Raw genomic sequence first — 110,706 nt, 5'->3', positions numbered from 1 at the left:
TCCGAGGAGTACCGCAAGGTCACCGTCCGCTCCATCAACCTCAACGGCGTCTTCCAGCCCGGCCTGGTGCTGATCGGGAACGTCTGCGTCGCGGTCGTGCTGCTTTCCGGCGGCTTCCGCGTCCTCAGCGGCGAGCTCGCCGTCGGCGTGCTGCTGGCCCTGATCCTGTCCACCAAGCGGTTCTTCCAGCCGGTGGACCAGATGGCGATGTTCTACAACTCCTTCCAGAGCGCCCAGGCGGCGCTGGAAAAGGTCTCCGGGCTGCTGGAGGAAATACCCACCGTCCGGCCGCCGAAAAACCCCGTGGCCCTGCCCGAGGCGAAGGGCAGCATCGATTTCGAGAACGTCGAGTTCCGCTACGGCGACGGCCCGGTCATCATCCCGGCCATGGACCTGCATATTCCCGCGGGCCAGACGGTCGCGCTGGTGGGCCAGACCGGGGCCGGTAAGTCGACGCTGGCCAAGCTGATCGCCCGCTTCTACGACGTCTCCTCCGGCTCGCTCACGCTCGACGGCGTGGACCTGCGGCAGCTGACGACGGCGGACCTGCGCCGGAACGTCGTCATGGTCACCCAGGAGGCCTTCCTGTTCAGCGGATCGGTGGCGGACAACATCGCCCTGGGCCGGCCCGAGGCCTCCCGGCAGGAGATCGAGGACGCCGCAAAGGCCGTCGGCGCCCACGAGTTCATCTCGGCTCTCCCGGAGGGCTACGACACCGACGTCAACAAGCGCGGCGGCCGGGTCTCGGCCGGGCAGCGCCAGCTGATCAGCTTTGCCCGGGCCTTCCTGGCCCGGCCCGCCGTCCTGATCCTCGACGAGGCGACGTCCTCGCTGGACATCCCGTCCGAGCGGATGGTCCAGGCCGGGCTGGCGAGCCTGCTGCAGGGCGTCAGCTCCGGCGAGGCGGGCCGCACGGCGTTGATCATCGCGCATCGGCTCTCCACCGTGGAGACCGCGGACCGGGTGCTCGTGGTCCATGACGGCCGGGTGGTGGAGGACGGCAAACCGGCGGAGCTGATCGGCGGCGGCGGGCGCTTCGCCAAGCTGCACGGCGCTTGGAAGGACTCGCTCGTCTGATTCCTCCGCTCCGGTGGCGCTTCGGCGAAGCTCGGGCGGCGCTTCGACGGCGCCGATTTCGCATCCGGGGCCGGAATCGGATACTCTTGTGAAGTTGCTTTTGAAGTAACGGATCGGGATGTGGCGCAGCTTGGTAGCGCGCGTCGTTCGGGACGACGAGGTCGCAGGTTCAAATCCTGTCATCCCGACCAATCTAAAGAGGGTCTTCCAATCGGAAGGCCCTCTTTTGTGTGCCGGCGATATTTGCGCCCTTCCGACGGCGCCCGCACCGTCCACCGCCGCCGTACCCCATCGACTGCTCCGCAACCGCCGTTTAGACCCGTCATAAGGGTCCGCTTCGGAGCAATCGACGGAGGGACCGGGGCAAAGAACAGCCCCGGGACACACCTTGGGTGTCCCGGGGCTGCCTGGAGCGTTGGTTACATCGGTCCGGCCAGTTGCCGATGTTGGTGGAGTTGGACATCGGGTCCGGCCAGTTGCCGATGGCCGAGAGGGTGCCATTGCTCGAGCTCATGGGATCGGGCCAGTTGCCGATCGCCAGGGTGCTGTTGCTCATGGGGTCCGGCCAGTTACCGATGGCACTTACTGACAGCACTGCGGGAGCCGCTGCGGAGAACGCCAGAGCCCCAGCCAAGGCGACAGAGGCAGCAATCTTCTTAAACATGTGGGTTCCTCAATACGAGTCGGAAATACGATTCGGAAAGTTACAAAGCCAGCACCAGCCCTTGTTGACATACATTGTAAAATTACTTGCACAGAGACTGTCAAGCATTTAGTACATCGACTGTCCGGAATTAGGAGGATCCCGTGGGGAACGGATTCGGGGAAAAACTCCGAGCGGAACGGCTGGAACGCGGCCTCACCCAGGCCGAACTGGGTAAGGACCTGTTTTCACCCAGCTACATCTCGCTACTGGAGACCGGCCGCCGTGAACCGACCGCGGATGTCATCGAAGAGCTCGCCCGCCGGCTGGAGCTCGCCCCCAAGGCGCTGGAGGCCTGGAGCCAGCCCGTGTCCGTCAGCGACGCCGAATACGTGCTCGCCGGGCTGTATGCGCGGCAGGCCTGGGATCTGCGCGACTATCCGCTGGCCGCCAGCCACGCCGCCACGGCCGCCCAGATCGCGCTGGAGGGGAAGAACACCAGCGCCTGGTGGAACATGACCTACATGCAGGCCGAATGCCTGATGAAGCAGGGCCAGCTCAAGGAATGCCAGAACCTGGTACAGCGGCTGCTGGACCACCCGATGGCTGCCGAATCGGCCGGCCTCGGGGTGCGCGCCCGGCAGATGCTTGCCGCCGTGTGCCACGGCCAGGGCCAGCTGGCGGTCGCCGTCGAGCACGCCCAGGAAGCGGTGCGGCTCTGCGCCCAGCTGCCTAAGGGCTCCACCCTGATCATCGGCGCGCTGCGCGCCCTGATCGGCGCCCTCGCCGAAAGCGGCCGGCTCGATGAGGCGTGGCAGTACTGCCAGGACATGAACGACCAGATGGATGACCAGTCCATCTCCCAGCTGGCCGGAGAGGTCGCCTGGGTGATCGGGAACGTCGCGTTCATGCGGCATGACTACGCCGAAGGCATCAAGTACCACGAGAAGGCGGCCAAGCTGCTCTCCCCGGCGAACGACATCGACCTCTGGGCCCGGTTTAACAAGGCTTCCGCCGCGGTCCGTCTGTCCTCCGGGATCGTCGAACCGGAAACCCTGTCCTCGATCGAGCGCGCCGAGCTGGCCCTCTCGATCGTGGGCGGCAACAAGACCGACCGGCTCGAGGTGGCCTTCATCCGGGCACGCTGGCTGTACCTCACCGGGGACATCGTCGGCGCGGTACAGAAGCTGCGGGAAATCCACGCCGAACGGGATTCGCTGGCCAAACACGTCGCCGGCGAGGTGGCCCTGCTGCTCGGCAAGGCGCTCAAGGCCGCCGGCGAGTCCGAGGAAGCCCTCGTCTATCTCGAGGAAGCGCAAAAGGAGTTCAGCGCGGCCGGGGCCTCGGACCGGGTCCAGCAGGCCATGGACGCCGTGCTGGAAATCCGGCTGGCCCAGCGCCGCGCCGAAGCCGCCGCCGCCGGAAGCTAGGCGGACGGCCGGGCGCCAGGCGAAGGCGGACGGCTAGGCGAAGGCCCGGCCCGTCAGCAACTCGTAAGCTTCCACGTAGCGGCTGCGGGTGCGGGCGACGACGTCGGCCGGCAGCGCCGGCGGCGGCGTGTCGGAGGACTTGTCCCAGCCCGATTCGGCCGACGTCAGCCAGTCGCGCACGTATTGCTTGTCATATGACGGCTGTGCCTTGCCCGGCTCATAGGTGGCGGCATCCCAGAACCGCGAGGAGTCGGGGGTCAGGACCTCGTCGCCGAGCGTGATGACGCCGGTCGCGGCGTCGATGCCGAATTCGACCTTGGTGTCGGCCAGGATGATGCCGCGGCCGCGGGCGATCTCCTCGGCCTTGGTGTAGATCTCCAGGGTCAGCTCGCGGAGCCGGCCAGCGATGTCCGGGCCCACCAGCGCGACCACGGCGTCGTAGGTGATGTTCTCGTCGTGCTCGCCCACCTCGGCCTTCGCGGAGGGGGTGAAGATGGCCTCGGCAAGCCGGGACCCGTCCACCAGGCCGGCCGGCAGCGGAATGCTACACACGGTCCCGGACTGCCGGTATTCGGCCAGCCCGGAGCCGGTCAGGTAGCCGCGGGCGATGCATTCCACCGGGAACATGTCCAGCTTCTTGCAGATCATCGCGCGGCCCTCGACCGCCGCGGGAACGCCGCCGTCGACCGTGGACGCGAGCACGTGGTGCTCCACACCCAGCTGCTCGAACCACCACAGGCTCAGCTGGGTGAGGATGCGCCCCTTGTCCGGGATCTCGCTCGCGAGGACATGGTCGTAGGCGCTGATGCGGTCGCTCGCGACAACCAGGACGCACTCGTGGCCGACGCGTTCGGTGATGGACGCGTCCGCCGGGACGTAGAGGTCGCGGACCTTGCCGGAGTAGACATGCTTCCAGCCGGGCAGGTCCAGCGTCTCGGTGTGCAGGCCGCCGGTGGGCATCGCGGATTCAGTTGCGTTCATGCTCAGGCCTTCGCTTTCGCCGCGGCGGCCGCGGCAGCCGCTGTGCCGGGCGCCGTCACCTTGATTTCGCCGCGGGCGGCTTTGCCGCCGATGTCGGTACGGAACTGGCCGCCGTCGAGCTGGACGAGTTCGACGCCGTCGTACGCCCGTTCGCGGGCCTCCACGAGGTCCGTCCCGAGCGCCACCACGGCGAGGACGCGGCCGCCCGCGGAGACGACCTTGCCCTCGTCGTCGAGCTTGGTGCCGGCATGGATCACGTGCACGCCCTCAATGGCTTCGACCTTCTTCAGGCCGCGGATCCGGTCCCCGGTCCGGGGCGTGCCGGGATAGTTTTCGGCGGCGACGACGACGGCGACCGCTGACTCCTTGGACCAGCGCAGCGGCTGGACCTTGTCCAGTTCGCCCTTGGCGGCGGCCATCAGCAGGCCGCCGAGCGGCGTCTTGAGCCGGGCCAGGACGGCCTGGGTTTCCGGGTCGCCGAACCGGACGTTGAACTCGATGACGCGGGTGCCGCGGGTGGTCAGGGCGAGGCCGACGAAGAGCACGCCGACGAACGGGGTGCCGCGGTGGGCCATCTGGTTGACGGTGGGCTGCGCGACCCGGTCGATGACCTCCTGGACGAGGCCTTCGGGGGCCCAATCGAGCGGGGTATAGGCGCCCATGCCGCCCGTGTTGGGGCCTTCGTCGTTGTCGAAGATGCGCTTGAAATCCTGTGCCGGGGAGAGCGCCACGGTGGTGCTGCCGTCGCAGAGGACAAACACGGAGACCTCGGGGCCGTCAAGGAATTCCTCGATCACCACGGTGCCGCCGGCGTCGAAGCAGCTCTGCGCGTGCGCCAGCGCCTCATCCCGGTTGCGGGTGACGACGACGCCCTTGCCGGCGGCGAGCCCGTCATCCTTCACGACGTAGGGGGCGCCGAAGGTGTCGAGCGCGTCGGCGGCTTCCTCGGCGTTGGAGGCCACCCGGGCCATCGCGGTGGGCACGCCGGCCTCGGCCATGACTTCCTTGGCGAACGCCTTGGAGGCCTCAAGCTGGGCGGCGGCCTTGCTGGGGCCGAACACCGGGATCCCGGCGTCGCGGACGGCATCGGAGACACCCGCGGCCAGCGGGGCTTCCGGACCGACCACCACGAGGTCGACGGCGAGCTTGGTAGCCAGCGCGGCGACGGCGTCGGGGTTGTTCGCGTCGATGGCGTGTGTGGGGACCAGCTTGCTGATACCGGCGTTGCCCGGGGCCGCGTGGACCTCGGAAACATTGGGGTCGGCGAGCAAGGATCGGACAATGGCGTGTTCGCGGCCGCCGGGGCCGATGACAAGTACCTTCACAGTTCCCAAGGGTACTTTGTGGACCCTGCAGGCTCCTAAGCTGTGACTGCCACCGGACATGCCCACTCCTCACGCCGGATTTGCGCACAGGCCACGGGACATGCCCACTCCACGGGCCCAGGTTCCAGCGGACATGCCCACTCCACGCCGCAGCCACTGGACATAATGCGCATATGCCCATCCCTCACGCCCAAGGATGGGCATGCCCGTCCCTGGAAGCCGCCCAGTCCACACGACGTGCCATTCCGGACCCGAGCTCCACGGGACATGCCCACTCCACGCCGCAGCCACTGGACATAATGCGCATATGCCCATTCCTCACGCCGAAGGATGGGCATGCCCGTCCCTGGGCGCCGCCCAGTCCACACGACGTGCCATTCCGGACCCGAGCTCCACGGGACATGCCCACTCCACGCCGCAGCCACTGGACATAATGCGCATATGCCCACTCCTCACGCCCAAGGATGGACATGTGCGTCGCCGGGGAAGCCGCCCAGTCCACACGACGTGCCATTCCGGACCAGAGCTCCACAGGACATGCCCACTCCACGCCGCAGCCACTGGACATAATGCGCATATGCCCATCCCTCACGCCCAAGGATGGGCATGTGCGTCGCCGGGGAAGCCGCCCAGTCACCGGGCATGCCCATCCCACGCCCCGGCCGGACAATCCGCGGGCTCCGCCGCTCCGAACATCCAGTATGAAGACGCCCAGCACCCCGCAGCCCGGCACTACCCCGCAGCCCGGGAACCAGAGAAGGAAGCGGCCCGCACTCTTCTCCGGCCCCACCGCCCTGGCCGCGCTGGCCGGGGTAGTCTCGGCCGGCGTCGTGCTGGCCGTCGCGGAGCTGATCGGCGCCTTCTTCACGACCCGCGCGACGCCGCTGATCGCCCTGGGCTCGACCTTCATCGATTTCACCCCGCCGTGGATGAAGGACTTCGCCATCGCAACCTTCGGCACGAATGACAAGGCCGCCCTGTTCGTGGGGATGGGCCTGACCATCCTGCTGCTGGCCTGTGTGCTGGGCATCGTCGCCTTCCGCAAGTGGGCTCTGGGCGTGGCCGGCGTGTTGCTGCTGGGCGCGGTGATCGTGGCCAGTGTGGTGACCCGGGCCAGTGTGAAACCGCTGGACGCCATCCCTTCGCTGATCGGCACCGTGGCCGGCCTGGTTGTGCTCCGGTTCCTGATCAGCAAGCTGTGGCGGACGCGGGAATGGCCGGAGGTGGCGTCGGACCTCGGCGCCAAGGAGCCGGACCGTCCCGCCACCAGCCGCCGCGCCTTCTTCACCGCCAGCGGAATCACCGCCGTCGCTGCCGCCGCAGCTGCAACGGGCGGACGGCTCCTGAGCGCCGCCCGCAGCAACGTGGCCCAGGCCCGCGAAGCCCTGCAGCTGCCCGCCCCCGCCAAGGCCGCCGCCGCCGTGCCCGCCGGCGTCCAGTCCAAGACCCCCGGCGTCACCCCGTGGCTCACGCCGAACAAGGATTTCTACCGGATCGACACCGCGCTCAGCGTGCCGGAAATCGACGCCCAGTCCTGGGAACTGCGGATCCACGGCCTGGTGGAACAGGAAGTGCGGCTCAGCTTCCAGGACCTGCTGGATGCGCAGTTGATCGAATCCCACGTCTCGCTGACCTGCGTCTCCAACCCCGTCGGCGGGAACCTGGCAGGCAACGCCAAATGGCTGGGCATGCCCATTCGTGACGTGCTGAAGATGGCCCGGCCCAAGGACGGCGCGGACATGGTGCTCTCCACGTCCGTCGACGGGTTCAGCGCCTCCACTCCGCTGGAGGTCCTGCAGGACGACCGCGACGCGATGCTGGCGATCGGCATGAACGGCGAGCCCCTTCCGCTGGAGCACGGCTACCCGGTCCGCATGGTGGTCCCCGGGCTGTACGGCTTCGTCTCGGCCACCAAATGGGTGGTTGACCTGGAAGTGACCCGCTTCGCGGACAACAAGGCCTACTGGACGCAGCGCGGCTGGTCCGAGCGCGGCCCGATCAAGACCATGGCCCGGGTGGAGGTCCCCAAGTCCTTCGCCAAGGTCGCTGCCGGAAAGGTCGCAATCGGCGGCACCGCCTGGGCGCAGACCCGCGGCATCACCAAGGTGGAGGTCCAGATCGACAACGGCCCGTGGACGGCGGCCGTGCTCTCGGCCGAGGCCTCCGTGGTGACCTGGCGGCAGTGGTCCTTCGACTGGGAGGCAACCCCGGGACCGCACTACATCAAGGTCCGCGCCACCGACGGCACCGGCGAGGTCCAGACGGACAAGCGCGCCGATCCTGTGCCCGACGGCGCTTCCGGCTGGCAGTCTGTCATGGTCACCGTGGAGTAACCGGGCTGGGCCCGCAACGCACCATAGACTTGCAGCATGCCCTTGAACCCGCATGCCACCTTCACTGTTGAGTCCGCCGTCGAACTGGCAGTCGTGGAACGCAGCGGTTTTATCGAGTCCCGCCACATCGGGTCCGCCGTCGTGATGTCCGCGGACGGCAACTTGGTCACCGAACTCGGCGACATTACGACGCCGATTTACGCGCGCTCCACGCTCAAGCCGCTGCAGGCCCTCGCCTCCATGCAGTCGGGCGTGCCGCTGCGCGGCGCGCAGGTGGCGATCGCCTGCGGCAGCCACGTCGGCTCCCTCGACCACATGGACGTGGTGGAGGGCATGCTGAAGGCTGCCGGCGTCAAGGAGGACCAACTCCAGTGCCCCGCCGCGTGGCCCGAGGACGAGACGGCCTGGACCTGGCTGGTCCAGACGGAACGCGGAAAGTCCCGGCTGGCCTTCAACTGTTCCGGCAAGCACGCGGCGTTCCTCTGGGCCTGCACGGAAAACGGCTGGGACACACACAGCTACCTGGAACCCAACCACCCCCTGCAGCAACGCATCCGTTCCGTGATCGAGGAGTACTGCGGCGAGCGGATCGCCCACCTCGGGATCGACGGCTGCGGCGCCCCGGTGGCCGCCGTGTCGCTCACCGGCCTGGCCCGCGCCTTCTCGCGGCTGGCCAAGGCTCCGGGGGACAACAACTCCAACGCCCGCGCCGCCACGATCGCGACCTCCATGCTGGACTACCCGTGGGCCGTACAGGGCCGGGGCCAGGCCAACACGATCGTGATGGACGAGCTCGGAATCATCGCCAAGGTCGGCGCCGAGGGTGTGCTGGTCATGGCCACCCCGCAGGGCGTCTCGGTGGCGATCAAGGTCCTGGACGGCAACGTCCGCGCCACGACGCTCGTGGGCCTGACCCTGCTCGCCGCCGCGGGCGCCGTCGAGATCCCGGAGGTTTCTTCCGTGCTGGAAAAGGTGGTTGACCCGGTGCTGGGCGGCGGCCGGCCGGTCGGCAAGATCCGGCTCGGCCACGCCGTCTCGGCGCTGCTGGACTAGGCCGTGGCTGTGTCACGGCGCCGGATCCCGGTGGATGAGGGCCGCGCCGCGCTGGCCGCCTGGCGGGACGCCGCCGCGCCCGAGCCCTCCGACGCTGCCGCGCCCGAGCCCTCCGGCGCCGCTGCGCCTGAGGTCCCGGCAGTACCCCGCAATACGCTCGCGACGGCGGTGCGCTACTCCCTCGAGGAAGTCACCGCCCGGGCCCCCGGCAACTCGGTGGAGGTCCGCGTGCCGCCCTTCGGCGTCACCCAGTGCGTCGAGGGCCCGCGCCACACCCGCGGCACTCCCCCTAACGTCATTGAATGCGACGCCGCCACCTGGCTTGCCATGGTCACCGGCCGACTCAGCTGGGCCGACGCCGTCGAATCCGGCCGGGTGGCCGCCTCGGGCCTGCGGGCCGACCTGTCCGGGCTGCTGCCGCTCTAGGCAAGCCGGGTAGGCCAGGCGCCAGCGGCACGAGGCCCGCCCTAACGAGTCAGCCGCGGCCGATGAACGGCATCCCGGCGGCCGTGATGACGAGGGATCCCACACTGGCGGAGGCAGGCATGCCGGCCATCAGCAGCACGGCGCGGGCCGCGTCCTCGACGGGGAACGTCGGCTCCGGCCGGCGGCTGCCGTCGGCCTGGAGCGCGCCGTCGCCTACGCCAATCTCGTCCACTAGCTCCGTCGCGGCGTTGCCGATGTCGATCTGCCCGCAGCTGATGCCGAAGCCGCGGCCGTCGAGGTCAATGCTCTTGGTCAGCCCGGTAATGGCGTGCTTGGTGACCGTGTAGGCCACGGTGCGGGGGCGGGGTGAGTGCGCCGCGATGGAGCCGTTGTTGATGATCCGGCCGCCCTGCGGCGATTGCGCCTTCATGGCCCGGACCGCGGCGGCGGCGCACAGCATGGAGCCGGTCAGGTTCACGGCCACCGTGGCCTCCCAGTCCTCGACGCTGATCTCGTCCACCGAGGCCGCGGGGCCGAACACGCCGGCGTTGTTGAACAGCACGTCCACCCTGCCCCACTGCTCAAGCGCTACGGCGAAGAGCCGTTCGACGTCGCCGGGCCGGGAGACGTCGCAGGGAAACGCGAGCGCCTGCGCGTGCCCGGCCGCGGTCTCCAGCAGCGGTTTCTCCCGCCGGCCGGCCAGCACCACGCGGTAGCCGTCGGCCAGCATGAGCCGAGCCACCGCCCGCCCGATCCCGGAACCCGCTCCGGTGACGACGGCGACCCGGCCGAGGTGGCGCTGGTGTGTCATGCGGGGCTCCTAGGGTGGCGTGGTCGATTCCGGTCCCGGACAGCCTATGCCGAGATGGCACGTCGCGGCAGTGCCCGGGACAAACATTGCCGCGATCTGCCATCTCTCGGCACTGCAGGGGCTTGCGCCAAGACGTAGAGTGAAGCGTGGCAACCACCGCGGGCGAGGCCTTGCTGGCCTATCTTGGACAGCAGCTCGCTGAACTGCGCCAGCATGCGCCCGGAGTCCGGTCGAAGCAACCCGAAGCCGTCCATCAGATGCGTGTTGCGGCGCGCCGCCTCCGCTCGCTGCTGGCTTCGGGCCGGCCGTTGTTCGACGACGACGCAGTGGAACCGCTCCGCGCCGAACTGCGGTGGCTCTCGGGACTGCTCGGGGCGGCCCGAGACCCTGGCGTGGTCCACGAGAGGCTGGCCACGCTGCTCGCCCAGGAGCCCGAGGCGCTGCGCTCGCTGTCCGGGCCGCAGGGCCCGGCCGCCATCCGGATCGACGAGGAGCTCGACGCACTTGAGGCCGCCGGATTCGAAGCGGTCCTCGAGGCGCTCGGGAACGAGCGGTACCCCCGTCTGCTGGCGGCCCTGGACCAATTCCTGGCCGACGCGACCCTGTCGCCGAAGGCCGCCGGCGCTCCCGGGACGAGGTTCGGCAAGCTGGTAGCCAAGGACCGGCGTCGTTTGAAGCGCGCGGTGAAGGCCCTTCCACCCACGGCCGACGACGGCGGCGCCGCCCGGAATGCGGGCCTGCATGAGGTCCGCAAAGCGGCAAAACGGCTGCGGTACTCCGCGGAGCTGGCCTTGTCGCTGCCGAAGGAGGCCCCCGATGGATTGCCGCCGGACAGGAAGAAGCGCCGCGGCGCGAAGCGGTTGGCCAAGTCGGCCCGGCGGATCCAGCAGCTCCTGGGCCTGCACCAGGACAGCGTCGTGGCCCGCGAACGGCTGGCCGAGCTGGGCGGCCGCGCGCTGCGCAGCGGGGAGAACGGCTTCAGCTACGGCAGGCTGCACGCCAAGGAAGAGCACCTGGCGGCCGCCTCGGAGCGGGCCTTCCTGAAGCTCTGGAGGAAGTTTCCCGCCGGCTGAGGCGGCCGCGGGGCTCACCGCCAGGTCCGGTCAGGGCTTCAGCACCACCTTGATGCAGCCGTCCTGCTTCTTCTGGAACTTCTCGTACATCGCGGGGGCCTCATCCAGGCTGGCCTGGTGGGTCACGAGGTCCATGACACCCAGCGGGTCCGCGTCCGACTCCACCAGCGGCAGCAGGTCCTCGGTCCAGCGCCGGACGTTGCACTGGCCCATTCGCAGCTGGATCTGCTTGTCGAACATGTGCATCAGCGGCATCGGGGAGGCCGTTCCGCCGTACACGCCGCTGAGGGAGACGGTGCCGCCGCGCCGGACTGCGTCCAGCGCTGTGTGGAGCGCGGAGAGCCGGTCCACCCCGACGGTCTCGAAGGCCTTCTGGGCCAGCTTCTCCGGCAGTAGCCCGGCCGCGTGCTGGGCGAACGAGGCCACGGGCGAGTCATGGGCTTCCATCCCGACGGCGTCCACCACCGAATCGGCACCCCGGCCCTGCGTCATGGAGCGCAGTTCGTCGGCGACGCCCTTGGAGTAATCCAGGGTCTCGATGCCGTGCCGTTCCGCCATCGCCCGGCGCTCGGGCACCGGGTCGACGCCGATGACGCGCAGGCCGAAGTGCTTGCCGATCCGGGACGCGAACTGTCCCACCGGCCCCAGGCCCATCACCGCGAGGGTGCCTCCCTCGGGCACGTCGGCGTACTTCACGCCCTGCCAGGCGGTCGGCAGGATGTCCGAGAGGAAGAGGTAGCGTTCGTCCGGGAGTTCCGACCCCACCTTGATGGGTCCGTAGTCAGCATGCGGCACCCGCAGGTACTCCGCCTGCCCGCCGGGCACGGAGCCGTACAGCTCGGAGAAGCCGAAGAGCGAGGCTCCGGAGCCCTTTTCCTTGACCTGCGTCGTCTCGCACTGGGACTGCAGGCCCTGGCTGCACATAAAGCAGTGGCCGCAGGAGATGTTGAACGGGATGACCACGCGGTCGCCCTTGGCCAGGTTGGTGACGGCGCTGCCCACTTCCACGACGACGCCCATCGGCTCGTGGCCGATGATGTCGCCCTTGTGCATGTAGGGGCTGAGGACTTCGTAGAGGTGCAGGTCGGAGCCGCAGATCGCCGTCGACGTGATGCGTACGATCGCGTCGGTGGGTTCCTGGATCACCGGGTCGGGAACTTCTTCAACGCTCACAGAACGTTTGCCCTGCCAAGTAAGTGCCTTCATGTGCTTGCCTTTCGGTCGCGGTCTGGAGGGAAAAATTTGGAAGGAAGAGTCGGAGCGCAGCCCGGCAGGGCCGGTGGGTCAGCTGCCGCGGACGCGCGCGGCCAGCTTGCCGATGGCACTGCCGGCGAGGTTGTCCAGCAGCGCGCGCGGGCTTTCATAGACCTCCACGGCGCCGGCTTCGCGGAGTTCGGCTTCGCTGGTGCCCCCGCAGGTGAGCCCGATCGCCGGGATGTCCAGCTTCCCGGCAGCGTAAATATCCCAGACGGCGTCCCCCACGTATACGGCGTTGCCGGCGGGGACGCCGACGGCCTTGAGCGCCGCGACGAGGATGTCCGGCGCGGGCTTGCTTTCCTTCGCGTCAGCCGAGCTGGTGGCGGCGTGGATGTAGGCGTCGGCGTCGATGGTGGTGCGGAGAATCTCCAGGTCGCGGTCCCTTGCCGAGGACGCGAGGGCGACGGCGAGGCCGGCGTCGAAGCATTGCGCCAGCAGGTCCCGGGCGCCGTCGAGCCGCCGGAGCGAGGGCCAGAAGGTGGAGAACACCGCGGCGTGGGAGGTCATGATGTCGGCGTCGCCGTCGGGATCGCGGTCTTCCGGCAGCAGGCGGTCAAGGATCCTGTCCCCGCCCATTCCCACCGAGCGGTGGATGCTGGCCATCGGCACGTCGTAGCCGGCCTGCCGGAAGGCCTGCCACCACGCGAGCGTGTGGATGTAGGAGGAGTCGACCAAGGTTCCGTCGACGTCGAAGAGGACTGCGGCCTGGTGCTGCCCGGCCGACGACGGGTCAGTGGTGGGCACGGGTGCGCTTCGTGGCCGCCAGGGTGCCGCCGGAGAGCGAGGAGCCGCGTCCAGTGCCGCCGCCGGTCCGCCGCTTCGCCAGCGAGGCCATCACTGCGGACTGGCCGTCGCCGCTGCGGTCACGGATCAGGCCGGTTCCGGCGATCTCCCGCGCCTGGGCAATCCCTGCCACGGCCGCGCGTTTGGTGGGGAACGTGACCGAGACGGCCATCAGGCCGCCGGCAGCGTCCATCATCCGAATCCGGTAGCCGCCGTCGGGCGCATCCACGAGCTCGAAATATCCAGCCATTGCATACTCCTTCAATCCTGCACCCCGTGCGGGGATATTAGTAAGTATACTTATCTAAGCTCTGGAAGAAAGTCCGCCGGCCGGTCCCGGTCCGGCGGATTTCGCCGCCGTCAGCCGGTGCCAGGGCACCGTTGGAGCATGCCGTCAGTGGCCGTCGGCCTGCAGTTCGAGTGCGCTGCGCACCAGTGCGAAGTGGCTGAAGGCCTGCGGGGTGTTCCCCAGTTGGCGCGCCTCCTGAACGTCCCATTCCTCGCTCAGCAGCCCGACGTCGTTGCGCAGCGCCAGCAGCCGTTCGAACAGCTCCCTTGCCTCGCGGCGCCGACCCGCACCCAGCAGCGCCTCCACCAGCCAGAACGAACACGCGAGGAAGACGCCTTCGCCGCCCGGCACGCCGTCGTCGCTCTGTTCCTGCCGGTAGCGCAGCACAAAGCCGTCATGGGTGAGCTCCCGCTGCACCGCCTCGATGGTGCCGACCACCCGCGGATCATCCGGAGCCAGGAACCCCACGCGCGGGATCAGCAGCAGGCTGGCGTCCAGTTCGGGCCGGCCGTAGGACTGGACGAAGGTGTTGCGTTCGGCGTCGAAACCGTTGGCCATCACGTCGGCGTGGATCGTGTCGCGGAGCGCTTCCCAGCGATCCGCCGGGCCGGGGAGGCCGGAATCCCGGACGCCCTTGACCATGCGGTCCGCCGCCACCCAGGCCATCACCTTGGAGTGGGTGAAATGCCGGCGCGGTCCGCGCATCTCCCAGAGACCGTTGTCCGGCCGGGTCCAGGCGGTCTCCAGATGCTCCATCAGCGCCACCTGGACGTCCCAGGAGTCATCGCCGTCGTGCAGCAGTGAACTCCGGGTCAGGGCCAGGCAGTCCAGGACCTCGCCCCAGACGTCCAGCTGCAGTTGCCCGGCTGCGGCATTGCCGATCCGCACCGGCGCCGACCCCTCATAGCCGGCCAGCCAGTCCAGCGTCATTTCCGGCAGCCTTCGCTCGCCGTGCAGGCCGTACATGATCTGCAGATCGGCCGGATCCCCCGCCACCGCGCGCAGCAGCCAGTTACGCCACGCGGCGGCCTCCTCCGAGTAGCCCGAGGCGAGCAGGGCCTGCAGCGTCAGGGTCGCGTCCCGCAGCCAGCAGTAGCGGTAGTCCCAGTTGCGTTCCCCGCCGAGCTCCTCCGGCAGCGACGTGGTCACGGCGGCCACGATGCCGCCGGTCGGGGCGAAGGTCAGGGCCTTGAGGGTGATCAGCGAGCGCAGCACGGCATCGCGGTACGGGCCGGTGACCCGGCACTTGGCCGACCACTGCTGCCAGAACGATTCGGTGGCTTCAAGCACGCCTTCCGGATCCACCTTGCGCGGGCGGCCGAGGTGGCTGGGTGCCCAGGTCAGCACGAAGGGAATGCGCTGGCCAGCCTTGACGGTGAAGTCGCTGGCGGTCTGCATGTGCTCGCCCCGGAGCGGGGCCTCGGTGACCAGGTATGCGGCGTCGGGGCCGGCCACGGCGTGGATCCCGTGCTCGTCGCGGCGCACCCAGGGGACGATGTGGCCGTAGTCGAAGCGCAGGGCCAGCTCGCCGCGCATCCGTACCGTGCCGCGGATCCCCACCACGATCCGCACGATGTCCGCCGCGCCGTCGCGGGGCGACATGAAGTCGATCACCTTGACCTTGCCCTCGCCGGTTTCCCATTCGGTTTCCAGGATGAGGGTGTTCTTGCGGTAGTGCCGCCGGGTGCATTCGCCGCCGGACGCGGGCGCGAGCAGCCAGCGGCCGGCCTTGGGGCTGTCCAGCAGGGCGTTGAAGCAGGCCGGCGAGTCGAAGCGGGGCAGGCACAGCCAGTCGATGGAGCCTTCCGTGCTGATCAATGCGGCGGTGTGCAGATCGCCGACCATTGCGTAATCCTCGATGCGTGCCATGGGTCTTACAGTGCCACACGCCGTGCTGGCGGCCGAGGACGACGTGGCAGATTGCGGGGCGGATTCCGCTGCGCGGGGCACCGGATTCCGCTGCGCGGGGCACCGGATTCCGCTGCGCGGGGCAACGGGTTCCGCTGCGCGGGGGCTGGGACGGGCGGCCTGCCGGCACTAGGATCCCAACATGCCGGAACAGGACTACGGGGTACACCGCCACGGCGTGGCGCACATCGGAACCAGCGGCTGGAGCTACGACCACTGGGAGAACGTGCTCTATCCGCCCGGGCTGCCGGCACGGGACCGGCTGGCCCATTACGCATCGCGCTTCACCACGGTGGAGCTGAATGCGAGTTTCTACCGCTGGCCGCGGGAGAGCTCCTTCGCCGGGTGGCAGCGCCGCCTGCCGGAGGGCTTCACCATGTCCGTCAAGGCGCCGCGGGGCCTGACCCACGGCAAGAAACTCTACGGCCCGGAGGTCTGGGCGGAGCGGATCACCCGCTGCTGGCACGAACTCGGTGACAAGCGGGCCGTGCTGCTGGTCCAGCTGCCGCCGGATTTCGCGCGCGACGACGCCCGTCTGGGCTACTTCCTGGCCGTCCTGCCGGAGTGGATCCGCGTGAGCGTGGAGTTCCGCCACCCCAGCTGGGACCACCCGGCGGTCTATGAGCTGCTCGAACGGCACGGCGCTGCCTACTGCGTCATGAGCGGCGCGCAGCTGCCGTGCATCCTGCGGGCTACCGCCGGGTTCGTCTACGTCCGGCTGCACGGGCCCGACCGGGACCACCTCTACGCCGGCTCCTACTCCGACCAGGAACTTGGCTGGTGGGCGGAACGGACCCGCGAGTGGCTGGCGTCGGGCAAGGACGTCTACGCCTATTTCAACAACGACGGCGGCGGCAACGCCGTGCGCAACGCCACCAGGCTGCGTGAACTGCTGGGCGACGCCTGACCGGCGGACCAATCGCCGGCAGGACGCGCCGCTGTGGGAGAGTGGAGTTATGGAATTGGCCTCGCAGGAACCAGCGCAGCAACCGCAGCCGGACAGGAAAGTCTCGGGCAGCCAGGCCTTCCGGCTGGCCCACTGGGTCTCGGACTCGGTCAACCACCTCCGCCTGAAGGCAGCCAGGCGCTGGAAGTTCAGCCCGCAAACCATCGCCTACCAGGGCTACGGCTCCACCGAGTGGGTCCGGGTACTGGGCCGCGTCCTGCTCACGAGCAAGCCCACCCCCGGCAGCCGGGCGGAGCAGGCGGCGCAGAACGGCAACCAGAATGTCCGCGGCTGGCGCGCGTTTACGTCTGTCCCGATCCAGTTCATTGAGGTGGAGATCGAGATCGGCGGCATCACCACCCGGGTGCACGCCGACCGCGGCGGCATCGTGGACACCGTGGTCCCGGTTTCACTCACGCCCGGCTGGCACCGCGCCGTGCTGCGGGCCGAAGGGACCGAGCCTGCGGAGGCGATGATCTATGTCATCTCCCCGGACACCACCCTGGGCATCGTCTCGGACATTGACGACACGATCATGGTCACGGCACTCCCCCGGCCGTTCCTGGCCCTGTGGAACACCTTTGTGCTCAACGAACGGGCCCGGATGGCGACCCCGGGCATGGCCGTCCTGATGGACCGACTGCTGGTGGAACACCCCGAGGCGCCGGTGATCTACCTGTCCACCGGCCCTTGGAACGCCGCCCCGACGCTGGCCCGCTTCATCACGCGCAACATGTACCCCTCCGGCACCCTGCTGCTGACCGACTGGGGCCTCACCCACGACCGCTGGTTCCGCAGCGGCCAGGAACACAAGCGCCGGAACCTGGAACTGCTGGCCAAGGAGTTCCCCAACATGCGCTGGCTCCTCTTCGGCGACAACGGCCAGCACGACGAGGCCATCTATTCGCAGTTCGCCCGGGAGCACGGAGACCGGGTCGCCGCGATCGGCATCCGCCAGCTCTCCACCGGCGAGGCCGTGCTGGCGGGCGGACATTCCGAGACCGGCGACCACACGGGCTCCAGCGTCCCGTGGGTCTACTCGCCCGACGGCGCCGGCATGGCCAAGCGCCTGCAGGAGCTGGAGATCCTCTAGCCGGCCGCCGGGGCTTCGGCCGCGGTTCCTGCTTCGGGGGTTTCGACGTCGACGGCGGCGCTGTCCGCCGTGCCGCCGTCGCCCGCGACCATCGCAGCTGCCCCGGCGTCCCTCTTCCGGGCCGCCATGAGCTCCCGGATCCAGTAGTAGGAGGCCTTCGGCGTGCGGACCATGGTGTCACGGTCCACGTGCAGCAGGCCGAACTGCTGCTTGTAGCCGGCGGACCATTCAAAGTTGTCCAGCAGCGACCACACGTAGTAGCCGCGCAGCTCGATCGACTCTGCGGAGCCGCCGGGTGAGGTCGCCTCGATGGCCGCCCCGATGTGCTCGGCAAGGTACCGCACGCGGCGCTCATCCGGGACGATGAGGCGGCCTTCGGCGTCGTGGATCTCCAGATCCTCGAAACTTGCGCCGCCCTCGGTGATGTAGACCGGCGGCAGTTCCGGGTAGCGTTCGGCCATTTCCGCGAATGCCACGGCCATGTAGTCGGGCTTGATCGGCCAGCCGTAGGCGGTGATCTCGGTGTCCGGGAAGCTCTCGATGTGGAACGGGGTTCCGGACCCGCCGCCGTTGAGGTCATTGCCCATGGCCTCGGCCATGCCCTGGGGCACGGTGCCCTCGCCGGGTCCGGCCGCCACCCGGGTGGGCATGTAGTAGTTCAGCCCGTAGAAGTCCAGGGGCTGCGAGATCAGTTCCATGTCCTCGCTGGACGGGCTGAAGGAGGAGAAGAAAGTGGCGGCCCTGATGGCGTCCGGATACTTGCCCAGCAGCACCGGATCCGCGTACAGGCGGTTCTGGGCCATGTCCATCAGCCCGGCGCTGACCTTGTCCAGCGGGTTGACCGAGGCCGGGACCATCGGTGAATAGACGTTGGTGAGGCCGATTTCACCGGGCACCTTCGCCGCCCGCAGCGCCTGCATCGCGAGCCCGTGGCCCAGCAGCTGGTGGTGGACGCTCGGCAGCGCCTTGAGCATGTGCGCTTCGCCCGGGGAGTGCACGCCCAGCATGTAGCCGTTGGCACTCACCGTGGCCGGTTCGTTGATGGTCACCCAGCGGGCCACCCGGTCCCCGTAGGCCGCGGCGGCGATGGCGGCGAATTCCCCCAGCCGGTAGGCGGTGTCCCGGTTCATCCAGCCGCCGGCCTCGTCCAGCTCCAGCGGCGTGTCCCAGTGGTACAGGGTGGCCATCGGCGAGATCCCGTTGGCCAGCAGCAGGTCGATCAGGCGGTCATAGAAGTCCAGGCCCTTGGGATTCACCGGACCGCTGCCGCCGGGCTGGATGCGGGGCCAGGACAGCGAGAACCGGTAGGAATCGATCCCCAGCTCCTTCATCAGCGCCACATCTTCGGGCATCCGGTGGTAATGGTCGCAGGCCATGGCGGGGCTGTGATCATTGACGATCGAGCCCGGGGTAGCCGCAAAGACATCCCATCCCGAAGGTCCGCGTCCGTCCTCGTCCAGCGCCCCCTCGATCTGGAAGGCGGCGGTCGCCACGCCCATGGTGAAATCGGCCGGCAGCAGAGCGGCCAGATCGTGGGCGGAAGCATTCATTGGCGGATCCCCTATGCAGTTGCGCTGGTGGTTGATTGATTTTAGGCCCCGGCGGGCGCCCACGCCACAACCGGCGCCGGCACCTCCGCCGGTGGGTCCGGCGCCTCCGCCCCTGAGCCCGGCGCCCTAGTAGGTGGACTCCTCCGGCCCAAAGAGGAACTCTTTGGCATGGGCGACGGCCTTCTTAAACGCGTCATTCCGCAGGCTCAGGAGTTGCTCCGCCTCGTCCGCCGCGGGCTCAAGGTAGCCGGTAAACCCGGGCCGGAGCACCCAGATGTCCCCGGCGGGGGGTAGGTAGAACACCCCGAAGGAGCGGTGCTGGCTGTCCTCGGCGGCCCAGATGGGCACCACCGCCAGCGCGGCGCCGGTGTCCACATTGATCCACTGTGCGCGCGGGAGAGGCAGTTCGTGGGCCTCCGGGTCAAGGAAGGGCGCGGTTCCTTCGCCCCACCGCTCCTCGAACCGCTCGTGGAACGCGGGCATCAGGTGCGAATCGTAACGCCGCCATGCGCTCATGGTTGTCCTCCATTTTCTTGTATTCCTGCCTGCTGCTTCCTGCCTGTTGCTTCCTGCATGGTCCGGCACGCGGCACCGCCCCTGGTACCCGCGTCACTCCGGGCCCCGCTCCCACCGCACCGGGGTCACGCGCAACACCGGCTGCCCGCCTCGGTGGTGCCGCACCGGAATGTCCCGGCCGACGGCGGAAGCGTCGCGGGCCGGGCGGGCCGGCCGGGCCGCGGAACCGGCGGCGTCATAGGCGGCCCGCGCGTCAGGATTCCGCAGCACCGAGAACGACTCAAGGATGCGGCGCGCCTCCTCCCCGCCGTCGGACCCGGCGCCGGGCCGGGCATCCGGGCCGCCTCCGGAAGCCGCACCGGCGGCCGCTTCGACGTCGGGATGGCGGCGGCGCATCAGCGCGCGGAAGGAGCGCTGGATCTCGGCCGGAGACGCATCCGGCGCGACGTGCAACGCGGCGTAGAAGCCGCGCGGGTCGCGGTTCATCGGCTCACCTCCTGGTGGCCGGACGGGGCTCGGGCCGATCAGGCGGGGATCCGGCCGCACGTTCCGGCCGGCCGGATCCCCGCACCGCCAGCGGTCCGAAGCGTCCGCCGCCGGCGCTGTTACTTCCCGATCTCCTGCATCTTGTCCTGCGTGTGCGTGATTTCAATCTTCCGCGGCTTGGCCTGCTCCAACACCGGAATCCGGAGCGTCAGGACGCCGTCGGCGTAGCTCGCCTTGACCTTGTCGGTGTCCAGCGTGTCGCCCAGGATCAGTTGGCGGCTGAAGACTCCGCGCGGCCGTTCCGAGGCGATCAATTCAACGTTGGGCTGCGTCGGGTCGCGCCGTTCGGCCCTGACGGTCAGGACGTTGCGCTCGATGTCGAGATCCACCGAGTCAACATTGACGCCGGGAAGATCGAACGCGACGACGAATTCGCCGTCCTCCTGCCACGCGTCCATCGGCATGGCGGCGGGCCGCGCCGCCGTTCCGAAGACTTGCTGGGTCAGCCGGTCCAATTCACGGAACGGGTCCGTACGCATCAACATCATTTCCCACTCCTTCATACGAGAGTCTTGAATTTTCCTGCCTATCCAGCCCACTCGATTATCTGTGGTGGTGGATATAGATTTTTTATAGCACCAGTGCCAAACTGATGCAACAGGAAATTTTTCGACCACACGAAGGGACGTGAGCCATGGCGGAACGTGAAGCGGACGTCGGGGTGTACGCGATCTCCGTGGTGGCTCAGCTGGTCGGGACCGGGCCGCAGAACATCCGGCTTTACGAGCGCAGGGGACTCCTGACCCCGGACCGCACGGCGGGCGGAACGCGGCAGTACAGCGAGACGGATCTGGTGGTGCTGCGGCGGATCAGTGAGCTGCTGGACGAGGGGCTGAACCTCGCCGGCGTCGCCAAGGTGCTGGAACTGGAAACGGCTAATGCCAAGCTCCGTGCGGAGCTTAAACGACGCGGGGCGCGCTGACCGGCAGCGCGCCCCGTCTTCGCCGGCGCCTACTCCGCGCCGGTCTCCTGCTTGGAGAGTTCACCGGTGATCCGCTCGCCCGGGATCCTGGCGGTCCGCCAGGTGTCCAGCAGGATCACGGCGCCCAGGATCACGAACGAGATGGACAGCGAGGCGAGGGCGTCGGTGGTCCAGTGGTAGCCAAGGTAAAGCCGGCTGAGCGCGGCGAAGAAGATCCCGATCCCGGCCACGGCGAATCCCGCGACGGCGGCTTTCGGGTTCTTGCGGCGGGAGAAGATCAGGAACGTGGTGATCAGCAGGAAGTCACAGGCGCCCAGGACGTGGCCTGACGGGAACGAGAACGTGGAGTCAGCCCCGAAGAGCATAAGGTCCACCGGCGGGCGCTGCCGGCCGACCGACCGGCCGATGATCTGGGCCAGGATGACCCCGGTCAGCATGCCACCGGCCAGCACCATCGGCCGCCAGGCGTGCTTGGCCAGCAGCCCCCACGCCACCGTGAACACCAGGATGATGATCGGCAGGCCGATGGGTCCGAAGACAATGGCCAGAATGATCATGATGGTCGTGGCCGGCTCCCCGCGCAGGGCCACGAGCCCGGAGCGCACCGGCTCGTCAACGGCGGTGATACCGCCGTGCTGCAGCACGCTAACCAGGATGGCAATGAACGCCACGACGCCGACGACCATAAGCCCGACGGCGATCCGGTACAGATTCCGCCGCGCATCCACGCTCATGTAGCGCTCCTCCACCACAAACTTGTCATGGAAGACCCGCCACCAGCCGGATTGCCCGGTTTTCTGCTCTGCCATTGCCGTATCCGCCTCTGCGCCGTGTGTGGACATTCCCAACGTGAAGAATATCCCGGTTCCCGCGCCGCGGGCGCGTCGGACCGGCAGCCGGTCCCGCGCCGTTCCCGCCGGTAGCCTGAACCCATGGGTGTCATGAACGAACTGATCAACCCCGGGGTGGTCGGCTCGCTGGGACGGATCCTTGCCGCTGCTTCCCCCGGCCGCCGCTTCCCGCAGCTGGCCGGCACGGCCGGGCAGCTGGACGGGCTGGGCCTGCGCGAACGCACCGACCTGCTCAGCAGCGCCCTGCTCACCGATCTGCCCGCCGACTACACCGCTGCGGCGGCGGTCTTCCGCCAGGCGCTGAAGGACCCGGACTTCACCGGCTGGATGATCTGGCCGGTCAGCGAGGCGGCCGCCACTCTCGCCCTTGCCCGGAGGGGCCCCGCCGATTTCGAGGACTGCTTGTCGCTGCTCGCCGAGCTGACTCCGCGGCTCACGGGTGAATTCGCCATCCGGCGGCTCCTGGATGCGGACCTCGACCGGGCCCTGACGGTCATCCAGCGCTGGACCAGCCACCCCGACTGGCAGGTCCGACGGCTCGCCAGCGAGGGCACCCGGGCGTACCTGCCGTGGGCAATCCGTGTTCCCGGACTCACGGCCCGGCCGGCGGCAACCCTGCCGATCCTGGACGCCCTGTACCGCGACCCGGTCGAGGACGTCCGGCGGTCGGTGGCCAACCACCTGAACGACCTGGCCCGGCATGCCCCCGACGAAGTGGTCGCCGCCGCAGCGCGCTGGCTGGCGGAGCCGGACGCGAACACCGCCAGGGTGGTCCGCCACGGCCTGCGGACCCTGGTCAAGAAGGCCCACCCCGGCGCGCTGGAGCTGCTCGGCTTCGCGCCGGCGCCGCTCGCCGTGACGCCTCTCCGGCTCGACCGCACCGTCGTGGAACTGCCGGGAGACCTGGGATTCGATTTCGACGTCGCCAACACCGGCCCGGCGGAGGCCCGCATCGCCGTCGACTACGTGGTGCACTACGCCAAAGCCAACGGCGTCCTCGCGGACAAAGTGTTCAAGCTCGGCACGGCCGTCCTCGGGCCGGGTGAATCCAGGACATTTTCGAAGCGCCATGCCTTCCGCCAGATGACCACCCGGGTCCACCACCCCGGCGACCACGCGCTGCAGCCGCAGGTCAACGGGGTGCGCTATCCGGGGGCCGGTTTCACGGTGCTGACCTAGGCTCCGGAAACGGACGGCGGCGTGCCCGCGTGGTGATTTGACTCACATTTAAATCAGACGTTATCCTCGCTTCAGCCGTTGGCCCCGCGGCGACCACCTCCCGGAAAGACAGTGCGATGACGACAGCAAGCGAATGCATCGAGATCCAGGTCGACAATCGCCAACTCTTGGACGACCGGCTCAACGACGCCGTCCAGGGGCTGCAGCGGCTCGCCATGCTCACCGGCGCCCACGGCATCCTGCTGACCCGGCACAAGCCGGGGCACTACACGGCCGCACTTTCGGACCAGGTCCCCTTCGGGATGACACGGGAAGTCGTCCGCTAGGCCGCGGGCGCGGCGGGCCGGGGACGACGCGCCCCGGCCGCTAACCAGACCAGGTCCCGGGCGGCTGAGCTGCGAATCGCCGCCCGGGACCTTTTTGGCTTCAGCGGCGGTTCACCAGCCGTGGCCAATCACCAGTCATGGACGGTGCCGTCGACGAGGCGGTTGTAGGGCAGGTAGGCCTGCTGGTACGGGTAGGCCGCGGCGGCCTCCTCGTTGAACTCGACGCCGATGCCGGGGGTCTCCCCCGGGTGCAGGTAGCCGTCAACGAAGGTCATGGACTGCTCGAAGACCTCGTTGGTTGCATCCGAGTGCTGCATGTATTCCTGGATCCCGTAGTTGTGGATGGCCAGGCCCACGTGCAGCTGCGCGGCGAACCCGACCGGGGAGATGTCCGTGGGGCCGTGGAAGCCGGACTTGATCTGGTACTGCGCGGCGAAGTCCATGACTTTCTTCAGCGGCGAGATACCGCCGAAGTGCGTGGAGGCGGCCCGGACGTAATCGATCAGCTGTTCCTTGATGATGGTCTGGTAGTCGTACACGGTGTTGAAGATTTCACCGATGGCCAGCGGCGTGGTGGTGTGCTGCCGGACCAGGCGCAGCGCCTCCTGGTTTTCCGCCGGGGTGCAGTCCTCCAGCCAGAACAGGTCGTAGGGTTCCAGCGCCTTGCCCAGCTTCGCGGCCTGGATCGGCGTCATCCGGTGGTGCCCGTCGTGCAGCAGTGGGATTTCCGGTCCGAACTCGTTCCGGACCGCCTCGAACACCGTCGGCAGGTGCCGCAGGTAGGCGCGGGTGTCCCAGTCCTCCTCCTGCGGGAACGCACCGCGCCCGGCGGGTTCGTAGTCGTACCGCTCCCCCGAGGCCTGGGCCTGCGCCGCGACCCCGTACACGGCCTTGATGCCGGGCACGGCGGTCTGGATCCGGATCGACTTGTAGCCCAGCTCCAGGTGTTCGCGGACCGAGTCGAACAGCGATTCCAGGTCCGAGCCGGAGGCGTGGCCGTACGCGCGCAGGCCGTTCCGGGACGCCCCGCCCAGCAGCTGGTAGACCGGCATGCCGGCCAGCTTGCCCTTGATGTCCCAGAGCGCCATGTCGACGGCGGCGATCGCGGCCATTGTGACGGGGCCGCGGCGCCAGTACGAGGACCGGTAGAGGAACTGCCAGGTGTCCTCGATCCGGTGCGGGTCCTTGCCGATCAGCAGCTGCGCAACATGCTCCTTCAGGTACGCGGCGACGGCCAGCTCACGGCCGTTGAGGGTGGCGTCGCCGATACCGGTGACACCGTCCTCGGTGGTGATCCGCAACGTGACGAAGTTGCGGGAGGGGCTGGTCACAAAGACTTCGGCGGCAATGATTTTCACGGCTGGTCCAGGCTTTCGGTGTCGGTCATGAGGGATTCCGGGATGGTTCCGGAAGGGTGGGGGTCTTAGCGCTGGGTGCTTCCGTCCGGAGCGGCATCCAGCAGCGCCAGTTCCGCGGCGCTGGGGAGGCCCTCGCAATCACCGGCGGTGCTGACCGCAAAGGCCCCGGCGAGGGTGCCGCGCTTGAGGCGGGCGGCGACGTCGCCGCCGTCGAGCAGGGCGGAAAGATAGCCCGCGGTGAAGGCGTCCCCGGCTCCGACGGTGTCGATACTGGTCACCGGCACGGCGGGGGCCTCCCAGCGGCCGGCTGCGGTGTGGACCCCGGCGCCGGCGGCGCCGCGCTTGACCACGACCTCCCGGACACCGCGGTCCAGGAGCTCGGCGGCCATGGCCAGTTCGGCGGCTTCGGGACATGCCCCGCTGCCGGCGTCCCCCAGGCCTGCGACCCCCATGCCGGCGACCAGCCCGAGTTCGTCGTCGGAGGCGACCAGGACGGTCGCGTGCCGGGCGATCGGGGTGAGGACGGCGCGGGCCTCGTCGCGGGACCACAGTTTGCTGCGGTAGTTGACGTCGAGGGAGACCACCAGGCCTTCTGCTGCGCCGCGCGCGGCCGCGTATTCGACGGCACGCCGGGCATCCGGGCTCAGGGCGGCGGTGATACCTGTCAGGTGCAGGACGCGCGGGCCGGCGGCGAAGGCCCGGTCCACGTCCTCGCGGCTGATCGTGGACCCGGCGGAACCGGCCCGGTAGTAGTAGGCCCGGCTGATGTCCGCCGTGCGCCGTTCCAGGAACATCACCCCGGTGGCCCGGGCCGCATCCACCCGGTGCTGCACCGCGATGCCCTCGGAGCGCAGCTGCCGGAGGATGAACTCACCATGGGGGTCCGCGCCGACGACGCCGGCCCAGGCAACACTGTGGCCCAGCCGGGCGACGCCGACGGCGACGTTGGACTCCGCCCCGGCCACGTGCATGCCGAGGCTGCCGCCGGCGGACAGCGGCCCCGCGGAGCGCAGCGAGACCATCGATTCGCCCAGGGTGAGCAGGTCGACGGTCACCGCGCAGGCTCCGCGGCCATCCGCCGGCCGTATCCGGACGCCAGGTCGACGAAGGCGCGGGCCCGTTCGCGCATCGGGGCAAGGTTCCCGCCCGAGCCGGCGTCGCCGAACAGCGGGCCGCCGAGTCCGACGGCGATAGCGCCGGCGTCCCAGTACCCGGCCGCCTCGTCGAGCCCGACGCCGCCCACGGCGATGAACGGGATGCCGGGGAAGGGGTCGCGAAGTGCCTTGAGGTAGCCGGGACCGCCGATGGAGGCGGGGAAGAGCTTCACGGCGGTGGCACCGCGGTTCATCGCCTCGTAGGCCTCGCTGGGGGTGAGGGCCCCGGCCAGAACGGGGATCCGCAGGCGGGCGGCTTCCTGGATGGAGCTGGCGAGCGAAGGCGTCACCATGAACTGTCCGCCGGCGCCGGCGACGTCTTCCACGTCCGCGGCGGTGAGGACGGTGCCGGCCCCGACGAAGCAGCCGGCGGGTGCGGCGGCGCGGACCGTGCGGATCGCTGCCAGCGCGTCCGGGGTGGTCAGGGCGATCTCGACGTAGCGGAAGCCTTCCTCCATGGCCGCGAGGGCAGCCTTGGCGGCGGCCCCGCCGTCGGTGCCGCGCACGATCGCCACCAGGCGGGTCTCACGGATTCCGGCCAGCAGGTTCTCGGGGGTGGGTTCGGATGTCATCTCATTCACCATTCTGCGAAGGCGCCGTCGGGGTGGCGCCAGACCGGTCCGCGCCAGGCGTGGCCGCGCTTGTCCGCGGCACGGACCACGGCCTCGTCGATCTCGATGCCCAGGCCAGGCCCGGTCAGCCGTTCGATGTGGCCGTCGACGAATTTCAGCGGACTCTTGTCCACCACGTAGTCAAGGACCTCGGCGCCCTGGTTGTAGTGGATGCCGATGCTTTGCTCCTGGATCAGGAAGTTGGGCGTCGCGAAGCCCACCTGCAGGCAGGCGGCGAGTGCCAGCGGGCCGAGCGGGCAGTGCGGGGCCAGCTGGACCTCGTAGATTTCGGCGAGCGAGGCGATCTTGCGGACCTCGGTGATGCCGCCGGCGTGTGAGAGGTCCGGCTGGGCCACGGCGATGCCGGCCTGCAGCGCGGGCAGGAATTCCTGCCGGCTGTAAAGCCGCTCGCCGGTGGAGACCGGCGTCGTGGTCGATGAGGTGAACTCCCGGAGCAGGTGGGTGTTTTCCGGGACCACGGGTTCTTCGAGGAAGAAGGGCCGGTACGGTTCCAGCAGCGGCGCCACGCGCCGGGCGTTTGCCAGGCTAAAGCGGCCGTGGAAGTCGACGGCGACGTCGCGGTGGTCACCGAGCACCTCGCGGGCGGCGGCGACCCGGCGGACGACGCCGTCGAGTTCGGCGACGGAGGCGATCGGGCTCATCCGGCCGCTGGCGTTCATCTTCACCGCGGTGAGACCTACCTCCAGCTGGGCGCTGATCTGGTCCGCCACCTCGTTCGGCTCGTCCCCGCCCACCCAGCCGTACATCCGGATCCGGTCGCGGACGTGGCCGCCCAGGAGCTGGTGCACGGGGGTGTTGAAATGCTTCCCCGCGATGTCCCACAGCGCCTGGTCCAGACCGGAGACGGCGCTGGCCAGGATGGGCCCGCCCCGGTAGAAGGAGCCCTTGGTCATGACCTGCCAGTGGTCCTCGATCCGGAGTGCGTCGTTGCCGATCAGCAGCTCGGAGAGCTGGTCGACGGCGGTGCGCACCGTTTCGCTGCGGCCCTCGCAGCTTGCCTCGCCCCAGCCGACGATCCCGCTGTCGGTTTCGATCCGGACGAAGAGCCAGCGCGGCGCGACGAGGAAGGTTTCAATCCTGCTGATGCGTGTCATGTGCTGCCTAGCCCTTGGTCGCACCGGCGGTCAGACCGGAGACGATGTACTTCTGCGTGAAGAGCGCAATGATCATGATCGGGATGGTGACCACCGTGGCGGCCGCCATCAGCCCGCCCCAGTCGATGCTGGCGTAGGAGACGAAGTCGAAGATCGCCACCGGCAGGGTCTTGGTCTTGGAGCCGGAGAGCACCAGGGCGAACATGAAGTTGTTCCACGAGAAGATGAAGGACAGGATGCCGGCGGTGGCGATACCGGAGACGGACAGCGGCAGCGTGATGCGGCGGAACGCGCCGATCGGGGTGAGGCCGTCAACCTGGGCCGATTCCTCCAGCTCCAGCGGCAGCGAATCGAAGTAGCTCATCATGATGTAGACGATCAGCGGCAGCGCGACGAACATGTGGCTGAGGATCAGCACCTCGAAGCCGCCCACCATCTTCAGGTTGGAGAAGACGTAGTACCAGGGCACCAGCAGCGAGACGCCCGGGATGACGCGGGCCATCAGGACCACCAGGGCCGAGCGGTGCATGGTGAAGCGGCTCATCGCGTAGGCCGCCGGGACGCCGAGGACCAGCGACAGTGCGGTGGAGACGAACGCCACCCAGAAGCTGTTGAAGATGAAGACGAAGTAGTTGTTCCGCTGCAGCACGTTGGCGTAGTTCTCGCCAGTGGGAGTGAAGACGAACGACTTGGCCGTGTCGTAAATGTCCACGTTGGTCTTGAAGGACGCCAGCAGCATCCAGATCAGCGGCGCGACCAGGAACAGCACCACCGCGACCAGGGCGGCAACACGGAACACCTTGTAGGCGCGGGTGGCCAGCGGCTTGCGGCGGCGCGGGGCCGGTGCCTGCCGGGCGGCTGCGGTCCGGGATTGGGTGTCTTGGGTCTGGACGGTCATTTGCTTACCGCTTTCTTGCGCATGGTCAGCAGCCACATGGTGCCGATGATGATCATGAAGAACAGGATCAGCACCGCGGAGGAGAGCCCGTACTGGTTGTAGTCAAAGCTCAGGCCGTAGGCGTAGACGTTGAGGGTCTCCACCTCGTGGAAGGAGCCGCCGCCCTTGCCCTTGGTGGCGTAGAGGATGTCGAAGGTCTTCAGGGCGTCGATGCCGCGCAGCAGGATGGCGACGATTACCGTCGGCATCATCAGCGGCAGGGTGATGAAGAAGAAGCGCTGGGCGGCGTTGGCGCCGTCCATCCGGGCAGCCTCGTCCGGTTCCTCGGAGAGCGAGGTCAGGCCGGCAAGCAGGATCAACACGACCATCGGGGTCCACTGCCAGATGTCCATGAAGATCGTGGTGCCCAGGGCGGTGTCCTGGCCGGACAGCCACGGCTGCGGCGGGATGCCGATCATGCCGAGCAGCTGGTTGACGAAGCCGATGTTCGGGTCGAAGATCAGCCGCCACATCATGCCGACGGCCACCGGGGTGGCGACAAGCGGCAGCAGGATGGCGACCCGCACCCATTTTTCGCCGCGGAAGGGCCGCCACAGCAGCAGGGCGATGCCCATGCCCAGAACGACCTCGCAGACCAGGGCGACGCCGGTGAAGGACAGCGTGCGGCCGACGGCGGGCCAGAACCGTTCGACGTCGGAGAGTACCGTCACGTAGTTCTCCAGGCCGATGAACTCGGATGCGGCGCGGACCGACCCCTGCGAGTCAGTCAGGCTCAGGTACAGCGTCCAGGCCAGCGGGAAGATGATCAGGACGCCCACGAAGATCATGGCGGGCGCGGCGAAAAGCCACTTGCGGTGCCGGTTGGCCCAGGCGGAGAAGTTCTCCCCCGGGCCGGGCGTGCGGGCCGCGCTGCGGCCGGCGCCGCGGGTGGTGCCGCCGCGGGAGGTGTTCAGTACAGACATGGTTCACCTAAGGAGTTGGGGGTGAAGTGAAGAGCGTTGCCGCGGCGGGACGGCGGCTGGGCAGCCGTCCCGCCGGGCAGTGTTGCGTCAGGCAGTTCGCGTCACAGTTTGTGACGCAGTTTGCGAAGCAGTTGCGTAGGCGCGGTGCGCCGGAGCGCTACTTCTTTTCGCTGTCCAGGAACTTCTGGAAGGCGTCGTTGGCGGTGTCAGCCGCTGCCGAGGCGTCGCCCCCGGTGATGGTGGCGACGATCGGGGCACCGACGATCTCGCGGGCCTTGCCCACGGTGACAACCTGGGGACGGTCGTGGCCCACACCGGCCTTGGCGCTGGCGGCGATGGCCTCGGCCAGGTCCTTCGGGTAGGTGGAGGTTCCGGCCGGGTCGGCCCAGACCGAGGCACGCGGACCGGGGACGCCGGCCTTCTGTGCTGCCAGCGTGCGTTCCTTGCTGGTGGCCCACTGGATGAACTTCCAGGCGTTGTCCTGGTTGCCGGACGCCTGGTTGACGGCCAGGCCCCACGACGGGATGTTGTACGGCTTGGAGCCGGCGGGGCCGGCGGGCAGCTGGGCAAAGCCGACCTTGTCCGCGACCTTGGACTTGGCCGGATCGGTGGCGTTCTTGTAGAGCGAGTCCGCTTCGGTGTAGAAGGCGGCCTTGCCCTGGGTGAAGATTGCCATCGCCTCGGGCCAGCTCATGTCGGTGCTGACGTTCTTGGGGCCGTAGTTCTTGATCAGGCCGCCGTAGAAGGAGTAGGCCTTCTTCGCTGCGTCACTGCCGACGGCGGACTTGCCGTCGGCGTCGGTGAAGTCACCGCCGAAGCTGTAGAGGAAGCTGGAGAACTGGGTCACGGCCGCGGACTTGCCGGTGCGGGCCACGAAGCCGGCGGTGTCCGGGTTGGCGGCGGCGATCTTCTTGGCGGCGGCCTCGAGCTCGTCCATGGTCTTGGGGACCTGGATGCCGGCGGCCTGCAGCAGGTCCTTGCGGTAGTAAAGGACTTCGCGTTCGGTGATGATCGGGACGCCGACGACCTTGCCGTCCACCGTGGTGGCCTTGACGGGTCCTTCCTGGTAGTCCTTCCAGTCCCAGTTCGCGTCCGAGGAGACCTTGGACGTCAGGTCAGCGAGGTAGCCGTTCTTGGCGAACGCCTTGCCCTCCTGCAGCGGACGGTACATCATCACGTCGATCTCGTCGCTGCCGGCGTTGAGCTTGACGTTGTACTGGTCCGAAAGCTGGTCTTCGCCGAGCTGGGTGAGTTCGACCTTGAGGCCGGTCGCCTTTTCGAATTCCGGAATGGCGGCCTTGATGCCCTCGGTCCATACGTGGTTGGCCAGCGTGACCCGGACCGTGCCGGCGGCCTTGGCGTCGCCGCCACCGCCGCCGCAGGCGGTCAGCCCGAGCGACAGCGCCGCGGCTACGGCCGCGTACTTCACAATTGAACGTCGCTTCATTACGACTCCCTTGTCTTCAGGGCCGGATCAGGCTCCAGCCACCCGCGGATGCATCTTTACATCTGCTCTGGAGCGATCTTAGAGAAATAAAGCAGACTTAAACAACCCCTTGCGCCCACCCGTATGATTTATTCATGCAAACCCCAAAGGCGGAGTCTTCAGCAGACCTGCACTCCGTGCTCGTCCAGACCCTGGGGCTCGCTATTGCCGAGGGGAGCCTGGCGCCGCACTCGATCCTCCGCCTGGACGAGCTGGAGGCGCAGCACAGCGTGTCGCGCTCGGTGGTGCGGGAGGCCACCCGGGTGCTCTCCTCGATGGGCATGCTGGAATCCCGGCGCCGGCTGGGCACGGTGGTGCAGCCGGAGGAGTCCTGGAACCTTTACGACCCGCAGGTGATCCGCTGGCGGCTGGCCTCATCCAGGCGGGTGGACCAGTTGCGGGCGCTGAACGAACTCCGCGGCGCGATCGAGCCGCAGGCGGCCCGACTGGCGGCCGAACGGGCCTCCTGGGACACCGGCAGCGATCTCGTCGCCCAGGCCGCGCGGCTCTGGGCGGCCGGGCAGCGCGGGAACCAGGACGAGTTCCTGCGGCTCGACATCGAGTTCCATGCCTCCGTGCTCCGGGCCTCGGGCAACCCGATGTTTTCGCAGCTGCACAACCTGGTCGCCGAGGTCCTCACCGGCCGCACCGAGCACGGCCTGATGCCGCACCTGCCCCAGCACGAGGCGCTCCAGCTGCACGTGGACGTGGCCAGCGCCATCCAGCGCGGCGAGATGGACACCGCGCACGCGGCGATGCGACGGATCGTGGAGCAGTCCACCGAGGAGATCGGCGACATCTGGTCCAGCCACCAGGGCGGTCCGGCCTAAGAACCACGACGCGGGGTCAGATACGGCCCATGTTGGGCCCTGGGATGGGCCGTATCTGACCCCGCGTTGTTCCCTAGCGGCCGCCCTCGAGCTTTCGGCTGCGCTGCTCCTGGGCCATGGGCCCGTACGGATAGACGCCGACGCGGGGCTGGCTGACCTCGGTCAGCCGATCCGTCTCAGCGTCGGTAAGCCGGAGGTCCGCTGCCGCCAGGTTGTCCGCGAGCTGCTCGGTGCTCCGCGCCCCCAGGATCACCGAGGTGACCGCCGGCCGGTCCGCCAGCCACGCGAGCGCCACCTGGGACGGGCTCACGCCGTGCCGCCCCGCCGTTTCCTGTACCTCGGCAATGACGTCCCAGGTCCGCGGGTCACCGTTGCGGGCCTCCCACGCCTCCATCCCGCGTTTGGGATTTTCGCCGAGCCGGGTGGCGCCGGCGGGCGGCTGGTCGCGCTTGTATTTGCCGGACAGCCAGCCGCCGCCCAAAGGCGACCAGGGCAGCAGGCCGATCTCGGCGTCGAGCGCTGCCGGGACGATTTCCGACTCGATCTCGCGGACCAGCAGGCTGTACTGCGGCTGCAGTGTCACGGGCGCGCTCCAGCCCTGGGCCTTGGCCACGTGGACGGCCTTGGTCAGCTGCCAGCCCAGGAAGTTGGAAAAGCCGTAGTAGGCGATCTTGCCGCTGCTGACGGCGTCGTGCAGGAACCGGAGGGTCTCCTCCAGCGGGGTCACCGGATCCCACGCGTGCAGCTGGTAAAGGTCGATCTGCTCGACGCCGAGCCGGCGCAGCGAGTCATCCAACGCCCGGGCCAGGTGACGGCGGGAGGTCCCGACGTCGTTGGGTGCCTGGCCCATCGGGAAGCGTCCCTTCGTCGCCACGACGGCCCGGTCCCGGAGCTCGGGCCGTTCGGCCAGCCACCGGCCGATGATTTCCTCCGACACCCCCGAGCTGTAAACGTCGGCAGTGTCGATGAAGTTGCCGCCGGCCTCGAAGTAGGCGTCCAGGATGGCGCGGGACTGCTCCTCGCTGGCCTCGGCGCCGAAGGTCATGGTGCCCAGCGCATAGTTGGAGACAACGGCGCCGCTGTTGCCCAGGGTGCGGTATTGCATGAAACTCCTCAGTGGTCGGTGCGGGTCAAGCCGCGCTTCAGTCCTCGGTGGGCGTGGTGCGCAGCGAATGGTAGTTCCGCCAGCTGTGCTCCGGGGCGTAGCCCAGGAGCCGTTTGGCCTTGTCGATCGAGAGCATCGTCTCGTGCTCGCCGAGTTCCTTGACCACCTTGACGTTGGGGAACACCTCGGCGGCCAACTCGCTGCTGGGGCGACTCATCACGGTGTCCTCGTTGGCGATGATGAAGGCCTCGAAGCCCGGCTTGCCGTGCTCCAGCGCCCGAGCCACGGCCTGCGCGCCGTCGCGGCCATCAATGTAGCCCCAGAGGTTCCATTTGCGCAGCGAGGCATCGGCGTCGAACGACGGGAACTCCTCGTAGTCCTCCGGGTCCATCACGTTGGAGAACCGCAGGCCGGTAATGCTCAGCGTGGGGTCCCAGCGGGTCAGCTGGATCGCCATCTGCTCTTCGAGGTGCTTGACCAGCGAGTAGGTGCTTTCCGGCCGGGCCGGGTATTCCTCGTCCACCGGGATGTAGGGAGGGTCGACGTCGAACGGCAGTCCCAGCACCGTCTCGCTGGAGGCGTAGACAATCTTCTTGATGCCGGCCCGGCGCGCGGCCTGGAACACGTTGTAGGTGGCCTGCATGTTGTTCTCGAAGGTCGCGGCGTCGGGAGCGAGGCCCGGGGCCGGGATGGCGGCCAGGTGCACGATTGCGTCGAAGCCTTCATGCCGGTCATCCAGGCCGAGGATGACGTCGACGACCTGCCCGTAGTTGCGCAGGTCCACGCGGGTGAATCCGTGCTCCCGCTCGCCCGCCTGGTCCAGGTTGGTTACCTGGTGGCCGTCGTCGGTGAGCCTGCGGACCACGTTCCTGCCGAGCTTTCCGCTTCCTCCGGTAACTGCAATTCTCATCAAGGTCTCCTCGGTCGTCGGGGCGGCTGCCGTCCCCCCCACCCTAGATCGGACGGCGTCCCCGGTGCACGCCGCACCCGCCGGGGCGCGCCGCCGCGGTGACCTTTGGCCCTAGGCACTGCCGCGGTGACGGGGCAGGGTGGGTGCCATGAGCGGAGATCAGCGGATAGTCGTGGGCGTGGACGGCTCCGAGTTTTCAACGACGGCACTCCGGCTCGCCGGGCGCATGGCCACCAGCCTGAACGCCCCGCTGGAGGTCATCACGTGCCTGGGCACCTCGGATTTCTTCCTCGCGTCCCACCTGCCGGAAGAACGCACCGCCTCGCCAGGCGAGCTCGAGGAGACCGCCAAGCGCCTGGTGGAACAGTCGCTGGAACGGGCCTTCGGCAACTCCCGCCCGGAGCAGCTGAGCCGGCAGATCAAGTTCGGGCCGCCAGCCAAGGTGCTGATCGAGGAGAGCAAGGACGCGCAACTGCTTGTGGTGGGACGGCGCGGCCAGGGCGGCTTCCTCGCCCAGGTGATGGGGTCGGTCAGCGGCGCCTGTGCGGCCCACGCCCATTGCCCGGTGCTGGTGGTCGGCCAGGAGGCCGGCGAAGGCCAGCCGACCGAATGAACGCAGGCCGCACGGCTGCGCCCCGCTTGCCCGCCCGGTTGAAAGGGCCGCTCGCGGCGCTGGCTGCCGCGGCGGCGGCCGCAGGCTACGTGCTCGCCGTACGGCCCCGCCTGCTGCACTGGGGAGCGACCGCCCAGGAAGCGGCCGGCCCCCTGCCGGGCGATGAACTGGTACCCACCGCGCGCCTGCAAAGCACACGGGCCGTCAACATCGCCGCGCTGCCCGCCGTGGTGTGGCCGTGGCTCGTCCAGCTGGGGTCCGGCCGCGGCGGGATGTACAGCTATGACGCCCTGGAGAATGCGGTGGGGCTGGGCATGCACAGTGCGGATCGGATCCTGCCCGAATTTCAACAGCTCTCTGTCGGAGACACCATTCCGCTCGCCCCCGGCGCCGGCATCCCGGTCCGGCGGCTCGAACCGGGGGCGGTGCTGGCCCTGGGCGGCACCATGGATCCGCGCACCGGGCACATCACCGGGCACATCACAGATCACATCACCGGGCATCCCGCGGCGGAGGGACGCCGCCTGACCGGACCTCGCCTGGAACTGGGCTGGACCTTCGTGCTGCAGCCGCTCGGTGCCCGCAGCACCCGGTTGCTCTCGCGGACCCGCTATGACTACTCGCCGCTGCCGCTGGGCATCCCGCTGCGCGTCGTGCTTGAACCGCTGCAGTTCCTGATGGAGCGCCGGATGCTGCTGGGAATCCGCTCCCGCGTGGAGCGGCGCCGGCCCCGCAGCAGGCGCCGCCGGGGAGGGCCGCGGTGAAATCGGCAAGGACCAGCATTCTCGCCGGCATTGTCCTGATGACGGTCGGTGTGCTGTGGCTGCTGGATGTGCTCGGCATCGTCGAGAGCGCCGCCTATCTGGCGCCGCTGATCTTCGCCGCGGTGGGCGTGCTGTTCCTCTCGATCTTCCTCCGGGGCCGGGAGAACTGGTGGGCGGCAATCCCCGGCTCGGTGTTCCTGGGCCTGGCCGCGGTCATCACCGCCACGCAACTCACGGACGGCCGCGCGGGCGGCGCCTTCCTTTTCCTGTTCATGGCGGCCGGATTCGCCGCGGTCTATCTGCGCGAACGGGCCAACTGGTGGGCCCTGATCCCGTGCGGGGTGATGTTCACGCTGGCCATCGTCGTGGCCCTACCGCAGGAACTGCAGGGCACACCTGTGGCCGCCGTCCTGTTCCTCGGGCTGGCGGCCACCTTCGGGCTGCTTTCCCTGGTTCCGGTCCGGACCCCAGACCACACCGGCCGGATGAAGTGGCCCCTGGTCCCGGCGGCAGTCCTCGCCGTGCTTGGCGTGGCCTTCGCTCTGCAGGCGACGGCCGTGCTCATCGCCGTGGACTTCGCCCTCCCGGCCGCCATGATCCTGGCCGGGATCGCCTTGCTGGTGTACGCGTTCCGCGCCCGCCACAACGGGCAGCACAAGACCCACGGCGCCTAGGAGCTCCTTCCTCCGGCCCCGTTGACCTTTCATGGCCGGATCCACGTCCGGACGACTAGGATAATCAGCATGCTTATTAAGCACCCAGAGTTACCGTAACCAGGGAAGGCATAACCATGAGCACGTACCATCCGGAAAATGACCCGGCCAACCCCGATCCGCCAAAACCGGGTGGCGGTTCCGCGCGTCCACAGAGCGTGCCGAACGCGGCGCAGCGCGGCGATCAGGAGCCCCAGGCCGCCGACCAGGGAGCTTCGCCCAATCCCGATCCACTCAGCGGCAAGATTACCGGGCTGGAGCCGGGCGGTGGTGTCCCGCCGGGTGAAACGCCGCCGGCGGAGGGCTCGATGAGCCGCGACCAAGGCCACAGCGAGTAACGCACCCTAACGGGACTGACCGAGGCGTTCCCGCCCGGTTGTTGGCGGCCCGGGCCCCACACGGGCCGCGGTTCCGCGCGGGGGCCGGGCTTCCCCCGGCTGCGGACCGGATGAACCGGGCAGGAACGTCGCCGGCGTCGGACTAGCCGCGGCCGGCACCCACCTAGGCGTCCGCCGACAGCTGGGCCAGGGCGGCACGGAGCCGGGCGCCGGCGTCGTCCGCCACCTCACGGACCGCGGGGCTGTCGCTGAGTTGCACCATGGTCTGGGGATCGATCACGTCCACCGTCGTATCGGCGGCGCCCGGGCCGCGCCGGACCACCACATTGCACGGCAGCAGGGCGCCCATTTCCGGTTCGGCCGCCAGGGCGCGGCTTGCCAGCTGCGGGTTGCAGGCCCCGAGGATCACGTAGTCGCCCAGGGCCTGCGCGGCGTCCTCCCCAAGCTTGGCGGCAAAGGTGTCGCGCACGTTGATCTCGGAGAGGATCCCAAAGCCTTGGCCCGCGAGGGCGGCCCGGGTCTTCTCGACGGCGTCCGCCCAGCTCAGCGGCAGGACGGCGGTGTAGGTATAGCTCATGGCTCACTCCTGGCTGGTGGGGTCGGTTCGGACACGGGCAGGAGGTACTTGGCGAACCAGTCCCTGGCCAGGATGGCCGCCGCGGCCAGCGTGCCGGGCTCCTCGAACAGGTGCGTGGCGCCCTGGACCACGGCCAGCTGATTGGGGCACCGCATCATGGCTTTGGCCTTGCGGTTGAGTTCAAGCACCTCATAGTCGAAGCTGCCCACGATCAGCAGCGTCGGCGCGCGGACGGCGGAAAGCCTCGGGCCGGCCAGGTCGGGACGGCCGCCGCGGGAAACGACGGCGGCGATCCGTGCGGAGGGTTCGGAGGCGGACCACAGCGCGGCGCCCGCCCCGGTACTCGCCCCGAAATATCCGACGGCGCAGGAGGCGGTGTCCTCGCGGGTGGCGAGCCAGTCGGTGGCCGAGGACAGCCGGCGCGCCAGCAACTCGATGTCGAAGACGTTGGCGCGGTTGCGCTCCTCCCCCGGCGTGAGCAGGTCGAGCAGCAGGGTGCCCAGCCCGGCGCGCTGGAGCAGGCTGGCCACGAAGCGGTTCCGCGGGCTGTGCCGGCTGCTGCCGCTCCCGTGGGCGAACACCACCACAGCGCGGGCCGGCACGGGCAGGTGCAGATGGCCCTGCAGCCGGACACCCCGGGACGGGATCTCCACCTCTTCGTCGAATTCCACCGGGTCCTCGGAGACCGCCGTCGTCCCGGCCGGACGCGGCGAGTCCTTAAGGCGCCGGGCGGCGGCGTCGAGCAGCTGGATCACCTCGTCGTCCTCGGTGGGCGAGAAGTCGCGGTAGTGGTATCCGACGGCGGCGAAGTGCCGGGGAGTGGCCAGGCAGACCACCTCGTCGGGTTCGCTCAGGCTCGCCAGGGTGTCCGCCGGGGCGACGGGCACGGCCAGGATCACCCGGGCGGCGCCCAGTTTGCGGGCGATGCGGCAGGCGACCCGGGCAGTGGAGCCGGTGGCGATTCCGTCGTCGACGATCACCGCGATGCGGCCGGTCAGGTCCTGGCGCGCGCGCCCCTTCCGGAACCGCGCCACCCGGTTCTCCAGCACGGCCCGTTCGCGGTTCTCGACTGCCTGCAGCTCCTGCTCGCTCACCCTTGCCTGGGCCAGCACATGCTCTTCCAGCACCCTCGCGCCGCCCTCCCCGATCGCCCCCATGGCAAGTTCCGGCTGGTAGGGCAGTCCGAGCTTCCGGACCACAATCACGTCCAGCGGTGCGTCCAGGGCCGCGGCCACCTCGAAGGCGACCGGGACGCCGCCGCGGGGCAGGCCGAGGACCACAATGTCCTTGCCGCGCAGATCCGCGAGCCGCCGCCCCAGTTGCCGCCCGGCATCAACCCTGTCTTCAAAAATGCTCATTGTCTTGGCTTTCCAATCGGGCGCCGGCCGCCGGGCTCATCCGGCGCTGCGCTCCGCAGGCCGGGCATCGGACCAAGTTGGCCGTTTCATCCCACTATCCGTCAGGAGTTCCCGGGATGTGAGGGCCCTTGTACCCGGTTTCGTTTGCGCCGGACCGGCCGTCCCCGGCGGGGTGCCAGCGGGGCCCTGCGTGCGTGACGGGTGGCCGGTTCCGTGGTGCTGAAGCGTGCGGCGCGGCGGGCCACATGGTGGTCCTTGCCCCGGCGCCGGACCCTTGGCAGCACCGGAGCGGCCGGTTGCTGCGCCGCCCGGGAGAAGAACCACTGCTTGGCCAGCTCCACCAGCACCAGGTACACCACGGTCATGCCCAGCAGGGCCAGGAAGAACGGAACCGGCAGCGGATCGAAGCCCAGGACCGCCGCCAGCGGGGACAGCGGAAGGAAGACCCCCAGGGCCACCACGCCCAGCGACGCGCCGAGCAGTCCGAGCGACGGCCGGCTGCGCAGGAAGGGCACTCGGCGGGTCCGGATCGCAAAGATGATCAGCGTCTGGGTCGCGATCGACTCGATGAACCAGCCGGCCCGGAACTCCCCCGGCACCGCATCGAAGACAAAGAGCATCAGGGCGAACGTCGCGAAGTCGAACACCGAGCTGATCGGGCCGAAGAGGAACATGAAGCGCCGGATGAAGGATATGTTCCAGTGCGCCGGTGCCAGCAGCTGCTCCTTGTCCACCCTGTCCCCCGGGATGGCCAGCTGGCCGGTGTCGTAGAGCAGGTTGTTGAGCAGGATCTGCCCCGGCAGCATCGGCAGGAAGCTCAGCACCACGGAGGCCGTTGCGGCGCTGAACATGTTGCCGAAGTTGCTGGAGGTGCCCATCAGCACGTATTTGATGGTGTTGGCGAAGATCCGCCGTCCTTCCATGACGCCGTCGGCCAGCACGCCGAGGTCCTTGTCCAGCAGCACGACGTCGGCGGCGTCCTTGGCGACGTCGGTGGCGCTGTCCACGGAGACGCCGATGTCGGCCTGGTGCAGCGCGAGCGCATCGTTGACGCCGTCGCCCATGAACCCGACCGCACCGCCGCTCTGGCGCAGCAGCCGGATAATCCGGGCCTTCTGCTCCGGCGAGACGCGGGCGAAAATGCTGGCCTCGCGGGCCGCCGCGCTCAACTCCGGGTCGGACATCGCCTCCGCCTCGGCGCCGGTAATGGTCCCGCCGGAGAGCACACCGAGTTCGTCGCAGACCCGCTCGGCCACCTTCGCGTTGTCCCCGGTGGCAATCTTGACCGTAATTCCCAGCGCCTCCAGCCGGTCCAGGGACTCCCGCGCATTCGCCTTGGGCCGGTCGAGGAAGACCAGGAAGCCGGCCAGGACCAGGTCCTTCTCGTCAGCTGGTGACATGTCCTCCATGCCGGCGGCGTCCCGGGTGGCCACGGCCACCACGCGCGAACCGGCGTCGAACTGTTCGTCCAGCAGGGCCTGCACCTTGGCGGGCGTGGCGCCGCACAGGGCCAGGACGTCCTCCGGCGAGCCCTTGGTGATGATCCGGGCGGGGCCGCCGGCCTCGCGGACCAGCACGCTGGTCCGCCGGCGCTGGTGGTCAAAGTCGATCACGTCGAGCCGCTCATAGCGCGAAGGTTCGAACGCCGCCGCCTGCGGGGACTGCCAGAGCGCGGCGTCCAGCGGGTTTTGCCCGACGACGGACCGTTTCGCCTCCGCGTAGTCCGCCTCGGTGGCCAGCAGCCCCAGGCTGAACAGCTTATCCGCGGACACGCCGGCCGCCACCGGCAGGGCCGCCGTGAAGCTGATCCTGCCCTCTGTCAGGGTTCCGGTCTTGTCCGTGACCAGGATGTCCATGTCGCCGAGGTCCTCGATGCAGACCAGCCGCTTGACCAGCACTTTGCGTTTGGCCAGCTGGCGGGTGCCGGTGGCCAGGCTCGTGCTGACGACGGCGGGCAGCAGCTGCGGGGTGATTCCGACGGCGATGGCCAGGGAGAACAGCAGCGACTCGATCACAGGGCGCTGCAGCAGCAGGTTGGCGATGAAGATAAGCGAAGTCAGTGCGATGGCCACCTGCAGCAGCAGGAAGGAGAACCGCTTGAGCCCGAGCTGGAATTCGGTCTGCGGCTGCCGTTCGCCCAGGCCGAGCGCAATCCGGCCGAACTCCGCCCGGCCGCCGGTCGCCACCACCACCCCGGTGCAGCTGCCGGACTGGATGACGGTGCCCATGAACAAGCAGGACGTCAGGTCCCCCAGGGCGACACCGCCGGCCACCGGCGCGGGATCCTTGCCCACCGGCAGCGACTCCCCGGTCAGGATGCTTTCGTCGCAGAGCAGGTCCTTGACCGTCAGCAGGCGCAGGTCGGCCGGGATGATTGCGCCCAGGCCCAGCTGCACGACGTCGCCGGGCACCAGGGCGGTCACGTCCACCTCGCGCGCGGTGCCGTCGCGGAGCACGACGGCGGTGTGCGTGACCCGTGAATGCAGCGCCTCCGCGGCGCGCTCGGCCCGGAATTCGTTGCTGAAGCCCAGGCCCACACTGACAAGCAGGATCACGCCGATGACGATCGAGTTGGTGGCGTCCCCCAGGAAGAGCGAGAGCCCGGCGGTGACGAGCAGGAGGATCAGGATGGGGCTGCGGAATTGCCGGCCCAGCACGGACCAGCCGCTTGCCTCATGCGTGCGGACCGCATTCGGCCCCAGCATGGCAAGCTGCTCCGCCGCTTCCGCTTCGCTTAGGCCACCCGCAGCTGAACCCAGCCGGGCGAGCACTGTGCCCGCCTCGGTGCCGGCGGCGTCCGCGATGGTAAGCGGCGGGGAGGCGGACTCCCTGGTTTCGAGCTGTGACATACAGAATCCGTCCGACTACCTCGAGATACCGCTAAGACTACGTCGGGAGCCGCCGGGAGTCATTTGGGTCGGGAAAGGCTCGCGGCCGGGCTGCCGGCCCCGCGGCGAATCCGCCGAAAGGATCCGGCGAATGTCCCGGCAAAACGGCTGCAAAGTCCTGTATATAATTTTTCCCGGTACGGTTTAGCAGAAGGCCGTTGGATAGTTCTTCGATCCGGCTTCGCTGCCGCTACCACCGCCCTCTTTCGCTGCTGTGGTGCGTCCCGCCTCGCCGGCTCGATTCGACCCGAGCGAAACGGCATCAAGGAATAGTGGTAAGCGAGTCAACCGCAACATCGATCAACCAGCACTTGCATCAGCTCGTGTTGAACAGCGCCGACGTGGAGGAATTCCTCGGCGAATTGGCCCGCGTCTCGGCGCGCAGCCTTTCCGAGCCCGGCGACGAAGTCCTGTGTGGAATTACGCTGCTCCGGCAACGGAAAGCCGCCACCGTGGCCAGCAGCAGTACGGCTGCGCAGGCCATGGACGAGATCCAGTACGGCTTCAGCGACGGCCCCTGCGTGACGGCCTCCCGCGAACAGGAAACGGTATACATTGCCGACCTCGACGATGACACGCGCTGGCCACAGTGCGCCGCCATGGTCCGGGAGCACGGCATGCGCTCCATCCTCGCCGTACCGTTCCTGCTGGACGGCGAAACCCGCGCCGCGCTGAACCTGTATTCACACCGTCCCCACCGCTTTGACGAACGCGCCCAGGAGCTGGCGAGCATCTTCGTGCGACAAACGACCATGGCTCTGGGGCTGGCAGTGCGTTTCGCGCACTTCAGCGAGACGGCCGACAACCTCAAGGCGACGCTGGAGACGCGCACCGCGATCGACGTCGCGGTCGGCATCATCATGGCGCAGAACCGGTGCAGCCAGGCCGAAGCCTTCGAGCTGCTAAAGACCGCATCAAGCACCCGCAACGTCAAGCTTCACGCCGTCGCCTCCGCCATCGTGGACGGTCTGGGCCAGGGCCCGACGCGGACCCACTTCGAGGACTAGGCCCCGGACCCCTCACACCGGGGCCGGTGCGCCCGCTTCTGCCAGCACGGTGCGGATGGTGTCCTCGTCGGCAAGGATCCGGAAATGGCCGCCGGTATCCAGCTGGACGTTCCGCGCTCCGGGAAGCACGCTGCCCTCCGGGATGTGCGGATCGAAGAGGCCGTAGACGGAAGTGATGCGTTCGTTGACGCTCTGCTCGCGGGACAGCTGCAAGGTGACGGCGTTGCGCGGCGACAACGCCCGCAGGCTCGGCAACAGCATGTAGCTTGCGTAACGGGAACCCAAGAACGGGGAGCACACCGCCACCATCCGGGTGATGCGCCGCGTCTGGTCCAGCGACATCATCGTGTACTTGCCGATCAGCCCGCCCTTGCTGTGCGCCACAATCATCGTGTCCCTGAGGTCCCTCTGGTGGAGGTAGTCGGCGATCAGTGCCGCCGCCTTCGGTACCGCGAGCCGGTTGCGCTGCAGCACGGTCACCACGTGCACCGGGTGCCCTGCCTCGTGCAGCTCCCGGATCAGCGGAAGCATAAAGCGCCAGTCCTCGTAGATGCCGGGGATGACGACGACGGGCCGTCCGGTGCCGCTGAGGAATTCGTCGGGACTGACGCGGGATACCGCACTGCGCAGCTGCCGGCCGACGGCGTAGGCATAGTCCCGGGCCCACCAGCCGGCGATCTGGACGAGCGTGCTCACGCGGTGAATCCTTGCGGCGCTTCGCTTTCATCAGCTGCGATGCCGGCGAAGGCAAGGATGGAGCCGGCAACCTCGACGGCACGGTTGTGCTGGACCACGTGCCCGGTTCCTGGGATCTCTTCGAACTGTCCGGTGGCCGCCCGTCCGGCAAGCCGGCGGCACCAGTCCACCGGGGCCACCGGGTCGTTCGCGCCCCGCAGCACGAGGACGGGGGCGCTCACCGCGCCGATCCGCTCCTCGAGGCGGTAGTCCATCATGATCCGCAGGTTCTTCAGGTACCAGACCGGTCCGCAGCGGAGATAGTCGGTGAAAACCAAGGCGTTGGAGGACGGGCTCTCGAAGAACAGGCAGTCCCGGCCCAGTGCCAGGGCCTGCTGCGCTACGGTCGGCCGCTTGTCATTGACCACCGGACCCATCAGCACCACATGGGGTATCCGCTGCGGCTGCTGCAGGGCGGCTTCCACCGCGAACTGGGTCCCCATCGAGTGCCCCACCACCACGAACTCCAGCACTCCCAGCTGCTCGAGCGCGCCCAGGAGGTAGGTGGCCTGCTCCGCAACGGTGAGCGTGTGCTCCGGCGTGGGCGTGACCCCGAAGCCCGGCAAGTCGATCGAGAACGTGTCAACGGAGTCAGCCAGCAGCCCGTGCAGGCGGCGCAGGTAGCGGTGTGAGGCCCCGATCCCGTGGAGGAGTACGACGGCGGGTGCAGCCGCCTGCGTTCCGGCCGGCCGCCGGGAGGCAAAGACGTGGCCCAGATGGCCAGCGGCCTCGACCTCGATCCGCACGGGCGTGCTCATGGTGGGTCTCGTTTCTGTTCAGTGTCTAGTAAGCATACTGACAGACTCTCGCTGGCCCCGGGCGCCCCGGACCCATTTCGACGGTTCCCTGCGGGTCCGTAGCGCGGGAACGTCGTGTGCGCAGGGAACCGTCGAAACGGCGAAACGGCGAAACGGCGAAACGGCGAAACGGCGAAACGGTTGGCGCCGCTAGCTGGGCGCCGGACCGAGCGGCTCTTCGGTGCTTTCCCGCTCCGGGGCAGCCTCCTTGAGCTCGACGAAGATTGTGTGGGTCTCGGTGTCGCCGGTGTTCTCGCCCGAGTGGGACTGCGCGGGCAGCCAGCGCGCCAGCCCGGAGGGAAGTTCGACGTCGACCTCCCGGCCGTGGGCGGAGAGCCGGCGGCGGAAGCTGCTGAGCGTGATCATCACGCTGTCGGGATGAGAATGCTCGACGGTTTTTCCCCCGGGCTGGTCCGTGTACTCCAGCACGCGCACCCGTTCATTCTCGAATACCACCCGGTACAAGCCCGGGTTCGCTGCCACCGGATCCTGGTCCATGGCCAGACTCTAGTCCCGGCGGAAGTCGCCCGCTAGAGCGTACTGCGGCCGTCTGTACTAGGGCATGCCTCCACTGTAGTTTGGTGTGACCATCCGGGGGTGAAACCCACGGACCCACCATCGGAGGAACGCATGAGCAACAAGCCAGTCGAGCCCGAGGACATCGTGAATGACGGTGTGGAGGGCGCCCAGAAGCCCGTCCCGCGCGAAGGTAGCGGCATTGACACTCCCCAGACGGCGGCGGGCGCTCCGGAATCCGGCACGTCCGGAACGCACGCACCGGGCAAGAGCGACTCGCAGACGGTGCCTGGACCGGCAGAGGAAGACGACGAAAAGACAGCGGACGACCGCGGCCTCACCACCGACACCACGCCGGACTGAGCAGCAGCCGCCGGTCGGCCTAGCTGGCGGCCGGCGCGATGTTGACGAGCCAGTCCACTCCGAACTTGTCCTTGCACATGCCGAAGGTGTCTCCCCACGGGGCCTTCTCCAGCGGCATCGTCACGGTGCCGCCATCTGACAGCTTGTCCCAGTAGCCGCGCAATTCAGCCTCGTCGGTGCCGCTGAGGGACACCGAGAAGTTGTTGCCGGGGGTGTAGTCCATGCTGTTCGGGGTGTCGGCACCCATCAGCACCAGCCCCTTTTCGCCGGTCAGCATGGCGTGCATGATCTTGTCCTGCTCGGCAGGGTCCTCGCTGGCCTGGAATTCCGCGAAGGTGCTCATATTCAGCTCGCCGCCAAACACAGACTGGTAGAAGGTCATGGCCTCCCGCGCGTTGTCGCGGAAGCCAAGGTAAGGGTTAAGCGTGGTCATATCCGGGACTCCTTGGTAGCGGGTGGCGGCGGTGCGGGCGAAATCAACGCCCGCTCCGCCGCAGCGTACAGGCATATCCTGCCCGAAACCGTGCAGTCTTCATAGGGCCCGCCCGCCGCCAGGGAGCTGTCCCCGGCGGCGGCTCCCGTCGGAGGCCGCCTAGGCGGTCTGGCCGGCGTGCTCCCCTTCGGCGATTTCTTCGAGCAGCTTGTCGTTGAACGCCGGCAGATCGTCCGGGTTCCGGCTCGTCACGAGGCCCTGGTCCACCACCACTTCCTCATCCGTCCAGTTCGCGCCCGCGTTCTTTAGGTCGGTCTGAAGCGTGTGGTACGAGGTGAGGTTCCGCCCGCTCACGACGCCGGCGTCGATCAGCAACCAGGGGCCGTGGCAGATCGAGGCCACCGGCTTGTGCTGTTCAAAGAAGCCGCGGGCGAAGGCTTGGGCACCTTTGTCGACGCGGAGGTGGTCGGCGTTTACGACGCCGCCGGGAATCACGAGGGCATGGAAGTCGGAGGCGTTGGCCTGGTCGACGGTCAGGTCGACGTCGAAGGTCTCACCCTTTTCCGTGCCGTCATAGCCCTGCAGCTTTCCGCTCTTGGGCGCCACCAGGGTGGGTTCGCCGCCCGCGTCCTTGACCGCGTTCCACGGGCTGGTCAGCTCGATCTGCTCGACGCCGTCCGTCAGCAGAAACGCGACCTTCTTGCCTGCGATGTTGTGTTCCGACATGTGTCCTCCTCTAGCCAGCGCGAGGGTCCAGGAGCCGTTCGGCCGTTCATGTCCCACGCGGAGAGATTGGTGCCTTACCCAGTCAACTCTAGGAAACAGGAAAATAATAAGCAAGCTGACTATGTGGTTGATTTGTTGCATTTCTATGGACTTCCCGTTGCTGCTGTGGCTATGGTGACGGAAGATGCCGAACTAATCGTCTCGACCTATGCGCCGCACCTGGGGGGTGTTGCACGTGTTGCACGAACGATCTTTCGGGCGCGCCCCGCGCCTGCTTCGACCCGTGTTGCTGGCCGGTGCAGCGACGGCGCTGTGGCTGGCACTTTCCGCAACAGCCGCCAGCGCAGAGACCGGCACGGACCTGGAAATTCCGGGGGGCCTGAACGCAGCATCTTCCTCTCCGTCTACCCCGCCGGAATCCGCGAGCAGGTCAGCGTCCCGAAGTGCCGGGGGCGACAGCTCTGGGCTGTTGTCCCCGGTTTTGGGGCAGGTCGCGGGCTCCGTTGAAAGGGTTATTGCCTCAATTCCCGCAGCGCCAGCGGTTGTTCCCGCGAACACGGTGACCGACCTGGCTTCCCCCGCCGTCGAACTGGTGGACACCGGTGCCGCCGCCCTGGTGGGGACCATCATCCCCGTCGCGACCGAGGCGCTGCCCGCCACCGCTCCCGCGGTGGAGCCGCTGGGGGATGTGCTGAACGGCGCGCAGGCGCTCCCACTGCCTCCCGTCGCCTCTGCGCCGCCCGCCCCCGCGGGGCCGGAGGCCGCCCGACTTGACGCGACGCCTGCACGAACGGGCGGGGCCGCGACCTCGCACCCGAACGCCACCCGCGCCGACGTCGCAGCAGTCCCCACGCCGGCAGCAGTCCCCACGCCGGCAGTCCCCACGCCGGCAGCAGATGACTACAGCCCCCCACAGTCAGGGAGCCTCCCCGTGCCGCCTGCAGTAGGCGGATCCGTCGCCCCACTTCAGCCGGGCGGCGACCTCGGCGGTGAGGAATTCCCTAGCGTTGTCCCCGGGGTGCCTGGTTCGGGGGCGGGCAGCCAGTCTCCGTCCGGACCGAGTGCAGCCACCGTGACCGCACCCTTCCAGCTTCGACCGCCGCCCGGCGCGAGCGAGGCCACCAAACCGCTGCCCCAAGCTTCCAAACCGGCGTCTTTCGACCCCGGATCTTCTCCCGACTAGTTGGAGCCCCTCTGCCCCGCAACGGGCGGACCACGGCTCATCGGACTGCCCATGCAGTCCGCAACACCAACATCTTCAGGAGAAAACATCATGCATACGAACTTGCGCAGAGGGCTGCTTGGCACCCTCTTTGCCGGCGGCCTCCTGGCCCTCGGAACCTCCGTCGCCTGCGCGGCGGATACAACCTCCGGAAGCGACGGCCTCGCCTCCGGCACCCAGGTCATCGCCCCCGTCACCGCACCGGTGACGCTCGGGGCGACGTCGATCGGGATCCTCGGCGACTCCGCCGCCACCACCGAGGGGACCACCGGCGGGACCACCGCACCGGCACCGGCCAGCGCCGACGGGAGCTCCACCTCCGGCGCAGAGGGCCTCGCCTCCGGCACCCAGGTCATCGCCCCTGTCACCGCACCGGTGACGCTCGGGGCGACGTCGATCGGGATCCTCGGCGACTCCGCCGCCACCACCGGCGGGACCACCGGCGGGACCACCGCACCGGCACCGGCCTTCGCCGGCGGAAACACCACCTCCGGCGAAGACGGCCTCGCCTCCGGCACCCAGGTCATCGCCCCCGTCACCGCACCGGTGACGCTCGGGGCGACGTCGATCGGGATCCTCGGCGACTCCGCCGCCACCATCGGCGGGACCACCGGCGGGACCACCGCAGCGGCGCCGGCCAGCGCCGACGGAAACACCACCTCCGGCGAAGACGGCCTCGCCTCCGGCACCCAGGTCATCGCACCCGTCACCGCACCGGTGACGCTCGGAGCGACGTCGATCGGTATCCTCGGCGACTCCGCCGCCACCACCGAGGGCAGCACCGGCGGGACCACCGCACCGGCACCGGCCGACGCCGGCGGAAACACCACCTCCGGACGCAACGGCCTCGCCTCCGGCACCCAGGTCATCGCACCCGTCACCGCACCGGTGACGCTCGGAGCGGCCTCGATCGGTATCCTCGGCAACTCCGAGGCCTCTGCGGGAGTCCCAACGGAGGCCGGAACTGAAGAAGCCGTCACGCCGCCGGGCCTGGACGCCGGAGGCGAAGCGGGAGGCAACGCGGACGGCTCCGGCGCCGCCGTCGGAATGCAGGGCACCCTCCCGACGGCGGAGTTCCCGTCGACCGGCCAGGCTGCTCATCCTGCCGGCGTGGCCGCGCGGCTCGAGGCTCCGGCCTCCGGAGCGGGCATGTTGGCTATGACGGGAACCACTGACGGGTTACACCTTGTGGCGCTGGCCCTTCTGTGCGGCGGCGGCCTGCTGCTAGCGCTGCGGCTCGTACTGCAGCGCCGGGACGGCTAGAGCCGGTTCGCATCGGAAGGCTCAGTTCGGAAGGCTCAGCGTGCGGGCCCCGTCGCTCGGCGGGGTCCGCTCACTGGCCGTCCTCTGGTCACGACGCACGCCCGTGATTACGCTGGCGTGTATCCACAGCTTCAGGACCGCAGGAAGTAGGACACCATGGACGAACGGGACATCCTCCAGCGCATCACCGCCCTTGTGGACGAGGAACGTGGGCTCCGGGAACAGGCCGAGTCCGCGAGCGCCGACCACGACCACGTGCCGGACCGGCTTCGGCTCAGGCAGCTCGAGGAGGACCTCGACCAGTGCTGGGACCTGCTGCGGCAACGGCGGGCCAAGAGGCAATACGGCGAGAATCCCGACGATGCGGAGGCCCGCCCGGTCACGCAGGTCGAGGGCTACAACGGCTAGTTCCCACAGCCCCGGTCCCCGGCGGCATCGCCTCTTCTAACCCCGGTTACCCGGCGGAGGTCTTGGCAGCCCCTGCCGCCGGTGCTCCGACTACTTGAGCAGGTCGACGTCGGACACCATGTCGATGTGGGCCAACATGGCTTCGGCAGCGCCTGCGGCATCCTGCTCCCGGATGGCATCCGCAATCTTCCGGTGTGAGGCAATGGACTGCTCGGGGCGCCCCGGTTGTCCGAGGGATTCGATCCGGGTCTCCAGGATCATTTCGGCGATAAAGGCCATCAGCTGGCCCAGGACCGCGGAGTGGGCGGCGGCCGTGACGGCCTGATGGAAGAGTTCATCCCCGCGCGCACCCTTTGAGCCTGCGGCCACCTCCTCGGCCATGACGTCAATCGCCGCGTCAATCGCCTGCATGTCCTGGTCCGTCCGCCGCGCGGCCGCTAGTTCGGCGAGCTTGACCTCCAACGTGCTGCGGGCCTCGACAATCTCGGGAAGCCTGCTGCGGTGTTCGCGCAGGCCCTTGATCACCGCGGGGACGTTGGGGCGGTACACCAGGACGGCTCCGGTGCCGTGCTGGACGTCAATCACGCCAAGCACCTCCAGCGCCACGAGCGCCTGGGCCAGCGTGGCGCGGGAGACCCCGAGCCGTTCGGCCAGGTCCCGCTCGGCCGGCAGGAGGTCGCCGGGGCCCAGTTGGGCCGACTCGATGAAGTCCAGGAGCTGCGCCACGAGCTGCTCGTACAGACGCGGCCTGGACACACGGGAAATCTCCGGGACCTCAGACTTCTTTGCCATCTCCAACATCCTCCCGACGTAGCGACTCCCCCATCCTATCCCTGAGGCGTATTGACAAACTCACCTAGTGTCTAAGAGGCTAGGCCAGTAGTCCTGTAATCCACATCACACTAGTCCCCGGAGGAACAAAGATGTCCGCTCCCGTGCTTTCCATCATCGTCTTGGCGGTGATGTTCCTGCTGGCCACGGTGCTGCCCCTCAACATGGGTGCGCTGGCCTTTGTCGGCGCCTTCCTGCTTGGCTCGGTTTTCCTTGGCATGTCCACCAACGAGATTCTGGCCAATTTCCCCGGCGGGCTGTTCCTGACGATCGTCGGGGTGACCTACCTCTTCGCCATCGCACAGAACAACGGCACCATTGACCTTCTGGTCCGGGGCGCCGTGCGGATGGTGGGCAGCAAGGTCGCCCTCATTCCGTGGGTCATGTTCGCCATCACCGCGCTAATCACCGCCGTCGGCGCCCTGTCCCCGGCCGCCGTCGCCATCATCGCGCCGATCGCCCTGAGCTTTGCCGCGAAGCACAAGATCAACCCGCTGATGATGGGCATGATGGTGATCCACGGCGCCCAGGCAGGCGGGTTCTCGCCGATCGCCGTCTACGGCGTCACGGTCAACGGCATCATCGCCAAGACGGACCTTGCTGCGAGCCCGATGGCTATCTTCCTGGCGAGCTTCTTCTTCAACCTCGTCATCGCGCTCGTGCTGTTCATTGTCCTTGGCGGTAACAAGCTGCTCTCCTCCAAGACCGGCCGGCTCATCGAGCAGGCTGCCGAGACCCGCATGAAAGTCAGCGTCGGCGCCCGCACGGCCGGCGTCACCCTGCAGGGCTCCGGTTCGGACATCTCCCCCGCCAGCGTGTCCGCCAAGGGCAGCAGCGCGGGTTCGTCTGCCGACAGTACCGCCGCCACCTCCGCCGGCGCCCGGGCGACCGTTCCGCAACTGGTCACCGTCCTCGGCCTGATCGCGCTGGCCGTGATCTCACTCGGGTTCAAGGTCGACGTCGGATTCGTCTCCATCACCATCGCCATCATCCTGGCCCTGGTCTCACCCGAGGCCCAGAAGGGGGCAGTGAACAAGATCAGCTGGTCCACCGTCCTGCTCATCTGCGGCATGTTGACCTTCGTCGGCGTGCTCGAAGAGGCCGGCACCATCAAGTTCGTCTCCAACAGCGTCGCCGACCTCGGCATGCCGCTGCTCGCGGCCCTGCTGATCTGCTACATCGGCGGCATCGTCTCCGCCTTCGCCTCCTCCACCGCCATCCTGGCCGCGCTCATCCCGCTGGCAGTCCCGTTCCTGGCCAGCGGCGAAATCGGCGCCATCGGCGTGATCGCCGCACTGGCCGTCTCCTCCACGATCGTGGACGTCTCGCCGTTCTCCACCAACGGCGCCCTGGTGCTGGCCAACGCTCCGGAGGACGTGGACAAGGACAAGTTCTACAAGCAGATCCTCGCCTACAGCGGCGTCGTCGTCGTCGCGGGGCCGGCCATCGCTTGGCTTGTCATGGTTGTCCCCGGCTGGATGTAGCTGCCCCCGGCCGATGCCGGCGCACCCACCGCACACCCTGGAACTGAAAAGAAAAGGATCGATTATGAGCAAGGAATCCGACCTCCCCAACGCTGGCCCGCTGGCCGGCTACCTCGTGGTGGACCTCAGCCGTGCCCTTGCCGGCCCGCACGCCGGGATGATGCTGGCGGATCTCGGCGCTCGGGTAATCAAGGTTGAAAACCCCGGCACCGGGGACGACACCCGCGGCTGGGGACCGCCCTTCGTAGGCCCCGAGGACGACCCGCAGGCCACGTACTTCCTGTCCTGCAACCGCAACAAGGAGTCCATCGCCCTGGATTTGAAGAGCGACGACGGGCGCCAGATCCTGCGGGAACTGCTCACGAAGGCCGACGTCGTGGTGGAGAACTTCCGCCCCGGCGTCCTGGACCGGCTCGGATTCTCGACGTCGGAAATGCATGCGTTGAACCCGGCACTCGTGATCCTGTCGATCACCGGCTTTGGGCATGACGGGCCGGAGGCCGCCCGCAGCGGCTACGACCAGATCCTGCAGGGTGAGGCCGGACTGATGTCCCTCACCGGTTCCGGGCCTGACGATCCCCAGCGGGTGGGGGTGCCGATCGCCGACCTGCTCTCCGGGATGTACGGGGCCTTCGGCACCCTCGCCGCACTGCTGCAGCGCGAAAGGACGGGCAAGGGGCAGATCGTCCGGACCTCCCTGCTTTCGGCCCTGATCGGGGTGCATGCGTTCCAGGGCACGCGGCAGACCGTCGCCGGGGACTTGCCGCAGGCACAGGGTAACCACCACCCATCCATCGCCCCCTACGGGCTGTTCCATTGCCGCCAGGGCAAGGTGCAGATCAGTGTGGGCAGCGAGAAGCTGTGGAAGAGCTTCGCCGGCGCGTTCGGGATCGACACCACCCGGCCGGAGTTCGCCACCAACGCTGACCGGGTGCGTAACCGCGAAAAGGTCATTGAGGCGGTCGAGGACGCCTTTGCCGACTATGAAGCCGAGCCCCTGCTGGCCAGGCTGAACGAGGTGGGCATCCCGGCCGGAAAGGTGCGGCCCCTGGACGAGGTCTACCAGTGGGAGCAGGTCCACTCGCAGGGCCTGGTGATCGACGTCGACCACCAGGTCCTGGGAAAAATCAGCCTGCCCGGCCCCCCGCTGCGGTTCTTCGACCCGGGCGACGCACGGGAGACCACCCTGACATCGCACAGCGCCCCACCCTTGCTGGACCAGGACGGAGGCAACATCCGCCGCTGGCTGGACAGCGCCACGGGCGTCCCGACGGCGGCCGGCGCCCAGGGCCGGGGCGGGCACTGACATGCTGGCAGAGCAGAAGGTCCGACACCTCGATGCCACTGCGCTGATAGCCACGGTGCTGGACCCGGGCTCCTACCGCAGCTGGGACAAACCGGTGACTGATCCGGATCCAAGCCCCGCCTACCGGGCGGAGCTGGCGGCGGCCCGTGAGACATCCGGCGTGGACGAATCAGTCCTCACCGGTGAAGGGTTGATCCGCGGCCGCCGGGTCGCCGTGATCGTCAGCGAATTCCGTTTCCTCGCGGGTTCGATCGGGGCCGCCGCGGCCGAACGAATCGTCCTGGCTGTCGAAAGGGCCACCGCGGAAGGCCTGCCTCTGCTGGCGGGACCTGCGTCCGGCGGCACGCGAATGCAGGAGGGGACGCTGGCGTTCCTGTCGATGATCAAGATCACCGCCGCCGTCCGCGCACACCGGCAGGCGGGCTTTCCCTACCTCGTGTATCTGCGCCACCCCACCACCGGCGGCGTGATGGCTTCCTGGGGTTCGCTCGGCCACATCACCGTGGCGGAACCGGCCGCGCTTCTGGGGTTTCTTGGCCCGCGGGTCTACGAGGCGCTGCACGGCACGCCCTTCCCGGAGAACGTCCAGGTGGCGGAGAACCTCTTCGACAAAGGACTCGTCGACGCGGTGGTTCCGCCGGGGCAACTGCCCGATATCGTCAACCGTGCGCTGGATATCCTCAGCCCCGGCTCCCCGGCGCCGGTGGGTCCGCCGCCGACTCTCAGCGTGGCCCCCTCGGACGCCGGGGCCTGGACCTCGATTGAGATTTCGCGGAATCCCCGCCGGCCCGACCTCCGCCAGCTCCTGGCCCACGGGGCACGGGACGTCCTGCCGCTCAACGGCACCGGCCAGGGCGAGAAGGACCCCGGGCTGCTGCTGGCCTTGGCCCGTTTTGGCGAGAGGTCCTGCGTCGTACTCGGCCACTCGCGGCCGAGGCCGTCGCAGCAGACGGCCATGGGACCGGCTTCCCTCCGTGAGGCGCGGCGCGGCATGCGGCTGGCGGAGGAGCTGGGCCTGCCCCTGCTGACGGTCATCGACACCGGCGGCGCGGCGCTGTCCAAGGAGGCCGAAGAAGGCGGCTTGGCCGGCGAAATTGCCCGGTCCCTCCACGACCTCATCGGCTTGCAGTCGCCCTCCGTCTCGGTGCTGCTGGGGCAGGGCGCCGGAGGCGGTGCGTTGGCGCTGCTGCCGGCCGACCGGACCGTGGCAGCCCAGCATGCCTGGCTGTCCCCGCTGCCGCCCGAGGGGGCAAGCGCCATCGTGCACCGCAGCACCGAGTTTGCGCCGGCGATGTCCGCATCCCAGGGCGTCAACGTCGCGGCCCTGTACGCCAACGGACTAATAGACCACATCGTTGACGAACGCCCCGACGCCGCGTTGGAGGCCCGGGCGTTCTGCCGGCGGATGGGACAGGCAATTGAATACGAGCTCTCCCTCGTCTCGGCCTCCGGGATCGGCGAACTCATTCCGCGCCGGCTCGAAAAATACGCGAATCTGGGCCGCAGGCTCCGCGCCTAGGGCATAGGGAGGGGACGACGGGGGAATGTTCCGCCGTCGTCCTTTCGCTTGCCCGGCCGGCGGTCCATGCTGGTGCCATGCAGATCGCGTTCCTGGGCGACGTCATGCTCGGCCGGCTGGTCAACGACTACCTGAAGACCGCCGGTCCCGCCTATCCCTGGGGTGACACGCTGCCGGTCCTGCGGCGGGCGGACGTGAGGATCGCCAACCTGGAATGCGTGCTGGCCGACGGCGGTAGACCCGAGCCCGGCAAGGTCTTCACCTTCCGCAGCGACCTGAAGAACGTGCGCAGCCTGGTCTCCGCGCAGATCGACCTGGTGTCGCTCGCCAACAACCACGTCCTCGATTACGGTCCGGACGCCCTGCGGGAAATGCTGCCTGCACTGGACCGGCACGGGATCCTGCATGCGGGCGCTGGCACGGACCCGGCCTCGGCCCGGCGCCCGGCCGTCCGCAGGGTCGGCGGCACCGCCGTCGGGTTCGTGGCGTTTACGGACAACCAGCCGGACTGGGAGGCAGCGCCCGGGTCCCCAGGCGTGTACTACGTCCCTGTTGCAGACCGCGGGGAGCGGGTCGGGCAGCTGCTCGAGTTGGTGGAGCGGACCAAGTCGCGAGTCCAGCTGCTCGTCGTTTCGGCGCATTGGGGCGGCAACTGGGGCTCCGGCGCCCCGCCCGAGCATCGCACACTGGCGCGGCGGCTGGTCGACGCGGGCGCCGACGTCGTGTTCGGGCATTCGCCGCATATCTTCCGCGGCGTCGAGGTGTACCGGAACCGGCCGATCATCTACGGCGCCGGGGACTTCGTCGATGACTATGCGGTGGACCCCGAGGAGCGCAACGACTTTTCCTTCATCTTCCTGCTGGAGGCCGACGGCGGGGCGCCGCGGCAGCTGCGCTTGTTTCCCACCCTCATCGCCGACTTCCAGGCCCGGTTGGCAGTCCGAGACGCCCGGGATGTCGCGGACCGGATGTCCCGGCTGTGCGGGGAGCTGGGCACCGGAAGCAGCTGGAATGCCGGCGAAAGGTGCCTGGAAATCCCTCTGGCGTAGCCGCCGCTGCCGCCGGCCGCCGGATGGGGAGTCCGATAGCCCCTGATTAATCCGCGCTGCAGGGCCTACCATATGGACGGGGGGCACTCGAAAAGCACCATGCTTACTGGGAGGCCACGATGTTTACCACTATCCGCAATCTTTTCCCGCACGTGCAAAAAACATTCGTGGATCCCGGCTGGCGCCGTCCCCGGCCCGGCGCTGCTGCTCCCCCGCCGGACGGCACACGGCCGCGGCGCTTCGTGGGCGGACTGGCAGCCCTCCTGCTGGTAACGGGCGGGGGCCTGGCGGCCGCTGCACCTTCTTCCGCCGCCGAACCGGCACAAAGCTACATTGTCGTGCTCAAGGACGGCACCGGCGATGCCGGGGCCTTGGCCGCGGCCCAGCAGGCCAAGTTCGGTTTCAGTGGCTCCAACGTGTACCGGAGCGCTGTGAGCGGCTACGCCGGCACCATGACGGCCAGCCAGGCCAAGAACCTCGCCGCCGATCCCAGCGTCGATTTCGTCACGCTCGGCCGGCACTTCGAGGAGCCCGAAGAGCCCACCACACCCAACACCGAGATCGCTCCGTTGTGGTGGCAACGGATCGGCGGCGATCCGGAAGCGGCCAAGGACGCCGTACGTGCCGGCACTGGCAATGAAAATGGCTCCGCAGTCAATGTGGCGGTCATCGACAGCGGCATCGACGGCAAGCACCCCGACCTGAACGTCCAGGGAGGGATCGACTGCACCTCCGGGAAACCGGTCGAAGTGACGCCCATTGACGTGCTTGGCCACGGCACGTCGGTGGCCGGTGTCATCGGTGCCCGCAACAACGGCTCCGGCATCATCGGCGTGGCACCGGGCACCCCGCTCTGGTCCGTACGGGTCGTCTCCAACACCGGTTCCATCACCGAGGAGAGCCTGATCTGCGCCATTGACTGGGTGACCTCAACCCACAAGGACGACAACGAGGACAACGACATCGCCGTCGCCAATATCAGCATCGGCGGCCCGGGCTCCGACACCGCCAACTGCGGCAAGGGCACCGACCCGATGCACTACGCGATCTGCCGCTCGGTCAGGGCCGGCGTAGCGTACGCCGTCGCAGCCGGAAACTCGGCCGCGGACCTCGCCGGGACGGTCCCCGCGGCCTACCACGAGGTGCTGACCGCGACCGCCATGGCGGACTTCGACGGAAAGCCCGACGGACTCGCTGCCAGCCTGTGCGGCCGTGATGACTGGCGGCGCCTCGGACAGTTGGACGACCGGCCGGCGTTCTTCTCGAACTTCGCCGTCAACGCCAGGGACAAGGAGCACACGGTCGCCGCGCCGGGTGTGTGCATCCTGTCCACCGTGCCCGGTGGCTACGGCGTGAACCATGGCACCAGCTTCGCCAGTCCGGCAGTGGCAGGCGCAGTGGCCCTGTGCATCGACCAGGGAGCCTGCCAAGGATCGGGCGCGGAGGTCACCCAGCAGTTCCTGGACACCGCCGAGTCGTACAACAGCCGGCACCCGGACTTCGGGTTCATTGGAGATCCGCTCCGGCCGGCCGGTGCGAAGTACTACGGCTATCTGACTCAAATCACCCGGCTCTGAGGCGCCGCCGCAGCCACGCTGTCCGTTTCGACGGTTCCCTGCCGAATCGACGTTTGGATACGTCGAGGGTGCACGGAACCGTCGAAACGGCGGAGCGGGAGCCGACGGTGGGTCAGGCCACCGGAGCGCCTGCGAGCCGGCCGGCCGGCGGCTCCGCCGCGACGCCGGCGTCGTTCGGATAGATCATCTCTGCGGGCGCGTTGGAGTTGCGCTTGGCCAGGGGGTAGAACACCAGGGCGGTGACCACAAGGCCCACCAGCCAAGAGATGTCGGATCCACCCAGCACCTTGGTCATCGGGCCGGTGTAGAGCGTCTGCGCCAGGAACGGAATCTGGGCGGCGATGCCGATCGCGTAGGAGATCAGCGCCGTTTTGTTCCACCGTCCGTAGCGGCCGTTCGGGTCGTACAGGGCCGGGATGTCGACCTTTTCCTTGGAGATCAGGTAGTAATCCACGAGGTTGATGGAGCTCCAGGGAATGAAGACCATAAGCAGCAGCAGCACGAAGTTCTTGAAGTTGGCGAGGAAGTCCGGGGAGGCCAGCATGGCGATCAGCACGGTGAGTCCGATGAAGCCGATCACGTAGGCGAACCGGGTCCGCGACGGGGCGGCGGTCTTGCGGGTGAAGGCCGTGACGGACGTCAGCATGGTCATGTAGCCGCCGTAGGCGTTCAGGGTGTTGACTGTCAGCTTCCCGGTCACAATGACCAGGTAGATGACGACGGCGATCAGGCCGCCGCCGCTGAGGTTGCCCAGGAAGGCAACCTGGCCGTCCAGGAACCGCTGGCCCTTGGGCAGCGCCAGCGACGCGAACAGCGCGCCGAGCGTCATGGACCACTGGGAGCCCAGCACGGTGCCGAGGAAGGCGGCCAGGAAGGTCTTCCGTGCCGGGGTTTTCGAGGGCAGGTAGCGCGAGTAGTCCGCGACGTAGGGACCGTAGGTCAGCTGCCAGCCGGCGCCCAGCGAGATGGCGAGCAGGAAAGTGGGGAACTCGAAGGTGCCGGAGGCGAGAAGGGCCCCGACGTCCTGGCTCGCGAAGAGCCGGATGCCAAGGTAGGTGAAACCCAGTACGCCGATGACGGTCGAGATGCGGCCCAGCACGTGGATGTACTTGTAGCCCAGCGTGGCCACAAGCACCGTTAGCGCGCCGAAGATCACCATGCCCACGGCGGGGGTTCCGGTGCGGGTGATTTGATCAATGGCCTGGCCTGCGAGGACGGTACCGGTCGCCGCGAAGCCGAGGTACATGATGATGACGAGCACCAGCGGAATCACCGCCCCGAAGACGCCGAACTGGGCCCGACTGGAGATCATCTGCGGCAGGCCGAGCTTCGGTCCCTGGGCCGCGTGCAGAGCCATCACCGCGCCGCCGAGCAGATTACCGATCAGAAGCCCCAGGATTGCCCAGAGCGCATCGGCGCCGAACAGCACGGCAAGGGCGCCGTCGACGATCGCCGTAATCTGCATGTTCGCCCCGAACCACAGCGTGAACTGCTGCCCGGGAGATCCGTGGCGTTCATTTTCCGGAACGAAGTCGATGGAGCGGCGCTCGACGCGCCCCCCGGCGGTTTCCGTTCGTGTCGAAGCTTGCATGCTCGTCCTCACTAGAAATCTGGGTGGGTTTGTCCGTCCATCTGAGCACGTCCCGTGATCTGCATCACGGGGGTAGCCGGCGCTTGTGTCCGGGATTCCGGACAGTTGGCAGACTGATGCCCACGCTCCCGCCCGATTCTTCCGCAGCCGGCCGGCACCCGTTTCGACGGTTCCCTGCCGGTTCGACGGTAGGAAACGTCCGGTGTGCACGGAACCGTCGAAACGGCTGGGAAACCGCGCCGGATAGCCGCCGTTTACCTCCCCGAAACAAACCCGACACGTGCCCTTCACGAAGGGACGATTTCTGTAACTTCCCCGCAACGTTGCGCCCGACTGCCTGAAACACGCCGCCGGGAGGATTGAACCCGGTTGGGGACCGGCGGCGAGGTGTCCCGGTACGGCGATTTGTTGGAAGGGAACGCAGGTGGAACTCACCGCGGGAAACGTCTGGATCATGTTCTCGGCAGCCCTAGTGCTGCTGATGACCCCCGCCCTCGGGCTCTTTTACGGCGGCATGACCCGGGCCAAGGCCTCCCTGAACATGATCATGATGAGCTTCGTCTCGGCCGGCATCGTGGGTGTCGTTTGGGTACTCTGGGGCTACTCGATGACCACCGGCAAGGGCTTCCTGGGCATCTTCGGGGACCCCTTCGCCGACTTCGGGCTGGCCAGGCTCATGGGCTCCCCCGATCTGCTCAAGGCCGGCTTCAGCGCAACCTTCGCGATCATCACCGTCGCCCTGATCAGCGGCGCCATCGCCGACCGCGCCAAGTTCACCGCCTGGGCGCTCTTCGTTCCGGTTTGGATCACCGTCGTCTACTGCCCGCTGGCCTTCATGGTCTGGGGCGGCGGGCTGATGAGCGCCGGCGGGGCCGTGAGCTCCGTCTTCGGCCAGGTGATCGACTTCGCCGGCGGCACCGTGGTGGAAATCAGCTCCGGCACCGCCGCCCTGGTCCTGGTCCTGATCGTGGGCAACCGCCACGGATTCGGCAAGGACCCGGCACACCGCCCGCACAACATTCCGTTCATCATGCTCGGCGCCGGGATCCTCTGGTTCGGCTGGTTCGGCTTCAACGCCGGTGCCGCGACGACGGTGGAACAGGCGGGCCTGATCTGGGTCAACACCCTCGCCGCCCCCGCGGCCGCCATGCTGAGCTGGCTCGTGGTCGAAAAGGTCCGCCACGGCCACCCCACCTCGCTCGGTGCGGCGTCCGGCGTGGTGGCCGGCCTCGTCGCGATCACTCCCTCCTGCGCCAACGTCAGCCCGCTCGCCGCCGTCGGACTGGGCCTGGTGGCCGGCGCCGCCTGCTGCGTGTTCGTGGACCTGAAGTACAAGTTCGGCTTCGATGACTCGCTCGACGTCGTCGGCGTCCACCTCGGCGGCGGGCTGATCGGCACGCTCGCGCTCGGCCTCATCGCCCTGCCGGCGGACGGACATGGCGGAGGGCTCTTCTACGGCGGCGGCCTGCACCAGCTGGTCGCCCAGACGGTCGCCGTGCTGATCACTGTCACGCTGTCCGGCCTGGCCACGGCGGTCATCGGGCTCGCGATCCACAAGGCCGTCGGTTTCCGTGTCAGCCACGAAGCCGAGGTGGCCGGCGTGGACCGCTCCGAGCACGCCGAAACCGCCTACGAATTCGACGGTCTGGCCCACAGCCGCTTCAACCCGTTCGGCCACCACGCCCAGGCGCACCACGCCGCCGCTGCACCGCACGGCCAGCAGGAGCGCGTCAAGGAAGACAGCCTCGCCTAAGCGCGGCCGGGCACGGAGCACGGCCGAATCAACCGCCTGACAGAATGGCCTCATGGAACTCGCCCTCGGACTGCTGGTTCTCGTGGCCGTTGTCTGTGCCGGCAGCGCACTGGGCCGGAAGCTCAACGTTTCCGTTCCCCTGCTGCTGGTGCTGGCCGGCGTCGCGGGGTCCTTCCTCCCCTTTGTCCCGCGCATTGAGCTGAACCCGGAGCTGGTCCTCGTCGGGCTGTTGCCCCCACTGCTTTACGCCGCCGCCTTGCGGACCTCGCTCTTCGATTTCGGTTCCAACCGCCGCGCCATCGCGCTGCTCTCGGTGGGCTACGTCATCTTCGGAACCCTCGCCGTCGGCTTCGTGGTCTGGTGGCTGTTCCCGGAAATCCCGCTGGCCGCCGCGATCGCCCTCGGCGCCGTCGTCGCACCGCCGGATGCCGTGGCCGCGACGGCCATCGCCCGGAAGGTGGGCATGCCCCGCCGGATTGTTACCATCCTGGAGGGCGAATCCCTGGTCAACGACGCCACCGCGCTGGTCTGCCTGCGCGCCGCCATCGCGGCGATCGCCGGGACCGTGTCCGCGGCCGGGATCGCCGGCGGCTTCCTGCTCGCGGCCGGCGGCGGGCTGGTGGTCGGCCTGGCTGCCGCCTACGTGCTGACCGAGCTCCGCAAGCGGATCCGCAACGTCGCGATCAACACCTCGACGTCGCTGATGGCCCCGTTCGTCGCCTACCTTCCGGCCGAGGCGATCCACGCTTCCGGTGTCCTCGCCGTCGTCGTCACCGGGCTCGTAATGGGAACCAAAGCGCCTTCCATGCCCAACGGCGCGGCCCGGCTGAGCCAGCGAAGCAACTGGAACACGGTGCAGTTCCTGCTGGAAAACTCCGTGTTCCTGCTGATCGGACTGCAGGTCCGGACCATCATCGAGGGCATCCAGGACGACTCGCTTGGCGCCGGCCGGATCTGGGCGGGCTGCGCGGTGATTCTGCTGGCGGTGTTGCTGCTCCGGCCGGTGTGGGTCTTCCCGGCGACATACCTGCCCCGGCTGATTCCGAGCGTGCGGCGCGATGACCCGGCGCCGCCGTGGCAGTTCGCCGCGATCGTGTCCTGGGCCGGGATGCGCGGGGTGGTGACGCTGGCCGCGGTGCTGGTGCTGCCCGCGGACCTGGAGCACCGGTCCGTGCTGATCCTGGCCGCGATGGTGGTGGTCGGCGGGACGCTGGCGTTGCAGGGCTTCACCCTGCCGGCACTGGTCCGGCTGCTCCGGGTCCAGGGCCCGGACCAGCGCGAGGATGCCCTGAACCAGGCGTCCCTGATGCAGCTGGCCACCGCGGCCGGGGTGGAGCGGCTGCAGGAACTGCGCACCGACAACGACCCGCCGGAGGTGGTGGCCATGCTCAAGCGGCGCACCCAGGAGCGCGGGCTGGCGGCCTGGGAGCGGCTCGGCCGGCCGACGTCGGAGGCCGCGACCCCCAGCCAGCGCTATGCCCAGCTGCGGCTCGCCATGCTGGAAGCCGAACGGGCCAAGGTGCTGGAACTGCGGCGCGGCGGCGCCTACGCCCACGAGGTTCTCAGCGAGGTCCTGGACCGGCTCGACGTTGAGGAATCCATGCTGGACATCTCGCTTGAGGAGCTGGACACCCCCGCCGAGGGCGGCGGCGAAGGGATCGCGAGGCCCGGCGGGGTATGCGGCCACCTCGAGTCCGCACCCGACCCCGACGTTCCCCGCGAGCCCTTCTGCGCGGACTGCCGCCGCGAAGGCACGACGCCGGTGCACCTCAGGATGTGCCTGGCGTGCGGGAACGTGGGCTGCTGCGATTCCTCCCCCGGCACGCACGCCTCCCGGCACTTCGAAGCGACCGGCCACCCCGTCATGCGCAGCATCGAACCGGGCGAGGACTGGCGCTGGTGCTACGAGGACGACCTGCTCGGGTGATGCCAAGTCCGCCCGCCGCGCGTACCCTCGGTTTGTGGACATTGTTGAGTTTCTGTCCGAGCGCATTTCCGAGGACGAGGCGGCGGCCCGGACACTCCTCAGCGACCGGACCGTCTCCAAATCCGGCGAATGGTACGAACAACGGCTGCTGCTCGAATGCGAGGCAAAGCGGAGGCTGATCGGCGTCGTCGAAGCGGCCCGGCAGTCGGCGCTGGCCTCGATGGTCAGCGACTCACTCCAGGAGGCCCACTGGGCGCCGCGGTCGCTGGACTGGATGGAGCGCTCCCTGCAGGCCCTGGCGTTGCCCTATTACGACCACCCGGACTTCGAGCAAGGCTGGTTGCACCCCTGAACTGCGGCCCGCCACGCCCGGCCCGCGTCCCCTGAAATATCCGCGCCCGGGATGCCGTTAGCCCGAATATGACAACAATCGGAATCATCGGTGCAGGACACATTGGCAGCCAGCTCGCCCGGAAGGCGGTCCAGCTCGGCTACGACGTCGTGATCAGCAACTCCCGGGGGCCGGAAACCCTGGCGGAACTCGTCGCCGAACTGGGCCCGCACGCCCGCGCGGCAACCGCGGCGGAGGCTGCGGCGGCCGGCGATTTCGCCGTCGTCACGGTCCCGCTGAAGAACATCAAGGACATCCCGGCGGAACCGCTGGCGGGCAAGATCGTGGTCGACACGAACAACTACTACTGGGAGCGCGACGGACGGTTCCCGGCGCTCGACAACGGCGAGGCCACCACCTCGGGGCTGCTCCAGGAGCACTTGCCCAAATCCAAGGTCGCCAAAGGCTTCAACCACATCATGTCCACCCAGATCGCCACCGACGGCTCCCCGGCCGGCACGGAGAACCGCCGCGCACTGGCCACCGCGAGCGACTTCCCGGAGGCGGCGGAGCTTGTGACGCGGCTCTACGACGAGTTCGGCTTCGACACCGTCAACATCGGCCCGCTCTCCGAAAGCTGGCGCGTGGAACGGGACCGCCCGGCCTACGTCGTCCGCCAGAATGCGGCCGAACTGCGGGAAAACCTGGCGAAGGCGCCGCGCACCGTCCGCGCGCACTAGCCCGCCGAGGTGACAGTTCACGGCAGTGTTCGGCCTGGACACTGCTGTGAACTGCCACTTCGCGCAGCCTGAACGGCCGGGTTCACCGTGGCGTGCGGCCGAGGGACGGCGCCCGCTTCGGCCAGGCAACAACCAGCAGCCACACGGACCACACCAGGATCAGGGCTATTCCTGCCAGCGTGGGAATGGTGTTTGCCGCCGAGAATCCCTCGGAGCCGATGATCCAGCCCTGGGCAAGGTAGGCCAGCCCGGAGACCGCCATCGGATATCCGGCCAGTCGGGCGGCCCCGCCCGCGCCGACAACCACGGCGCCGGTCAGGACCAGCGCGGCGCCCAGCACATAGCTCTGGTAGCTCCGCATGCCCCACTCCAGCCACCGGACACCCTCGGCGGTCGCAAAGCGGGCTGCCTTCTCCGGTTCCGCCGCGGCAGCCCAGGCGTCCACGGCCTGCTTGAGGGCCACCCCGTCGACGGCCTGCAGCGCGGCGTACAGCGCCAGCGCGGTCACGGCCGCAACAGCACCGAACCGCGCCGCCCAGGCAATCGGCCCCTCCGGCGCCTTCAGCATCATCAGCAGGACCAGCAACCCGGCGACCAGAAGCGCCATACCGGCGAACTGACCCAGGTGGACCGCGGTCCAGATGCCGCTTCGGGCGTACTCGGCGAAGGTCGCCGGGTGGTCGTTCGCGCTGGCCGAATCGGCATGAAACAGCCCGGCAACCACGGAGACCGCGAAGCCGGCAAACGCCAAGGCGGAGCCCAGGCGCAACCGGGCAGGTGGCGGCTGCCGCGGCTCGGCCGAATCCGCCGGCCGCGGGCTTTGGCTGCCCTCGGTTCCCAACTTTTTCATGGGCATCGCCCGCCTCGTGCCGACGCGCAATTGCGCGATGGGTTCTTCTAATCGCAGGCTACGCTGGTTGGACGCCCGGGACCACAGCGTTCTAGCCGCGCTTCCAGAGCCGGCGCCACCAAGGCCGTTGCGGTTCCGGCTCGGCCGGGGCCACGACGGCGGCCCGGGCCGCCCGGCGTTCGCGCCAGCGGGCCACCTCGGCGTCGACGCCGCGGGTCTTGGTGATGACCGGCGGGCCGCCTTGGAGCTGCCGGCGGGCGTCGATCACGCGGGCGTTGAAGTCGGCCAGGATATCGCGCACCTGCTTCTCCGTGAACTGGGCATCCAGGCGGGCGTCGAGTCCGGCGTCCTCCGTGCGGAGCAGGATCGCCGTCGGGCCCAGGCCGGTGATGTTCTCGCGCTGGAGCAAACCCTTCACCCACCAGTCCGGGTCGTAGACTTCGCCGAGGCCCGGGATGGGTTTGCCCGCGTACTTCAGGTTGTCGAACTTCCCCTGCGCCATGGCGTCGCGGATCAGGTATTCGGCCTTGGCCGCGTCGTCTACCTTTGCGCGTTTTTGCCTGAGTTCCTCCTCGGCGGCGCTCAACTCGTCGTTCTCCTGGACCGTGCTGCCGCTGGCCCGGATGGAGCGCAACTCGGCCGCCCGTTCCACCCGGCGCCGGAACGCCGAGCCTCCCCCGCCGCTCATGAGCCACCGTCCTTCCCGGCTGCCGGAATCCCAAATCTGGGTTCAAGTATGCGCAAATCAAGGCGGCGGCAAAAGGTGCGGCAGCGATGAGACGGGAACCTAACCCCCCGGTAACGCGGCGTTAATCCGCCCGTGCGAGGCTGGTGACTTCGGATTAGCACAGAACCCTTCCTGCACAGCAGATCCCAAGGAGTCTCAGCCGTGAACAGCCAAGAGCACAATCCGTCCGACAGCCCCCTGCCCTCCAGCGGCGGCGCTTCGCCCCACGAGCTGAGCAGCACGCACGTCACCCATGTCCGGGAAGACGTGGCCATGGCCGGCCGCTGCGCCAACGTCCATCTGCCCACCGGGCGCACCTGCACCCTGCCGGTCCGCCACCCGGGCGCGTGCAGCTTTGTCGAGCCCGAGGAAGCGGAGACCATCGCAGTTCACTAGGCTCGCAACCGCGCGGGCACCCCGCGAAAACGGCCCCGCAAAAACGGCCCGCCCGCGGCACAGCCGCAGTTTTCTGCAAGGAAAAACGGCACCCTCAGCCGGGCGCGCCGCCCCGCAGCTATGATCAGATTTTTAGCAGCCGATCTAGCTGAGGGAGATCAGGTGCCCCGTGAGGCCCTGCGGCTGCGCTCCGAAAGCGCGCCGTCTGAAGAACCACCCGCCGCCAACACCAGTGCGGCACCGCCATCCCGCCCTGCGCCACTCGACGCCACGTCGCTGACCCGAGCGGGTATTGCCGGCTGGGCCGCCCGGCTGGGACCCCCCGGGCCGGAGGCGCCCAGGTCCCGTCGGCTGGCCCACGTGGGCGGCATCGCCGCCATCGCTGCCCTGGTCCTGTACCTGGCCTGGCGCCTGCTGTTCACGCTGCCGTCTGGCGAGTGGAACCTGACCATCGCCTGGATTCTGTTGACCTTCGAGGCCCTGCCGCTGGCCGGCCTGATCCTGAAGGCGTGGTCCGTGTGGAACATCGACAGCCACCCGCCGGCCCCTGTGGCCGAAGCCCCCAACGGCATGCGGGTGGCAGTCCTGATCCCCACGTACAACGAGCCCATCGAAGTCCTAACGCCCACGGTGGCGGCGGCCTGTGAGCTTGCCCCGGCGCACGAAACGTGGGTTCTCGACGACGGTGACCGGCCCTGGGTGGAGGAAATGTGCGCGGCCTACGGCGCCCGGTATGTCCGCCGCGAGGTCCACGACCATGCCAAGGCCGGCAACATGAACCACGCCCTGGGCCTTATGGCCGCAGACCGTGCCGCGGGCGGCCCCGGCATAGACATCATTGCGGTGCTCGACTGCGATCATGTTCCGCTTCCGACTTTCCTCACCGCTACCCTGGGCTGGTTCGAAGACCCAGAGGTCGCCCTGATCCAGGGTCCGCAGTCGTTCTACAACGGCGGCGCATTCGACGACGACGGCATCACCGGCGAGCAGGGCACTTTCTTCAACGTCCTCATGGCCTCCCGTAACGTCCCCGGCGCAGGACCGTTCTGGTGCGGGTCGACGTCGTTGTTGCGTGTGAGTGCGCTGGAAGAGGTGGGCGGCGTCGCCACCGAAACCATCACCGAGGACATGCACACCACGCTGAAACTCATCCGGCGCGGCTGGCGGACCGTCTACCACCACCAGACCCTCGCCGTCGGGCTTGCACCGGCGACGCCGGACCAGTACCTGCTGCAGCGCCGGCGCTGGGGCATGGGGGCGATGCAGATCCTCGTGCACGAGAAATTGTGGGCTGCAAAGGGCTGGATGTCGTGGCGGAATTACCACGAGTACCTCAACGGCACGCTGTGGTGGCTGGAGGGCATCGCAACGCTTGTGGCCTTCCTGATTCCGGTCCTGATCATGGTTTCCGGGGCGCAGACCTCCACCGCCGGGCCCCTTTTGTTCCTCGGGGTCTTCCTGGTCATGTTCACAGTGCGGCTTTGGGGTTCGAAGCAACTCATGCGGAACGAAATCCACTGGCCCACAGCCTTCGCTTTGCGGATCTTCCGCGTACCGGTGGGCCTGGCATGTTTCTGGTGGCTTATGTCCCGCAACGTCCTCGAGTTCCAGGTCACGCCTAAGGGAGCCGCGGATTCACGGCTCCGCGGCCGCACGCCACGCATCCTGATCGTGATGGTTGTCCTGATCACCGCAGTCATTCTCTACGCTGCGGCCGGGCTGGCCGGACTGGTTCCCTGGCGCACCACGGCAGGTTCCACGGTGGCGTCGGGCGCGTGGCTGGTGCTGGCCGGCGCTGTTCTGGTTCTGGGCACACGGCGGATCCGGGCCGTCGAATTCGCCACCTCCCGCCGCAACGCCTATCGCGTGGAAGTCGCGGCGCCGGTGGAGGCAGCGGGCACCAGGGGTGAACTTCTGGACATTTCAGTGGGTGGCGCGGCCGTCCGTTTCCCGCACGGAACACTTCCAGCGTCCGGCGTGATCATGCTCCGGCTGCCGGAGGCGGACCCGGTCCCGCTGCGGGTCGTCAGACTCACGGAGCAACCGGACGGATCCCAGGTCGCCTCCCTGCGGGCAGCCGACGACGACTGGGCCGTCCACCGTGCGCTCTCGCTGTGGATCTTCCACACGCCCGCCGGGGCGCTGCCCGAATTCCCGCCCGGAGTACCCGCTGCCGCGTCCCTGCGGGGGCGCTGACAACAGGCCCCTTGGCCCCTCGCCGCGCACAGCGAGATGACAGTTCGCGGCAGTGTTGCGCCCAAACATTGCCGCGAAGTGCCATCTCGGGGGCTTTTCAGTTGTTCAGGCAGAGCACGAAGCCGGGGAAGACATGGCGGCCGGGACGCCCGCCGACGACGTCGATCGCCCGGCCGAGCTCCCGCAGCTGCTCTACCGACATCTGCAGCGGCGGTTCGTCCGGCTGGTGGGTGGTGTAGATCGGGTAGTCGGCGCCGGGTTCCCGAGACATTTCGATGTGGCAGCCGATGACATGGCTGACGGGGTGCGTGGCGCAGAATCGGATCAGCCGGTCGATCGTGTCCACAAACGCCGGCCAGTCGTGGATGTAGAGGCGCCCGGGGTAAACGGTGTCTCCGGTGAGCAAGATGCCGGTGTACGGGTCGTAGAACGTGACGGCGGCGCTGTGGTGTCCCGGGCTGGGCCAGCACTCCAGGACCCGGCCGCCCAGGTCCACCCGGGACCGCCGGTCTGCGGCGCCTGCGGGACCGCCGGCGGGACCGCCGTCGTCGTCCTCAAATCCGAAGAACTCCCACGCGCTGCGCTGCTCAGCATCCACCACAAGGGTGCCCGGCCGGCCCGCGAACTGGGCATCGCCCGCAACATGGTCACCGTGCGGATGGGTGTGCAGGACCAGCAGCCCATAGCCCTCACGGGGGTGCGCGGCCAGCCAGGTGTCGATCAGTCCGTCGACGACGCGGCGCAGCGGGAAGAACTCCGCGGAGGCCGTGGCGCCGGTGTCGATCAGCACGGCCCGGGCATTGCCGAACAGCAGGAACATGAACGGCGCCTCGTAATTGACCGCCATGTTCTGGCGCAGCACGAAGGTGTGCTCGTCATAGGCGTGCACCTGGATATCGGGGTCCGTGTTGTGTTTCGCCGACTCCGAGCCGTGGATCCAGGACACGTTGAGGCCACCGGGCCGGGGCACTTCGGCGGTGAAGTCGATCGCTGCGGAGGCTCCCATGGCTACAGTCCCGGCAGGACTTGTTCGCGGACCTGCTTGCGGAGGATTTTGCCGAGCATGGAGCGGGGAAGATCCGGCACCGGGACGATCCGGCGCGGGACCTTGTAGCCGGCGAGGTGCTCGCGGCAGTGGGCGCGGAGGGCGTCTTCGTCCAGTGCGGTGCCCGGTTCAAGTTCGACGGCGGCCACCACCATTTCTCCGCCGCGCTCCAGCGGCTTGCCCACGACGGCGGCGTCCCTGACATCCGGGTGCAGGCGCAGCACCGCTTCCACCTCGGTGGGCGACACATTGAAACCGCCGGTGATGATGAGTTCCTTGGCCCGGTCCACCACGGTGGTGAAGCCGTCCGGGTCCACGGTCACGACGTCGCCGGTGCGCAGCCAGCCGTCGGCGGTGAGGGTTTTCGCGGTTTCCTCGGGGTTGTTCCAGTAGCCCTGGAAGACCTGCGGGCCCTTGATCAGCAGCTCGCCAGGCTGGCCCTGGGGGACCTCCACGGTCGGGTCGTCGACGTCGACGACCTTCATCAGGGTCGACGGGAACGGCACGCCGATGGTCCCGGTGCGGCGGGTGGGGTGGAAGGGGTTGCCGAGCGCCACGGGGGAGGATTCGGTCATGCCGTAGCCCTCCACCAGCAGGCCGCCGGAGACGGATTCCCAGAGCTCCACGACATGGTCCGGCAAGTTCATGGCGCCGGAGATGCAGTACTTGCAGGAGCGCAGCGAGACGCCCTTCTCCTTCGCGGCCATCGCGGTGCGCTCGTAGATCGGCGGGACCGCGCAGTACACGGTGGCGGGCGACTTCTTCATCGCGTCCAGCACCAGGTCCGGGTCGAACTTGGGGAAGAGGACCAGCAGGCCCTGCTTGCGGATGCCGTAGGTCAGATACAGCGTCATGCCGAAGGCGTGGAACATCGGCAGGATCGCGTAGAACACTTCCTTGCGGTACTCCGCGCCGGCCATCCAGGCTTCCCCCTGCAGGGCGTTGGAGTACAGGTTGAAGTGGGTGAGCATCGCACCCTTGGGCCGCCCGGTGGTGCCCGAGGTGTACTGGATCGCGGCGAGGTCGTTCACCGAGGGACGCGGGTGCGCGGGGTCGATCCTGCCGTGGCCCAGGAGCTGCTTCCACGGCGTGGTTCCCGGCGCTGGGGCGGTCAGCGAGGCCCGCGCTTCGCGCAGCTTCTTGACCGGCAGGGCGAAGGCCAGGCGCTTGGCCGCAGGGAACGCCTCAAGCAGGTTGACCGAGACCACGTGGTCGATTTCGATGTCTGCGGGGAACTCGCGGATGGCGGCGGCGGCCTTGTCCCAGGCGATCACGACGCGGGCCTGGTGGTCCTCGAACTGGTGCCGCAGTTCGCGGGAGGTGTACAGCGGGTTATGTTCGACGACGACGGCGCCCAGGCGCAGCACCGCGTAAAAGGCGACGACGTGCTGCGGGCAGTTCGGCAGGATCAGCGCGACCCGGTCGCCGGCCCGGACACCAAGTCGGCGAAGCCCCTCGGCGGCCCGGTCCACCTGCTCGCCGAGCTCCGAGTAGCTGGTCCGGCGGCCGAAGAATTCCAGCGCGGGGGCGGTTCCGGCCTCGGCCACGGACCGCTCCAGCATCGCGACGAGCGACTCCGTGGGCAATTCGATCTCGGCCGGGACGCCCGGCTGGTAGTTCTTCACCCAGGGCTGCTGGTCGGTATGCTCCATGCCCACATCATTTCGCGAACTTCGGGCTGAGGGCGAATCCCGGGCCCCGCCCACCCAACTAGCTGGCAGTAGTTGTCGTTATGAGCCCTCAAAACGTCAACTACTGCCAGTCAGTTGGGCGTCCTACAGGGCGGACCAGCCGCCGTCGGACGCAAGGATGGCACCGTTGACGTTGGTGCCGTCGTCGCTGAGCAGGAAGATGATCGAGGCCGCCAGCTGCGCCGCTGTGGCCGGGGTCGGGATGTTGGCGCCCATCAGCGGGCCCAGCCGCTCGGCGGCCAGCTGGGAGCCCCAGTCGGCGACGATGTTGGTGATCGTTGCCCCGGGCGCCACCGCGTTGAAGCGCAGCCCCTTCGGCCCGTACATCACCGTGGAGTTCTTGGTAAGGCCGACGACGGCGTGCTTGGACGCGGTATAGGCGGCGCCGGCGGCGGACCCCCGCAGGCCGGCCTCGGAAGTCACATTCACCACGGAGCCGGTGCCGGCCTCGAGCATCAGCGGCACTACGGCGCGGGTCAGGCGCATCAGGGCGGTGACGTTGATCCGGAAGACCCGCTCCCAGACGGCGTCGTCCACCTCGTGGATCGGGGCGAAGTTGTCCATGATGCCTGCGACGTTCGCGAGTGCGTCCACGCGGCCGCCCGCGGCGGCCACGACGGCGGCGACCGTTTCCTCGGTGGAGATGTCGCCAGCCACCGGCACAAGATCCAGACCCGCGTTCCGGGTCACGAGGTCATCCAGACGTTCCTTGCTGATGTCCGCCGCGATGACCTTGCCGCCCTCCTTCGCGACGCGCAGCGCGGTGGCCAGGCCGATGCCGGAGCCGGCGCCCGTGACGATGACGGTCCTGCCGGCAAAACGGCCCGGAGTGATGGTTTCCTGCCATGAAGCTTCGTTGCCCATGATGTCCTTCCAGACGTAGATGACGGTGACGACCGCGCAAGGTCCCGCCGTCGTAGTTTGACGGGAGGGCGCACGGTTGTCCACAGTGGGTCAGTGCTCTTGAACGTTGAACAAAGCGCCCCGGGCACCCGTGCCCCCGGCACCCGCCCGCCGCGGCAGCAGATTGCGGCCCTCGTCGGTTTTCTGGCGGCTTCCTTGGCCGTATCGCTAATCGGTTCGCTGCCGATCAGGATGAACAGCGACTGGTACGCGGCCGCGGACACGGCGCCGTGGACCCCGCCGGGGTGGATGTTCGGCTCGGCGTGGCTGGTACTTTACGCGGCCATGGCCGTGGCGGCGTGGCTGGTGTGGCGGCAACGGCTCTTCCCGCGCCGCGAGGCGCTCAGAGTCTACGGCGGGCTGCTGCTGCTGAACCTTTTGTGGCCGCTGATGTTCTTCGGCCTTTATCCGGTGATGGGCACCGCGGCCCTGTGGCTGGCGCTGCTTGTGATCGCCGCCCACGCCGCGTTTGCGACCGTGGCCGTGCTGCACTTCGGGCCGATCAGCACGACGGCCGGGGTGCTGATGCTGCCCTACGTTTCGTGGCTGGTGTTCTCGGCCAGCCTGAACCTGTACGCGGCCTTGAACAACTAGGTCAAAGCCAAAGGACGACGGCGGGCTGAGTTCCGCCGTCGTCCTCCCGTTTAGCGCTGTGGCGCGTTCGCCCGTCGCTCAGGCGTTGGCGTGCTCGGCGAGGATCGCGTCCACCTGGCCGAGGGCGCCCTTCATGCCCTCCTCCATGCCCATGGCGACGATCTTCTCCATCTGCTCCTCCGTCTCGAACGTGGACAGCACGGTCATCCGGGTGCGGTCGCCGGTCGGCTCCAGCGTCACGACGCCATGGATCGTGCCCATCTCGGCCACCGGCTCGCCATTGTCGTCCGAGAAGCCGTCGTCGAACTCCAGGCCGCGAGGGGCATCGATGGCGACAAAGCGCCACCAGCCGCGGGCTTTCTCCCCGTCCGGTCCCGTCATGTAGTAGCTCGCCTCGCCGCCGGGGACAAAGTCGTGCTTCTCGAAGGTGGCCGGCCAGGTGGGCGGCCCCCACCAGCGCTCGAGCTGGCGCGGATCCGCCCAGATCTGCCAGACGCGCTCGACGCCGGCGTCGAACTCCGCGACGACGCTGAGGCTCAGGGCCTCAAGATTCTTGACTGAACTGATGACTGTCATGTCGAACCCTTCCTATGCTTCTGCTCCGCTGGTTTCTGCCTTGCCTGCTGACTTCTCGTTGGCTTGTGGATCCGCTTGGCCCAGCAAGTCGGCGATCCGTTCGGTCCGCTGCCGCCAAATGACCTCGTACTCATCGAGCAGACTGCGGGCCTTGTACAAGCCCGCGTGGTTGGCCCGCACAATCTGCTCCCTTCCGCGCTTCTCCTTGGTCACCAGGGAAGCGCGTTCCAGCACCGCCACATGCTTCTGTACGGCGGCGAAACTCATGGCGTAGAGCGCGGCGAGCCCGGAAACGGAGTACTCCCCCACCGTCACGCGGCGCACGATGTCGCGGCGGGTCGAGTCGGCGAACGCCTGGAACAAGCGGTCGACTGCTTCGTCACTCAACTGATCTACAACCATTTGGTTGTAGAATAGGCCCGCGCCAAAGGAGTGTCAATGGGTGGCCGTGCGCCTCACCCCAGGAACGTCCGGTGGATGTCGCTGCCGTAGCGGCCGATGATGTCCCGCTTGGCTCTCCTGAAAGCTTCGAGGTCTCCGGCGTGGCCGTGCTGCTCCACGCGGCGCCGGGCTAGCTCGTCCGCGATCACGTCCAGGAAGAGTTCGGCCAACAAAAGGCGCGCCGAATCGCGGAAGCGTCCGCGGCCGTCAACGTACAGCTGGACCGTGGGCGCAGCGGTATTGATGATGACCTTCCGTTCGTCCACGCTGTAGACGGCACGGTCGGCACTGTTGTGCAGGCTGCGAAACTCGTAGCCGGTGAAGAGGTCGACGCCGTGGTCCCGGCTCGGGCGGCGGGCCTCCGGGTGCGCCGCCGGCTGCACCGGCGCATCGGCGGGCACCGCATGATGCGGGGGCTGGTCGGCACTGCGGTGCGAGGCGTGTTCGGCGATGACGATTTCGCACAACGCCCAGTAGTCGCCGGCCCGGACGGTCACCTGGCCCCGTTCGTCCGGCCGCTCCCCCGTCACGGTCCATTCGAGCCGCCGCGCCTCCCCCAGCGCGCCGACGGCGATCGGGACAGGTTCCGGTTCGATCCGCAGCGTGCCGGGCAGGTCCACCTCGAACGTGAGCATTCCGTCGGGCAACCGGGCCGGATCCAGCAGCAGGGAAACACGGAACGGATGCCCCGGCGGACGGTAGTAGAAGGGGGTGGTGAAGCGCAACGCCGCGGGCCGCTCCCCCGCAGGGAAGCCGCCACCGGGCGCCGGGGAGGTTTCCAGCCCCAGGTCGACGACGGCGGCCTCGTTCATGTGCTGCAGCAGGTGCTCGATCATTTCGGCGGTGCGCCCGGAGGTGGTGGCGCGCTCAAGATGCGTGAGCTTTTCCTTCTCGGCCTGCACGGCGCCGGCGATCATCCGGCTGACCGCCTCGGAAAACGCCGCCACAAAGGGGTCCCGGGGGTTCAGTCCCTCGCGTTCGTCGCTGATGATCGCCCGGCCGCGGCCCAGCATCCCGGTCAGCGCGTCACAGGATACGACGCCGAAGAGGTATTCGGTGCCCACCTGGTTTTCGAACGCGAACAGCTGGCAATCCAGTGCGGCCATCCCGGACAGAACGACGAGGCCGTTGGTGCGCTCGTCTCCCTTGAGTGTCAGCTCGGTCCCTGTGGCACGTTTCAACGTCAGGGTGAACGGATACGCCCGGCCTTCAAAGCTGACGCTTCCGCCCTGCTCCGGGCCGAGCAGCAGGTCCGCCGGCGGCTCCTGGAACCTTACCGGCTCGCTTCTGTGCTCGCCCGATCCGGGCTGGCCGTGCTCCAGCTCCACGCTGCGCCGGCCCAGCACCGCACGCAGGTAGAAGTTGTCGGACAGGGACTGCAGCAGGGTGCTGTACTGGGTGATCCGGACGCGGGGATTGTCGACGACGATGCTCACCCGGGTGCCGCTGGCAGCCGGTGCTTCGTCGATCCCCAGCCGGGCGTAGTCGGCCGGGAACGCGCGGCGGTCCTCGCCGCCGTCGTCGTAGAGGTAGCCGCCGTTCTCGCCACGGAAGACGTCGATCCGGGTGAAGCGGCCGCCCTGGATGGTCTCGATCCAACCGTGGCCCAGGCCGAAGATCGCTTGCTTGAGGCCGCGGCCGAAGTAGCCGCGGCCATCACCCTCGCCGCGCGCGAGCGGGCTGTGCGCGCCGCCGTAGCTGAGGATCCGGCCGGCCTGATCGAAGGACATCCCTTCCGCCTGGTCGCTGACCATCAGCACGGCCCCGGTGAGGTGCCGCTCGTACCGGACATGGATCCGGCCACTGACGTGGGTGCCGGCCTTTTCGAGCCGCGCGTAGCTGTCGTCACTGTTGGTAATCAGCTCCACGAGCGCTTTCTCCACCGAGGCGAAGCGCCGAGAGTCGATCCCGATCACGCGCTGGTCCACTTGGATTTCGGCAACCGTCATGCTGATTCCCTCGCTCACAACTGAAGTTGTTGCTGGCCGTTCCTCAACCCGTAGCCGCAGGTCCGGCCCGATACGTGGAGCGTAGCAGTTCCGGGCTATTTGGCGCGGGTGTGCGAAATCGAGGCAGCGGCGAGGGCGGTCGGCTGCTAGTGCGAGGCGGGCCTGGGAACCGAGGCTTCCAGGTCGTCCGTCCCAAGTTCTGCCGGGCTCTCGATAAAGCCGCTCAGCCACGCGACGGCGTCGGGCCGAGAGGTGAAGAATTCGTGAGGGTATTTTGTGTCCCGGCTCGTGGCAGCGGCCACGACGCGGTCGACAGCGCTGGAGCCAAGGACCGCAATGGCGAGAACGTCGACAGACTTGGCGAACTCGTACCGGGCGGCGGCGCTGATTTCCACGTCAGTCATGACGGAGAGCATCGGCATCTGCCGGCCCTGGCTGATCAACTCGGTGGCCCGCATGGCATCCCGGGCGTCACCGACGTCGACAAACGAGCCGGGGGCCCAGACGGACTCGATGATGCCGTCGCTGATGCGGAGGGAATTCTTCCCGTTCGCGGCGCGGATTGGTTCTGGCATCATCTGGCCAATTCTAGGCGCGCTCAGTCCGCTCGCGTGGACAACACGGCGCAGAAGAGTGCCTCCATCCTCGACCGTTTGCCGGCAAAGCGGCCGCCATGGGGGAAGCCGGCTGTTTACCAGCCCTCCATCAAGGGTTCATTACCGATAAGTAACTTGGGGTGGTCCTGTTGAGAACCATCCATTGAGAGGCTCCCCCATGAGCGCGACTCGAACCCGAGGCATCCTCACGGCCGCCGCAGCCTTCGTCCTGGCGGCGTCCGCAATCGGCGGCACGGCGGCAGCCCAGGCCGCCGGCACCAACGATCGGCCCAACGCAAACAACGCCGGTTCCGGCAGCCACCGCGAAACGGACAGCGCGCTGGCCGAGGCCTTTAACGGCGTCGACCGCAGCACGAACTGGCAGCAGACCGGCAAGCTGAAGCTGAAGTTTCCGACGTACCACACGGAAGGAATCGCTTTCAGCCAGGACCACATCTTCCTCTCGGCCGTGCAGATCATCGAGCCGACCACAAAGTTCCCGTCCCCGCAGGGAGGATTCGACCGCACGGCGGGCAAGGGCGTCGGCCACCTGTTCGTCATGGACAAGGCCGGGAATCTGCAGAAGGACATCATCCTGGGCGAGGGCGACATGTACCACCCCGGCGGCATCKACTTCGACGGCGCCAACGTCTGGGTCCCTGTTGCCCAGTACCGGCCCAGCAGCAGCGCCATCATCTACCGGGTGGACGCAAAAACCCTCGACGTGCACAAGCAGTTCGAGGTGAAAGACCACTTCGGCGGCATCGTCATGGACAAGCAGACCGGCCACCTCGTGGGCAACACCTGGGGATCGCGGCGCTTCGCCGAATGGGACCTGCGCGGCAGGCAGCTCTCCACCTGGCAGAACCCGAACTACTTCATCGACTACCAGGACTGCCAGTACGTGCCGACCTCGAAGATGCTCTGTGGGGGCATCACCAACCTCCCGCAGGCCCCCGGAGCTGGCGGCCCCGGCGCCAGCTACGAACTCGGCGGGATGGCCATGATCGATCTCAAGTCCCGCAGCGTGACCCGCGACGTCCCGTTCCAGCAGTGGTCCACCGCCGGGCACGTGGCAACCCGCAACCCGTTCAAAATGACCGCCGACGGGAACCACCTCACCTTGAAGCTGGCCCCGGACAACGGTGACGAAGGCAACGGCACCGAGATCCTCACCTACGAAGCCACCGTCGCCCCCGCCAAGTAGCGCGCCCAACGCCTTGGAAAAGAAACGATTGGATACCCCCTTGCAGCACTTCTCCCCTAACCGCTTCACCCGTAAACGCTTCGTTGCCGCCACGAGCGCCACCGCTCTGGCGGCATCGGCGCTGGCCGCCGGCCTGATCGGCGTTGGCGTGGGCCCGGCATCCGCCGGCGAAAAACACGAAGGAACCGCAACGCCGATCAAGCATGTGGTGGTGATCTTCCAGGAAAACGTCTCGTTCGACCACTACTTCGCCACCTATCCGAAGGCCGCCAACATTCCCGGTGAAACCCAGCAGGGCACCGGCACCAAGGCGGCTGCGTTCACCGCGGCCAAGAACACGCCGAAGAAGATCAACACGCTCGCCACCGCGGGCCTGCTGGCTCCGGACAACCCGAACGCCGCGCAGCCGGCCCGGCTTTCGCCCATGCAGGCCGTCACCTGCGACCAGGACCACAACTACGGCGCCGAGCAGAAGGCCTACAACGGCGGCGCGATGGACAAATTCGTTGAGTACACCAGCCGGGACTCCTGCGGTACCAACCAGTACGGCCGCCCCGGGTTGACGATGGACTACTACGACGGAAACACCGTCACGGGCATCTGGAACTACGCCCAGAACTACGCTATGAGCGACAACCACTTCAGCACCGTATTCGGGCCCTCCACCCCGGGCGCGCTCAACCTGGTCTCCGGCCAGACCCACGGGGCCACCGAATACACTGCTGCCGGGCAGCCCGTGGCCACGCCGGCGGGCGGCAGCAGCACTGTCCGCCAGCCAGACGCGAACGGCGTTGGCACGGTCATCAACGACCCGGACCCGGTCTATGACGATTGCTCGAACAACAGCCACGCCAAGGCTGGCAACCTGGCCGGCCTGAACGGCAGGAACATCGGCGACCTGCTCAGCGCAAAGGGCACGTCCTGGGGCTGGTTCCAGGGCGGCTTCACACCGACCACGCCCGCGACCGGAACCACCCCGGCGTCGTGCCTGTCCAGCCACACGAACGCCGCCGGCGCCAGCGTCGTTGACTACTCCCCCCACCACCAGCCGTTCCAGTACTACGCGTCCACCGCCAACCCGCACCACGTGGCGCCGGCGTCGGACGCAGAGATCGGCCACAACGGCAGGGCCAACCACCAGTACGACCTCACCGATTTCAACAAGGTGGTCAATACCGACAACATGCCGGCCGTCTCCTTCCTCAAGGCGGGGATGTACCAGGACGGCCACGCCGCCTACTCCGACCCGGTCGACGAGCAGAAGTTCATCACCAACACCGTCAACCAGATCCAGAAGTCCAAGAACTGGGAGAACACGGCCGTGGTGCTCGCCTACGACGACTCGGACGGCTGGTACGACCACGTCGCCGCCAAGGTGAAGAACTCTTCCAACAGTGCCGACGACGCCGCGTGGTGCCAGAGCGCCGCGGCCAGCGGCGTCCCGATGGCCGGCGGTTATGCCGACCGCTGCGGCCCGGGCCCGCGCCAGCCGCTGGTCGTTATTTCCCCCTTTGCGAAAAAGAACTTCGTGGACCACACCGAGACTGACCAGGCCTCGATCCTGCGTTTCATCGAGGACAACTGGCACACCGGCCGGATCAGCGACGCCTCCGCCGACGCCACCGCCGGCTCGGTGAATGGCATGTTCAACTTCAACAAGCAGCGCACCGGCAAGGTGCTGCTCGACGAACAGACCGGCGCGGTTGCGTCGATCACCAACAACGACGGCGACCCCAGCCGCCGGAGGTAACACGCGCCGCGACCTGCCGAAGGCGGGCGGCCATCCAGAGACGCCACCCGGCGATGGCCGGGTGGCGTCTCTGTGCTGGCTCATGGAAGCGCAATACCCGCCTCCAGGAATCAAACACCCTAGGATCTTCGACATGGAGACCTTCCTCTGGCCAGGCTGCGCGTCCGATCCCCAAGGTGAACCCAAGGTCGCCGTGCTTGTCCCGGGGGCGGGCTACAAAGTCGAATCTCCCCTGCTGTTCTGGCCCGCGGAGCAGCTGAAGGACCGCGGATGGCAAGTTCACGGAATCCGCTGGACCGAGGACGACGAGCCCGGCGATGATCCCCGCGGCTTCGCCGCCCGGGCGGTCGAACAAGCGTTCGCCGGAGCCCCGCGCGCCGCCGAACGGCTCATCGTGGCCAAATCATTTGGAACCCTCGCTATTCCTTGGGCAGAAGAGGCTCAAGTACCAGGTGTTTGGCTTACGCCTATCCTCACGGATGAGGTGATTCGGAGAACGCTTACCGGCACTCGGAAACGTGATCTGCTGATCGGCGGCTCCAAAGACAAGCTATGGGTTATCGACGGCTTATCCGAGACTGCAGGCACGTTCGTCGAAATCCCGGGTGCCGACCACTCCCTGCACATTCCGAACGATTGGCGCGCTTCCTTGTCGGCCCAGGTCCGCGCGTTCACTGCTGTCGAGAGCTTTCTGGCCGGCTAAGGCCGACGCCCTGGTCCCAGCCCCGCGCAGCTCAGCCCAGGGCTACCAGGAACGCCAGGCCGGCCAGCACAAGGGACACCGGGACCATGACACGCCGTTCGTCCTTGCTCTTTGAGGCAAGGTTGGGCAGGACGCTGAACAGCAAATAGGCCGCGATCACCCACATAGCCACCACCGCAATGGAGGGCGCCGGCAGGACCGAAATCAATTCCGCCCGGTCCAGGGCAACCAGCGCAAAGGCAGCGTAAACGACGATCGACACGGCACTTCCGACGCGGAGCCGCGCCGGAAGCACCGCGCGTTGGCCGCCCCAGGCAAACCGGCCGAGCGGCAGCCCGAAGATCAGCAGCAACTGAAACACGGCAAGTGCGCCGAGCACTGCACAGAACGCGAGGGGGATTTCCGGCACCATGAGCTGAAGACTAGCGGGCTGGACGGAGCGGCCGTGGTTACGGCGCGACCGTCAGCCGCGCTGCCGGTCCCTGCTCAGGCGATCAGCCGGGTGTCAAAGAACTCTTCCGCGAGCCGGATCAGGTGCTCAGGGACGTCGGCGTCCTCGCCATGGCCACCATGGCCGAGGATCACGGCGGTGCCCCGCGCGACGCCGGCGAGGTCCAGGCCGCAGTCGTTCATCAGTTGGGCGGCGCGCAGGTTCGCCGGGAGCTGGGTAATCACGCCTTCGGCGTTGAGGTAGACGTGCCAGTTTCCGCGGCTGACTCTTTCAAGGTCTCCGCCCACCAGCCCTTGTAGGGTTCGCTGGTCGGTTTCGATGGTTTCCACCCGGACAGGTTCGCTGATCCGGGCCGGGATTATCAGTGCTGTATATCTCTTAGTCATTTTAGGTCCGCTGTTAATAACAACGGCGTAGTTCGCCGTGTTCCCGGGGGCTGGAGGCAGCCCCGCCGCCCCGGGAGACCCTCAAAACGCAGGCGGACGACGGCGGGAGCTTCCCGCCGTCGTCCGCTTGCGTGGTTAGCCGGCAACCGCGCCGGCCGAATTCCGGTCAGACGGACAGCGGGACTTCCTCCGCCACGTCGTCCTGCGCAACCGGCTCCTGCCGCGCCGGGCGCATCGCCGCTACGGCGCCGCCCGCCACGAGAACCACGGCGCCGACGCCCATGTACAGCATGGAAGCTGTCCAGTGCGCGTCCAGCAGGGCGCCGGTGATGAGCGGGGCGACGATGGCACCGACGCGGCCGATTCCGATCGCCCAGCCGACGCCGGTGCTCCGGACGGACGCGCCGTACAGGGCGGGGGTGATGGTGTACATGCCGGCGATGCAGCCGTTGATCAGCATGCCGACGACGCCGCCCGCGACGAACGCCAGGGCGAGGATGCCGGCGGTGGAAATGAACATCACCATGGTGGCGGCCGAGAGGACCGCAAACGCGATCATCACCTTGCGGCTGTTCCAGCGGATGGTGAGCAGGCCGTAGAGCAGGGAGCCGAAGGTGCCACCCAGGGTGAGCATGAGGCCGCCGATCACGCCCTGACTCTCGGTCATGCCGGCGGTGACGAGCAGCCGCGGCGTCCAGCTGTTCACGAAGTAGAACCCGAACATGGTGGCAAAGAAGGCCAGCCAGACGAGCCAGGTGGAGCGGCGGTTGCCGGCGGTGAACAGTTCAGAAAGCTTGTTCCTGTGCTGCGCCACTGCGGCGGACGCGGGGATCTGGGTCAGTTCGGGCTGGCCGATCTTGCGTGCAATCTTGTTGAGGCGATCGAGGACGTTGCGGGGGCGACGGCTGGTCAGGAAGTCCACCGATTCAGGCAGCAGGACCGCCAGCAGGACCAGGACGACGCCGGTGCAAATGCCGCCGAACACGAAGACCGAGCGCCAGCCGAAGTTTGCCTGGAGGGAGACCGCGGCGGCGCCGCCCAGCGTCGCGCCGATGCCGTAGCCAGCCGTGTAGATGCTGATGGCCAGCCCGCGCCAACGTTTGGAGGAGTATTCGCTGGCGATCACGTTGGTGCAGGCCAGGATGCCGCCGATGCCCAGGCCCGTGACGACGCGCCAGATCCCCAACTCCACTGCCGAATGCGCAAGTGAGGCGAGCAGCATGCCGGCGGTGGCAAGGCCAACGGAGACCAGGACCATGGGCCGGCGGCCGATGACGTCGGCGAACGGTGCAAGGCCCAGCGACCCGATGGCCATGCCGACCAGGCCGGAGCTCAGCAGGATGCCCAGCTCGGCCCCGCTGAGGCCGAACTCGCGCGTGACGCTGTTGGCCGTGAAAGCCATGGCCAGAACGTCGAAGCCGTCGAGGGCGTTAAGGATGATGCACAATCCGACGATCAGCCATTGGTACAGGGACATGCGGGACGCGTCGATGCGTTCTTGGAGTTGCATGAGACTACTTTCTGGAGGCCGCGGACAGTCCGGGCGGGTATAAAGTTGCGTGCCGAACGGCGGTTGTGCGCCTTCGGTGCCAAAGCCCGCCGCCGGGGATCGTCGTCGAACTCCCGGTAGCCGGACAACTATCTATACTGATAGCTAGATGTGGCGTGAGACACAGCCTAACTATGAACATAGTTAGTTGACAAGAGTTTTGATGAAGCAGGGCCCGTATGTCGCGATGCGGCCGACGGGCCCGATTGAAAGGACCGGTGGCGAGGTGAGTCTGCGCTACGCCCTGCTTGCCCTGCTGACATCCCAGCCCCTGACGGGCTACGACGTGTTCAAGCAGTTCGAACAATCCGTCGGCTACGTCTGGCACGCTCCGGACTCGCAGATCTACCCGGAGCTCCGCCGCATGGAAAAGGACGGCCTGCTGCGCGGCGTCGAGGAAGCCTGGGGGAAGAAGGGCAAGAAGAAGCGCTACCACATCACCCCGGAGGGCGTTGAGGCCTTCCGCGCCTGGATCAACACCACCCTCGACTACACCCGCGAGCGGGACCCGATCCACCTCAAGGCGGCATACCTGGAGTGGGCCGAGCCGGATGCCGCGCGGGCGCAGATGCAGGCGCACATCGCCTACCACTCCTCGCGCGCACAGCAGTGGCAGGAGATGATTGCCGCCCTGGAGGACCGGAGCAATCCCATCCTGGCAACCCGCCTGGAGGCGGCGCCTGAAGCCGATAGGGCCAAGATTGCCGGCTACAAGATCTTCACCTACGAGGGCATGATCGAGCGCGCCAACGCCGAAATCCAGTGGGCCAGGCGCGGCTTGGAACTGATCGACAAACTGGAATCCTGACCGGAGAACGGCCCGGAAGCCGCAGGGCTTCCGGGCCTTTCGCATGCCCCGGCACGCCCGCCGTCGGAAACTCACCCCTTGCCACTACCTATGAACATAGTTATGCTGTGACGCAGACCACTACCTATGTAGATAGATATAGCGAAGGAATGACATGACCGCGATGATGCAGTCCGTTAGTTCGACAACCAACAAGGTGCTGGGGTACCCGCTTAATGCCTGGTATGTAGCCGCCTGGGACCATGAAGTGACCCGGAAGCCGATGTCCCGGCGGATCGCGGACCGCCCGCTCGCCCTGTACCGCACGGAGGACGGCAAGGCCGTGGCGCTGGCGGACGCATGCTGGCACCGGCTGGCTCCGCTTTCCATGGGCAAGACGCTTCCCGGGGATGAGATCCAGTGCCCGTACCACGGCATCGTTTACAACTCCGCCGGCCGCTGTGTCTCGATGCCGGCGCAGGAAACCATCAACCCCAGCGCCACGGTCCCGTCCTTCCCGGTAATCGAAAGGTACCGGTATGTCTGGGTCTGGCTGGGCGATCCGACCCAGGCCGACCCAACATTGGTCCCGGACATGCACCAGATGAGCTCGGATGAATGGGCCGGCGACGGCGAGACCATCTTTGCCCCGTGCAACTTCCAATTGGTGCTGGACAACCTGATGGACCTCACCCACGAGGAGTTCGTCCATTCGTCCTCGATCGGGCAGGACGAACTGAGCGAGTCCGATTTTAAGGTGACCCAGGACGGCGACACCGTCACCGTGTCCCGCTGGATGCTCGACATCGACGCGCCGCCGTTCTGGCTCAAGAACATGCGCGACAAGTTCCCTGGCTTCGAGGGCAAGGTGGACCGCTGGCAGATCATCACCTTCCAGTCGCCGTCGACGATCAACATCGACGTCGGCGTCGCGAAGGCAGGCACCGGGGCGCCGGAAGGCGACCGCAGCCAGGGCGTGAATGGCTTCGTCATGAACACCATCTCCCCCGAAACCGCCAAGACCTGCCACTACTTCTGGGCTTTCATGCGCAACTACCGGCTGGAGAGCCAGCTGATCACCACCCAGCTTCGCAACGGCGTCCACGGCGTCTTCGGCGAGGACGAGGCCATGCTCAAGGCGCAGCAGGAGGCGATCGACGCGAACCCGGACTACGAGTTCTACAACCTCAACATCGACGCCGGCGGGATGTGGGTCCGCAGGCTGATCGAGCGCCAGCTCGCCGCCGAGGGCCGGCTCATTCCCACCGTCTGACCGACCCCAGACCCGTCCAGCCCGGACCCCTCCAGCCCAGCGAGAAGTTAGAAGAAAGTCATGGCAGCAAGCAACATCGAAGTCTGGCAGACCGGAACCGTCGTCGAGGCGGAGTCCGTCACCGCCGAAACCCGGCGCCTGGTCCTGTCCCAGTCGCTACCGAAGAAGGCGGAGCCCGGCTCGCATATCGACGTCATGGTCACGATCAACGGGGAACGCCACAAGCGCTCCTACTCCGTGGTGGATTCCAGCGAGGATGGCCGGCGCGTGGCCATCAGCGTCTTCCGGGCGCCGCAGTCCCGGGGCGGCTCGGTCTTCATGCAGGGCCTGGAAGTCGGGGACCAACTGGAGATCACCCAGCCGCTGCAGAACTTCCCGCTCCGGGTGGGCGCCCCGCGCTACGTGCTTCTGGCCGGGGGCATAGGGATCACCGCGATGGTCACCATGGCGCGGGTGCTGCGCAACATCAAGGCGGACTACACCCTGGTCTACGCCGGCCGCAGCCGCGCCGCCATGGCCTACCTGCCCCAGCTGGAAGCGCTGCACGGCGACGCGCTGCGGGTGCACGTGGATGACGAGGGCACGGCGCTGAAGGTCGATGAGTTGCTGGCCGGGGTGGATCCGGAGACGGAGCTCTACATGTGCGGACCGATCCGGCTCATGGACGCGGTGAAACGCGGCTGGGACACGCGCGGCCTGAGCGTGCCGAACCTGAGGTACGAGACCTTCGGCAACAGCGGGTGGTTCGATCCGGAGGAGTTCGTCGTCCGCGTCCCCCGGCTGGGCGTGGAGACGACCGTCGGTCCCGGCGAGTCCATGCTGGAAGCCCTCGAGGGCGCGGGAGTGGACATGATGTTCGATTGCCGCAAGGGCGAATGCGGACTCTGTGAAGTGCGGCTGCTGGGCCTGCAGGGCACCGTCGACCACCGCGACGTGTTCTACAGCGAGCGCCAGCAGCAGGCTGCGGCGAAGATGTGCTGCTGCGTCTCACGGGCCGTCAGCTCGGAAACCGGAGCGCGGGCGGATGCAACAGGGGAACGCGCCGTCGTCACCATCGACGTCTGAGGTCACCCGGCGCCTGTTGCCTGCCGCCCATTCGATCGGTTCGATAGGCGCCGCGCGTCCGGTCCGGCACCAGCTCGGCTCCGAATCAACATGGAGACCGAAAGCAGAGGGGCCCATGCGCGTTCAGCAGGAAACGACTGCCGCCGAGGCAACAATGCTGTGGCGGCATGTCCTCCCGACGGAACTGGGTCCCTGCACTGTGCATGTCCAGTCGGGCCTCAAGCAACGAGGGCCGGCGTCGGCTACTGCGGACGTGTACCTTCACGGCGCCGCGGGATCCTGGACCACCTTCCAGCCCTTGCTCGCCGGAGTGCCGGACCGGGCGCGGGTGCTGATCGACCTGCCGGGCTGGGGTGGATCCACCGAAAATGCCCGGATGGAACACTTCAGCATCGATGCCGCGGGCCGGGCTGTCGCGGGGATCCTCGACTCGCTCGGGTACCGTCGGTGGAATCTGGTGGGGCACTCCATGGGAGGCTTCCTCGCGCTGCATATCGCCGCGACCTGGCCCGAGCAGGTGGTCAGCGTCGCCGCCATTTCGGCTACCACCTTCGGTGTGTCCGAGGCGGCCCGGAACCCGCTGCGCGGGCTCGTCAGGCTCCCGGCGTTCGTGGGCATGCTCCTGCTCATGCGCACACTGGCGGCCCTCGGTCCGGCCGGGTCAGCGCTGGTACGTGCGACCGGCAGGGCTCCCGTGATGCGGCCACTGATGTCCCCGTTTTTCGCAGCTCCCGCAGCCATCCCCGCAGGGGTTGTGCGCGGGCTTGGCGATGACGCCCGCCCGGCAAGCTTCTCCGCCGCCGCCCGGGCCGCGGCCCACTACGACCTGGACCGGTGGCGCAGCATCCGCTGCCCGGTGCTGGCGACCCGCGGGGACGTGGATGTCTTCACCCCGCAGTCCGATCTGCACCGTTTGGGCGAAGTGGTCCCGCACGCCCAACTGGTGACGATCCCGCGCTGCGGCCACTTCGCCACCTTCGAGCGGCCGCTGCAAGTGATGCGCCTGCTCGATGGTCTTTGGGGCCGCCGGATTCAACCCGCCCAGCGTTCCCAGTAGTCGTCCGCGGCCTGCAGGAAGCGCCTGCGCCGGGTTCGTTCTCCTAGGAGGGGGTGATTTTCCGGCCTGCCCAGCGGGCCTGAAGCATCGTTACCCGGGGTGAAGCTGACGGCAACGGCCACGGCCACCGCGAACATGGACATCAAGGTCAGCACTGCGAGGATCAGTCCGTAGGCCGGCCCCGGCGGCTGGCCATGGCGGGTACGAAGCCGGAAACCGCCAAGGTAGCTGCCCAGCGAAGTCCCGCGGGCATAGAGTGCCCAGTTGGTGGCCAAGGCGGTGAAGAGGATCAAGACAAGAGGGATCCAGCGGCCGGGCGCGAGTACGAACAGCAATACGGTCGGAGCCCAGACCAGAAGCGAATCGATAAGAAGCGCGAACAGCAGCGAAGGCCAGTCGACGATCGCTGGTTCGGGGGTATTCACGCAGTGATTCTTGCACGCGGCAATCGGTGGTCCGCCCATGCGACACCGGATCCGATCAGATTTGTTCAACGCCGAGCCCATCCGGCACCTGCCGCCTGCGGCTGTGACCAGTCTCACCCGCAATAATCGCCGTCTGGCTTGAGCCGTCCGCCCGGCGCTGTGCATCATAAAAAGGCAGGCAGGGGCTCGAATCCCCGCCCGCGCAGCCCCGAGGTTCGCTCCGACGCTCCGCGTCCGAATCGAATCAGGGGCACCATCCTGGTGGACGCAATGAGGCCAAACCGGTGAGCTCGCAGAGCTGCCCACGGTCTCAGGCGTTCCTGGTTTGGCCTACGGCGGCTCCGCATCGGTGCGGCAGCCGGACACCCGGATTCATGAATGGAAGCACTGAACAATGACGTTTGAAACTGCCAACACTGTCACCCACAAGCTCTGGGACCGCACCACGATGCACCACGAACTGGACGCCCTGGTCCACGATCTCTCGGCCCGGCACAACACCGCGAAGTCCAACATCGCGGTCCACGCCAGCGGCCCGAACACGTTCACGCTCAGCCTGGACCACGGCGCGGCCAACCTGGACTCGGCCTCCGCCTAAGAACACAGCGCAGCACTAAACGACGACGACGACGGGAGCTTCCCGCCGTCGTCGTCGCGTTTGCGGAGGTTAGTCCAAGCGGTTCAACCGGTCGCACCGAAAGTACCGCCCCCGCCCGCAGGTCACGGCGATGCCACGCAGGTTTCTCACGCGCGAGTTTCTTACGCGCGAGGTCGCTTTAGACCGGCCCCTCCAGTTCCCAATCCTTGACGTCTGCCAAGGGAGCAAACACAGAGGGGTCGAGTTCGTCGAATTCCAAGTTGTTTCGGACGAGGTGCGGCCAGTTCCGGTTGGCCAGGGCCCCCTTGCCTAGCGCGACGACGTCGGCGGCACCGTCACGCAACATGGTAACGGCGGTTTCCGGGTCGTCGAGTTTGCMGTTGGCGATCACGGTCACTCCCGAATACTCCTTTGCCAGCGCGGCCAAAGTCTCTTCGGAATCCTCGAATGCGGGCGCGCTCGCTTGGTACTCCGTCGTGTGGATGAAGTCGACGCCCGTGCCACCCAGCGTGGAAAAGATGACGTTCGCTTCTTCCGCAGTTCCGCTCCATCGGTGGTCGTTGTCGCTGACTTTCGACTGGGAAATGCGGATGCCCACTGTCATGTCCGGGCCGACGGCTTCCCGCACGTCGCGGCAGATCTCCGCAGCAAAGCGGACCCTGTTTTCCGGTGAGCCACCGTAGATGTCCGTGCGCTGGTTCATGTAGTCCGTGAGGAACTGATCCAGCAGGTACCCGTTGGCGCCGTGGATCTCGACGCCATCGAACCCGGCCTGTTTCGCGTGCAGCGCAGCCGTGACGAAGCCTTTCCGAACCTCGGTCATCTGGGCCGTAGTGATCGCCGAGGGAACGGGGTAGGGGCCTTCACCGCGGTAGAACGGCAGCTGAGCACCTTTGGGGGCGACCGCCGATGGTCCGACCGAGGACGTGACAAACCGGTTTCCCTGGCTCTGCGCCCCTGCATGCATCAGCTGGGCGAATATCCGTGCGCCAGCTGAGTGGACGCCGTCGACTACCTTGGCCCAAGACCGAGCCTGCTCCTCGGTCGCAATGCCTGGCTGGAAGTGGTAGCCCTGACTGTGCGCCGTGTCGGGATATATCCCTTCTGTGATCAAGAGCCCGAAGCCTCCGCGTGCAAACCCCTGATAGTAGGAAGCCATTCTTTCCGTGGCGTGTCCGTCTTCCGTGGCACTGATCCGGGTCATGGGAGCCAGCGCGACTCGGTTCGCCAGTTGAGTGGAACCGATCTGAATGGGTGACCAGAGTGGGGTGAAATCAGTCATGAAGTTTTCCTTTGCTGTTTGGTGCGACCATGCCGGCCGCACGCGCGGGCAGCCCCGCGTTGGACGGGTCAGCCGCGTAAGCCTGCTGGCGCCTGCGCAGGCGTCCGAGGACCGATGCTTCAGTGAAACAGCCGAGGACAGCGGCCCACAGTTCTTCAAGGGTCTGGCATTGCCTTGAGGCTCCGGAAGGGCCGGACATCATCCAGCCGTCCCGGAGTGCGGTCACCTTGGGAGCTCCAGGCAGGCCGTGGCAAACACTGTTGATCGCGCCCGCCACGATCAGGTGCTGACGCAAGGTCCGCACTGCCCCTAGGGCGGGATCGGCAACGGTAGTCCTGCCGCAAGCGCCGCACATAGATGTCCTTTCTTAAGGCATTACATCGCCGGAGTTCGGACCGAGCGTTTGGCCCACGAAGAGGTTTCCTCCGGGGTCGCTCGCCAGCAGAAGTGCTGCGGGTGCCACCTCCGCCGTCGTTCCGAACCTTCCCAGTGGAAGTTCCTGACGCTTAGCGGCTTTCCAGCTCTCGGAGATGCCTTCAACTAGCGGCGTTTCTATCGGCCCCGGTGCGATGCTGTTGACCAGCACGTTGTCGCCGGCGGTTTCCAGGGCCAGGGCCTTGGTCAGTCCCACCACTCCGGCCTTGGCGGCACTATAGTGGCTGAGCCCGGTGCCGCCCTTGATGGCCAACTGGGAGGCGATGTTGATGATGCGGCCCCACTTCTGCTGCCGCATCTCCCCCACCACCTCCCGGCAGCAGAGGAAGACGCCTGTCAGGTCAACGGAAATAGTTTCGTTCCACATGGCCAGGGTCATGTCTTCCAGCCGCGACTCCGTCAGCAGGCCCGCGCTGTTGACGAGAATGTCGATTCGGCCGAGCTGCATCCGCGCGGCAGCGAAGGCCGCCTTTACGCTCGCTTCATCCGAGACGTCGACGGCGATGGCGCCCACGCCAGAGCGGTCCAGGACAGCCACCCTGTCGCCGTTGGCGGTGAAGGCTTCGGCGATGGCCTGGCCGATGCCGCTGGCCCCGCCCGTGACCACCACGGCGCGGCCCGACGTGTGAGGGGAGGTGTCAGTGTTGTTCATTCGTTCCTTCCAGGGCTTTCAGGCACGCATTTTGATGGTGAGGCCGCCGTCGACTATCAGCGACTGGCCCGTGACGTAGGCGGCGTCATCGGAGGTCAGGAAGCCGATCACGCTGGCAACCTCCTCGGGCCGGCCGACCCGGCCCCAAGGGATGTCCCGCCCGGCCCGCTGCAGGCCCTCGGGCCCCAGCGAGTTCACCGGGTCCAGGGACTGGGGTGTCTCGATGAGTCCGGGGATCACGGCGTTGGCGCGGATGCCGCGCGGTCCCAGCTCGGCGGCCACGCTGCGGATCAGCCCGAGCACGCCGGCCTTGGCGGCCGCATAGTGGGCATGCTCCTCCCACCCGTAGACGCCGCCGGCGATTGAGGACACAGCAACCATCGCCCCGCCGTCGGTCATCCTCGCGGACCCCGCACGCAGGGTCCGCAGCACGCCGGTGAGATCGACGTCGAGCATGTCCTCCCAGCGATCATCGGTCATCTCGCCCAAAGGGGAGTTACGCAGGACTCCCGCGTTGGCCACAGCGTAGTCCAGGCGGCCGTACTCCTCGACGGCGCGTTCGGCGAATGCATCGACGGATGGCGTGCTGCGAACATCCACCTCGTGGACGACCCCGTGGCCCCCTGCGTCCTGCACCAAGCGGAGGGTTTCTTGGGGGTCGTGCGGGTCACCTGGAAAGGTGCCGATAACCGAGCGCACCCCATTTCTGGCGTAGTGCACCGCAAGTGCGCGTCCGATCCCGCTGGCTGCTCCCGTGATGACCGCGACCTTTGTCTCCGGTGTCATACTTCGACCTCGTGCGGGTGATCCTCGAGTAGGGCCTCTGCCGGGGGCTTCGCGGCGATCATCAGCAAGCCGGAAAACAGCGTGCCGGCTGCGCCGACCCACAAGGCTGCAGTGCCGGTTCCCGCGCTGGCTGCCGCTGCCGTGAACAACGCGCCACCGAGAATGGTGCCGGGCTGGCTCATTGCACCGATGAAGGCGGTACCGGTGGCACGGCAGCTGACGGGGTAGCACTCAGCCATGAAGTACTGGATGGCGGCGTAGGGTCCGACCAGGAAGAACAACCCAGCGCCGTAGGTGAGGATGATCATGAACGGGCTGGTGGCGATGGGGCTGAGCATGATGGTGAAGGACAGGCCGGAGAGGATCCAACCGCCGATGATGGTCCGCTTGCGGCCAATCTTGTCACCGAGCCATCCGTGGAAGACGTAACCGAAGTACGCCAGCATGTTGATGACAATCAGCATCCAGAACGCATCCGAAAGTTCCACACCCTTAGCGTTCTTGAGGACGGAGCTGCCGAGGATGCTGAAGATCATGATGCCGAAAAAGTTGAAGATCCAGGCCAGCGAGAAGACGATCGTGTTCCGGCGCAGGTGCGGTTCCCAGATGCGCTTCAGCGGAGCTGCGGAAGAGTGTTCGACGCCGTACGCGTGGGCCAGGGCATGGGCTTCCGCGGACTGGCCGCCCTTCTCGAGTTGGGTCAGCTTGTGGTGCAGTTCGAACTGGGGCGTCTCCTTGAGCTTCTTGGCAATAACCCACACGATAATGGCTGCGGGAATGGTCGCCATGAGGTAGAGGGCGCGCCAGCCGAGGGAGGGAAGGAAAGCGAGCGCCAAGGCACTGGCGAGCAGGAAGCCCAGCGGCCAGCCGCCCTGGATGAATGAGTAGTGGAAACCGGGCCGCTTACGTTTATCGGCGACTTCGGTGACCTGGTAGACCTCGTTCATGTAGGTCGCGTTGACTGCCTGCTCCGAGAATCCGAGGCCGCCGAAGGAACGGACCAGCACAAGCAAGCCGTTGCTGAGGAACGGGATTCCGGTCGGGATCAGGGCCGTCAGGCCCGAGACGACGGCGGTGCCGCCGATGGTGGTCATCATGCCCTTGCGCCGGCCGAGCCGGTCGATGACGGGGCCGATGCCGAAGCAGACGATTGCGGTTCCGACGGCGATCCAGGTGTTGATGGCGTAGGCCTCGGTCGCTGTCCACCCGAACTCTTCCTGCATGGCCGGCAAGAGGGTGCCAAAAAGTCCGTAGTCGAACACGGCAATGGTCCAGGCGAGCAGGGCCAGCACGGTGGCGGTGGTCGTATTGCGCTTGGAGAAGACCGGGAAACGGCGTTTCTCGTCGGGTGCCGGGTTCGTCAGGTCGACGGCGGGCTGCTGGATGGTCATGACTGGTTTTCCTTTCGGGGGCTGCGGGCGAGGAAGGAGTCCGCGATCTGGTCGAATTTGAGCCAGCTGACGCCTTCGTGGGAGTTGATGTGTTCGATGAGGCGTTCGAGCATGAGCAGGACCTGGGGCCGGCCCGAGACGTCGGGGTGGATGGTCATGGTGAAGACGGCCTGGTCCATTTCCCGGTAGACCCAGTCGAACTGGTCGCGCCACATCTGCTCGATGTCACGGGGGCTGACAAAGCCGTGCGAGTTCGGGGATGCCTTGATGAACATCATCGGAGGCAGGTCATCGAGGTACCAGTTGGCCGGAATCTCGACCAGGTCGGTTTCCTTGCCCCGGACCAGCGGCTCCATCCAGGTTTCGGCGTCCTTGGTGTAGTCGATCTTCTTCCAGCTGTCGCCGACCCGGACGTAGTAGGGCTCGAAGTCGCGGTGCATCAAGGAGTGGTCGTACTTGATCCCGCGTTCGAGGAGAATCTCGTTTGTAACCTGCGAAAATTCCCACCACGGAGCGACGTAGCCCGTGGGGCGACGGCCGGAGACCTTTTCGATGAGTTCGATCGACCGGTCAAGGATCGCCGTCTCCTGCTCCCGGGTCATGGCGATGGGGTTCTCGTGCGAGTACCCGTGCACGCCGATTTCATGACCTGCGTCCACGATCATCCGGGTCAGGTCCGGGAACGTCTCGATCGAGTGACCCGGGACGAACCACGTGGCCGGCAGCTCGTACTTCTCAAAGAGGCGGATCAGGCGCGGGCCGCCGACTTCCCCGCTGAACAGGCCGCGGGAGATGTCACACGGCGAGTCCTCGCCTCCGTAGGAGCCGAGCATTCCGGCAACGGCGTCCACGTCGACGCCGAATGCGACTTGGATGTCCTTTGTCATGAGTTCAACCTTTCACTGCGCTTTTTGTTGGGTTCTCTTGATGGGTTCTGGTCTGGGTGTGGTCCGGGGCTTCGCCCCGGAGGGCGAAGGTTTCCGCTATGCGGGACACGGGGGTGCCCAGCCTGAGCAAGAGGCTGAGCAGGACCAACGACTGGGATGGCCTGAGCAGTCCGGAGGATATGGCGCCCGCCGCGCGGAGGTCGTCACCGCCGCCGTCGCCATAGATCGGCACGACGGCGCCGGCCTCCACCCGGGTGCTCGTCACCACCACGACACCGGCCGCGGTGGCCGCGGCGACCTCCCGGCAAATCTCGCGGTTGGCGTTGCCCGTTCCCGTCCCCTGGAGGACAACCCCCGCCGCCCCGGCCTGGAGGGAACTTCGCAACAGGATGGCGTCCGCCCCTGGGTAGGCGGCGACCAGGTCCACGCGGGGCGAACCGGCCCCATTGCCAGGTAATGGCAACGAGGCAAGTGCGGGCCGTGCTGTCTCTAAGCTGACCTCGCCGGATGCGCTCACCGACCCCGCCGTTCCGAAATCCGGATTGGCGAAAGCATCCAGCCTCGTTGTGTGGCACTTCCGCACTCCGGCCGCAGGGAAGACAGTGCCGGCAAACGCCAGCAACACCCCTTTGCCCCGGGCCTCGGGGGAACCGGCGACGGCGATCGCGCGGGCCAAATTGTCGGGGCCGTCGGGGCCCTGGGAATCAGCCGCCTGCTGCGCACCGGTGAATACGACAGGCCGGGGGTCATCATGCGTGAGCTCCGCCAGATAGGCCGTCTCCTCCATCGTGTCCGTGCCGTGCGTGACGACCACCCCGAGCACCTGCGGGTCCGTCAGCGCCTCGCGGATCCTGGCACAGATGGCGATCATGTCGTCGACAGTGAGCAGGTATGAACCCTTCCGAAACACATCGACCACGCGGACCGGGTGGGCGGCGGGCACGCCCATGCTGGCGAACACCTGCTCCCCCGAGTCCGATGCCACCGCGCCGCCTCCGGCCTCGGAGCCTCGGGAGGAGATGGTCCCGCCCGTGGCCAACAGCACCACGTGGGCGCTCCCCGAATCTGTGACGGTCATATTGACTCCGTTGCTCCTGCATCCGCCGCGGCGAACGCTTACCCAATCGTTTGGGTTCTTGGCTAAAAAATATCTTCGCGATGTTTCCACCGCGTGCCGCCCGGCGTTTCAGCGATGTAAACACCTTTTGCGTCGAATGCGTCCCGCCGTGCTACCCAATCGATTGGGTAAGGGTTAAAGTGACTATAGAATGTGACTTGGGACACGTCAAGGGTCCTACGGCTGAAGATCCGCACCGCATCGGGCAGTCTTGTATGACGCCTTCTTGAGCTGCGGCAGGGGAACAAATGAAAGAAATCACGGCCGATGGCCGCACGGTCACGCTGAAGGACCTTGCCAAGGAGCTCGGCATCCACCCGTCCACTGTGTCCCGGATTCTGCATTCGGGCTCCGACGTTGCCCGCGGCGCCGCGTCCGTCGCGACGGCCGAACGGGTGCGCGATCTGGCGCGAAAACGGGGCTACTCCCCCAACCCCCAGGCTGCAGGCCTGCGGACGCGGCGAACCCGCCTGATGGGAGTGATTGTCCCCCGGCTCTCGGACCTTGTCCTGGCCATCATGTACGAGGGGATTGAGGAGGCCGCGGCCGAGCTGGGCTACTCCACCTTCGTCATGAATTCCCGCGACGACCCGGAGGAACAACGCCGGAAAACGGACACCATGCTCGCACGCCGCGTGGATGGGCTGATCATCGGCGATGCCCACCTGGATGGCAGCCAGCTCAGGGAGCTCACCGCCCGCAACATCCCCTTCGTGCTGATGAACCGCCGGGTGACCGGCTACCCGTCGGCCACGTGCGACGATGTCCTCGGCGGCCAGCTCGTGGCCGACCACCTGTGGAGCAAAGGGCACAGGAACGTCGCTGTCATCGCAGGTGAACCATACGCCAGCACGGCGGTGGATCGGACGGCCGGGTTTGCGGACCGGTGGAAATCCCTGGGTGGCAAGCTTCCCCAGGAAGCCATCGTGTGGTCCCGGTTCGACACTGCGGGCGGCCGCGAAGCCACCGAAACGATCTTGGCGGGCAGGAAGCCGAATCCCACTGCCATCTTCGCCGTCAACGACTTCGCGGCAATTGGCGCTATGGGCGCACTGCGCTCACACGGTGCCGCCGTCGGGAGTGACGTCGCGGTGGTGGGCTTCAATGACACGTCCGTCGCCGCGGAGCTCCCCATTCCGCTCTCCTCGGTCCGCTCCCCCATGCTGGATATCGGTCGGACGGCGATGCAGCTCCTCAAGCGCGTGCTTGACGGCGAACAGGTCGAACCCGTGCGGCTCAAACCGACATTGTGCGTGAGGGAAAGCAGCGCCTGGGACAACGCCGCATGACGCGGAGCGCGAGGCACGAGCAAGCTGCGCCTCGTCGTCCTCAGTTTGCTGCGACGATGCCCAAAGCCAGCATGTAGGTGGCGCGGACTTCGCCGTCGGTCAGATCCAGCCGCAGGAGCTCCTGGATCTTCCTCAGCCTGTAGCCGAGCGTGTTTCGGTGGATGAAGAGCTCGTCGCAGATCTTCGTGGAATTCCCGCTGTGCCGGAGGTATGCATCGAACGTCTCCCGCAGCGCACTGCCGCCGTCGGAGGCCAGGGGGGCCAGGAGGCGCTGGCACATTGCCACCAAACCCGGGCTGGGCAGCCCCTGTACGATGCCGGCGAGATCGGCCAGCGGCGCCTTGTGCACGCCGGGCCGACCCACCTGGCGCCGGGCGAGCTGAAGCGTCAGCGGCAGTTCGCTGAGGTTCGCAGACTCGGTGACGATGACGGACAGTTCCGGAGCGTCCAGAAAGAACTCCCGGACGGCATCAAGCAGGTCGGCTGTTCCGTGCCGGTGCTGCAGCAACAACGTGGTGAGGCCAATTTCCTCCATGAACCGCACCGTACTGAAAGTGGCCTGCAGCCCCACCCGCGCGCGCCACGCAATGGCTCGCAGCTTCGCGGGCACGATCTCTTCCGAACTGCCGATGAGTACCGTGCTCCAGTCTCCGTCGGGATCGAAGCCTGACTCGAGGGCATAGCGGCGCAGCGGCTGGGACGGCTCACCGTGGTCCGCATAGAGGGCCTCCATGAAGCGCGCCGCCTCCCGGGAATGCAGGGGTGAGCGGGAGCCAAGGGTGTAGCTCAGTTGCAGGCCGATGACGGCAGCAACGGGGCCCAGGACGGGCTGCAGCACGATGTCGCTGCCAATCCCCTCGATGGCAAGCCTGAATTGCTCAGATCCGCCGCTGGGCAGACGCAGCGTGGTCCGCGCCGTATCGCCGTGGGCCGTGCCTGCGGCTACGAGTTCGAACGCATTCTGATCGATCACAGCGACCCTTGCATTGACGGCGCCCGCCACCCGCTCAAGCACCTCCGCCAGGGACCGCCCGTCGGCCGCCAAGCGGGTGCATTCGTCCGCCAACTCCCAGCCCTTCCGCAGTTCCTCATAGCGCTCGGTGGCAATGATCCGCTCCACATGGCGCATTACCAACACGAAGGGCACTTCCGGCGGGAGCTCCAGCAGCGGCAGGCCGTGCGCCTCGCAGGCCCGTAAGAGGCCCTCCGGCAGCTCGGAGTGTGCGGCGCCCAGACCGAATGCCAGTCCGGAGGCGGGCACGGCGACCAATCGTTCTACGTAGGCGTCCCAGATCCTGAAGTCCCTGACGTTCAGGCCCATGCCGTTCGTCAGCACCAGGGCGTTGACACTGAGGAACGGCGTGGGGTCCATGTGTTCGGTGGGCGCGCACCATGTGATCGGCCGGTTCAGGCGTCCCTCGCCGCCCGGAACGCGAAGGCGGATGTTGAGATCGACGTCGTCGACCAGGTCCGAGATCCTCAAGGAAGCCTCCCTAGACAGCGCGAGTGAATGGCGAGATAGTGCATCCAGCATAAGTCAGGCCGTTCGATTCATCGACCTGCACAATATCGGCGGCGCCGGATGCTGAGTAGCGTTGCACCATGCAAACAAATGTGACTCCCGCCACCGCTCCGCGCCCTCAAGGACGTGTGCTGTTGAACTCCGACATGGGTGAAGGCCTGGGCCTCCACGAGTTCGGTAACGACGAAGAACTCATGCGCATCATCGACGTTGCCAACGTGGCCTGCGGGTTTCACGCCGGAGATCCCGACGTTATGAACCGGACTGTGGCGCTCGCCGCCGAGCACGGGGTGGCTGTAGGTTCGCACCCCGGCCTCCCCGACGTCGTGGGTTTCGGACGCCGCCGGATGGTACTCAGCCCTGACGAGGTCGAGTCGATCATCCTGTACCAGACCGGAGCCCTGACGGCCTTCCTCGGCAAGCACGGTCTCACGCTGAACCACATCAAACCGCACGGCGCCCTCTATGGCATGCTGGCCGGTGACGAGGAGCTGATGCGGGCCGCTGCCGGAGCGGCGCTGCAGTACGGAGTTCCGTTTTACGGGCTTGCCGGGACCGCCCACGAAGATGTGTGCCGGGCGATGGGCGTGGAATTCGTGCCGGAACTCTATGTGGACCTCAACTATGGTCCGGCAGGCGAGCTGCTGATCCAGCGCCGCCCCGTTCCCACCGATCCCGCAGCCGCCGCCGAGCGTGTCAGCCGCGCCCTGGCCGGTGAACCGGTACTGGCCGTTGACGGCACCGAGCTGGACATTCCGTTCCGAAGCATCTGCGTGCACTCCGACGCACCCAATTCCACTGCCGTGGCCAGCGCCGTGCGTGCGGTCCTGGGCTAGAGCCGATTAATCCAACCATCTGAAAGCGAGCACCCCATGGCAAACATTGTTTCCCCCCTCCCCGGAGTCTTTTACCGCAAGCCCGGCCCGGGCAAGCCGCCTTTCGCCAACGAGGGCGACACCATCGAAGTCGGCCAGACCGTGGGCATCATCGAAATCATGAAGCAGTTCACCGAAATCCAGTCCGATGTGGCCGGAACCCTCGAATCCTTTAAGGTCAACGAGGGCGAAATGGTCAATCCGGGCGACACCATTATCGTCATTCGAGAAGGCTAATGATGAAGAAACTGCTCATCGCCAACCGTGGTGAAATCGCCGTGCGAATCGCCCGGACAGCCCGTGAAATGGGCATCGAGACGCTCCTGGTGGCCAGCGAGCCCGACGCCGATTCCCTGGCCGCGCGCGCAGCCGACAACTTCGTCGTGATCGGACCGGCCCCTGCCCCCGCCAGCTACCTGAACCAGGACGCCGTGATCGCCGCAGCGGTGGATAACGGCTGCGACGCCGTTCACCCTGGCTACGGCTTCCTCTCCGAAAACGCCGCGTTTGCGCGGAAGGTCGCCGCGGCGGGGCTCACCTGGGTGGGTCCTGACGCCGATGCGATCGAGATGATGGGCAACAAGTCCCTGGCCAGGGAGTCCGCCCGCAAGGCGGGGGTCCCGATCCTCCGCGGCACCGACGGACCGCTGGACCCCGACGCCGACGCCGTGGAAGAGGCCCGCGGCATCGGTTACCCGCTGGTGGTCAAGGCCTCCGCCGGCGGCGGGGGCCGGGGCATCCGCTTTGTGCACAACGAGGGCGAACTACTGGAGACCATAGAGATGGCTCGCGGCGAAGCGGCGTCGGTCTTCGGAGACCCGACCGTCTACCTGGAGCGCTTTGTGCAGCACGCCCGCCACGTGGAGGTACAGGTTCTGGGAGACGGAACCAACTTCATTCATCTCGGAGACCGCGACTGCTCGATGCAGCGGCGCTCCCAAAAAGTTATTGAGGAAGCCCCGGCCCCTGACCTTCCCGACGCCGTCCGCCGGACTATCCGCGAATCCTCGGTGGAACTCGCCCGGGAATGCGGCTACAGCGGCGCCGGAACGGTCGAGTTCCTCTACGACCCGGCAGGCCATGAGGCCGCGTTTATCGAGATGAATACCCGGATCCAGGTGGAGCATCCCATCACCGAGGAAATCACCGGCGTCGACTTGGTCCGTGAACAGCTGCTCATCGCCTCCACGGGATCCATGTCGGTCCGGCAGGAGGACATCCAGTTCAGCGGCCACGCCATCGAGTGCCGCATCAACGCCGAGGACCCGCACAACAACTTCTTCCCCAGCCCGGGACTGATCACGGCTCTGGAATGGCCTGAAGGCGACGGGATCCGCATCGATGCCGGCGTGGAGGCAGGGTCCACGGTCAGCCCGTACTACGATTCCATGCTCGCGAAGCTCATTGTCCACAAAGACACCCGCGAAGCCGCCATCGAAGGAGCGCTGGAGGCCCTGTACGGGACCCGGATCGAAGGGGTCAAGACAACCATTCCCGTGCTCAAGAAGCTGCTGGACCGGCTCGAGTTCGCCGCCGTCAAGCACCACTCAAAGTTCATAGAAACCGTCGACAATCTGATGGAGGCACCATGAGTAGCCCCGCACCCGCCGAGCTGGAGGCCCGCTACACCTGGGGCGGAGACGAGTTCCTGTTCGTCGAGGTCTCTGAGTCCATGAGCCTGGCCGCCAATTTCAGGGTCATGTCCATCGCCGAGAAGCTTTCGGAGATGGAGCTGCCCGGCATCGTGGATATCTGCCCTGCCAACGCCTCGCTGCTGGTGAGGTTCGATCCCGACGACCTGCCGCCGTCGACCCTTGAAGAGACCGTCCGGACCATTGAAGGGGACCTGGCGCACCACCAGCAGCAAGCCCTCGAAACCCGGATCATTGAAGTGCCCGTCTGGTATGACGATCCCTTCACAGCCGAAGTGGCAGAGCGCTTCCGCGAAGGATTCCATCAGGAGCCGGGCGGCAGCGACATTGACTACGCCGCCAAGGTCAACAACCTCAAGGATGCCGCGGAATTCATTAAGCGGCATCACGAGCAGCCGTGGCTTGTGTCGATGGTCGGCTTTGTCGCCGGCCTGCCGTTCCTCTTCCAGCTGGTGGAGCGCGAGAAGCAGTTGGAGGTTCCCAAGTACCTGAGCCCCCGCACGGACACCCCCGCTTTGACCGTGGGCCACGGCGGCTGCTTCGGCTGCATCTACTCGGTGCGCGGCGCGGGCGGGTATCAGATGTTCGGCATCGCGGCCGCGCCGATCTTCGATCCGGCGCAGGGCCTGGCGGATTTCAAGGACTTCATGGTGTTCTTCCGGCCGGGCGACATTGTGAAGTTCAAGCCCGTGACCGAGGCCGAGTACAACAGCATCCAGGCCGAGATCGCCGCGGGGACGTTCCGCTACCGGCAGGCGCCCGTAACCTTTGATCTGGCCAGGGCGCTGGCGAATCCCGAAGGCTACAACCAGGAACTCATGGAGGCCCTCAGTGGCATTTGATATCAAGAGCCCCGGACTTGCGACCACGGTCCAGGACCACGGACGCACCGGCCACTACAACGTCGGCATCCCGCAGAGCGGTTCCCTGGACCAGTACTCCGCCGAACTGGGCAATGCACTGGTGGGCAACACCGCCAAGGAGGCTGTCCTCGAATGCACGTACCTGGGCCCGGCGCTGACCACCGACCAGGATGTTGTTATTGCCGTCACCGGGGCCCCGGTCGAAGTCAAGGTCAATGGCGAAGCGCGGCCCCAGTGGACCCGGCTGCAGCTGAAGGCCGGCGACGAACTCAGCTTCGGCGTCATCCAGGGCGGCACCCGGTACTACATCGCAGTCCAGGGCGGTATCGATGTGCCTGAGGTGCTCGGCAGCCGGTCCACGTACAGCCTGGGCGCTATTGGCGGATTCCACGGCCGCAAGCTGGAGGCTGGCGACCACGTTCCTGTCGGCAGCCCGCTCAACGGCGGAGCGGTTCCCGACGCCGATACTGTTCCGGAGGAATTCCGGCCCGTCTTCGCAAAGGAGCAGACCGTCAGGATCGTGCTGGGCCTTTATGACCACAGACTCACCGATGAGGGACTGGATAACCTCCTAAACGGCGAGTGGAAGGTGACCCCTGTGGCCGACAGGATGGGATTGCGGTACTCCGGTCCAGGCGTCAAGTGGAAGGAACGGGAGCAGCCTTTTGGGGCCGGTTCCGACCCGTCCAACATCGTGGATGCCGGCTACGCCGTTGGGTCCATCCAGATTCCGGGCGGCACCCAGCCGATCATCCTGCACCGCGATGCCGTGTCCGGCGGCGGCTACGCCATGGTGGGAACCGTCATCAGCGCCGACATGGATCTGGTGGCCCGGGCCGCCCCCGGCACGTCCACCAGATTCGTCGCCGTCAGCATGGATGAAGCCCTGAGGGCGCGCAAGGAACTCGCTGAACGCAAGAAGAACGCCAGGGTGTCCCTCGGCTTCAGCGGTTGAGTCACGGCTAAACGTGCAGGGAGGAGCGCACCATGAACAACGACCAAGCGGCACCGGAGACCAAAGGTGTTAAGCCGGAGTTGCTTGCCACGGTTGACCTTGGCCCGGAGATCGAGGGCATGGCAGGGCGCCAGCTTCGAATGCGGATGGTGACCATCGAGCCGGGCGGCGTCTTCGGTCCGGTTCACGACCACAAAGGCCGGCCTGGCCTCGTCTACATTCTGCAGGGAACGATCACCGACCACCGGAATGGAGTCGCTACGGACTACGGGCCGGGGGCAGGATGGCCCGAGGATAGGGAAACTCTTCACTGGCTGGAGAACAGAGGAACCGTTCCGGCGGTGGAGATCTCGGTCGACATCGTCAGCCAGGAGTAATCCCGCGTCCTTCACGCCGAGACGCCAGCCATCCGGCGGCCTAGAGGACTAGAGGGTTGCGGCTTCTTCCTGGGCCAGTCTGATCATCCGCAGCTCGTCCTCCACGGCTCGGGCGGGCCAGTAGTCCTTGGCCAACTCGTCGGCGCGGACTCGGTCTGCCGCCGGGAAGAGCTTGCCGAACAGGCCGGCCGCTTGCAGCAGGGCAATCAGCGCCGTGGTCCTAGCGTCGGGCGCGGGCGCAGCCGGCGTGCCGGCCCCGGTGGGCGTCCCGGCCACGGGCGTCCCTGCCGCGGACGTCCCGGCGTCGGGCCCCGTCGAAGGAGACGTCCCGGCGTCGGACACCGTCGAAGGAGGCGCCCCGGCGTCGGACGTTTTCGCATCAGGTGCGCCGGGGACCGGTGCGGCACCGCTGAGTGCAGCCTCGAGCTTCTTCAGAAGCGCAGCTTTCGAAGCGTGGTCCACCTCGGGGTACCGGGTGGACCGGAACACGCCGAGGTGTTTTTCGCCGACATGTTCCACGATGCCCAGTGCCGCCATCCGCTCGTAGACACGCTGCACTTCGGCGCGGCCCTCCAGCATGGCGACCCACCGTTTGGGAGTGTGAGGCCGTGATTTGCCGCGGATGAGCTCCAGCTCGTGCTGGAAATCCGTCGGCGGGGCGGCGCGGGTAGCCCGGACGTTCTTCCCCTGCAGCTCGATGGCACCGATCAGCTCCAGCTCGGCCAAGATTGCCCCCGCCAGCGTGGTTCTGAGTGCAAACACCGGCACCTCCGGTTTGCCGTCTTTGTCGTTCGTTGCCAACAGCAGGAAGGCCTGGGGAAGGTTCAGCTCCGCCGGCTTCGGCGTTTCAGCGTTCATACCAACATGGTGGCGCGGTTGGGCAGCCGCCGCATGAGGATTTCGTCCCGGGTCCCCGGAGACAAATGCCCTCGACTCCCGCCGTGCCGACCGGTAAGGTTCCCCGCATCTGTTCCGGACACTTCTGGAGGCCATGGTGCTCAAGCGAATCAGCAGGATGACAGGCGCACTGGCGGGGCTGCTGCTCACGCTCGGCATGATCGCACCATCAGTGCCGGCTGTAGCCTCGACGGGCTACGACATCGACTCCGCCTCCAGCCTGCAGGTGGTGGTCAACAAACACCGGCCGTTGAACCCCGCCACCTACGTGCCGGCCCGGCTGGTCAGGGTCCAGGGGGAACAGCTGCGGACCGAGGCCGCGGACGCCTACAAACAGTTAGCCAAAGCCGCCAAGTCGGCCGGCGTGAACATCATTCCGGTCAGCGGCTACCGTTCTTACAGCCAGCAGGCAAGCCTCTACGACAGCTACGTGCGCCAGTACGGCCAGGCAACGGCCGATACCCTCGCCGCGCGGCCCGGCTTCAGCGAACACCAGACCGGGCTGGCGATGGACATCGGCAACGCCAGTGGGGTCTGCGCCCTGCAGGCCTGCTTCGCAAACACCCCGGCCGGTAAGTGGGCGGCCGCGAATGCCGCGAGCTATGGATTCATCATCCGCTACCCCGCGGGGGCCGAGGACGTTACCGGCTACACCTACGAGCCTTGGCACCTGCGTTTCGTGGGAAAGGCCATCGCCCAGGAGATGAAGGACTTCCCCACCCTCGAGGATTACTTCGAGCTGGAACCCGCCCCTGATTACCTCTAAGCCAAAGAACGTCCGGGACCCCGCGAGGCGATAACTTGGTGGAATGACGGCTAGCTATAGGTACGACGTCGAGATCCTGCACCTGCTCGTGTCGCCGGCGCACGCCTACTTCGGCCGCGCACGGGAGGGCGCAGCCGACGTCCCCACCGCAGACGCCGAGCAGGCCACGTTCGTGGCCGGCAAGGGCATCGTCGGCGACCGGTTCTTCGGCAAGGCCGCGCACATGGATGCCGCCGTCACCGTGTTCGCCGTCGAGGCCCTCGAAGCCATCGCCGCAGAGCTGGGAACGGCAGCCCTTGACCCACTGCTCACACGTCGCAATGTGCACATCAGGGGAGCCCACCTGGCCCCGCTGCTCGGTCACGAATTCGCGTTGGAATCCGGCGGCGAGCTGGTGCGGCTCAAGGCCGGGCGGCCGGCCCATCCGTGCGCCTGGATGGATGCGATGCTCGCCCCGGGCGCCCACAAAGCTATGCGCGGGCGGGGCGGTGTGCGGTGCCAGGTGCTTTCGGACGGGGTCCTGCACCGCGGCCCGGCAGTGCTGATCAGTCCGGTCCCGCTTGACCCGGACCGCGCGGGCGAACCGACGCTGCTGCGCCCATCGCGCTTGCCCTAGTCCGACGCATGCCGTCGACTCGCCGACGAAACACAGGGGCACGAGCAGACGGTATCCGAACGCCGGGCGGTCCTGACAAAAGAGGGCAAAGTCCCCGCCCGCCGGTTCGCGACACGGGACCGGTCAGCCAGGCCGGGCTTCGCTTTCGTAGACTCTAGGGAGATCCGACGTGTCCCCTCCGGAGACATGCCCGCCACAGGAAGAGTCATCGATGAAGATTATCGTCCTAGTCAAGGAGGTCCCCGACACCTACGGGGACCGAAAACTGAACCTTGAAACAGGCCTCGCCGACCGTGAAGCCAGCGAGACAGTCATTGATGAGATCGGCGAGCGGGCCCTGGAGCTGGCCCTGACGTACGCCGACGCGAACGATGGCACCGAGGTGACCCTCCTTTCCCTCGCTCCCGAGGGCGCGACGGCCACCATCCGCAAGGGGCTGGCGATGGGTGCGGCGAGCGCCGTCCACGTCTCCGACGAGGCGCTCCGGGGCGCTGACCTGGGGCTTACCGCCGAAACCCTCGCAGCCGCGATCCGCCGCGTCGAGTTTGACCTGGTCATCACCGGCAACGTCTCCACCGATGGATCCGGCGGCATGATTCCCGCGATGCTCGCCGAGCTGCTTGACGTGCCGCTTGCTTCCGGTCTCAGCGCCGTGGAGATCAGCGACGGCGCGGTGTCCGGGACCCGGGGCGTGGAATCCGGCGTGCAGCAGGTATCGGCGAAGCTGCCTGCGGTTATTTCCATCACCGAGGCGCTTCCCGGGCCGCGCTTCCCCAACTTCAAGGGAATCATGGCCGCGAAGAAGAAGCCCCTTGAGGTGCTGACCCTTGGCGACCTCGGGATCTCGGCCGACAACCCGGACGCGGCGCGGTCGATCATGCTGGCGGTGGCCGAGAAGCCCCCGCACGCTGCCGGCGTCAAGATCGTTGACGAGGGTGATGCCGGCGAGAAGCTGGCCGACTTCCTGATCGAAAACCGACTGGCGTAGGAGTAACGACATGACTGAATTCCCTCGTGACGCAATCCTCGTCGTCGTGGAAGCCCTGGCTTCCGGTGAACTTGAGAAGGCTGCGGCCGGGCTCTTCGGCGCTGCCGCCGCGGTGGGCACGCCGGTTGCCCTGGTGCTTGCCGAGCCCGGCGCCGGAACGGCCGCCGCCGCGGAGGCCGCGGACCTGGGGGCCGCCCGCGTGCTGATCGCAGAGTCTACGGATCCGTCCGCGCTGGGCGTGCCGGGCGTCGACGCGCTTGCCGCCGCGGCGGAGCAGGTGCAGCCGGACGCCATCCTGATTTCGCATTCCCTGAACGGACGGGACCTGGCCGGCCGGTACGCCGCCCGGTCACGGGCAGCGGTGTGCGTCGATGCCGTCGGTGTGTCCCGCGATGACGAGGGCGTGGTGGCACACCACTCCGTCTACGGCGGCGCCTACAACGTGACGTCGACGGCCACGTTCGGGGCGCCGGTCATCACGGTCCGCCAAGGCTCCATCGAAGCGCGGGCTGCGGCCCAGCCGCCGGCGTCGGAAACCCTGGCGGTGACCCCCTCCGGGAAGCCGGCAGCGCGGGTCGACTCCTTCGAGGAGGCCGTCGCCGCCACCTCGCGGCCGGAGCTGCGCGGTGCCGCCAAGGTTGTCGCCGGTGGCCGCGGCCTCGGCTCGGCCGAACAGTTCGCCCTCGTTGATCAGCTCGCCGATACGCTCGGCGCTGCCGTTGGTGCTTCGCGTGCCGCGGTGGACGCAGGCTTCGTTCCGCAATCGCAGCAGGTCGGGCAGACCGGGGTTTCGGTGTCCTCCCAGTTGTATATCGCGCTTGGTATTTCCGGCGCGATCCAGCACCGGGCCGGCATGCAGACCGCCAAGACGATCATCGCCATCAACAAGGACGCGGACGCGCCGATCTTCGAGATCGCCGACTTCGGCGTGGTGGGCGACGTGTTCAAGGTTGTCCCTCAGCTGATCAGCGCCCTTGAGGCCCGGAAGAAATAGCGATGGCAACTCATTCCGGGTCCATCCGACGGGGCCTTCCGCGCGTGCCGGGCGGCGAGCCCTGGCCGCCAGCAGGCCAAGCACCCGCGCGCCTGCTTTCCTCCGCGGCTGCTGCGCAGGAAACGGCACCAGATACGACGGCGCTGTCCGCTCCGGTGCCCGCAGTCAGCGCTCCTGCCGTGGACGTCCCGGCAGCGGCTGCGGGCGGGCGGCAGCTTCGCCGGGGCTTGCCGCGGGTGCCGGGCGGCGAGCCCTGGCCGCCCGCCGGCGAGGTCGCGGCACCGGTGGCGTCCGTGTCCGAGGCTCCGGCCCCCGGCGGCGAGCCTGCTCCGACGCCGGCCGCGCCGGTCGCCCAAGCGAAGCTCGCCGCTGCCACCCCCCAAGCGGAACCAACGGCGACGTCGTCGGCGGCTGCTCCGGTCACCGCACTAGCCGCGCAGACGACGGCGGCGGGGTCCACCCAGCTGCGCCGCGGGCTCCCCCGCGTCCCCGGCGGTGAACCGTGGCCTCCGGCAGGCCCCGCTCCGGCGCGTGCCAGCCCCGCTCCTGTCGCTGCGGTGCAGGCGGCCCCGGAACCTGTTACCGCGGCTCCTGCCCCGGCTGCCGCCGTCGTCATCGCGGAGACCACTGCCCAAGCGGAGCCACCGGCGCCGCCGAACGAACCGGTCCCCGCATCCCCCGCGACCGCGGCCGCCCCGGCACCCGTGGCAACGCCCGTCGTCGCCGTCGAAAAGCCCGCAAAGCCCGGAAGGCCGAAGGCCGCAGCAAAGCTCTACGGCTCCCGCACCCCGGCCCAGTGGGTCAAGCTCGCCGTCGTCGCCGTGGCCGCCGCCGCAATCCTTGTGCTCGCCGCGCGCGGAGTGACCACGCTGCCGGGCGTGCCGCAGTTCCTCGAGAGGTACCCCGGCGAATATAGCCTTCCCGAGGCTGCCGAGTCCGGCTTCCCGTGGTGGGCGCAGTGGACGCACTTCCTGAACATTTTCCTGATGGTGCTCATCATCCGCTCCGGCTACCAGGTGCGCACGCAGCAGAAACCGCCCGCTTTCTGGACCCCAAAGCGCGGTGGCAAGAAGATCAGCATCAACCTGTGGTTGCACCAGTCGCTCGACGTCATATGGCTGGCCAACGGGCTCATCTTCGCGGTGCTGCTATTCGCCTCGGGCCGTTGGATGCGGCTCGTCCCGACCAGCTGGGAGGTGTTCCCGAATGCGCTCTCTGCACTCCTGCAGTACATGACACTGGACTGGCCGGTCGAGAACGGCTGGGTGAACTACAACAGCCTGCAGCAGCTGATGTACTTCCTCGTGGTGTTCGTCGCGGCCCCGCTCGCGGCAATCACGGGGGCTCGCATGAGCGAGTTCTGGCCCAAGAACGCGACGACGCTGAACAAGGCCTACCCGGTGGAGGTGGCGCGCGCGCTCCACTTCCCGACAATGCTGTTTTTCGTGCTGTTCATCCTGGTCCACGTGTTCCTGGTGTTCGCGACCGGTGCGCTGCGCAACCTGAACCACATGTTCGCCGGCACCGACGAGATGAACTGGGTGGGGTTCTGGCTCTTCGCGGCCGCCATCGCCATCACCACGGCCGGTTGGTACGCCGCCCGGCCTCTCGTGCTCGCACCCCTCGCGAAGCTGTTCGGGAAGGTGAGCAGCCGGTAGGCGTCAAACGACGGTATGCCTCGATCGCGAATCGCTATCGAGGCAGACCGTCGAGGCTGGAACTATCGGTCCTGTTCCCTGTTTGCGCTGGATTCCGGAGAACGGGGGCCGGCCGCCGTCCAGCCATTCTGATCATCGAATAGGGGGCGTCTGACGGCCAACAAATGTTGTGCCAGCGCCACATCCGGCTGGCCGGGATACGTTTCCACGAGTCCGCTGAGATGTTGTCTTTCGCGCTCACGCTCCGGGTCGGCGTCCGCCATCAATGCCCCAATGATGGTCATGGCCAGGCGTCGGATCTCCGGCATCCGCTTCTCGCCTGAAGCTCCGGTGGCCCTGTTGCCGTCGGGGCCGGAACACGAAATCCCGCGTCTGCCATGACTGCGTTCCGGAAGCGAAGACGGACTGGTTGGCATCTGGTGTCCCTTATTCCTGTTCCAGTAGAAGCTGGAACGGATCCACGGCCATACGCGCTCCTGGGAGCGGGTGCTCAACGCGGCGGACTCTATCATTATTGTACGCCCGTACCGCAAGGCCCCCGCTTGGGCGACCAGCCAAACCGTGCAGCAGCTCCCGCGTCTTGCCGTGACACAGCCTTCGCCGAGTTCGACGACGAATACCGGCCCATGCCCTCCATTCCGAAGGTGCCAACGTGGAAAGAGAGCCGCGCATCCTGGGTGGTGGACCGCGACATCTTTCCTCGGGTCTACTGGAACCTGATCCTGAAGGGACGCGCGTAGCCCCGCGCTCTACACTGGCTGGATGGAGGCTACGGTCCGCGGTGTTCCTGTGCATTACGTCGAGTCCGGCAGCGGTACGCCGGTTCTCGCTTTGCACGGCGTCGGCGTGGACCACCGCGAAATGGCCCATGCCCTCGAACCGGTCTTCACTGCAGCTTCTGGGTTTCGGCGCCTGTACCCTGACTTGCCGGGGATGGGCCTCACGCCGGCGCCCGCGGCCCTCGCCAGCAACGATGATGTCCTGGACCTCCTGCTCGGCTTCATCGACAACACCATCGGGGCTGGACCGCTTCTTGTCATAGGCCACTCCTATGGCGGGTATCTAGCCCGTGCCGTTGCCCAGCACAGACCGGAGCAGGTGATCGGGCTGGCGCTGGTCTGCCCGGTGGGGGCCCGCACCGGCAACGTGCCTGAACACACGGTTCTTGTGTCATCGGCCGGCCTTGGCGTCGAGCTCAGCCCGGAGCTCGAGGCTTCCTACCGCGGCTACTTCGTGGTCCAGACGGCTGAGACGCTGCGCCGGTTCCGGGAAGCCGTGGCTCCGTCAGCGCCGCTTGTTGACGAGGCCGCCCTGACGCGTATTTTTTCGCGCTGGGAACTGCGGGAGCGCCCGCAGAGTGTGAAGACCTACCCTCATCCCGTCCTGATTCTGGCCGGGCGGCAGGATTCCACCGCCGGTTGCGCGGCCCCGGCCGAACTCGCCTGGCAGTACCCGCGTTGCACCTTGGCGGTCCTCGATCACGCCGGCCATGCCCTGTTGCACGAGCAGCCCGCTCTGGCTCACACCCTCATTGTTGAATGGCTCGCGCGAGTGCGTGAGTACTCCGGCGCCTGACATGCCGGTCATCCGCGGCCATCCCGGGCATTAATCCATTCGGTATAGTATCCGGATGGACCGGCCCCTCTAGCGCTGGTTACCTGATCCCCGTACTAAGGAGCCGCCGTGGGCGTGCAAGCAACGGAACTGACGGTCTCCGACAACGCGCCGGGCCACGCCCCCGCCCGGGACGCAATGCAGGGCGGGCTGATCGGCATCCTGGCAGGGCTTCTCGGATTGGGCCCCTGGTTAATCACCGGGGCACAACTGCCCCTGCAGAACCTGTGGGCCGCCGAGGTCGCTCCGGAGCGGATGCCGGCGTCGCTTCTGCCGCTCAGCCAGTACGAGCTCACCACCATCGTCGCCCTCCTCACGGTAGGCGGCGCGGCGGCCGGACTCGCGGTGCGTCTCTGGTCCCCCGCCCGACGCCGACTGGCGACGTGGTGCGCGGCAGCCGGGGTTCTCGGTGTCCAGTTCACCGCGTCCGTCCAGTCCTTCACCGTGCTGGACGGCGGACTCGCGGGCGGAACGATGGCCCGCCTGTACTTCGCCGGCCTGCTGGCGGGCGTGGTCTTGTCCGTCGCGGCGGCCCTCGTCGCCCTCCTGCTGGTCTCGTCGACGTCGCGGGCCACGGTCGCGCTGGGCGTCGGACTCATGGCGGTCCCGTTTGCTTCGTGGATGGTGGAGTGGGTTGCCGGCGTCGTCGGGCCCTTCAACATCCCGGCAGCCGTGCCGACGGCCGCTCGCTGGATTCCCGCCATCCTGGTCGGCTGCGCCTTGGCGTGGTGCGGCCTTCGCCCTGCGCGTCGTGCCGTGGTGTGGCTGGTGGACCTGGCCCTGTTGTGGGTGGTTCCGGCCCTGTTTATCTCCGTCAATTACGTGCTCGGAACGCGCGTGGCGGCGGGCGACCTGCAGGAGATGCTGTTGATGAGCCGGCAGATCCTGGCGGCCACCCTGGGACCCGCGGGCGGGGCAGGACCCCTCGTCCTGCTGGCCTTCGTCCTCGCCCTGGCAGGGCTGAGTGCCCGGACCGTCGCAGTTCGCCGTCGGCGGGCCCTGCCCGCCGACTGACCCGGCCGTAACAGCGCAGCCTGTATCCGCCGTGCCGCCGCTGTGTTCCTAACGGCCGGTCGTCATTACACTGGGACGCATGACCGAGCACGAACCGGTCCCGCCGCACACCGCTGTGGCCCCCGACGCCGTCGACGCCCCCTTGCGAAGTTCGAAGCAGCGCTCCCGCACCTTCTACGGGATCCTGCTGAACACCGGCCTGGCCAACATCACCACCAGTTACCTGTGGTTTGCGCTGACATTCTGGGTGTATTTGGGGACGCGCAACGTGATCGCCACCGGAGTAGTCGGCGGCGCGTACATGCTGCTGATCGCCCTTTCCAGCATCAGCTTCGGCACGTACGTCGACCGCTACCGCAAGCTGGCCGTCATGCGTTTTGCCGCCGCCTTCACCCTCGCGATGTTCGTGCTTTCGGGGGTGATGTTCCTGCTGACGCCCGCCGACTCGCTGCTGGACCTGACGGAGCCGTGGTTCTGGACATTCATGCTGATCGTCCTGCTCGGCGCCGTGGTGGAGAACATGCGCAACATCGCGCTCGCGGCCACGGTGACTATCCTGATCGACCCGGACCGGCGGGCCAACGCCAACGGGCTGGTCGGGATGGTGCAGGGGCTGATGTTCATCGTCACCTCGGTGTTTTCCGGTGTGTCGGTCGGGCTACTGGGCATGGGCTGGACGATTGTCGTGGCCGTGGTGCTCACCGCGCTGGCCTTCGCCCACGTGCTCACCCTGCGCATGCCCGAGGAGGTCCGCGCTGCCGCCACGGACGCGCAGGGCGGCTTTGACCTGCGGGGCTCCCTCGGCGCCGCCGCCGCCGTTGCCGGACTGTTCGCGCTGATTCTCTTCTCCACGTTCAACAATTTCATCGGCGGCGTCTACATGGCCTTGATGGACCCCTACGGCCTGGAAATGTTCCCGGTAGAACTGTGGGGCACGTTCCTGGCACTGGGTGCCACCGGCTTCATCGTAGGAGGGGCGCTGGTCAACAAATTCGGACTGGGATCCAACCCGTTGCGCACCATGCTCCTCGCAGTGATCCTGATGGGCCTCCTCGGCGCGGTCTTCACGCTCCGGGAGTGGGCCTGGCTGTACGTCGCCGGCATCTGGCTGTACCTGGTCCTGGTGCCTGTCGTCGAGGCCGCCGAGCAGACCGTCATCCAGCGGGTGGTGCCGCTGCAGCGGCAGGGGCGCGTGTTTGGATTTGCCATGGCCTTCGAATCCGCCGCCGCGCCGATCACAGCGTTCCTGATCGCGCCGATCGCCCAGGTCTGGATCATCCCGTACGCGCGGTCCGCTGAGGGGGCCGCCCAACTGGCCCCGCTGCTGGGCGAGGGGACATCCCGCGGCATCGCCCTGGTGTTCCTGATCTCAGGAATCATCCTTATTGCGGCCGCGCTGCTGGCCTTCCTGGCCCCGGTCTACCGCCGGGTCTCGGCGTCGTACGCGGGGACGGATGCCGGTGTATCGCCGTTGGTGGACGGCCGCTAGGACGCGGGACCGGTTCCGTCAGGCAGGCTGGCATCGATTGGAAAGGTCATGAAGGCCGGGGTTTCGTACGGGTGCGCGGACAGTGCCGCGCTGACGACGGCGTTCCGCCGGGACCGCGGATAAATGGCTTCGATCCGCGTTTCCGGGACTTCCTCAGGGGAACCGAGGGCGCCGATGGCCGGGGTCGCGCCCGGCAGCGGCGTGAAGCGCCCGGTCCCTTCGAGGCTGAACGAGCAGTGTGAGTAGTTGCCCAGCCTGCCCGCCCCGGCATCGCCAATGGCCTGCCGGACGGCGTGCGCAGCGTCGGTGGGGACGTAGATGACCAGGCAATCCATAGGCTCCATGGCTGAAAGTCTCGCACGGAGCCGCCTAGGCAGCGCGGATACGGCTGGCGCCGTCAGCTGGCGGGGTCGTATTGGAAAGCGCGCACCTCCTGCGCGCAACGGCAGGAGACGGCGATCTTCGCTGCCCACTCCAGGGCCGCCTCGTACGAAGGCAACTCCAGCACCGAATAGCCCCCTTCAAGCTGCGCCGTCTGCGGGTAGGTGCCCTCGCGCACGGTCCCGTCGCCGTCGACCATGACAGGCGGGATGCTCTCATCGATGCCGCCGCCGAACACCCAGACGCCTGCATCCTTCGCCTCCTGGACCACCGCGTGCGACGCATCCGCTACGGACTGTAGCTCTTCCTCGGGGAAAACCATGGCGGCACTCGGAAACGAGATCAGGTACTTGGTCATGGCGTCGACTCCTTCTTCGCAGCACAGGGATGGCGCTTATCCTTGCCGATGCCCCAA

At 67.6% G+C, this 110,706-nt stretch carries 111 protein-coding genes and 1 tRNA gene (1 of these 112 only partly in view); 57 read left to right on the top strand and 55 right to left on the bottom strand.

The genetic code is table 11. The annotated features are described in order from the left end of the window. The 3 genes from AC1DBD_RS01345 to AC1DBD_RS01335 form a co-directional block, all read left to right on the top strand. A protein-coding gene (locus AC1DBD_RS01345; protein WP_476981274.1) for an ABC transporter ATP-binding protein crosses the window boundary here: on the top strand, positions 1–1,077 show its 3' portion. 756 nt of this gene lie to the left of the window's left edge; the window shows 1,077 of its 1,833 coding nt (coding positions 757–1,833); the start codon falls outside the window, past its left edge; it ends in the stop codon at positions 1,075–1,077. A 114-nt stretch (positions 1,078–1,191) separates the two neighbouring features. Beyond that, positions 1,192–1,268 (top strand) — tRNA-Pro (locus tag AC1DBD_RS01340). A 616-nt stretch (positions 1,269–1,884) separates the two neighbouring features. Next, on the top strand, positions 1,885–3,150 hold the full coding sequence (locus tag AC1DBD_RS01335) for a helix-turn-helix domain-containing protein (protein ID WP_175321502.1): 1,266 nt from the start codon (positions 1,885–1,887) through the stop codon (positions 3,148–3,150). Positions 3,151–3,183: 33 nt separating this feature from the next. Here AC1DBD_RS01335 and AC1DBD_RS01330 read toward each other — a convergent pair whose 3' ends face one another. Next, the gene (locus AC1DBD_RS01330; protein ID WP_476891990.1) at positions 3,184–4,131 is read right to left on the bottom strand and encodes a phosphoribosylaminoimidazolesuccinocarboxamide synthase; all 948 of its coding nucleotides are present in this window, start codon (positions 4,129–4,131) and stop codon (positions 3,184–3,186) included. 2 nt (positions 4,132–4,133) lie between these two features. Beyond that, positions 4,134–5,456 (bottom strand): phosphoribosylamine--glycine ligase, encoded by a 1,323-nt coding sequence (purD, locus tag AC1DBD_RS01325; RefSeq protein ID WP_476916985.1) that lies wholly within the window; start codon positions 5,454–5,456, stop codon positions 4,134–4,136. A gap of 701 nt (positions 5,457–6,157) precedes the next feature. On the opposite strand from purD, the gene AC1DBD_RS01320 reads away from it, so the two are divergent. From AC1DBD_RS01320 to AC1DBD_RS01310, 3 genes are read left to right on the top strand one after another with little or no spacing between them, the layout of a single operon-like run. Next, complete coding sequence (locus AC1DBD_RS01320; RefSeq protein WP_476981273.1) at positions 6,158–7,789, top strand: molybdopterin-dependent oxidoreductase; 1,632 nt, start codon at positions 6,158–6,160, stop codon at positions 7,787–7,789. A gap of 36 nt (positions 7,790–7,825) precedes the next feature. Beyond that, the gene (locus AC1DBD_RS01315; RefSeq protein ID WP_476981272.1) at positions 7,826–8,842 is read left to right on the top strand and encodes an asparaginase; all 1,017 of its coding nucleotides are present in this window, start codon (positions 7,826–7,828) and stop codon (positions 8,840–8,842) included. Between the two features lie 3 nt (positions 8,843–8,845). Beyond that, the gene (locus AC1DBD_RS01310; protein ID WP_441416786.1) at positions 8,846–9,268 is read left to right on the top strand and encodes a sterol carrier family protein; all 423 of its coding nucleotides are present in this window, start codon (positions 8,846–8,848) and stop codon (positions 9,266–9,268) included. A gap of 49 nt (positions 9,269–9,317) precedes the next feature. On the opposite strand, the gene AC1DBD_RS01305 is transcribed toward AC1DBD_RS01310, so the two are convergent. After that, positions 9,318–10,079, bottom strand: coding sequence for an SDR family oxidoreductase (locus AC1DBD_RS01305; protein WP_476981271.1), 762 nt, complete (start codon positions 10,077–10,079; stop codon positions 9,318–9,320). 146 nt (positions 10,080–10,225) lie between these two features. Between AC1DBD_RS01305 and AC1DBD_RS01300 the strand changes: the two genes are divergently transcribed. Beyond that, on the top strand, positions 10,226–11,152 hold the full coding sequence (locus AC1DBD_RS01300) for a CHAD domain-containing protein (RefSeq protein WP_476981270.1): 927 nt from the start codon (positions 10,226–10,228) through the stop codon (positions 11,150–11,152). A gap of 30 nt (positions 11,153–11,182) precedes the next feature. On the opposite strand, the gene AC1DBD_RS01295 is transcribed toward AC1DBD_RS01300, so the two are convergent. From AC1DBD_RS01295 to AC1DBD_RS01280, 4 genes are all read right to left on the bottom strand, one after another. Beyond that, positions 11,183–12,358 carry a zinc-dependent alcohol dehydrogenase gene (locus AC1DBD_RS01295; protein ID WP_476981269.1) on the bottom strand — a complete coding sequence of 392 codons (1,176 nt, stop codon included), beginning with the start codon at positions 12,356–12,358 and terminating at the stop codon, positions 11,183–11,185. A gap of 78 nt (positions 12,359–12,436) precedes the next feature. Next, positions 12,437–13,153, bottom strand: a complete 717-nt coding sequence (locus AC1DBD_RS01290) for an HAD family hydrolase (protein ID WP_476925452.1) — start codon at positions 13,151–13,153, stop codon at positions 12,437–12,439. Continuing rightward, entirely contained in the window at positions 13,140–13,442 is a 303-nt protein-coding gene (locus AC1DBD_RS01285) for a YegP family protein (RefSeq protein WP_441416781.1), read from the bottom strand. The genes AC1DBD_RS01290 and AC1DBD_RS01285 overlap by 14 nt, the downstream gene beginning before the upstream one ends. Before the next feature lie 144 nt (positions 13,443–13,586). Then, positions 13,587–15,350 carry a glycoside hydrolase family 15 protein gene (locus AC1DBD_RS01280; RefSeq protein ID WP_476925453.1) on the bottom strand — a complete coding sequence of 588 codons (1,764 nt, stop codon included), beginning with the start codon at positions 15,348–15,350 and terminating at the stop codon, positions 13,587–13,589. 181 nt (positions 15,351–15,531) lie between these two features. Here AC1DBD_RS01280 and AC1DBD_RS01275 point away from each other — a divergent pair, with 181 nt between their 5' ends. Together AC1DBD_RS01275 and AC1DBD_RS01270 are read left to right on the top strand one after the other, a co-directional pair. After that, entirely contained in the window at positions 15,532–16,296 is a 765-nt protein-coding gene (locus tag AC1DBD_RS01275) for a DUF72 domain-containing protein (RefSeq protein ID WP_476981268.1), read from the top strand. A 49-nt stretch (positions 16,297–16,345) separates the two neighbouring features. Further along, entirely contained in the window at positions 16,346–17,428 is a 1,083-nt protein-coding gene (locus tag AC1DBD_RS01270) for an App1 family protein (RefSeq protein ID WP_441416778.1), read from the top strand. Here the strand turns inward: AC1DBD_RS01270 and AC1DBD_RS01265 are convergent. The 4 genes from AC1DBD_RS01265 to AC1DBD_RS01250 all read right to left on the bottom strand — a co-directional run bounded on the left by AC1DBD_RS01265 (position 17,425) and on the right by AC1DBD_RS01250 (position 20,525). After that, complete coding sequence (locus AC1DBD_RS01265; RefSeq protein ID WP_476981267.1) at positions 17,425–18,978, bottom strand: glycoside hydrolase family 1 protein; 1,554 nt, start codon at positions 18,976–18,978, stop codon at positions 17,425–17,427. The genes AC1DBD_RS01270 and AC1DBD_RS01265 overlap by 4 nt on opposite strands. A 126-nt stretch (positions 18,979–19,104) precedes the next feature. Then, positions 19,105–19,494, bottom strand: coding sequence for a hypothetical protein (locus AC1DBD_RS01260; protein WP_441416776.1), 390 nt, complete (start codon positions 19,492–19,494; stop codon positions 19,105–19,107). A gap of 93 nt (positions 19,495–19,587) precedes the next feature. After that, the gene (locus AC1DBD_RS01255; RefSeq protein WP_476981266.1) at positions 19,588–19,980 is read right to left on the bottom strand and encodes a DnaJ domain-containing protein; all 393 of its coding nucleotides are present in this window, start codon (positions 19,978–19,980) and stop codon (positions 19,588–19,590) included. Positions 19,981–20,099: 119 nt separating this feature from the next. Further along, entirely contained in the window at positions 20,100–20,525 is a 426-nt protein-coding gene (locus AC1DBD_RS01250; protein ID WP_441417825.1) for an Hsp20/alpha crystallin family protein, read from the bottom strand. 149 nt (positions 20,526–20,674) lie between these two features. On the opposite strand from AC1DBD_RS01250, the gene AC1DBD_RS01245 reads away from it, so the two are divergent. Continuing rightward, on the top strand, positions 20,675–20,962 hold the full coding sequence (locus tag AC1DBD_RS01245; RefSeq protein ID WP_441416774.1) for a MerR family transcriptional regulator: 288 nt from the start codon (positions 20,675–20,677) through the stop codon (positions 20,960–20,962). A 29-nt stretch (positions 20,963–20,991) separates the two neighbouring features. Here AC1DBD_RS01245 and AC1DBD_RS01240 read toward each other — a convergent pair whose 3' ends face one another. After that, entirely contained in the window at positions 20,992–21,771 is a 780-nt protein-coding gene (locus AC1DBD_RS01240) for a phosphatase PAP2 family protein (RefSeq protein WP_441416773.1), read from the bottom strand. Between the two features lie 123 nt (positions 21,772–21,894). Here AC1DBD_RS01240 and AC1DBD_RS01235 point away from each other — a divergent pair, with 123 nt between their 5' ends. Both AC1DBD_RS01235 and AC1DBD_RS01230 read left to right on the top strand, forming a co-directional pair. After that, positions 21,895–22,992: a DNA alkylation repair protein gene (locus tag AC1DBD_RS01235; RefSeq protein ID WP_476981265.1), complete on the top strand. Its 1,098-nt coding sequence runs from the start codon at positions 21,895–21,897 to the stop codon at positions 22,990–22,992. 116 nt (positions 22,993–23,108) lie between these two features. Further along, entirely contained in the window at positions 23,109–23,318 is a 210-nt protein-coding gene (locus AC1DBD_RS01230; protein ID WP_476981264.1) for a hypothetical protein, read from the top strand. Positions 23,319–23,446: 128 nt separating this feature from the next. Here the strand turns inward: AC1DBD_RS01230 and manD are convergent, their stop codons facing one another. The 7 genes from manD to AC1DBD_RS01195 all read right to left on the bottom strand — a co-directional run bounded on the left by manD (position 23,447) and on the right by AC1DBD_RS01195 (position 30,863). After that, on the bottom strand, positions 23,447–24,676 hold the full coding sequence (gene manD, locus AC1DBD_RS01225; protein ID WP_346957868.1) for a D-mannonate dehydratase ManD: 1,230 nt from the start codon (positions 24,674–24,676) through the stop codon (positions 23,447–23,449). 65 nt (positions 24,677–24,741) lie between these two features. Then, positions 24,742–25,731 carry a sugar kinase gene (locus AC1DBD_RS01220; RefSeq protein ID WP_476981263.1) on the bottom strand — a complete coding sequence of 330 codons (990 nt, stop codon included), beginning with the start codon at positions 25,729–25,731 and terminating at the stop codon, positions 24,742–24,744. Next, the gene (locus AC1DBD_RS01215) at positions 25,728–26,402 is read right to left on the bottom strand and encodes a bifunctional 4-hydroxy-2-oxoglutarate aldolase/2-dehydro-3-deoxy-phosphogluconate aldolase (protein ID WP_476891983.1); all 675 of its coding nucleotides are present in this window, start codon (positions 26,400–26,402) and stop codon (positions 25,728–25,730) included. Before AC1DBD_RS01215 ends, AC1DBD_RS01220 begins: the two co-directional genes overlap by 4 nt. A 5-nt stretch (positions 26,403–26,407) precedes the next feature. Then, positions 26,408–27,556, bottom strand: coding sequence for a galactonate dehydratase (gene dgoD / locus AC1DBD_RS01210; protein ID WP_441416769.1), 1,149 nt, complete (start codon positions 27,554–27,556; stop codon positions 26,408–26,410). A 7-nt stretch (positions 27,557–27,563) separates the two neighbouring features. After that, complete coding sequence (locus AC1DBD_RS01205; protein ID WP_441416768.1) at positions 27,564–28,454, bottom strand: carbohydrate ABC transporter permease; 891 nt, start codon at positions 28,452–28,454, stop codon at positions 27,564–27,566. Continuing rightward, positions 28,451–29,416: a carbohydrate ABC transporter permease gene (locus AC1DBD_RS01200; protein ID WP_441416767.1), complete on the bottom strand. Its 966-nt coding sequence runs from the start codon at positions 29,414–29,416 to the stop codon at positions 28,451–28,453. The genes AC1DBD_RS01205 and AC1DBD_RS01200 overlap by 4 nt, the downstream gene beginning before the upstream one ends. A gap of 157 nt (positions 29,417–29,573) precedes the next feature. Next, positions 29,574–30,863: an ABC transporter substrate-binding protein gene (locus tag AC1DBD_RS01195; protein WP_441416766.1), complete on the bottom strand. Its 1,290-nt coding sequence runs from the start codon at positions 30,861–30,863 to the stop codon at positions 29,574–29,576. Between the two features lie 134 nt (positions 30,864–30,997). On the opposite strand from AC1DBD_RS01195, the gene AC1DBD_RS01190 reads away from it, so the two are divergent. Then, positions 30,998–31,732, top strand: a complete 735-nt coding sequence (locus AC1DBD_RS01190) for a FadR/GntR family transcriptional regulator (RefSeq protein ID WP_175323859.1) — start codon at positions 30,998–31,000, stop codon at positions 31,730–31,732. Positions 31,733–31,805: 73 nt separating this feature from the next. Here AC1DBD_RS01190 and AC1DBD_RS01185 read toward each other — a convergent pair whose 3' ends face one another. Both AC1DBD_RS01185 and AC1DBD_RS01180 read right to left on the bottom strand, forming a co-directional pair. Further along, complete coding sequence (locus tag AC1DBD_RS01185; RefSeq protein ID WP_476981262.1) at positions 31,806–32,837, bottom strand: aldo/keto reductase; 1,032 nt, start codon at positions 32,835–32,837, stop codon at positions 31,806–31,808. Positions 32,838–32,874: 37 nt separating this feature from the next. Then, positions 32,875–33,747, bottom strand: a complete 873-nt coding sequence (locus tag AC1DBD_RS01180) for an NAD-dependent epimerase/dehydratase family protein (protein ID WP_441416764.1) — start codon at positions 33,745–33,747, stop codon at positions 32,875–32,877. 148 nt (positions 33,748–33,895) lie between these two features. On the opposite strand from AC1DBD_RS01180, the gene AC1DBD_RS01175 reads away from it, so the two are divergent. From AC1DBD_RS01175 to AC1DBD_RS01160, 4 genes are all read left to right on the top strand, one after another. Then, a complete protein-coding gene (locus tag AC1DBD_RS01175) occupies positions 33,896–34,360 on the top strand; it encodes a universal stress protein (protein WP_441416763.1) in 465 nt (154 codons plus the stop codon). After that, positions 34,357–35,124 (top strand): SRPBCC family protein, encoded by a 768-nt coding sequence (locus tag AC1DBD_RS01170; protein ID WP_441416762.1) that lies wholly within the window; start codon positions 34,357–34,359, stop codon positions 35,122–35,124. The genes AC1DBD_RS01175 and AC1DBD_RS01170 overlap by 4 nt, the downstream gene beginning before the upstream one ends. Further along, positions 35,121–35,798, top strand: coding sequence for a hypothetical protein (locus AC1DBD_RS01165; protein WP_441416761.1), 678 nt, complete (start codon positions 35,121–35,123; stop codon positions 35,796–35,798). The genes AC1DBD_RS01170 and AC1DBD_RS01165 overlap by 4 nt, the downstream gene beginning before the upstream one ends. A gap of 116 nt (positions 35,799–35,914) precedes the next feature. Beyond that, a complete protein-coding gene (locus AC1DBD_RS01160) occupies positions 35,915–36,175 on the top strand; it encodes a DUF6480 family protein (RefSeq protein WP_441416760.1) in 261 nt (86 codons plus the stop codon). Between the two features lie 163 nt (positions 36,176–36,338). On the opposite strand, the gene AC1DBD_RS01155 is transcribed toward AC1DBD_RS01160, so the two are convergent. The 3 genes from AC1DBD_RS01155 to mgtA all read right to left on the bottom strand — a co-directional run bounded on the left by AC1DBD_RS01155 (position 36,339) and on the right by mgtA (position 40,959). Then, the gene (locus tag AC1DBD_RS01155; RefSeq protein WP_441416759.1) at positions 36,339–36,752 is read right to left on the bottom strand and encodes a DUF302 domain-containing protein; all 414 of its coding nucleotides are present in this window, start codon (positions 36,750–36,752) and stop codon (positions 36,339–36,341) included. Beyond that, positions 36,749–38,110 carry a phosphoribosyltransferase family protein gene (locus tag AC1DBD_RS01150; RefSeq protein WP_441416758.1) on the bottom strand — a complete coding sequence of 454 codons (1,362 nt, stop codon included), beginning with the start codon at positions 38,108–38,110 and terminating at the stop codon, positions 36,749–36,751. The genes AC1DBD_RS01155 and AC1DBD_RS01150 overlap by 4 nt, the downstream gene beginning before the upstream one ends. A 101-nt stretch (positions 38,111–38,211) precedes the next feature. Then, positions 38,212–40,959 (bottom strand): magnesium-translocating P-type ATPase, encoded by a 2,748-nt coding sequence (mgtA, locus tag AC1DBD_RS01145; RefSeq protein WP_476981261.1) that lies wholly within the window; start codon positions 40,957–40,959, stop codon positions 38,212–38,214. A gap of 311 nt (positions 40,960–41,270) precedes the next feature. On the opposite strand from mgtA, the gene AC1DBD_RS01140 reads away from it, so the two are divergent. Further along, entirely contained in the window at positions 41,271–42,005 is a 735-nt protein-coding gene (locus AC1DBD_RS01140) for a GAF and ANTAR domain-containing protein (RefSeq protein ID WP_441416756.1), read from the top strand. A gap of 12 nt (positions 42,006–42,017) precedes the next feature. On the opposite strand, the gene AC1DBD_RS01135 is transcribed toward AC1DBD_RS01140, so the two are convergent. The 3 genes from AC1DBD_RS01135 to AC1DBD_RS01125 form a co-directional block, all read right to left on the bottom strand. Next, the gene (locus AC1DBD_RS01135; RefSeq protein ID WP_441416755.1) at positions 42,018–42,701 is read right to left on the bottom strand and encodes an esterase/lipase family protein; all 684 of its coding nucleotides are present in this window, start codon (positions 42,699–42,701) and stop codon (positions 42,018–42,020) included. Further along, positions 42,698–43,498, bottom strand: coding sequence for an alpha/beta fold hydrolase (locus tag AC1DBD_RS01130; RefSeq protein WP_476981260.1), 801 nt, complete (start codon positions 43,496–43,498; stop codon positions 42,698–42,700). Before AC1DBD_RS01130 ends, AC1DBD_RS01135 begins: the two co-directional genes overlap by 4 nt. Before the next feature lie 189 nt (positions 43,499–43,687). Further along, positions 43,688–44,035 carry a cupin domain-containing protein gene (locus tag AC1DBD_RS01125; protein WP_476981259.1) on the bottom strand — a complete coding sequence of 116 codons (348 nt, stop codon included), beginning with the start codon at positions 44,033–44,035 and terminating at the stop codon, positions 43,688–43,690. 132 nt (positions 44,036–44,167) lie between these two features. Here AC1DBD_RS01125 and AC1DBD_RS01120 point away from each other — a divergent pair, with 132 nt between their 5' ends. Next, on the top strand, positions 44,168–44,416 hold the full coding sequence (locus tag AC1DBD_RS01120; RefSeq protein ID WP_441416752.1) for a hypothetical protein: 249 nt from the start codon (positions 44,168–44,170) through the stop codon (positions 44,414–44,416). Positions 44,417–44,435: 19 nt separating this feature from the next. Here AC1DBD_RS01120 and AC1DBD_RS01115 read toward each other — a convergent pair whose 3' ends face one another. Both AC1DBD_RS01115 and AC1DBD_RS01110 read right to left on the bottom strand, forming a co-directional pair. Beyond that, positions 44,436–44,849, bottom strand: coding sequence for a VOC family protein (locus tag AC1DBD_RS01115; protein WP_441416751.1), 414 nt, complete (start codon positions 44,847–44,849; stop codon positions 44,436–44,438). Positions 44,850–45,008: 159 nt separating this feature from the next. Continuing rightward, a complete protein-coding gene (locus AC1DBD_RS01110; RefSeq protein ID WP_175323873.1) occupies positions 45,009–45,575 on the bottom strand; it encodes a type 1 glutamine amidotransferase domain-containing protein in 567 nt (188 codons plus the stop codon). Between the two features lie 559 nt (positions 45,576–46,134). Between AC1DBD_RS01110 and AC1DBD_RS01105 the strand changes: the two genes are divergently transcribed. From AC1DBD_RS01105 to AC1DBD_RS01095, 3 genes are all read left to right on the top strand, one after another. Continuing rightward, positions 46,135–46,758 carry a hypothetical protein gene (locus AC1DBD_RS01105; protein ID WP_476981258.1) on the top strand — a complete coding sequence of 208 codons (624 nt, stop codon included), beginning with the start codon at positions 46,135–46,137 and terminating at the stop codon, positions 46,756–46,758. 90 nt (positions 46,759–46,848) lie between these two features. After that, positions 46,849–48,060, top strand: coding sequence for a DUF320 domain-containing protein (locus tag AC1DBD_RS01100; protein ID WP_476981257.1), 1,212 nt, complete (start codon positions 46,849–46,851; stop codon positions 48,058–48,060). A gap of 156 nt (positions 48,061–48,216) precedes the next feature. Further along, positions 48,217–48,468, top strand: coding sequence for a DUF2630 family protein (locus AC1DBD_RS01095; protein WP_441416748.1), 252 nt, complete (start codon positions 48,217–48,219; stop codon positions 48,466–48,468). A 90-nt stretch (positions 48,469–48,558) separates the two neighbouring features. Here the strand turns inward: AC1DBD_RS01095 and AC1DBD_RS01090 are convergent, their stop codons facing one another. Further along, on the bottom strand, positions 48,559–49,260 hold the full coding sequence (locus AC1DBD_RS01090; RefSeq protein WP_476981256.1) for a FadR/GntR family transcriptional regulator: 702 nt from the start codon (positions 49,258–49,260) through the stop codon (positions 48,559–48,561). A 131-nt stretch (positions 49,261–49,391) separates the two neighbouring features. On the opposite strand from AC1DBD_RS01090, the gene AC1DBD_RS01085 reads away from it, so the two are divergent. The 5 genes from AC1DBD_RS01085 to AC1DBD_RS01065 all read left to right on the top strand — a co-directional run bounded on the left by AC1DBD_RS01085 (position 49,392) and on the right by AC1DBD_RS01065 (position 56,234). After that, positions 49,392–50,783 (top strand): SLC13 family permease, encoded by a 1,392-nt coding sequence (locus AC1DBD_RS01085; RefSeq protein ID WP_476981255.1) that lies wholly within the window; start codon positions 49,392–49,394, stop codon positions 50,781–50,783. A 64-nt stretch (positions 50,784–50,847) separates the two neighbouring features. Beyond that, on the top strand, positions 50,848–52,089 hold the full coding sequence (locus tag AC1DBD_RS01080; protein ID WP_476981254.1) for a CaiB/BaiF CoA transferase family protein: 1,242 nt from the start codon (positions 50,848–50,850) through the stop codon (positions 52,087–52,089). A 1-nt stretch (position 52,090) separates the two neighbouring features. Further along, positions 52,091–53,608: a carboxyl transferase domain-containing protein gene (locus AC1DBD_RS01075; protein WP_476981253.1), complete on the top strand. Its 1,518-nt coding sequence runs from the start codon at positions 52,091–52,093 to the stop codon at positions 53,606–53,608. Between the two features lie 77 nt (positions 53,609–53,685). Next, complete coding sequence (locus AC1DBD_RS01070) at positions 53,686–54,657, top strand: CapA family protein (RefSeq protein ID WP_476891978.1); 972 nt, start codon at positions 53,686–53,688, stop codon at positions 54,655–54,657. 119 nt (positions 54,658–54,776) lie between these two features. Next, entirely contained in the window at positions 54,777–56,234 is a 1,458-nt protein-coding gene (locus AC1DBD_RS01065) for a S8 family peptidase (RefSeq protein WP_476981252.1), read from the top strand. Positions 56,235–56,346: 112 nt separating this feature from the next. Here AC1DBD_RS01065 and AC1DBD_RS01060 read toward each other — a convergent pair whose 3' ends face one another. Next, positions 56,347–57,825 (bottom strand): purine-cytosine permease family protein, encoded by a 1,479-nt coding sequence (locus AC1DBD_RS01060; RefSeq protein WP_476981251.1) that lies wholly within the window; start codon positions 57,823–57,825, stop codon positions 56,347–56,349. A gap of 424 nt (positions 57,826–58,249) precedes the next feature. Between AC1DBD_RS01060 and AC1DBD_RS01055 the strand changes: the two genes are divergently transcribed. From AC1DBD_RS01055 to AC1DBD_RS01040, 4 genes are all read left to right on the top strand, one after another. Beyond that, positions 58,250–59,578 carry an ammonium transporter gene (locus AC1DBD_RS01055; protein ID WP_476981250.1) on the top strand — a complete coding sequence of 443 codons (1,329 nt, stop codon included), beginning with the start codon at positions 58,250–58,252 and terminating at the stop codon, positions 59,576–59,578. A gap of 52 nt (positions 59,579–59,630) precedes the next feature. Then, positions 59,631–61,505 carry a Na+/H+ antiporter gene (locus tag AC1DBD_RS01050; RefSeq protein ID WP_476981249.1) on the top strand — a complete coding sequence of 625 codons (1,875 nt, stop codon included), beginning with the start codon at positions 59,631–59,633 and terminating at the stop codon, positions 61,503–61,505. A gap of 34 nt (positions 61,506–61,539) precedes the next feature. Continuing rightward, entirely contained in the window at positions 61,540–61,857 is a 318-nt protein-coding gene (locus AC1DBD_RS01045; protein WP_175323884.1) for a DUF6221 family protein, read from the top strand. A 68-nt stretch (positions 61,858–61,925) separates the two neighbouring features. After that, positions 61,926–62,576 carry an NADPH-dependent F420 reductase gene (locus AC1DBD_RS01040; RefSeq protein WP_476981248.1) on the top strand — a complete coding sequence of 217 codons (651 nt, stop codon included), beginning with the start codon at positions 61,926–61,928 and terminating at the stop codon, positions 62,574–62,576. Between the two features lie 82 nt (positions 62,577–62,658). Here the strand turns inward: AC1DBD_RS01040 and AC1DBD_RS01035 are convergent, their stop codons facing one another. Both AC1DBD_RS01035 and AC1DBD_RS01030 read right to left on the bottom strand, forming a co-directional pair. After that, positions 62,659–63,426 carry a hypothetical protein gene (locus AC1DBD_RS01035; RefSeq protein ID WP_476981247.1) on the bottom strand — a complete coding sequence of 256 codons (768 nt, stop codon included), beginning with the start codon at positions 63,424–63,426 and terminating at the stop codon, positions 62,659–62,661. Between the two features lie 91 nt (positions 63,427–63,517). Beyond that, positions 63,518–64,114 carry a DnaJ family domain-containing protein gene (locus AC1DBD_RS01030; RefSeq protein WP_476981246.1) on the bottom strand — a complete coding sequence of 199 codons (597 nt, stop codon included), beginning with the start codon at positions 64,112–64,114 and terminating at the stop codon, positions 63,518–63,520. Positions 64,115–64,315: 201 nt separating this feature from the next. Here AC1DBD_RS01030 and AC1DBD_RS01025 point away from each other — a divergent pair, with 201 nt between their 5' ends. Continuing rightward, entirely contained in the window at positions 64,316–64,549 is a 234-nt protein-coding gene (locus AC1DBD_RS01025) for a hypothetical protein (RefSeq protein WP_476909300.1), read from the top strand. A 162-nt stretch (positions 64,550–64,711) separates the two neighbouring features. Beyond that, positions 64,712–66,745, top strand: a complete 2,034-nt coding sequence (locus tag AC1DBD_RS01020; protein WP_476981245.1) for a glycosyltransferase family 2 protein — start codon at positions 64,712–64,714, stop codon at positions 66,743–66,745. A gap of 97 nt (positions 66,746–66,842) precedes the next feature. Here AC1DBD_RS01020 and AC1DBD_RS01015 read toward each other — a convergent pair whose 3' ends face one another. From AC1DBD_RS01015 to AC1DBD_RS01005, 3 genes are all read right to left on the bottom strand, one after another. Then, the gene (locus AC1DBD_RS01015; protein WP_476981244.1) at positions 66,843–67,751 is read right to left on the bottom strand and encodes an MBL fold metallo-hydrolase; all 909 of its coding nucleotides are present in this window, start codon (positions 67,749–67,751) and stop codon (positions 66,843–66,845) included. 2 nt (positions 67,752–67,753) lie between these two features. Beyond that, on the bottom strand, positions 67,754–69,442 hold the full coding sequence (locus tag AC1DBD_RS01010) for a long-chain-fatty-acid--CoA ligase (RefSeq protein WP_476981243.1): 1,689 nt from the start codon (positions 69,440–69,442) through the stop codon (positions 67,754–67,756). Positions 69,443–69,565: 123 nt separating this feature from the next. Further along, positions 69,566–70,345: an SDR family NAD(P)-dependent oxidoreductase gene (locus tag AC1DBD_RS01005; RefSeq protein ID WP_476981242.1), complete on the bottom strand. Its 780-nt coding sequence runs from the start codon at positions 70,343–70,345 to the stop codon at positions 69,566–69,568. Between the two features lie 93 nt (positions 70,346–70,438). Between AC1DBD_RS01005 and AC1DBD_RS01000 the strand changes: the two genes are divergently transcribed. After that, entirely contained in the window at positions 70,439–70,978 is a 540-nt protein-coding gene (locus AC1DBD_RS01000) for a TspO/MBR family protein (RefSeq protein WP_476981241.1), read from the top strand. 78 nt (positions 70,979–71,056) lie between these two features. On the opposite strand, the gene AC1DBD_RS00995 is transcribed toward AC1DBD_RS01000, so the two are convergent. The 4 genes from AC1DBD_RS00995 to AC1DBD_RS00980 form a co-directional block, all read right to left on the bottom strand. Next, positions 71,057–71,554 carry an SRPBCC family protein gene (locus tag AC1DBD_RS00995; protein ID WP_441416729.1) on the bottom strand — a complete coding sequence of 166 codons (498 nt, stop codon included), beginning with the start codon at positions 71,552–71,554 and terminating at the stop codon, positions 71,057–71,059. A gap of 12 nt (positions 71,555–71,566) precedes the next feature. After that, positions 71,567–71,956 (bottom strand): ArsR/SmtB family transcription factor, encoded by a 390-nt coding sequence (locus tag AC1DBD_RS00990; RefSeq protein ID WP_476909295.1) that lies wholly within the window; start codon positions 71,954–71,956, stop codon positions 71,567–71,569. A 53-nt stretch (positions 71,957–72,009) separates the two neighbouring features. Further along, positions 72,010–73,944, bottom strand: a complete 1,935-nt coding sequence (locus tag AC1DBD_RS00985) for an ATP-binding protein (RefSeq protein ID WP_476909294.1) — start codon at positions 73,942–73,944, stop codon at positions 72,010–72,012. Between the two features lie 146 nt (positions 73,945–74,090). Continuing rightward, positions 74,091–74,522, bottom strand: a complete 432-nt coding sequence (locus AC1DBD_RS00980) for a DUF7793 family protein (protein ID WP_441416726.1) — start codon at positions 74,520–74,522, stop codon at positions 74,091–74,093. A 196-nt stretch (positions 74,523–74,718) separates the two neighbouring features. On the opposite strand from AC1DBD_RS00980, the gene AC1DBD_RS00975 reads away from it, so the two are divergent. From AC1DBD_RS00975 to AC1DBD_RS00965, 3 genes are all read left to right on the top strand, one after another. Beyond that, entirely contained in the window at positions 74,719–75,747 is a 1,029-nt protein-coding gene (locus AC1DBD_RS00975; protein WP_476981240.1) for a DUF6454 family protein, read from the top strand. Between the two features lie 28 nt (positions 75,748–75,775). Next, positions 75,776–77,497, top strand: a complete 1,722-nt coding sequence (locus tag AC1DBD_RS00970) for a phospholipase C (RefSeq protein WP_476981239.1) — start codon at positions 75,776–75,778, stop codon at positions 77,495–77,497. A 133-nt stretch (positions 77,498–77,630) separates the two neighbouring features. Then, on the top strand, positions 77,631–78,200 hold the full coding sequence (locus AC1DBD_RS00965; protein WP_476981238.1) for a hypothetical protein: 570 nt from the start codon (positions 77,631–77,633) through the stop codon (positions 78,198–78,200). A gap of 31 nt (positions 78,201–78,231) precedes the next feature. Here the strand turns inward: AC1DBD_RS00965 and AC1DBD_RS00960 are convergent, their stop codons facing one another. From AC1DBD_RS00960 to AC1DBD_RS00950, 3 genes are all read right to left on the bottom strand, one after another. Continuing rightward, positions 78,232–78,612 carry a hypothetical protein gene (locus AC1DBD_RS00960; RefSeq protein ID WP_476981237.1) on the bottom strand — a complete coding sequence of 127 codons (381 nt, stop codon included), beginning with the start codon at positions 78,610–78,612 and terminating at the stop codon, positions 78,232–78,234. 74 nt (positions 78,613–78,686) lie between these two features. After that, positions 78,687–79,037 carry a DUF3846 domain-containing protein gene (locus AC1DBD_RS00955; protein ID WP_441416721.1) on the bottom strand — a complete coding sequence of 117 codons (351 nt, stop codon included), beginning with the start codon at positions 79,035–79,037 and terminating at the stop codon, positions 78,687–78,689. Positions 79,038–79,203: 166 nt separating this feature from the next. Further along, positions 79,204–80,547 carry an MFS transporter gene (locus tag AC1DBD_RS00950; protein ID WP_476981236.1) on the bottom strand — a complete coding sequence of 448 codons (1,344 nt, stop codon included), beginning with the start codon at positions 80,545–80,547 and terminating at the stop codon, positions 79,204–79,206. Positions 80,548–80,812: 265 nt separating this feature from the next. Between AC1DBD_RS00950 and AC1DBD_RS00945 the strand changes: the two genes are divergently transcribed. The 4 genes from AC1DBD_RS00945 to AC1DBD_RS00930 all read left to right on the top strand — a co-directional run bounded on the left by AC1DBD_RS00945 (position 80,813) and on the right by AC1DBD_RS00930 (position 84,768). Continuing rightward, positions 80,813–81,394 (top strand): PadR family transcriptional regulator, encoded by a 582-nt coding sequence (locus tag AC1DBD_RS00945; RefSeq protein ID WP_441416719.1) that lies wholly within the window; start codon positions 80,813–80,815, stop codon positions 81,392–81,394. A 154-nt stretch (positions 81,395–81,548) separates the two neighbouring features. After that, positions 81,549–82,646 carry an aromatic ring-hydroxylating oxygenase subunit alpha gene (locus AC1DBD_RS00940; protein WP_476981235.1) on the top strand — a complete coding sequence of 366 codons (1,098 nt, stop codon included), beginning with the start codon at positions 81,549–81,551 and terminating at the stop codon, positions 82,644–82,646. A 60-nt stretch (positions 82,647–82,706) separates the two neighbouring features. Beyond that, positions 82,707–83,711 carry a PDR/VanB family oxidoreductase gene (locus tag AC1DBD_RS00935; RefSeq protein WP_476981234.1) on the top strand — a complete coding sequence of 335 codons (1,005 nt, stop codon included), beginning with the start codon at positions 82,707–82,709 and terminating at the stop codon, positions 83,709–83,711. A 115-nt stretch (positions 83,712–83,826) separates the two neighbouring features. Continuing rightward, the gene (locus tag AC1DBD_RS00930; RefSeq protein ID WP_476981233.1) at positions 83,827–84,768 is read left to right on the top strand and encodes an alpha/beta fold hydrolase; all 942 of its coding nucleotides are present in this window, start codon (positions 83,827–83,829) and stop codon (positions 84,766–84,768) included. On the opposite strand, the gene AC1DBD_RS00925 is transcribed toward AC1DBD_RS00930, so the two are convergent. Continuing rightward, positions 84,744–85,193 carry an RDD family protein gene (locus tag AC1DBD_RS00925; protein WP_441416715.1) on the bottom strand — a complete coding sequence of 150 codons (450 nt, stop codon included), beginning with the start codon at positions 85,191–85,193 and terminating at the stop codon, positions 84,744–84,746. The genes AC1DBD_RS00930 and AC1DBD_RS00925 overlap by 25 nt on opposite strands. A 394-nt stretch (positions 85,194–85,587) precedes the next feature. Here AC1DBD_RS00925 and AC1DBD_RS00920 point away from each other — a divergent pair, with 394 nt between their 5' ends. Beyond that, positions 85,588–85,791, top strand: coding sequence for a hypothetical protein (locus AC1DBD_RS00920; protein WP_476981232.1), 204 nt, complete (start codon positions 85,588–85,590; stop codon positions 85,789–85,791). A gap of 178 nt (positions 85,792–85,969) precedes the next feature. Here AC1DBD_RS00920 and AC1DBD_RS00915 read toward each other — a convergent pair whose 3' ends face one another. From AC1DBD_RS00915 to AC1DBD_RS00885, 7 genes are all read right to left on the bottom strand, one after another. Then, on the bottom strand, positions 85,970–87,073 hold the full coding sequence (locus AC1DBD_RS00915; RefSeq protein ID WP_476981231.1) for an oxidoreductase: 1,104 nt from the start codon (positions 87,071–87,073) through the stop codon (positions 85,970–85,972). Beyond that, positions 87,066–87,368: a hypothetical protein gene (locus AC1DBD_RS00910; RefSeq protein WP_476981230.1), complete on the bottom strand. Its 303-nt coding sequence runs from the start codon at positions 87,366–87,368 to the stop codon at positions 87,066–87,068. The genes AC1DBD_RS00915 and AC1DBD_RS00910 overlap by 8 nt, the downstream gene beginning before the upstream one ends. A gap of 72 nt (positions 87,369–87,440) precedes the next feature. Next, the gene (locus tag AC1DBD_RS00905; RefSeq protein WP_476981229.1) at positions 87,441–88,160 is read right to left on the bottom strand and encodes an SDR family NAD(P)-dependent oxidoreductase; all 720 of its coding nucleotides are present in this window, start codon (positions 88,158–88,160) and stop codon (positions 87,441–87,443) included. 18 nt (positions 88,161–88,178) lie between these two features. Continuing rightward, positions 88,179–88,946, bottom strand: a complete 768-nt coding sequence (locus AC1DBD_RS00900) for an SDR family NAD(P)-dependent oxidoreductase (RefSeq protein ID WP_476981228.1) — start codon at positions 88,944–88,946, stop codon at positions 88,179–88,181. Further along, positions 88,943–90,337: an MFS transporter gene (locus AC1DBD_RS00895; RefSeq protein WP_476981227.1), complete on the bottom strand. Its 1,395-nt coding sequence runs from the start codon at positions 90,335–90,337 to the stop codon at positions 88,943–88,945. The genes AC1DBD_RS00900 and AC1DBD_RS00895 overlap by 4 nt, the downstream gene beginning before the upstream one ends. Then, complete coding sequence (locus tag AC1DBD_RS00890) at positions 90,334–91,224, bottom strand: polysaccharide deacetylase family protein (protein ID WP_175323734.1); 891 nt, start codon at positions 91,222–91,224, stop codon at positions 90,334–90,336. The genes AC1DBD_RS00895 and AC1DBD_RS00890 overlap by 4 nt, the downstream gene beginning before the upstream one ends. Positions 91,225–91,228: 4 nt before the next feature. After that, the gene (locus AC1DBD_RS00885; RefSeq protein WP_476981226.1) at positions 91,229–92,302 is read right to left on the bottom strand and encodes an asparaginase; all 1,074 of its coding nucleotides are present in this window, start codon (positions 92,300–92,302) and stop codon (positions 91,229–91,231) included. 287 nt (positions 92,303–92,589) lie between these two features. Here AC1DBD_RS00885 and AC1DBD_RS00880 point away from each other — a divergent pair, with 287 nt between their 5' ends. Beyond that, positions 92,590–93,630, top strand: a complete 1,041-nt coding sequence (locus AC1DBD_RS00880) for a LacI family DNA-binding transcriptional regulator (protein ID WP_476981225.1) — start codon at positions 92,590–92,592, stop codon at positions 93,628–93,630. Between the two features lie 40 nt (positions 93,631–93,670). Here AC1DBD_RS00880 and AC1DBD_RS00875 read toward each other — a convergent pair whose 3' ends face one another. Further along, the gene (locus AC1DBD_RS00875; protein ID WP_476981224.1) at positions 93,671–95,113 is read right to left on the bottom strand and encodes a PucR family transcriptional regulator; all 1,443 of its coding nucleotides are present in this window, start codon (positions 95,111–95,113) and stop codon (positions 93,671–93,673) included. A gap of 167 nt (positions 95,114–95,280) precedes the next feature. On the opposite strand from AC1DBD_RS00875, the gene pxpA reads away from it, so the two are divergent. From pxpA to AC1DBD_RS00845, 6 genes are read left to right on the top strand one after another with little or no spacing between them, the layout of a single operon-like run. Beyond that, complete coding sequence (pxpA, locus tag AC1DBD_RS00870) at positions 95,281–95,988, top strand: 5-oxoprolinase subunit PxpA (protein ID WP_476981223.1); 708 nt, start codon at positions 95,281–95,283, stop codon at positions 95,986–95,988. A 36-nt stretch (positions 95,989–96,024) separates the two neighbouring features. Further along, positions 96,025–96,264: an acetyl-CoA carboxylase gene (locus AC1DBD_RS00865; RefSeq protein ID WP_091248151.1), complete on the top strand. Its 240-nt coding sequence runs from the start codon at positions 96,025–96,027 to the stop codon at positions 96,262–96,264. Then, positions 96,264–97,619: an acetyl-CoA carboxylase biotin carboxylase subunit gene (locus tag AC1DBD_RS00860; protein ID WP_476981222.1), complete on the top strand. Its 1,356-nt coding sequence runs from the start codon at positions 96,264–96,266 to the stop codon at positions 97,617–97,619. The genes AC1DBD_RS00865 and AC1DBD_RS00860 overlap by 1 nt, the downstream gene beginning before the upstream one ends. Further along, positions 97,616–98,521, top strand: coding sequence for a 5-oxoprolinase subunit B family protein (locus AC1DBD_RS00855; protein ID WP_476981221.1), 906 nt, complete (start codon positions 97,616–97,618; stop codon positions 98,519–98,521). The genes AC1DBD_RS00860 and AC1DBD_RS00855 overlap by 4 nt, the downstream gene beginning before the upstream one ends. Then, positions 98,511–99,497, top strand: coding sequence for a 5-oxoprolinase subunit C family protein (locus AC1DBD_RS00850; RefSeq protein ID WP_476981220.1), 987 nt, complete (start codon positions 98,511–98,513; stop codon positions 99,495–99,497). The genes AC1DBD_RS00855 and AC1DBD_RS00850 overlap by 11 nt, the downstream gene beginning before the upstream one ends. A 32-nt stretch (positions 99,498–99,529) precedes the next feature. Next, the gene (locus AC1DBD_RS00845; RefSeq protein WP_476981219.1) at positions 99,530–99,874 is read left to right on the top strand and encodes a cupin domain-containing protein; all 345 of its coding nucleotides are present in this window, start codon (positions 99,530–99,532) and stop codon (positions 99,872–99,874) included. A 48-nt stretch (positions 99,875–99,922) separates the two neighbouring features. On the opposite strand, the gene AC1DBD_RS00840 is transcribed toward AC1DBD_RS00845, so the two are convergent. Then, entirely contained in the window at positions 99,923–100,732 is an 810-nt protein-coding gene (locus tag AC1DBD_RS00840) for a GOLPH3/VPS74 family protein (RefSeq protein ID WP_476981218.1), read from the bottom strand. 157 nt (positions 100,733–100,889) lie between these two features. Here AC1DBD_RS00840 and AC1DBD_RS00835 point away from each other — a divergent pair, with 157 nt between their 5' ends. The 8 genes from AC1DBD_RS00835 (at position 100,890) to AC1DBD_RS00800 (ending at position 109,910) form a co-directional block, all read left to right on the top strand. Then, complete coding sequence (locus AC1DBD_RS00835) at positions 100,890–101,537, top strand: M15 family metallopeptidase (RefSeq protein WP_441416704.1); 648 nt, start codon at positions 100,890–100,892, stop codon at positions 101,535–101,537. 43 nt (positions 101,538–101,580) lie between these two features. Beyond that, a complete protein-coding gene (locus AC1DBD_RS00830; protein ID WP_441416703.1) occupies positions 101,581–102,153 on the top strand; it encodes an MOSC domain-containing protein in 573 nt (190 codons plus the stop codon). A 211-nt stretch (positions 102,154–102,364) separates the two neighbouring features. After that, positions 102,365–103,141: an electron transfer flavoprotein subunit beta/FixA family protein gene (locus tag AC1DBD_RS00825; protein ID WP_476981217.1), complete on the top strand. Its 777-nt coding sequence runs from the start codon at positions 102,365–102,367 to the stop codon at positions 103,139–103,141. 10 nt (positions 103,142–103,151) lie between these two features. After that, positions 103,152–104,135 carry an electron transfer flavoprotein subunit alpha/FixB family protein gene (locus AC1DBD_RS00820; RefSeq protein WP_441416701.1) on the top strand — a complete coding sequence of 328 codons (984 nt, stop codon included), beginning with the start codon at positions 103,152–103,154 and terminating at the stop codon, positions 104,133–104,135. Positions 104,136–104,137: 2 nt separating this feature from the next. Continuing rightward, positions 104,138–105,793: a cytochrome b/b6 domain-containing protein gene (locus AC1DBD_RS00815; RefSeq protein ID WP_476981216.1), complete on the top strand. Its 1,656-nt coding sequence runs from the start codon at positions 104,138–104,140 to the stop codon at positions 105,791–105,793. 762 nt (positions 105,794–106,555) lie between these two features. Further along, positions 106,556–107,368: an alpha/beta fold hydrolase gene (locus AC1DBD_RS00810; protein WP_476981215.1), complete on the top strand. Its 813-nt coding sequence runs from the start codon at positions 106,556–106,558 to the stop codon at positions 107,366–107,368. Positions 107,369–107,476: 108 nt separating this feature from the next. Continuing rightward, a complete protein-coding gene (locus AC1DBD_RS00805) occupies positions 107,477–108,421 on the top strand; it encodes a hypothetical protein (RefSeq protein WP_476981214.1) in 945 nt (314 codons plus the stop codon). Positions 108,422–108,500: 79 nt separating this feature from the next. Beyond that, complete coding sequence (locus AC1DBD_RS00800; protein WP_476981213.1) at positions 108,501–109,910, top strand: MFS transporter; 1,410 nt, start codon at positions 108,501–108,503, stop codon at positions 109,908–109,910. Here the strand turns inward: AC1DBD_RS00800 and AC1DBD_RS00795 are convergent. Together AC1DBD_RS00795 and AC1DBD_RS00790 are read right to left on the bottom strand one after the other, a co-directional pair. Further along, complete coding sequence (locus AC1DBD_RS00795) at positions 109,907–110,254, bottom strand: YqfO family protein (protein ID WP_441416696.1); 348 nt, start codon at positions 110,252–110,254, stop codon at positions 109,907–109,909. The two genes, AC1DBD_RS00800 and AC1DBD_RS00795, sit on opposite strands and share 4 nt — an antisense overlap. A gap of 53 nt (positions 110,255–110,307) precedes the next feature. Further along, positions 110,308–110,649, bottom strand: a complete 342-nt coding sequence (locus AC1DBD_RS00790) for a YciI family protein (protein WP_476981212.1) — start codon at positions 110,647–110,649, stop codon at positions 110,308–110,310. Between the last annotated feature and the right edge of the window lie 57 nt (positions 110,650–110,706).

The organism is Arthrobacter sp. 10T419 (assembly GCF_056394105.1).
Note: the sequence above shows the minus strand (reverse complement) of the source record. Positions and strands in the feature narration are given on the sequence as shown.

Coding starts and splice junctions, on each gene's coding strand:
- AC1DBD_RS00860 (WP_476981222.1), top strand. CDS start 96,264: ATGATGAAGAAACTGCTCATCGCCAACCGTGGTGAAATCGCCGTGCGA.
- AC1DBD_RS00950 (WP_476981236.1), bottom strand. CDS start 80,547: ATGCAACTCCAAGAACGCATCGACGCGTCCCGCATGTCCCTGTACCAA.
- AC1DBD_RS01125 (WP_476981259.1), bottom strand. CDS start 44,035: ATGGACCAGGATCCGGTGGCAGCGAACCCGGGCTTGTACCGGGTGGTA.
- AC1DBD_RS00895 (WP_476981227.1), bottom strand. CDS start 90,337: ATGACCATCCAGCAGCCCGCCGTCGACCTGACGAACCCGGCACCCGAC.
- AC1DBD_RS01185 (WP_476981262.1), bottom strand. CDS start 32,837: ATGCAATACCGCACCCTGGGCAACAGCGGCGCCGTTGTCTCCAACTAT.
- AC1DBD_RS00800 (WP_476981213.1), top strand. CDS start 108,501: ATGACCGAGCACGAACCGGTCCCGCCGCACACCGCTGTGGCCCCCGAC.
- AC1DBD_RS01255 (WP_476981266.1), bottom strand. CDS start 19,980: ATGAACCGCGACCCGCGCGGCTTCTACGCCGCGTTGCACGTCGCGCCG.
- AC1DBD_RS01010 (WP_476981243.1), bottom strand. CDS start 69,442: ATGGAGCATACCGACCAGCAGCCCTGGGTGAAGAACTACCAGCCGGGC.
- AC1DBD_RS01070 (WP_476891978.1), top strand. CDS start 53,686: ATGCAGATCGCGTTCCTGGGCGACGTCATGCTCGGCCGGCTGGTCAAC.
- AC1DBD_RS01320 (WP_476981273.1), top strand. CDS start 6,158: ATGAAGACGCCCAGCACCCCGCAGCCCGGCACTACCCCGCAGCCCGGG.
- AC1DBD_RS00815 (WP_476981216.1), top strand. CDS start 104,138: ATGGCAACTCATTCCGGGTCCATCCGACGGGGCCTTCCGCGCGTGCCG.
- AC1DBD_RS01110 (WP_175323873.1), bottom strand. CDS start 45,575: ATGTCGGAACACAACATCGCAGGCAAGAAGGTCGCGTTTCTGCTGACG.
- AC1DBD_RS01180 (WP_441416764.1), bottom strand. CDS start 33,747: ATGAGAATTGCAGTTACCGGAGGAAGCGGAAAGCTCGGCAGGAACGTG.
- AC1DBD_RS00980 (WP_441416726.1), bottom strand. CDS start 74,522: ATGATGCCAGAACCAATCCGCGCCGCGAACGGGAAGAATTCCCTCCGC.
- AC1DBD_RS01175 (WP_441416763.1), top strand. CDS start 33,896: ATGAGCGGAGATCAGCGGATAGTCGTGGGCGTGGACGGCTCCGAGTTT.
- AC1DBD_RS01160 (WP_441416760.1), top strand. CDS start 35,915: ATGAGCACGTACCATCCGGAAAATGACCCGGCCAACCCCGATCCGCCA.
- AC1DBD_RS01295 (WP_476981269.1), bottom strand. CDS start 12,358: ATGAAGGCACTTACTTGGCAGGGCAAACGTTCTGTGAGCGTTGAAGAA.
- AC1DBD_RS01250 (WP_441417825.1), bottom strand. CDS start 20,525: ATGTTGATGCGTACGGACCCGTTCCGTGAATTGGACCGGCTGACCCAG.
- AC1DBD_RS01235 (WP_476981265.1), top strand. CDS start 21,895: ATGGGTGTCATGAACGAACTGATCAACCCCGGGGTGGTCGGCTCGCTG.
- AC1DBD_RS01230 (WP_476981264.1), top strand. CDS start 23,109: ATGACGACAGCAAGCGAATGCATCGAGATCCAGGTCGACAATCGCCAA.
- AC1DBD_RS00840 (WP_476981218.1), bottom strand. CDS start 100,732: ATGAACGCTGAAACGCCGAAGCCGGCGGAGCTGAACCTTCCCCAGGCC.
- AC1DBD_RS00920 (WP_476981232.1), top strand. CDS start 85,588: ATGACGTTTGAAACTGCCAACACTGTCACCCACAAGCTCTGGGACCGC.
- AC1DBD_RS01195 (WP_441416766.1), bottom strand. CDS start 30,863: ATGAAGCGACGTTCAATTGTGAAGTACGCGGCCGTAGCCGCGGCGCTG.
- dgoD (WP_441416769.1), bottom strand. CDS start 27,556: ATGACACGCATCAGCAGGATTGAAACCTTCCTCGTCGCGCCGCGCTGG.
- AC1DBD_RS00820 (WP_441416701.1), top strand. CDS start 103,152: ATGACTGAATTCCCTCGTGACGCAATCCTCGTCGTCGTGGAAGCCCTG.
- AC1DBD_RS00845 (WP_476981219.1), top strand. CDS start 99,530: ATGAACAACGACCAAGCGGCACCGGAGACCAAAGGTGTTAAGCCGGAG.
- AC1DBD_RS00935 (WP_476981234.1), top strand. CDS start 82,707: ATGGCAGCAAGCAACATCGAAGTCTGGCAGACCGGAACCGTCGTCGAG.
- AC1DBD_RS01275 (WP_476981268.1), top strand. CDS start 15,532: ATGCCGGAACAGGACTACGGGGTACACCGCCACGGCGTGGCGCACATC.
- AC1DBD_RS00900 (WP_476981228.1), bottom strand. CDS start 88,946: ATGACACCGGAGACAAAGGTCGCGGTCATCACGGGAGCAGCCAGCGGG.
- AC1DBD_RS01090 (WP_476981256.1), bottom strand. CDS start 49,260: ATGGCAAAGAAGTCTGAGGTCCCGGAGATTTCCCGTGTGTCCAGGCCG.
- AC1DBD_RS01065 (WP_476981252.1), top strand. CDS start 54,777: ATGTTTACCACTATCCGCAATCTTTTCCCGCACGTGCAAAAAACATTC.
- AC1DBD_RS00995 (WP_441416729.1), bottom strand. CDS start 71,554: ATGACAGTCATCAGTTCAGTCAAGAATCTTGAGGCCCTGAGCCTCAGC.
- AC1DBD_RS00990 (WP_476909295.1), bottom strand. CDS start 71,956: ATGGTTGTAGATCAGTTGAGTGACGAAGCAGTCGACCGCTTGTTCCAG.
- AC1DBD_RS01005 (WP_476981242.1), bottom strand. CDS start 70,345: ATGGGCAACGAAGCTTCATGGCAGGAAACCATCACTCCGGGCCGTTTT.
- AC1DBD_RS00830 (WP_441416703.1), top strand. CDS start 101,581: ATGACGGCTAGCTATAGGTACGACGTCGAGATCCTGCACCTGCTCGTG.
- AC1DBD_RS00795 (WP_441416696.1), bottom strand. CDS start 110,254: ATGGAGCCTATGGATTGCCTGGTCATCTACGTCCCCACCGACGCTGCG.
- AC1DBD_RS01120 (WP_441416752.1), top strand. CDS start 44,168: ATGAGCAACAAGCCAGTCGAGCCCGAGGACATCGTGAATGACGGTGTG.
- AC1DBD_RS01015 (WP_476981244.1), bottom strand. CDS start 67,751: ATGGGAGCCTCCGCAGCGATCGACTTCACCGCCGAAGTGCCCCGGCCC.
- AC1DBD_RS01330 (WP_476891990.1), bottom strand. CDS start 4,131: ATGAACGCAACTGAATCCGCGATGCCCACCGGCGGCCTGCACACCGAG.
- AC1DBD_RS00955 (WP_441416721.1), bottom strand. CDS start 79,037: ATGACTAAGAGATATACAGCACTGATAATCCCGGCCCGGATCAGCGAA.
- AC1DBD_RS00940 (WP_476981235.1), top strand. CDS start 81,549: ATGACCGCGATGATGCAGTCCGTTAGTTCGACAACCAACAAGGTGCTG.
- AC1DBD_RS01095 (WP_441416748.1), top strand. CDS start 48,217: ATGGACGAACGGGACATCCTCCAGCGCATCACCGCCCTTGTGGACGAG.
- AC1DBD_RS01200 (WP_441416767.1), bottom strand. CDS start 29,416: ATGTCTGTACTGAACACCTCCCGCGGCGGCACCACCCGCGGCGCCGGC.
- AC1DBD_RS01130 (WP_476981260.1), bottom strand. CDS start 43,498: ATGAGCACGCCCGTGCGGATCGAGGTCGAGGCCGCTGGCCATCTGGGC.
- AC1DBD_RS01060 (WP_476981251.1), bottom strand. CDS start 57,825: ATGCAAGCTTCGACACGAACGGAAACCGCCGGGGGGCGCGTCGAGCGC.
- AC1DBD_RS00965 (WP_476981238.1), top strand. CDS start 77,631: ATGGAGACCTTCCTCTGGCCAGGCTGCGCGTCCGATCCCCAAGGTGAA.
- AC1DBD_RS00905 (WP_476981229.1), bottom strand. CDS start 88,160: ATGAACAACACTGACACCTCCCCTCACACGTCGGGCCGCGCCGTGGTG.
- AC1DBD_RS01245 (WP_441416774.1), top strand. CDS start 20,675: ATGGCGGAACGTGAAGCGGACGTCGGGGTGTACGCGATCTCCGTGGTG.
- AC1DBD_RS00810 (WP_476981215.1), top strand. CDS start 106,556: ATGGAGGCTACGGTCCGCGGTGTTCCTGTGCATTACGTCGAGTCCGGC.
- AC1DBD_RS01115 (WP_441416751.1), bottom strand. CDS start 44,849: ATGACCACGCTTAACCCTTACCTTGGCTTCCGCGACAACGCGCGGGAG.
- AC1DBD_RS01205 (WP_441416768.1), bottom strand. CDS start 28,454: ATGACCGTCCAGACCCAAGACACCCAATCCCGGACCGCAGCCGCCCGG.
- AC1DBD_RS00960 (WP_476981237.1), bottom strand. CDS start 78,612: ATGGTGCCGGAAATCCCCCTCGCGTTCTGTGCAGTGCTCGGCGCACTT.
- AC1DBD_RS01155 (WP_441416759.1), bottom strand. CDS start 36,752: ATGAGCTATACCTACACCGCCGTCCTGCCGCTGAGCTGGGCGGACGCC.
- AC1DBD_RS00790 (WP_476981212.1), bottom strand. CDS start 110,649: ATGACCAAGTACCTGATCTCGTTTCCGAGTGCCGCCATGGTTTTCCCC.
- AC1DBD_RS00885 (WP_476981226.1), bottom strand. CDS start 92,302: ATGACCGTCACAGATTCGGGGAGCGCCCACGTGGTGCTGTTGGCCACG.
- AC1DBD_RS01100 (WP_476981257.1), top strand. CDS start 46,849: ATGCATACGAACTTGCGCAGAGGGCTGCTTGGCACCCTCTTTGCCGGC.
- AC1DBD_RS00825 (WP_476981217.1), top strand. CDS start 102,365: ATGAAGATTATCGTCCTAGTCAAGGAGGTCCCCGACACCTACGGGGAC.
- AC1DBD_RS00880 (WP_476981225.1), top strand. CDS start 92,590: ATGAAAGAAATCACGGCCGATGGCCGCACGGTCACGCTGAAGGACCTT.
- AC1DBD_RS00865 (WP_091248151.1), top strand. CDS start 96,025: ATGGCAAACATTGTTTCCCCCCTCCCCGGAGTCTTTTACCGCAAGCCC.
- AC1DBD_RS01170 (WP_441416762.1), top strand. CDS start 34,357: ATGAACGCAGGCCGCACGGCTGCGCCCCGCTTGCCCGCCCGGTTGAAA.
- AC1DBD_RS00835 (WP_441416704.1), top strand. CDS start 100,890: ATGACAGGCGCACTGGCGGGGCTGCTGCTCACGCTCGGCATGATCGCA.
- AC1DBD_RS01270 (WP_441416778.1), top strand. CDS start 16,346: ATGGAATTGGCCTCGCAGGAACCAGCGCAGCAACCGCAGCCGGACAGG.
- AC1DBD_RS01260 (WP_441416776.1), bottom strand. CDS start 19,494: ATGAGCGCATGGCGGCGTTACGATTCGCACCTGATGCCCGCGTTCCAC.
- AC1DBD_RS01280 (WP_476925453.1), bottom strand. CDS start 15,350: ATGGCACGCATCGAGGATTACGCAATGGTCGGCGATCTGCACACCGCC.
- AC1DBD_RS01030 (WP_476981246.1), bottom strand. CDS start 64,114: ATGAGCGGCGGGGGAGGCTCGGCGTTCCGGCGCCGGGTGGAACGGGCG.
- AC1DBD_RS00890 (WP_175323734.1), bottom strand. CDS start 91,224: ATGACAAAGGACATCCAAGTCGCATTCGGCGTCGACGTGGACGCCGTT.
- AC1DBD_RS01315 (WP_476981272.1), top strand. CDS start 7,826: ATGCCCTTGAACCCGCATGCCACCTTCACTGTTGAGTCCGCCGTCGAA.
- AC1DBD_RS01085 (WP_476981255.1), top strand. CDS start 49,392: ATGTCCGCTCCCGTGCTTTCCATCATCGTCTTGGCGGTGATGTTCCTG.
- AC1DBD_RS01190 (WP_175323859.1), top strand. CDS start 30,998: ATGCAAACCCCAAAGGCGGAGTCTTCAGCAGACCTGCACTCCGTGCTC.
- AC1DBD_RS01305 (WP_476981271.1), bottom strand. CDS start 10,079: ATGACACACCAGCGCCACCTCGGCCGGGTCGCCGTCGTCACCGGAGCG.
- AC1DBD_RS01040 (WP_476981248.1), top strand. CDS start 61,926: ATGACAACAATCGGAATCATCGGTGCAGGACACATTGGCAGCCAGCTC.
- AC1DBD_RS01285 (WP_441416781.1), bottom strand. CDS start 13,442: ATGGCTGGATATTTCGAGCTCGTGGATGCGCCCGACGGCGGCTACCGG.
- AC1DBD_RS00855 (WP_476981221.1), top strand. CDS start 97,616: ATGAGTAGCCCCGCACCCGCCGAGCTGGAGGCCCGCTACACCTGGGGC.
- AC1DBD_RS01215 (WP_476891983.1), bottom strand. CDS start 26,402: ATGACATCCGAACCCACCCCCGAGAACCTGCTGGCCGGAATCCGTGAG.
- AC1DBD_RS01240 (WP_441416773.1), bottom strand. CDS start 21,771: ATGGCAGAGCAGAAAACCGGGCAATCCGGCTGGTGGCGGGTCTTCCAT.
- AC1DBD_RS00930 (WP_476981233.1), top strand. CDS start 83,827: ATGCGCGTTCAGCAGGAAACGACTGCCGCCGAGGCAACAATGCTGTGG.
- AC1DBD_RS00985 (WP_476909294.1), bottom strand. CDS start 73,944: ATGACGGTTGCCGAAATCCAAGTGGACCAGCGCGTGATCGGGATCGAC.
- AC1DBD_RS01050 (WP_476981249.1), top strand. CDS start 59,631: ATGGAACTCGCCCTCGGACTGCTGGTTCTCGTGGCCGTTGTCTGTGCC.
- mgtA (WP_476981261.1), bottom strand. CDS start 40,959: ATGTCACAGCTCGAAACCAGGGAGTCCGCCTCCCCGCCGCTTACCATC.
- AC1DBD_RS01035 (WP_476981247.1), bottom strand. CDS start 63,426: ATGAAAAAGTTGGGAACCGAGGGCAGCCAAAGCCCGCGGCCGGCGGAT.
- AC1DBD_RS01075 (WP_476981253.1), top strand. CDS start 52,091: ATGCTGGCAGAGCAGAAGGTCCGACACCTCGATGCCACTGCGCTGATA.
- AC1DBD_RS01265 (WP_476981267.1), bottom strand. CDS start 18,978: ATGAATGCTTCCGCCCACGATCTGGCCGCTCTGCTGCCGGCCGATTTC.
- AC1DBD_RS01080 (WP_476981254.1), top strand. CDS start 50,848: ATGAGCAAGGAATCCGACCTCCCCAACGCTGGCCCGCTGGCCGGCTAC.
- AC1DBD_RS01150 (WP_441416758.1), bottom strand. CDS start 38,110: ATGAGCATTTTTGAAGACAGGGTTGATGCCGGGCGGCAACTGGGGCGG.